The following is a 115343-nucleotide window of genomic DNA, read 5'->3' on the forward strand; positions in this document are numbered from 1 at the left end:
GCGGCTCGATCGACCTGGCGCCGGGAAGCCTGCTGGACCTGTCGGCCCATCGGAATGGCGGCGACGCCGGCAACCTGACGGTCGACGCCTCGGCCGGCGGGCGAGTGAACTTCGGCGGCACGTTGCAGGCGCGTTCGGGCGCGGCCGCGGGCAGCGGGAGCGGCGGCCGCTTCGCGCTGGCCATCGATCAGCTGGCCGATTTCGGCACCTTGGCGCAGATGCTCAACCAGACGGGCTTCAGCCAGTCGCGGCAATTCCGCATCCGCGAAGGGGACCTGGTCATCTCGGGCGCCACGCAGGTGGCGGACTTCGAAGTCATCACCGATCGCGGCTCGATTACCGTCGACGGCACGGCGCATGTCGACGCCAGCGCCACCTACGGCGGCAGCATCCGCCTGGTGGGCGGGGGCGGCCTGGCCATGCGGGGCGGCGCGATGCTGGCTGCCCGCGCCACCGACACCATCGACGGCGTGGGCGGAGGCCGCATCACCCTGGAGGCCATCAACGGCAGCCTGCAACTGGCTGGCGGCACGCTGGACCTCAGCGGCGGTGAGGGCGGCAGGCTGCGGCTGCGGGCGCAGCGCAATGCGGGCAACGACGGCGTGAACGTCACGGCGTTGGGGGCCTCCGTACAGGGCGCCCGTTTCGCCGTGCTGGAAGGTGTGCGCAGCTACGCCAGCACGGATGGCACCGTGGAATCCGTCAAGGCCCTGGCCATCGACCAGGCCAATGCCTTTGCGGGCAACCCCGGCATCCTGCCCGGCCTGGGGGGCAATGCGGGCGCCTACACCCTGGCGGCGGGTATCGACATCACCAGCGCCGGCGACCTGACCCTGGGCAGCGATTGGAACCTGAATGGCGACTTCGGCGCGGCGCACCGGGAAGGCACGCTGACGCTGCGCGCGGCGGGCAACCTCAACCTCGATGGCCACCTGAGCGATGGCTTCGATGCGGCGGGGCGCGAGGGCCGGCTGACCGGCGCCGCGTCGTGGAACCTGCGCCTGGTGGCGGGCGCGGACCTGGCCTCGGTCGATGCGCTGGCCGTGCAGTCGCCAGGCGCGCTGGCGGCCGATGCCGGCACGCTGCGCGTGGGCACGGCCGATGTCACGCCGGGTAGTGGCGGCGCGGGCAAGCTGGTGCGCACCGGCACGGGCGACCTGACCGTACGCGCCGGGCGCGACGTGATACTGGCGCACAAGGAATCCGTGCTGTACACGGCGGGGCGGGCCGAAGCGGACCCGACGCTGGGCGGGGGCTTCAGCACCGCAAGCAGCGGCGCCCAGTACGGCGCCGACGGCGGCCACGTCGACATCGCGGCGCAAGGCAGCGTGCGGGCGCCCATCGTCCAGGGGTCGCGATCGGATCAGATCCTGACCGAATGGCTGTTCCGCCAGGGGCGCTATGGCGGCGACGCTTCCAGCCCCACCGGTTACTACGATGCGTACCAGATCGGCAATCCGTGGGACATTCCACCGAGCATGTCCGCCCAGGGCCAGCAACCGAGCTGGTGGGTGAACTACGCGAGTTTCGAGCAGGGGCTGGGCGCGCTCGGCGGCGGCAACGTGCGGCTTGCCGCGGGCGGCGATCTGGTCAACCTGGTCGTGGCCTTGCCCAGCACCATGCGCGTGACGGGCGGGCGCGCCGCCAGCGATGCGGCGGCCGCCATCGTCAGCCGCAATGGGGGGCAACTGCGTGTCACGGCGGGGGGCACCCTGAAGGCGGGCCAATACTACGTGGGCCGCGGCGCGGGATATATCGAGGCCGGGGCAAGCGGCGCCGGCTATACGCTGACCGGCACGTCGACCACATGGCCCTTCTCCGCGTATCGCTACGACATCGCGCCCGTGCTGGCGCTGTCCGACGCCACGCTCACGTTCAAGACGCTGGGCGATCTGGTCGTGCAGACCGTGATCGATCCCATGGAAATACGCCGTGCCTATGTCGATCAGGCCGACCGGGACGTCTCGGGCTCGGCCAGCCACGGGCTCTTCATGAGCAGCTACACCGAACGCAGCGCGCTGAAACTGGTGTCCACCGGTGGCAATGTGCGGCTTGAGAACCAGTCGGAATTCGTGGCGGGCAACACCACGGGCAATACCACCCAGCTGGTCAGCGGCGTGACGGACACCAAGCTTCAGTCGGACAGGCTGGGCCTGTACCCGGCCAAGGTCAGCGTATCGGCCCTGGGCGGGAGCATCGAGGTGGGCGGGTTGCTGGCGATGGCGCCGGCGGCCACCAGCGACCTGTCCCTGCTGGCCGCCCAGGACCTGCGCTTCCTGCGCGGCAACGGTCCGCTGAGTACCGGCGCCATCGTCATGTCTCAGGCGACGCTGGACAGATGGCCGTCGGTACTCACGTCCTGGAACGGGCTCACGACGATGCTCAGCGGCGGGTCGGCGTTCGGGACCCCGCTGAAGGGCCCCTATCTGTCGAATACGTTCCTGACGAATGTGCTGAACGGAACGGTGTTCGACAATCCCGATACCTTGCCCATGCAGGTGCATGACTTCGCGCCCAGCCGCCTGTATGCGGCCAGCGGTTCCATCACCGACCTGAATCTGATCGCGTCGGAGTCGGTACGCGTGCAGGCCGGCACCGACATCCGCAACGTCGAATTGAGCGGTCGCAACCTGCGCGCCACCGACACCACTTTGCTGGCGGCGGGCAACGACATCCTGGCGATCGAGAACAGGCCCCTGTCGCACCCCTACACGCCGTATGGCGGCAGCGCGCAGACCTATTACTACGACCGGGGCAGCCGCGCCGCGCTGCAAGGGCCGGGGGAACTGCTGCTGCTGGCCGGGCGCGACATCCAGGGCAACAACCTGTCGCTGTATTCGAACGCCAACCGCTATTGGGACTACGTCGGGGCAATGCCGCGCGTCGAGGAGCCGAACGCCATCAAGGCGCTGCCCGAGACCGGCGCGAACATCACCTTGATGGCCGGCATGAATGCCGCGCCCAGTTACGCGACCTTCGAACAGGCCTATCTGGACCCCGCCAACGTGGCCGCCATGCCCGCCTACCTGAAGACCACGCTGGCCGATGGAACGGTGGCGCCGCTGTACCTGACCGATGGGGTGGAAGTCCGCGGCGATCTGAACAAGCTCGGCCGCCGTGGCCTGGTCTCCTTCATGGAAGGCATGCTGGGGGCCGAAAAGGTCGCCAGCCTGACCGGTTCCGAGGACGGCAAGCTCACCGAGCAGCAGGCATGGGAGCACTATCAACGATTGCCCGCGCTGGTTCGCCAGCAGTTCCTGCGCCAGGTGTTCCTCTACGAATTGCGGCAGGGCGGCCGCGACCAGAACGACGTGGATGCGCAGAACGCGCCCGGCAACGGCGGCTACCGCCGGGGGTACGCGGCCATCGACACGCTGTTCCGCGGCGCGGCGGCCGAGGGCCAGCCCGTGCGCTACGCGCAGGACCTGCCGGACGATTGGCGCGGCAGTTGGACGGGGTCCGGCAATGTCGCCCTGACGCGGCTGGTGGCGCGCACTCATCAAGGGGGCGACATAAACGTCTTCACCCCTGGGGGCGGCCTGCAGGCGGCGGCGCTGGGCGCGGCGGTGCCTGACGGCTACGGTCTGGTCACCTTGGCCTCGCCCGGGCAGATCAATGTGTACGCGGACCGGGACATCATCGTGAACCGGTCGCGCATCCTGTCCTTTGTGTCGCAGGCCGAGCCGCTGGGCAGCGATCAGGTGCTGTGGTCCACGCGGGGGGACATCGACGCGGGCCGGGGCGCCAAGACGGTGCGCGTCCCGCAGGCGCCGACCGTCTCCGCCGACCTGGACGGCAACATCACCGTGGAGGAAAAGCGCGACATGAGCGGCGCCGGCATCGGCACCGTGGGCGAGGGCGACGTGGACCTGGTCGCCCCGGGGGGCACCGTGAACGCCGGCGACGCGGGCATCCGCGTGGCGGGCAACTTCAACGTGGCCGCCTTGCGCGTGCTCAACGCGGCCAACATCCAGGTCGAGGGCGAGTCCAAGGGCGTGCCGGTCGCCGTGTCGGTCAATACCGGCGCGCTGACCAGCGCCAGCGCGGCGGCCAGCAGCGCGGCCACGGCGGCGCAGGACTCGGTGTCGCGCGCTCGCGACAGGACGCGGCAGGCGCTTCCGTCCATCGTGACCGTGCAGGTCCTGGGCTTCGGCATGGACGGCTCGGGCGCTGCCGCCGCCCAGCCGTCCGCCGGCCAGGCGCCGGCGCGGCGGGGCGACCCGTCTGGGCGGCCCGTCAGCTACCGCCCCGAGAGCGCCATCCAGGTGCTGGGCGATGGGGAATTGCCGGCCAGCCAGCGGGCCCGCCTGCCGGAGGCCCGCGACCGATAGGCGTGCCCGGAGGGGAAAAGGGGCCGTGTCGAAAAATCGACACGAAATCAGCGCGTTAGTGGTATCGCCTTGCCATCTGGCTTTTTCCCATGCTAGCATTCGAGACTTGCCATTTTTGGCATAGCCGCTCATGGTCCGTCCATACGGCCCTTTCCGTCAGGCCCGCACACCTCAGCGGGCACGACGGATCGGCTGGCGGGATCCGGTCTTCGGATCCGCCGGAATCATCACTTTGTAGGGCAAAAGCCTTTACCTTTGCCTGATTAGCCCCGACCAATCGCAGTCGGGAATGGAGAAAACGATGTCGAATCCGACACCCACGCCGGCCGCCCATCGGCTGGGCCTGGTGGGCCGCAAGGTCGGCATGACCCGCATTTTCACGGAAGATGGTGAATCCATCCCCGTGACCGTGCTGGACGTGTCCAACAACCGCGTGGCTCAGGTCAAGTCGCCTGAAGTCGACGGCTATGCAGCCGTTCAGCTGGCCTATGGCACTCGCCGCGCTTCGCGCGTCGCGAAGGCCCAGACCGGCCACTACGCAAAAGCCGGCATCGAAGCCGGCAGCATCCTCAAAGAGTTCCGCCTGGATCCCACCCGCGCCGCCGAGTTCACGGCCGGCGCCGTGGTTGCCGTGGAATCCGTGTTCGAAGCCGGCCAACAGGTCGACGTGACGGGCACCACCATCGGTAAGGGCTTCGCCGGTACCATCAAGCGCCACCACTTCGGTTCGCAGCGCGCGTCGCACGGTAACTCCCGTTCGCACCGCGTTCCCGGCTCGATCGGTCAAGCGCAGGATCCCGGTCGCATTTTCCCCGGCAAGCGCATGGCCGGCCACCTGGGTGACGTTACCCGCACCGTCCAGAACCTGGACGTGGTGCGCGTCGACGCCGAGCGCGGCCTGCTGCTGGTCAAGGGCGCCGTCCCCGGTTCCGCCGGCGGCGATGTCATTGTGCGTCCGGCCATCAAGGCGCCGGCCAAGAAGGGGGCGTAAGCACCATGGATCTCAAGCTCCTGAATGACCAAGGTCAGGCCGCGACGTTCAGCGCGCCCGACACCGTCTTCGGTCGCGATTACAACGAAGCGCTGGTTCACCAGATCGTCGTGGCCTACCAGGCCAACGCACGCAGCGGTAACCGTGCCCAGAAGGATCGTACCGAAGTCAAGCACTCCACCAAGAAGCCCTGGCGCCAGAAGGGTACCGGCCGCGCTCGCGCCGGTATGACCTCGTCGCCGCTGTGGCGTGGGGGTGGTCGCACCTTCCCGAATTCGCCTGAAGAAAACTTCAGCCAGAAGGTCAACAAGAAGATGTACCGCGCCGGGATCCGCTCGATCCTGTCGCAGTTGGCTCGTGAAGACCGCATCGCCGTCGTCGAGACGTTCTCGCTCGAATCGCCCAAGACCAAGCTCGCCGCTGACAAGCTGAAGTCGCTGGGTCTGGATTCGGTCCTGATCATCACCGACTCCGTCGATGAAAATATTTACCTCGCCACGCGCAACCTGCCGCACGTTGCCGTGATCGAGCCCCGTTATGCCGATCCGTTGTCGCTGATCCACTACAAGAAAGTGCTGATCACCAAGCCGGCCATCGCTCAACTCGAGGAGATGCTGGGATGAACGCCGAACGCTTGATGCAAGTCATTCTCGCGCCGGTCGTGACCGAAAAGGCCACGTTCGTCGCCGAGAAGTATCAGCAAGTCGCTTTCCGTGTCGTGGCTGACGCTACCAAGCCGGAAATCAAGGCTGCCGTCGAACTGCTGTTCAAGGTGCAGGTCGAGTCCGTGCAGGTCCTCAACCGTAAGGGCAAAGTCAAGCGCTTCGGCCGTTTCACCGGTCGTCGCCGCGGCGAGCGCAAGGCTTATGTCTCGCTCGTCGAAGGCCAGGAAATCGACTTTGCGGAGGTGAAGTAAATGGCCCTCGTTAAAGTAAAACCGACTTCGGCCGGCCGTCGTGGCATGGTCAAGGTGGTCAACGCTTCGCTGCACAAGGGTGCACCGTTCGCCGCGCTGACCGAAAAGCAGATCCGTGGTTCGGGCCGTAACAACAACGGTCACATCACGATCCGCCACAAGGGCGGCGGTCACAAGCAGCACTACCGTCTCGTCGATTTCCGTCGCAACAAGGACGGCATCCCGGCGAAGGTCGAGCGTCTCGAATACGACCCCAACCGTACCGCGCACATCGCACTGCTGTGCTATGCCGACGGCGAGCGTCGCTACATCATCGCTCCGCGTGGCCTGGAAGTGGGCGCAACGGTGCTGTCGGGCGTCGAAGCCCCGATCCGCGCCGGCAACACCCTGCCGATCCGCAACATTCCGGTCGGTACCACGATCCACTGCGTCGAGATGATCCCCGGCAAGGGCGCCCAGATGGTGCGTTCGGCGGGTGCATCCGCGGTGCTGCTGGCTCGCGAAGGCACGTACGCCCAGGTCCGCCTGCGCTCCGGTGAAGTGCGCCGCGTGCACATCGAGTGCCGCGCCACCATCGGCGAAGTGGGTAACGAAGAACACAGCCTGCGCCAGATCGGTAAGGCCGGTGCGATGCGTTGGCGCGGTGTGCGTCCGACGGTTCGCGGCGTTGCCATGAACCCGGTCGACCACCCGCACGGTGGTGGTGAGGGCCGTACCGGTGAAGCTCGCGAGCCGGTCAGCCCGTGGGGTACCCCGGCGAAGGGTTTCAAGACCCGTCGCAACAAGCGGACGAACAACATGATCGTCCAACGGCGCAAGCGCAAGTAAGAGGCGAACACTATGTCACGTTCGATCAAGAAGGGCCCGTTCGTCGATGCCCACCTCATCAAGAAGGTGGACACTGCCGTCGCGGTCAAAGACAAGAAGCCGATCAAGACCTGGTCGCGCCGTTCCACGATCCTGCCCGAGTTCATCGGTCTGACGATTGCCGTGCACAACGGCAAGCAACACGTTCCCGTGTACGTCAACGAGAACATGGTTGGCCACAAGCTCGGCGAATTCGCGCTGACCCGTACGTTCAAGGGTCACGCCGCCGACAAGAAGGCGAAGAGGTAAGCGATGGAAACTACTGCCATTATCCGTGGGGTTCACATCTCCGCTCAGAAGACGCGTCTGGTCGCGGATCTGATCCGCGGCAAGTCGGTCGCTCAGGCGCTGAACATCCTCACGTTTTCCCCGAAGAAGGCTGCCGGCATCCTGAAGAAGGCTGTCGAGTCCGCCATCGCCAACGCCGAGCACAACGACGGCGCCGACATCGACGAGCTGAAGGTCACGACGATTTTCGTGGACAAGGCTCAATCGATGAAGCGCTTCTCGGCTCGCGCCAAGGGCCGCGGCAACCGCATCGAGAAGCAGACCTGCCACATCACGGTCAAGGTCGGAGCCTAAGGAGTCAAGATGGGTCAGAAAATTCACCCCACTGGGTTCCGTCTCGCGGTCACCCGTAACTGGTCGTCGCGTTGGTACGCCGACGACAAGGCCTTCGGCGGCATGCTGGCCGAAGACATCCGCGTTCGCGAATACCTGAAGAAGAAGCTCAAGAGCGCTTCCGTCGGTCGCGTCGTCATCGAGCGTCCCGCCAAGAACGCCCGTATCACCGTCTACTCGGCTCGTCCGGGCGTGGTGATCGGCAAGCGCGGCGAAGACATCGAAAGCCTGAAGAGCGATCTGCAGCGTCTGATGGGCGTGCCCGTGCACGTCAACATCGAGGAAATCCGCAAGCCGGAAACCGACGCTCAGCTGATCGCCGACTCGATCTCGCAGCAGCTCGAAAAGCGCATCATGTTCCGCCGCGCCATGAAGCGCGCCATGCAGAACGCCATGCGTCTGGGCGCCCAGGGCATCAAGATCATGAGCTCGGGCCGTCTGAACGGTATCGAAATCGCGCGTACCGAGTGGTATCGCGAAGGCCGTGTGCCGCTGCACACGCTGAAGGCGAACATCGACTACGGCACCTCCGAAGCCCACACCACCTACGGTGTGATCGGCATCAAGGTCTGGGTCTACAAGGGCGACATGCTGGCCAACGGCGAGCTGCCCCCGGAAACCGCCGCTCCGCGTGAAGAAGAGCGCCGTCCGCGCCGTGCCCCCCGTGGCGATCGTCCCGATGGCGCCCGTGCGGGCCGTCCTGGTGGCGGTGGCCGTGGTCGTGGTGGTCCCCGCAAGGCGGACGCTGCTCCGGCGCCTGAAGGAGAATAACCATGCTGCAACCTACTCGCAGAAAATATCGCAAAGAGCAGAAAGGCCGCAATACGGGCCTGGCTACCCGCGGCGCTGCGGTTTCCTTCGGCGAATTCGGCCTGAAGGCAACCGGCCGTGGCCGTCTGACCGCGCGTCAGATCGAAGCCGCCCGTCGTGCCATCAACCGTCACATCAAGCGTGGCGGCCGTATCTGGATCCGTATCTTCCCCGACAAGCCGATCTCGCAAAAGCCGGCTGAAGTCCGGATGGGTAACGGTAAGGGTAACCCGGAGTACTGGGTCGCCGAGATCCAGCCCGGTAAGGTGCTGTACGAAATGGAAGGGGTCAGCGAAGAGCTGGCGCGCGAGGCGTTCCGCCTGGCTGCCGCCAAGCTGCCGATCTCCACGACGTTCGTTGCGCGTCATATCGGTTCTTAAGGAGTCCACATGAAAGCCAGCGAACTCCGTTCGAAGGATGCCGCCGAGCTCGGCAAAGAGCTCGAAAGCCTGCTGAAGGCCCAATTCGGCCTGCGTATGCAGAAGGCCACGCAGCAGCTTGCCAACCACCGCCAGCTGCGTAACGTCCGCCGCGACATCGCGCGCGTCCGTACGCTGCTGACCGAGAAGGCAGGGAAGTGATAATGAGCGAAACCCAAAACACCCAAGTTGCCAAGCGTCAACGTACGCTGGTCGGCAAGATCGTCAGCAACAAGATGGACAAGACCGTCGTCGTTCTGGTTGAACGCCGCGTCAAGCACCCCATCTACGGCAAGATCATCATGCGTTCGGCCAAGTACAAGGCGCACGACGAAACCAACCAGTACAACGAAGGCGATACGGTCGAAATCGCCGAAGGCCGCCCGCTCTCGCGCTCCAAGGCGTGGTCGGTGGTGCGCCTGGTGGAAGCCGCCCGCATCATCTGATGCAGGCGTGACGGCGGGGCGGTCACGCCCCGCGGTTTCCCCGCGTACGTCAAAAGCCAGAGGCGCCAAGCTTCTGGCTTTTTCATTTGCCGAATCCCTGTCCCGCCACGCGCGGGATGGGGATTCTTCTTTTCGGGGCCATGTTCCCCGCCAGCCGGACAGGGGGGTGGCCTGGTCGGCGGCCAACAGGCCCGGGAACCCGCCCAGGGTTTCGGTTACTCACAGGAAAGCGGCAACCCGTCCGCTGGAATGGAGAGCCCCGATGAATTCGATTTCCGCGATCGCGCAGGCCATCGCCGAAGGCGCGGCGGCCCTGGCCCCCGGCCAGGAAGTCCACATGCCCGTGGATGAACACCGCATGGTCCGGCTGTTGCGCCGCACCGTGCCGTCCACGCTCGGACTGTCCGTGGCCACGCTGGCCGTGGGCCGCACCGAGGAACAGCAGGCTGCCGCCCGCGAGGCGTTGCTGCGCGTGGGCGCCGATAGCCGCTTCACCCTGGCATTTGCCGGCGGACTGGACGACGAAGGCCGGGATTGCCTCCTGGCGGAACTGGCCGAGCCGGTCGACGCCGCCACGGTCGAGCTCCTGCTCGATCGGATGCTCGAACGCTGCGCGGCGCCCGCGCAGCGTTTCGACACGCCCGCGTCGGACGACGTCTCCCTGTCGCCGATCGACATGGCCGCTCGCTGGTTGCGAGTCTGAGCACCGCCTTCCAAAGGAAAGACAGATGCCGCAATTCGACGATCCCGATTTCCAGCGCCTGGCCGCCAGCCTGGGCGACGTGGCTCCCACGTCCGCACGCAGCTTCGACCTGGTGTTCGACGACAACCTCTGCGTGACCGTATCCAGGCACCCCAGGCGAGCGGATGTCTGCGTCGACGTCTGGTGCCATGACGTCTCGGCGTACGTCGGCGCGCCGCGCCGCGCCCTGGTCGATACGCTGTTGCTGCTCAACCGCACCGCGCAGGCCGGACAGCCTTTCCGCGTGGGTCTGGACAGCCGCGATTTCATCGTCGTGCACGCCAGCCAGGCCATGGACCGCCTCGAGGGCGGGGCCTTCGGCGCCTGGTTGACCTGGATGCTCGATCAGGGCCGGCGCATCCGCGAACTGGTTCGCACCATTGGCTTCGAGAACGGTCGCCTGACCTATGAACTGGCCGCCGCGCCGGCGGCCGCGCCCCAAGGAGACGAGTAATGGTCACCGCACCTTTAGGCAATGTAGGCCACCTGTCGGCGCAATGGAACGACGCGGTCCAGCGCAGCGGCGAGACCCCCAAGGGCTTCGCCAGACTGGCGGGCATCTTCAGCACGCCGACCAGCAGCGCCACGCAACTGGTCAACACGCGTGAAGCGTTCAAGGGCTTCTTCCAGGCCCAGGTATCGCAGCTGGGGGCAGGCGTGCCCGGACACAGCAAGGCGGGCTTCGAGGTCCGCGCCCAGGAACTGTGCGCCTCGATCCTGGAAAACTCGCTGGACACCGCCATGCAGGAAGCCATCGCACGCGGCGATGGCCGGGTGCCCGACAAGGTGCTGCGCGAGGCCGTGTCCAAGGCCAACGCCCGCGCCCAGGAAGCCTTGCAGGAATTGCAGATCCACGCCTCGCACGCGAGGCTCACGGTGGATCGCCAGGTGGACATCCGCCCGCAGGTGGTGCCGCGCTTCGGCCCGGGCCAGGAAGTGGTCGGTTTCAACGTGATCAGGCAGGCCCCGCAGATCGAGAACCTGGTGTTCCGCGGCGGCGGCGCCAAGGGCATCGGCAATCCGGAGGCCCTGGTCGAGATGCAGGGCGCCGGCATGCTCAGCGGCTTGAAGCACCTGGTAGGGACGTCCGCCGGCGCGCTGACCGCGGTGTGCCTGTCCTGCGGGCAGGACGCGCATGCCTTCCAGGAGTTCTCCGCCTCGGTCGACATGAACGAACTGAAGGGCAAGCCGGAAGACTTCGAGACGCGCTATCCCATGGTCAACGTGAGTTGGCGCACGGGGTTCCATGCGGGACGCGCGCTCGAATTGCTGGACCAGACGTCGGCCAGTGGCGTGTCCCAGCACCTGAACAAGCACTGGGACCCGGCCGCCATGCGAGACAAGCTCGCCAGCCTGGGCGGCGAGCAGGAGATCGACAGCGCCATCGAACGCCTGGACCAGTTGCGCACCCAGGACTTCGATGACGATCGCACGGGCCAGATGGTCACGTTCAAGGACCTGCACCTGATGCACCTGCTGGCGCCCGCGCAGTTCAAGGAACTGACGCTGACGGGTTGGGACAACACCAACAAGCGGGAGACCTATTTCAACGCGCAGAACACGCCGGACATGCCGGTGGCCGTCGCGGGGCGCATCTCCATGAGCATCCCGGTGTACTTCCGCTCCGTGGATTTCGATCCGGGCGACGGCAGCGGCACGCGCTCGTTCACGGATGGCGGCGTGGGCAGCAACATGCCCACCGAAGTCATCACGGACGGCCTGCAGGGGCGGGCACTGGAAGAGGCGCGGGCGCGAACCGCCTTGATGACGTTCGACGAGAACGGCAAGGCCTATACCGTGCTGCACCAGGAACCCGAAGGACCCGCGACGGGATTCGGCGCCTGGGCCAAGGCCAAGGCATCCGGCAACGCCCAACTCTCCGAGACGGGGCACCAGGACAGGACCAAGATCCACGAGGCGGGCTCGAATGCCTTCGTGATCTTCCACGGGGACATCGGCACGTTCGATCTGGACGCGTCGCCCGAGCGAGTGCGCAAGGCGCAGACGCTGTCGACCCTGAAGACCCTGGAACAGATCGAGCAGCGCCGGGATCAGGCCTACGCGACCGAGTTCGACAGCGCGCAGGATTGCTTCGCCGTGCTGACCGACCACGAGAAGCAGGCGTTGCGGGACGGCGGCGAACCTCATCCCGGCAACTATCCGCCCCACTACGAGACCGATCCGATCTACCGCTTCGAATTCGAGCTGTACGAACTGGCGCACAACGCAGCGGGCTGATACTGCGCCGATCGTTCCGCGAGGGCCGCCCGCCGGCGCAGGGGCGTGGTTTCCAGGCGGAACGGTCGGCGGTCTGTGCTCAGCCGGCCGGCGAGGCAGGGATCACCACCGCGTCCAAGGCCAGTGCGCCGTGAGGCAGGGCCAGCAGCGGATTGATCTCCAGGGACTTCAACCTGCCGCGCTGGGCATCCGCCAGTCGCGACAGCCGTACCAGGGCCTCGGCCAGGGCATCCAGATCGCATGGCGGCGCCCCGCGCGCGCCCCGCAGCACGGCATAGCCCTTGATCTCGCGGATCATCGCCAGCGCCTCGCCGTGCCCGAATGGCGCCAGGCGGAAGCTGACATCTTTCAGCACTTCGACGAAGACGCCGCCCAGGCCGAACATCACCACCGGGCCGAACACGGGGTCGTCGTGGATGCCGGCAATGCACTCGACACCGGCCGGCGCCATCGGCGCCACCAGCACGCCATCGACGCGCGCTTGCGGAGCATGCTGGCGTACCGAGGCCAGGATGCTGGCATGGGCCTGGCGCACGGCGGCCTCGCCGGACAACTTCAGCTTCACGCCCCCCACGTCGCTCTTGTGCACGATGTCGGCGGATACGATCTTCAGCACGACCGGCGCGTCGATGTCCGCCGCCGCCGCCGCCGCCGCGCCATCGGCATCGCCGACCAGCGTGCACGGCGTCGCGGGCAATCCTGCCTCGCGCAGCAACGCCATGGCCTGCACTTCGTTGTAGGAGGGCAGCAGGGTCTGGCCCTGCGATGCGGGCGCCTCCGATGCCGGACGGCCCGCGTCGTCCGTCCGTTCGTGGGCCAGCCCCGCAAGCGAGGCAATCGTGCGCACCGCCGCGCTCGGATCCGCGAACACCAGGCAGCCCAACTGCTCCAGCTCGCGGCGGCGCGCCGGGGGAAACAGCGCGCAGATCGCCAGCGGCACGTCGGGCCGGCTGGCCTGCAACTGCCGCGCGAAGTTCTCGAAGGTCGGCCACAGCTTCTCCGACGAGCCCGCCGCCGCCAGGAAAACCGCCAGCGCGTCGTAGCGACCGTCGGACAGCATGTCTTGCGCCGTGCTCAACAGCACGCCGGGTTCCGAGACGGCCTGTCCCGTCACGTCGACCGGGTTGCGGCCGCTGGCAAACGGCACCTGCGCAAGCAGGCGGGCCTGCGCGTCGGCGGCGGGTTCCGGCAATACCAGGCCGGCGTCCGCGGCCTCGTCGGCCATCAACGCCCCCACCCCGCCCGATATGGTGAAGATGCCCAGGCGATTGCCGCGAGGGGGCTGCTTCCAGGTGTCCAGCGCATAGCCCAGATTGAAGAATTCCTCGATGGTGCGGGCGCGCAGCACACCGTATTGCCGGAACAGCGCGTCGTAGACGGCATCGTCACCCGCCAGCGCGGCCGTGTGCGAGGCCGCCGCCTGCGCGCCGGCCTGGGTGCGGCCGATCTTCGTCACCACCACGGGCTTGCCGGCCGCGCGGGCGGACGCAAACGCGGCGCGCAGTTTGTCGCCGTCGCGGCAGCCTTCCATGTACGCCATGATGACGCGCGTGTCCGCGTCATCGGCCAGCCAGGCGATGCAGTCGGCCACGTCGATGTCGGCCTCGTTGCCCGTGCTGATCCAGTGCGACAGGCCCAGGCCGCGCTCGCGCGCCATGCTGTAGGCATAGGCGCCGAAGGCGCCGCTCTGCGACACCATGCCGATACCGCCGGGCGCCACGGCGCCGTTGGCGGGGGCGGGCGAGAAGGTGGCGTACACGTGCTTGCGCACGTTCATGAAGCCCAGGCAGTTCGGACCCAGCAGGCGGATGCCGCGTTCGCGGGCGGCCTGCGTCAGCGCGGCCTGCTGCGCGCGGCCCGCGTCGCCGGTCTCCGAGAATCCGGAGGTGAAGATCACCGCGCCCGCGATCTGGCCGGGCCGCGCTTGGGCCAGGGCCTGCGCGGCGTGGACGGCGGGCACGGCGAGGATGGCCAGGTCAATGGCATCGTCCACCGCCGACAGGCCGGCGAACGCAGGCAGTCCCTGGATCTCACCGGCACGCGGATTGATGGGCACGATACGGCCTGCGTAGCCATACTGCCGCAACAGCGTGACCGGCATCGCGCCGATCTTGCCGGGCGTGGCCGAGGCGCCCACGATGGCGATGCTGCGCGGGTCGAACAGACGGGAAAGCGAGGCGTCCAGGTGTGTGGTCATGGTTGCTGCGGAATCGAGGCTCAGGAGAAACGCACCACGGTGCGGCCGGTGCTGGCGCGGCCGAGCATCGCGGCCAGGGCTTGCGGCAGTTCAGGGGGATCGATGACGCGCGCGATGCGGTCCAGGCGCGCGGGCCGGTAATCGGCGGCCAGGCGCGGCCACACCTCGCGGCGCAGCGGCATGGGGCTGTTGGCGTTGATGCCCAGCAGCTTCACGCCGCGCAGGATGAAGGGAATGACGGAGCCGGGCAGGTCCGATCCGCCCGCGTTGCCGAACGACGCGGCCACGCCGTCGGGCTTCAGGCCGGCCAGGGCGTGCGCCAGCAGGGCGCCGCCCACGGAATCGATCACCCCGGACCAGCGCGCGCTGGCCAGCGGCTTCACGCCGGCGGACAGATCGGGAGGCGGGATGACCTGGGCCGCGCCCAGGGCGCGCAGATAGGGCTCGGCGTCGCCCTTGCCCGTCATGGCGCATACGCTGTAGCCGCGCTGGCCGAGGATGTCGATGGCGATGCCGGCCACGCCGCCCGTGGCGCCCGTCACCAGTACCTCGCCCTGGTCGGGCCGCAATCCGCAATGTTCCATCCAGTGCAGCGACAGGGCTGCCGTGTAGCCGGCCGCGCCCAGCACCGCCGCGTCGCGCAGGCTGATGCCGGCGGGCAGGGGCAACACCCATTCATGCCGTACGCGCGCATACTCGGCATAGCCGCCGTCGGCGTCCACGCCGATGCCGAAGCCATGCACCACCACCTCCTGTCCCGGCGCGAGCGAAGGGTCGGCGCAATGCACGATGGTGCCGCTCAGATCGATGCCGCCGATGCGCGGGTACTCGCGCACGATGCGGCCCTGTCCGGCCTGGGCCAGCGCATCCTTGTAGTTCAGGCCGGCATATGCCACCTTGATCAACGTGTCGCCCGGCGACAACTGGTCTTCGGACAGCGTGTCGAAGCGGCCCACGGGGGGCGCGCCCTCGGCGCCAGCATGCAATCGGTAGGCTTTGAAACGCGAGATCGCCATACGGTTCTCCAGATGCGGTATTCAGGACAGGAAGCGCCGCGCCAGCGTGGCGCGATGCAGTTCGTTGGCGCCGTCGTAGATGCGGAACGGACGAAGCTCCTGCCAGATCATCGATACGGGCGTGTCCTCGGACAGGCCTGAAGCCCCCATCATCTGTACGGCGCGGTCGGCCACGCGGTTCACGGTTTCCGAGACGAATACCTTGGCCATGGCGCTGTGCTGCTTCACGGGCAGGCCCGCGTCCAGGCGGTCGGCGCACTCCAGCGTCATCAGGCGGCTGGCGTGCAGTTCGATGTGCGAGTCGGCCACCATGGCCTGGATCTGCTGCAGGTCCGCCAGCCGGGCCCCGAACGATCTGCGTTCCCGCACGTAGGCCTGCGCGGTTTCCAGGGCGCGGCGCGCGCGCCCGATGTAGCGCATGCAGTGCAGCAGGCGCGCCGGCTCCAGGCGCAGCTGCGCGTGCTGCAGGCCGCGGCCCGCTTCGCCCAGCACGGCGTCGTCGGGCACTTCGCAGTCCTGCAGCAGAATCTCGGCGTGGCCGCCGATCTGATAGCCGGTGACCATGCCGATGTCGCGCACGACGCGATAACCCGGCGTGTCCCGGGGCACCAGGAACAGCGTGGCGCCGCCTTCGGTCCTGGCCAGCACCAGCGCGAAATCGGCTGCCACGCCGCCGCTGATGAATTGCTTGTGGCCGTTCAATACCCAGCCCGCGCCACGCCTGACCGCATGCGTGCGCAGCATGGATGGATCGGAACCCGCGCCCGGCGCCGGTTCCGTCATCGCGAAGCAGGCGCGCTGCTGGCCGCTGGCCAGCGGCGCCAGGAAGCGCCGCTTCTGCTCGGGCGTTCCCAGTTTCAGCAGGGTCAGCATGTTGGGCTGGTCGGGCGCCGCGCAATGCAGCGCCGCCGGACCCAGGAAGCCGCGGCCTGCTTCCTCCAGCACGCGCGCCAACGCCTTCCAGCCCAGGCCCATGCCGCCCCATTCGCCTGGCAACTGCGGGGCGAACAGGCCGGCCTGGCGGGCGCGCCCGTGCAACTGCGCCACGCTGCGGTCCAGCGCGGCCACGTCGCGGGCGATGGCCGGCGACTCGGCGGGAATGGCGACCTCGTCGACGAAGCGGCGCACGCGTGCGCACAGTTCGTCCACGCAGGCATCTTCCTGTCGGCAGGAGACATGCATGGCGGTCTCCTGCGCCGCTACTGGATGCGGGCGCCGGTCGACTTCACCAGCTTGCCCCACCACGCGGTTTCTTCCCTGATCTGCCGCGCGAACTCGGCGGGCGTGCTGCCCAGCGGTTCGGCGCCGAGTTCCTGCAGCCGCTTGCGCAGCTGCGGATCCTGCAACGCCTGCACGGCCGCGGCATGCACGCGCTCGACGATCCTGGGATCGGTGCCGGCAGGCGCCATCAGGCCTTTCCAGGCCATCACCACGAAGCCCTTCTGGCCCGCTTCCTCGAACGTCGGAATTTCGGGGGCGGCGGTGGCGCGCTTGTCGCTCGGCACGGCCAGGGCGCGCACCGTGCCGGCCTTCACTTGCGGCAACAGCGCGGGCATGTTGTCGATCATGAAGTCGATGTGGCCGGCCACCAGGTCGGTCATGGCCGGGCCGGTGCCCTTGTACGGCACATGCTCCATCTGCAGGCCGGCCCGCTGTTTCAACAATTCGCCGGCCAGGTGCGCGGGGGACCCGTTGCCGGGCGAGCCGAACGACAGTTTGCCCTGGTGCTGGCGCGCGTATTGCAGGAACTCGGGCAGCGTCTTGGCCGGCAACGATTTGGTCACGACCATCAGGTTGTGCTCGAGTTCCAGGCAGGTGATGGGCGCCAGGTCCTTGGCCGGATCGAACGGCATGCCCGTGTAGAGGCTGGGATTGATCACCGTGGGGCCGGCCGCCGCCAGCAGCAGCGTGTAGCCATCGGGCGTGGCGCGTGCCACGAAGTCGCCGCCGATGTTGCCGCCCGCGCCGGGCTTGTTCTCGACGATGATGGGCTGGCCCAGGATGGGGTGCAGCGCCTCGGCCATCAGGCGGCCCAGGATGTCCGCCGAGCCGCCCGGCGCGAAGGGCACGATCAGCCGGATGGGCTTGTCGGGATAGGCCGCCGTTGCCGCCAGCGGCAGCGCGGCGCATGCGGCGGCCGTCGCCGCGGCGGCCAGCCATTTGCACAGGGATCGGGATAGCATGGAGTTCTCCTTTGGGGATAGGGGCCCGCGGCTTCTATGGCCTGGGTCCCCGTTGAGGGCCGGGGCCCTAGCGGCCAGGCGCGTGGCCGGCTTGCGCCAGCGTGTGCCGTGCGATGGTCAGTTGATGGATCTGGCTGGTGCCTTCGTACAGGCGGAACAGGCGCACGTCGCGGTAGAACCGTTCGATGCCGTGGTCGGCGATATAGCCGTATCCGCCATGCATCTGCACGCAGCGGTCGGCCACGCGGCCGCACATCTCCGAGGCGAAGTACTTGCAGATCGACGCGTTCAGCGTCACGTCCTGGCCGGCATCGCGTTCGCGCGCGGTCTGCAGCACCAGCGCGCGCGCCGCCTGGATCTCGGTCTGGCAATCGGCCAGCATCGCCTGCACCAGTTGGAAATCCATCAGCGGCTTGCCGAACTGCTGGCGCTCGGCCACGAAACGCATCGTGTCGTCCAGCATGCGGATGGCCGGGCCGATGCACAGCGCGGCCAGGTGGATGCGCTGCTTGTTCAGCACCTTCATCGCCGTCTTGAATCCCTGGCCTTCCTGGCCGCCGATGATGTTGGCGGCCGGCACGCGGCAGTTCTCGAAATGCACCGCGGATACCGGCGATCCGGCCTGGCCCATCTTGTCGTAGGGCTGCGCCGTGGACAGTCCCGGCGTGCCGCGCTCGACGATGAAGGCCGTGATGCCCTTGGCGCCCGGCGCGTTCGGGTCGGTGCGCGCCATCACCGTGAACAGGCCGGCGATCGGCGCATTGGTGATGAAGCACTTCTCGCCGTTCAGCACGTAGCTGTCACCGTCGCGGACCGCGGTCGTGCGCAGCGCCGTCGCGTCCGAGCCCGCCTGCGGTTCGGTCAGCGCGAAGCAGCCTGTCAGTTCGCCGGACGCCAGCCTCGGCAGATAGCGCGCCTTCTGCGGCGCGGTGCCGTCCGCCACGAGCGCTTCGGAGCCGATGCCGGTATTGGTGCCGACCCGGGCACGAAACGCCACCGAGCATTGCGACAGCTCCAGCGCCGCCAGGATCAACTCCTCGGTGGTCATGCCCGCGCCGCCGTACTGCTCCGGGATCGAATAGCCGAACAGGCCCTGCGCCGCCATGGACGACACCAGGTCTTCAGGCACTTCGTCCCGCTGCGCGACCTCGGCCTCGCGCGGCACGAGCTGCCGCCGCACGAAGCGGCGCAGCGAATCGATGAACGTGGGAAAGCCTTCCGGATCGCGGATCAAGGTGTTGTCTCCATGCGGGGGCGGGCTGGGCGGGCGGGTAATCGCTCGCGGACCCGTCGTGTGAAATCAGGCTATCAAACAGGCCGGGGCGGCTGAGACAACTGTTTCGATATCTTGAACGTGCGTGTGCCGCCATCCTCGGGCGTGATCTATCATCGCCAGACACTCCGGACCGATCCATGACAGGCCATCGACATGCCGATCCCGCGTTCGCCACCACGCTGGCCCACGGGCTGCTGGTGTTGCAGACGTTCCGCCACGGCGAGCCCGCGCTGAGCAACCGCGAGCTGGCCGACCGCACGCAGCTGTCCAAGGCCACCATTTCGCGCCTGACCTACACGCTGATGCAGCGCGGCCTGCTGCGCTACGACAGCGGATCGCGCCGCTATCTGCTGGGGCCCGCGGTGCTGTCGCTGAGCTATCCGCTGCTGTCCAGCATCAAGGTCCGCCAACTGGCGCGGCCGCTGATGAAGCGCCTGGCCGATGCCGCCGGCGGGTCCGCGTCGCTGGGCATGCATCACGACCTGCACATGGTCTACGTGGAAACCTGCCGCGGCCATGACGCCGTGGCCTTTCGCCCCGACATCGGCGCCTTGCTGCCCCTGCTGCAATCTGCCATGGGCCGGGCCTGGCTGGCGCAGGCCGATCGCGCCGAGTCCGAGTCCTTGCTGGACGTCCTGCGGCGGCAGGACCCCGCTGCCTGGCGCCGCTACGCGCCGGCCTGGGAGCAGGCGCGGCGCGATTACGCCGAACACGGCTATTGCGTGGGGGAAGGGGACTGGCATGCCGACGTGCACGCCGTGGCGATGCCCATGCGGCGCCCCATCGATGGCCAGGTCTTCGTCTTCAACTGCGGCGTGCCGGTGCGCCGCCTGCGCGCGGGCGAACTGCGCCACCGCATCGCGCCGCGGCTGCGCGCGCTGGTGACGCGCGTCGAATCCCTGGTCGCGCGGCAGGGGGGCGGATGACGCGCGACGCCGATCCCGATTTCGCCACCACGCTGGCGCATGGCATCGATATCCTGGGCTGTTTCCGCGCGGAACAGCCGGAACTGGCCAACAAGGATTTCGCGCGGCTGACGGGGCTGTCCCGCAGCGCGGTCGCGCGGCTGACCCACACCCTGGTCGAACTGGGCTTCCTGCAGCGCGTCGGCGCACCCGTCCGCTACCGCCTGGGAGCGTCCGCGCTGGCGCTGAGCTACCCGCTGCTGGCCAGCATGCAGATCCGCCAGATGGCCCGTCCGCTGATGAAGCAACTGGCCGACCATGCGCGCGGCGCCGTGTCCCTGGTGGTGCGTGACCGCCTGCAGATGGTCTACGTGGAAACCGCCCGGTCGAACGAAGCCCTGCAGACCCGTCCGGACATCGGCGCGTCGCTGCCGATGCTGTCCAGCGCGGCCGGAAAGGCCTGGCTGGCCCGGGCCACGGACGATGCGCGCGGCGCCGTGTTGAACCAGTTGCGCGTGGCGGATCCGGCGCACTACGCCGCGCATTTCCCCAGCCTGGCCGCCGCGCGGCGCGATCTCGAGCGCAAGGGCTATTGCGGCAACAACATGGAATGGCGCCCCGACGCCTATGGATTCGCCGCGCCGCTGCGCCGCCCCTACCAGTCGCTGCTGTACGTCTTCAATTGCGGCGTGCCGTCCGGCGATGGGCCTTACCGCGAGCGAGCGGCCGATATCGGTCCCCGGCTGGTGGCGCTGGCGCGCGAGACCGAGGTGTCGCTGGGCATGTTCTGACGGGCTGCTTGCGTCCACGGCGCGCGTCCTTCGTGCGCGTCGGCGGCAGCCTGCCCTTTCCTTGCAAAGAAATGGGGATGGGTAAAAAAAGCCATCAACCGTTTCAGGTGACCGGCGCCGCCGGCGGCCCGGCAAAGCAAGCGGCTTTTCATGGCGCGCCATGGGCGGAGGGCGGGCTTTCGCCAAGGTACGGATACCGGGGAGGGAACAGCGGTTTCAGACAGTCACAAAAATGTCTTGTTAGCCCGCATTATGGAATGGGGACATACTTGCCAAACCTCCGAACCCGGTCGTAGGCTTGTTACATGCCTGCTATCACCACTCCCCCCGCCCCGAGCGCCCCGTCAAAATCCGGCGTGCTCTCCCGTGCTCTCTTTCGCCTGGTCGAATGGCTCCATCGCCGGATCGCCAACGCCTCGGAAGTGGGCGACCATCCGATCTTCGACAACGCGTCGTTCCCGTGGGTCGGCGATCTCGAATCCCGCGCGCCGGGCATCGGCGCCGAGTTGCGCAGCTTGCTCGAAGACCGCAAGCGGTTGCCGGCCTTCCACGAGCTGTCCCCCGATGTGGGGATGATCACCGCCGACGACCAGTGGAAGACCTTCGTCTTCATGGCCTATGGCATGCGGTCGCAGCGCAACCTGGACCGTTGCCCCGCAACCGCCGAGGCGTTGAAGACCATCCCGGGATTGCGCACGGCGTTTTTCTCCATCCTTGAGCCGGGCAAGCGGATTCCGCTGCACAAGGGACCCTACAACGGCGTGCTGCGCCTGCACCTGGCGCTGGTCGTGCCTGAACCCCGCGAGCGCTGCTGGATCGAGGTCGATGGCCAGCGCTACGTATGGCAGGAGGGCAAGGCCGTCGTGTTCGACGACCTGTATCCCCATCAGGTGCACAACGATACCGACGGTGTTCGCGCCGTGCTGTTCGTGGATTTCGAGCGCCCATGCCGGGCTCCCGTGCGCTGGCTGAACAAGGCCATCCTGGCGGTGGCCCCGTTCACCGACGAACTGCGCCGCGGCAAGGCCAACCACGAAGCCTGGGAAAAGAGCTACTACGACGGTTCCAAGAAACCGTGACGCATGAGGCGGGGCGGTGCAAGGCCGGACCCCGCCGCCGTTACCCGGCGTAACCCGCTGGAAACATGGGCAAACAGGGCAAAAACCACACTTTGCCCTTTGCCGCAAATTGTGCTTGCGCTCGTCTCTTTGCCGGGCTAGAATTACCAGCTTTCCCGAATTGTCTTTCGGGGCCATGGCAAACAAGCGATGGCTGCGGGGCAAGTTGAGAAAAAAGCAGGTAAGTAAAACAGCAAGACCAAGACAGCAAGACCAAGCAGGAACACCGGTGTCCTTCTTGTCAGGCCAGGCCCGCAATTTTCATTGCGTCGGCGTGGCCAGATGGCAGGGCCCGCAGGATTTCAACCCAGGGTCGCCGCGTCCGCGTGGCGGACCTGACGGGACCAAAACTGGCAGGAAATGCGCGCCCTCCGGCAAGGAAGGCGAAGTTTCCAGTTAAGTTGGAACAGGAAAAATCATGATCCAAATGCAGACCACGCTGGACGTGGCCGACAATACTGGTGCGCGTCACGTCATGTGCATCAAGGTGCTCGGCGGCTCCAAGCGCCGTTATGCCGGCATCGGCGACGTCATCAAAGTCAGCGTCAAGGATGCGGCCCCCCGCGGCCGTGTCAAAAAGGGCGAAATCTACAACGCCGTGGTGGTTCGCACCGCCAAGGGCGTGCGCCGCAAGGACGGCTCGCTGATTCGCTTCGGCGGCAATGCCGCTGTGTTGCTCAACGCCAAGCTGGAGCCCATCGGCACCCGCATCTTCGGACCCGTTACGCGTGAACTGCGTACCGAGAAGTTCATGAAGATCGTGTCGTTGGCCCCGGAAGTGCTGTAAGGAGCCCGCGATGGAAAAGATCCGTAAAGGCGACGAAGTCATCGTCCTGACCGGCCGCGACAAGACCCGTCGCGGCACTGTGCTGGCCCGCGTCGATGCCGACCACGTTCTGGTCGAAGGCATCAATGTGGTGAAGAAGCACGCCAAGCCGAACCCCATGGCCGGCAACCCCGGCGGCATCATCGAAAAGACGATGCCCATTCACATCTCGAACGTGGCGCTGTTCAATCCCGCCACGGGCAAGGCTGATCGCGTGGGCATCAAGGAAGAGGACGGCCGCAAGGTGCGCGTGTTCCGTTCCAATGGCGCCGTGGTCGGCGCCAAGGCCGCAGCTAAGGCTTAAGGGGGCGAAGACATGTCTCGTTTGCAAGCGTTTTACAAAGACAAGGTCGTCGGCGACCTGACCGAAAAGTTCGGCTACAAGAGCCCGATGCAAGTGCCGCGCATCACCAAGATCACCCTGAACATGGGTGTCTCGGAAGCTGTGTCGGACAAGAAGGTCATCGAGCACGCCGTGGGCGACCTGACCAAGATCGCCGGCCAGAAGCCGGTCGTGACCAAGACCCGCAAGGCTATCGCAGGTTTCAAGATCCGCGAAAACTACCCGATCGGTTGCATGGTCACGCTGCGCGGTCAGCGCATGTACGAATTCCTGGATCGCCTGGTGGCGGTCGCGCTGCCTCGCGTGCGTGACTTCCGTGGTATCTCGGGTCGTGCGTTCGACGGTCGTGGCAACTACAACATCGGGGTGAAAGAGCAGATCATTTTCCCCGAGATCGAATACGACAAGATCGACGCGCTGCGTGGGCTGAACATCAGCATCACGACTTCCGCCAAGACCGACGAAGAAGCCAAGGCGCTGTTGACCGCCTTCAGCTTCCCGTTCCGCAACTAAGGGGCTGATGACGTGGCTAAACTCTCCCTCATCAATCGCGACATCAAGCGCGCCAAGCTGGCTGACAAATTTGCAGCCAAGCGCGCCGAACTGAAGTCGATCATCGACGACCAGTCGAAGACCGACGAAGAACGTTACCAGGCTCGCCTGAAGCTGCAACAACTGCCGCGCAACGCCAACCCGACCCGCCAGCGCAACCGCTGCGTGGTCACGGGTCGTCCGCGTGGGGTGTTCCGCAAGTTTGGCCTGACCCGCCACAAACTGCGTGAAATGGCCATGAAGGGTGAAATCCCCGGCATGACCAAGGCCAGCTGGTAGGAGAAAAAATATGAGCATGAGCGATCCCATCGCCGATATGCTGACCCGCATTCGCAATGCGCAGCAAGTGGACAAGGCCACGGTGGCCATGCCTTCCTCGAAGCTGAAAGTGGCCATCGCCACCGTGCTGCAAGACGAGGGTTACATCGACGGCTTCCAGATCAAGGGCGACCAGGCCAAGCCTGAGCTCGAGATCACCCTGAAGTACTACGCCGGCCGCCCGGTCATCGAGCGCATCGAGCGCGTCTCGCGCCCCGGTCTGCGTATCTACAAGGGCCGCAGCAACATTCCTCAGGTCATGAACGGCCTGGGCGTGGCTATCGTGTCGACCTCGCGCGGCGTGATGACCGATCGCAAGGCCCGCGCCAACGGCGTCGGCGGCGAAGTGCTGTGCTACGTGGCCTAAGGAGAAATTCTCATGTCACGTATCGCTAAATACCCCGTCGAACTGCCCAAGGGCGTCGAAGCCACGATCGGTGCCGGTGAAATCGTCGTCAAGGGCCCGCTGGGTTCGCTGACGCAAGCGCTCACCGGTGAAGTCGGTATCCGCCAGGAAGACGGCAAGCTGAGCTTTGCCGCCCTGAACGATTCCCGCCAGGCCAAGGCCATGTCGGGTACCGTGCGGGCGCTGGTCGCGAACATGGTCACCGGCGTCAGCAAGGGCTTCGAGCGCAAGCTGAACCTGGTTGGCGTGGGTTACCGCGCCTCCGTGCAGGGCAATGCCGTGAAGCTGCAACTGGGCTTTTCGCACGACGTGCTGCACGATCTGCCCGCTGGCATCAAGGCTGAATGCCCGACCCAGACGGAAATCGTCATCAAGGGCTCCAACAAGCAAGTCGTCGGTCAGGTGGCCGCTGAGATCCGAGCATACCGCTCGCCCGAACCCTACAAGGGCAAGGGTGTGCGTTATTCGGACGAGCGCGTCGTCATCAAAGAAACCAAGAAGAAATAACGGCGCACGCAAGGACGAATCATGGACAAGAAACTTTCCCGTTTGCGTCGTGCGGTTCCGACCCGCCGGAAGATCACCGAGCTGCGCGTTCATCGCCTCTCGATTTTCCGCTCGAACCTGCACATCTACGCCAACATCATCTCGCCCGAGGGCGATCGCGTGCTGGTCAGCGCTTCCACGCTGGAAGCCGAAGTGCGTGCGCAACTGGGTGGCTCGGGTGCCGGTGGCAACACCGCCGCCGCCGCCCTGGTGGGCAAGCGCGTTGCCGAAAAGGCCAAGGCCGCCGGCATCGAGCTGGTTGCCTTCGATCGCTCGGGCTTTCGTTATCATGGCCGCGTCAAGGCGCTGGCCGATGCCGCGCGTGAAGCCGGCCTGAAGTTCTAAGCGAGGATCTGTCAAATGGCTAAAGTACAAGGCAAGAACGCCGCGGAAAAAGAGAACGACGACGGTCTTCGCGAAAAGATGATCGCGGTCAACCGCGTCAGCAAGGTCGTGAAGGGTGGTCGCACCATGAGCTTCGCCGCGCTGACCGTGGTGGGCGATGGCGATGGCCGCATCGGCATGGGCAAGGGCAAGGCGCGTGAAGTGCCGGTCTCGGTCCAGAAGGCGATGGAACAGGCCCGTCGCGGCATGTTCAAGGTTGCTCTGAAGAACGGCACGCTGCATCACACCGTGGTCGGCAAGCACGGCGCCTCGACGGTGCTGATCTCGCCCGCTCCGGACGGTACCGGCGTCATCGCCGGCGGCCCGATGCGCGCTATCTTCGACGTGATGGGCGTGCGTAACGTGGTTGCCAAGAGCCTGGGCTCCAGCAACCCCTACAACATGGTCCGCGCTACGCTGAACGGCCTGCGCGCCTCGCTGACCCCGGCTGAAGTCGCGGCCAAGCGCGGCAAGACCGTTGAAGAGATCCTGGGGTAAATCATGTCTCAGCAGAAACAGCTCAAAGTCACGCTCGTGCGCTCCGTGATCGGCACCAAGCAATCCCACCGCGACACCGTTCGCGGCCTGGGCTTGGGCAAGGTCAACAGCAGCCGCGTGCTGATCGACACCCCCGAGGTCCGCGGGATGATCCGCAAGGTGGATTATCTCGTCTCGGTCTCGGAAGTCTAAGGAATCGAGATGTCTGATATTCAACTCAATTCGCTGAAGCCCGCCGAGGGCAGCAAGCACGCCCGCCGCCGCGTCGGCCGTGGCATCGGCTCCGGTCTGGGCAAGACCGCCGGCCGTGGCCACAAGGGCCAGAAGTCGCGTTCGGGCGGCTTCCACAAGGTCGGTTTCGAAGGCGGTCAGATGCCGCTGCAGCGTCGCCTGCCCAAGCGTGGTTTCACGCCCCTGGGTCAGCACCTGTACGCCGAAGTCCGTCTGTCCGACCTGCAGGCCCTGGAAGTCGAGGAAGTCGACGTCCAGGCCCTGAAGGCCGCCGGCGTGGTTGGCCAGCAAGTGCGTTATGCCAAGGTCATCAAGTCGGGCGAACTGTCGCGCAAGGTTACCCTGCGCGGCATCACCGCGACGGTCGGCGCTCGCGCCGCCATCGAAGCCGCTGGCGGCTCGCTTGCTTGAACTTGAGGTGACGTGTGGCTAAAGCACAGGCACTGGGCAAGACGGGAGCGCGGTACGGCGATCTGAAACGCCGTCTCGTGTTCCTGGTGCTCGCCCTGGTTGTATATCGTCTGGGCACGCATATTCCCGTTCCGGGCATCAACCCGGATGCGCTGGCAGACCTGTTCCGCCAGAACCAGGGCGGTATCCTGGGCCTGTTCAACATGTTCTCGGGCGGGGCGCTGTCGCGCTTCTCGATCTTCGCCCTGGGGATCATGCCGTACATTTCCGCCTCGATCATCATGCAACTGATGTCCGTGGTGGTGCCGTCTCTCGAAGCCCTCAAGAAAGAGGGCGAGGCCGGCCGGCGCAAGATCACCCAGTACACCCGCTACGGCACTGTCGTGCTGGCGCTGGTGCAGGCGGTCGGGATCTCGATTGCGCTGGAATCGCAGCCTGGCCTGGTGACGGACCCGGGGCTCGTCTTCCGCTTCACGACCGTGATCACGCTGGTCACCGGCACCATGTTCGTCATGTGGCTGGGCGAGCAGATCACCGAGCGTGGACTGGGTAACGGGATCTCGATCCTGATCTTCGCCGGTATCGTCGCGGGCTTGCCCACGGCACTGGCCGGATTGCTGGATCTGGTGCGTACCAGCTCGATGTCGGTGCCGTCGGCGCTGTTCATCGTGGCCCTGATCGTTCTGGTGACTGCCTTCGTGGTGTTCGTCGAACGTGGCCAGCGCAAGATCACCGTGAACTACGCCAAGCGCCAGGTCGGCAACAAGGTGTATGGCGGGCAAAGCTCGCACCTGCCGCTGAAGCTGAACATGGCCGGGGTGATTCCGCCGATCTTCGCGTCGTCGATCATTCTGTTCCCGGCCACGATCAGCAGTTGGTTCTCCAACAGCAGCGGCATGACCTGGCTGCGCGACCTGGCTGTGGCGCTCGAACCGCGCCAGCCGCTGTACGTCACGCTTTACTCGGTCGCCATTATTTTCTTCTGCTTCTTCTACACGGCCCTGGTGTTCAACAGCCGTGAGACCGCAGATAACCTGAAGAAGAGCGGTGCGTTCGTCCCCGGTATTCGTCCCGGTGAACAGACGGCTCGCTACATCGACAAGATCCTGATGCGCCTGACACTGGCGGGCGCCCTCTACATCACGTTGGTGTGCCTGCTGCCCGAGTTCCTGGTGATGCGCTGGAATGTCCCGTTCTACTTCGGTGGTACGTCCCTGTTGATTATTGTTGTTGTAACGATGGACTTCATGGCTCAGGTTCAGGCCTACATGATGTCTCACCAATACGATTCGCTGCTCAAGAAGTCCAACTTCAAGGGCGCGGGAATGCCGATGCGGTAAGCACAATGTCCAAGGACGACGTCATTCAGATGCAAGGCGAGGTTCTCGAGAACCTCCCCAACGCGACTTTTCGCGTCAAGCTTGAAAATGGCCATGTAGTGTTGGGCCACATTTCCGGCAAGATGCGCATGCATTACATCCGGATTCTGCCGGGCGACAAGGTCACAGTGGAGCTCACGCCCTATGACCTGACTCGAGCCAGGATCGTATTCCGCTCGAAGTAAGAGCCCCCCCGGTTTTCGGAAAATTAGGAGTCATCCATGAAAGTAATGGCCTCGGTCAAGCGGATCTGCCGCAACTGCAAAGTCATCAAACGTCACGGCGTCGTGCGCGTCATCTGCACTGACCCGCGTCATAAGCAGCGTCAAGGCTGAGCCGGTCGACACCGGACAGTACCCACGCTAAGAACGGATATATCAAGGAACAGTCATGGCCCGTATTGCTGGCATTAACATTCCGCCGCAACAGCACGCCGAGATCGGCCTGACCGCCATTTTTGGCATCGGCCGCACCCGCGCTCGCAAGATTTGCGAAGCTGCTGGCGTCCCCGTTGACAAGAAGGTCAAGGATCTGAACGACGCCGAGCTGGAGCGCATCCGCGAACACGTTGGCGTGTTCACGGTGGAAGGCGACCTGCGTCGTGAAGTGCAGCTGTCGATCAAGCGTCTGATCGACCTGGGAACCTATCGCGGCATGCGCCACAAGCGCGGCCTGCCCGTGCGCGGCCAGCGCACCCGCACCAACGCCCGCACCCGCAAGGGCCCGCGTCGCGCAGCGGCTTCCCTGAAGAAATAATCGAGGAACTGGATAATGGCGAAAGCTTCCACCAGCGGCGCTTCGCGCGTGCGCAAAAAGGTCAAGAAGAACGTCTCGGACGGCATCGCGCACGTCCACGCGTCCTTCAACAACACCATCATCACCATCACCGATCGCCAGGGCAATGCCCTGTCGTGGGCGACGTCGGGCGGCGCTGGCTTCAAGGGCTCGCGCAAGTCGACCCCGTTCGCCGCGCAGGTTGCCGCCGAAACGGCTGGCCGCGTCGCGATGGAATACGGCATCAAGACCCTCGAAGTGCGTATCAAGGGTCCTGGTCCTGGCCGTGAATCGTCGGTGCGCGCGCTCAATGCGCTGGGCATCAAGATCTCCAGCATCGCTGACATCACGCCCGTTCCGCACAACGGCTGCCGTCCGCCGAAGCGTCGTCGTATCTAAAGGGAATCCACATGGCACGTTATATTGGACCCAAGTGCAAGCTCTCGCGCCGCGAGGGTACTGACCTGTTCCTCAAGAGCGCCCGCCGCTCGCTGGATTCCAAGTGCAAGCTGGACTCCAAGCCTGGCCAGCACGGTCGCACCTCCGGTGCCCGTACGTCGGACTACGGCCTGCAGCTGCGCGAGAAGCAGAAGCTCAAGCGCATGTACGGCGTTCTGGAAAAGCAGTTCCGCAAGTACTTCGCCGAAGCCGACCGCGTCCGTGGCAACACGGGCGAGAAGCTGATCCAGCTGCTGGAATCGCGTCTGGACAACGTCGTCTACCGCATGGGCTTCGGCTCGACCCGCGCCGAGGCGCGTCAGCTGGTCAGCCACCGCGCGATTCAGCTGAACGGCCACACCGCCGACATCGCCTCGATGCTGGTCAAGGCAGGCGACGTCATCAGCATCCGCGAGAAGTCGAAGACGCAAGCCCGCATCAAGGAATCGCTCGATCTGGCCACCAGCATCGGCATGCCCCAGTGGGTCGAAGTCGACACCGCCAAGATGTCCGGCGTGTTCAAGTCGGCTCCCGATCGCGCTGATGTCGCCCGCGACATCAACGAATCGATGGTCGTCGAACTGTACTCGCGTTAATTCCGCGACGGCCAGCCGGCGCATGGCGCTGGCGGCCGGTACGAAACGCACCGCCGTCATGGCCCGCTACCGCCTTTTTGGGTGGGGCGGGCCTTGCGGTTGTGTGAAGCACGGCGCGGCGCCAAGCCCGCAAACTTTTTCCCTACTTCCATCAGCCTTATCGGTGTAACGAGCCGAGGGTATTGAAAAGGAACTCAGTACATGTCCACTCAAGGTTTCCTGAAGCCGCGCTCCATCGAAGTCGAACCGGTCGGCACGCATCACGCCAAGATCGTGATGGAGCCGTTCGAGCGCGGTTACGGCCACACGCTGGGCAACGCCCTGCGCCGCATCCTGCTGTCGTCGATGACCGGCTACGCGCCCACCGAAGTGCAGATGACGGGCGTCGTGCATGAATACTCGACCATTCCCGGCGTGCGCGAAGACGTGGTCGACATCCTGCTGAACCTGAAGGGCGTGGTGTTCAAGCTGCACAATCGCGACGAAGTCACCCTGGTCCTGCGCAAGAACGGCGCTGGCGTGGTGGTGGCTGGCGATATCGAGCTGCCGCACGACGTCGAGATCATCAACCCCGACCACGCCATCTGCAATCTGACCGACGCTGGCAAGCTCGAGATGCAGATCAAGGTCGAGAAGGGCCGCGGCTACGTGCCGGGCAACGTGCGCGCGCTGTCGGAAGACCGCACCCACACCATCGGCCGCATCGTGCTGGACGCGTCGTTCAGCCCCGTGCGTCGCGTCAGCTACGCGGTGGAAAGCGCCCGTGTGGAACAGCGTACCGACCTGGACAAGCTGGTTCTGGACGTCGAAACCAACGGCGTGATCTCGCCCGAGGAAGCCGTGCGCCAGTCGGCCCGCATCCTGATGGACCAGATCTCCGTGTTCGCCGCCCTGGAAGGCGCGGGCGATTCGTACGAAGCCCCGGTCCGCGGCACGCCGCAGATCGATCCGGTGCTGCTGCGCCCGGTCGACGACCTGGAACTGACCGTGCGTTCGGCCAACTGCCTGAAGGCCGAGAACATCTACTACATCGGCGACCTGATCCAGCGTACCGAGAACGAACTGCTCAAGACCCCGAACCTGGGTCGCAAGTCGCTCAACGAGATCAAGGAAGTGCTGGCCGCACGCGGCCTGACGCTGGGCATGAAGCTCGAAAACTGGCCCCCGCTGGGTCTCGAGCGCCCCTGAGCGTTGTAAGCGTCCCACAGGCGACGGCGCACGATGTGTTATCGTGCGCCCCGCCTCGGGCAATCAAGTTTTTCGCAGTGCCTCTCTCCACCGGACCGCGACTTGGGTTTCAACGTGAACCCGGCCGATAGAAGAACCGGATAACCACGAAGACGGAAACGTCCTCACCTAGATTCAAAGGAAATCATCATGCGTCACGGTAATGGCCTTCGCAAACTCAATCGCACCAGCAGCCACCGTCTTGCCATGTTCCGCAACATGGCCGTTTCGCTGATCACTCACGAAGCGATCAAGACCACCCTGCCGAAGGCGAAAGAACTGCGCCGCGTCGTCGAACCCCTGATCACGCTGGGCAAAGAGCCCACCCTGGCCAACAAGCGCCTGGCGTTCGCCCGCCTGCGCGATCGCGATGCCGTGGTGAAGCTGTTTGCCGACATCGGCCCGCGCTACGCGGCCCGTAACGGCGGCTACACCCGCATCCTGAAGATGGGTTTCCGTCAAGGCGACAACGCTCCCATGGCTTTCATGGAACTGGTCGACCGTCCGGAATTCGATGCTTCGGAAACCGAAGGCGACGCCGAGTAAATCGGCTGCGCATCGGCAGCGTCGTATGCTGAAAGTGGAACGGGCCTTCGGGCCCGTTTTGCTTTTGCGGCGTCGGTTTCGGCAACGATGCCTTGCGCGCATTGCCAATGCGGCCGGATGGCGGTCCGGTTCAGCCAGCGTGGTCCGACGAGGCTTCGCGCAGCGCTTCTGCCGTCTCCGCCAGCACCCGCGCATCCGCCTGCGGCGGCATGATGAACGTCAGGTCGCGCTGTTGGATGTATTGGGTGGACGTCACGTCCTGAGGGTCGTGCATGGGAATCACGTGCGCGTGGGCGTGCGCGACGTGGATGCCGGTGTAGGCGAAGGCCACGCGCGGCACGCCGTACAACTGCTTCATGCGGCGCGCCAGGCGCTGGCCCAGGGCGAGCGCACGCGCCGCGGCTTCGGGTGGCAGATCCTCGAAATACGGGTGATGCGCCTTCGGGATGATCAGCACGTGGCCCGGGCGTACCGGGTGGATGTCCAGGAACGCCAGCAAGGTGTCGTCCTCGTGCACGACGTGGGCGGGGATATCGTGCCGCGCGATGCGGCAGAACAGGCAATCGTCCGACATGGGGGATATCTCCGGGCAAGGGTGGGCCGAATCGATAAAATACTCCCGGCGGTCCGTCGTGGACCGATTTTTCCGGAGCTCCGCATGATGCGCGACGACGATCCGGTGCTGGTCCTCAGCAATGCGCCCGACACGCTGCTGGCCAAGCGCATCGCCCACGTGCTGGTCGAGGACGGCCTGGCTGCCTGTGTGAACCTTGGCGTGCCCGCGCTGTCCGTATATCGCTGGCAGGGCGAGATCGAGGGCGCCGAGGAAATCCCGCTCACCATCAAGACCACCTGGGCCCGCCAGCAGGACGTGGTGCGGGCGCTGGCGCGGCTGCACCCCTACGAGGTGCCCGAAATCATCGTGGTGCCCGTCGTGGGCGGCTTGGCCTCGTATCTGGACTGGATACGCGAGCAGACCCGCCCCACGGGCGCGCAATAAGAGAACGCCATGCGGCAGCAAGCAGTGGTTTCCATCGGCCCATCCCGTGCAGCCTGGCTGCGCGCCTGGGTGTTCCCGTGCCTGCTGGCGCTGTGCGCGCTGCTGGCCGGCCGCCATGCCACCGCCGCCACCGAGGCCGACTTCCTCGACCCCGAGAAGGCTTTCGCCTTCAGCGCCACGATGACGGCGCCCGATACCCTGGAATTGCGCTACAAGGTCGCCCCGGGCTATTACATGTACCGCGAGCGCTTCGCGCTGGCCGCCGATCCGGCCCAGCCCGCGGTGCTGGGCGATCCCATCTATCCCCAGGGCGAGGTCAAGCACGATCCCACCTTCGACAAGGAGATGGAGGTCTATCACCGCGACCTGGCCATCCGGGTGCCGCTGGCGGCGGGCGCGCAGGGGCCGCTGACCATCACGGTCACCAGCCAGGGCTGCGCGGATGCCGGCTTGTGCTATCCGCCCATGGATCATGCCGTGAAGCTGGTCGCGGCGGGCGCTGGCTACGCCATCGAAGGCCAGCGGGCGCCGGCGTCCCCTCCGGGGCAGGGCAGTGGACTGAGCCTGGCCTCTTCCACGCAAGCCGGTGCGTCCTCGGCTCAGGGCCCCGGCGCCACGGCCCCGGCCGACACCCGCCTGGGGTCCCTGCTGCAGGCCGGCGACGTCGGCCTGGCGGGCGCGCTCGGCGGCCTGGGCTGGCTCAAGACGGCGGGCGTGTTCCTGTTGCTGGGCCTGCTGCTGGCGTTCACGCCGTGCGTGCTGCCCATGATTCCCATCCTGTCCTCGGTGGTGCTGGGGGGCGCGCAGCGGCCCTCGCGCTGGCGTGGGCTGGGCCTGGCGGCAGCCTATGTGCTGGGCATGTCGGTGGTGTACACGGCCCTGGGCGTGGCCGCGGGCCTCAGCGGGGCAGGTCTTGCCGCCTGGCTGCAGACACCGTGGGTGCTGGGCCTGTTCGCGTTGCTGCTGGCCGTGCTGGCCCTGGCGATGTTCGACGCCTTCACGTTCCAGATGCCGTCGGGCGTGCAGGCCAGGCTGGCCGAGCGATCGAACCGGATTCCTGGCGGCCGTGTCACGGGCGCGGTGCTGATGGGCGCCGTGTCGGCCCTGATCGTGGGCCCGTGCGTGGCCGCGCCGCTGGCCGGCGCGCTGCTGTACATCTCGCAGACGGGCGACGTGCTGCTGGGCGGCTCGGCGCTGTTCGCGCTGGCCTGGGGCATGGGCGTTCCGCTGCTGCTGGTCGGCGCGTCGGCGGGCACCCTGCTACCGCGCACGGGCCCTTGGATGGAAGGCGTCAAGCGACTGTTCGGCCTATTGCTGCTGGCCACGGCCTGGTGGATGGTGATCCCCATCGTGCCCACCTGGGCGCAGATGCTGGGCTGGGCTTTCCTGGCCATCGTGGGCGCGGTCATGCTGCGGGCGTTCGATGCCTTGCCGCAGGGCGCCGGCGCCGCGCGCATGTTCGGCAAGGGCCTGGGCCTGCTGCTGGCCCTGGCGGCCGCGGCGTGGCTGGTCGGCGCGGTCAGCGGCGGCCGCGACGTGCTGCAGCCGTTGGCCCACCTGGCCGCGCGCGAGTCCTCGGGCGCACTGGCCACGTCGGGCACCGCGCCCGAGGCCAGGTTCCAGCGCGTGCGCAGCAACGCCGAGCTGGATGCGCTGCTGGCCAGCAGCACCCGGCCGGTCATGCTGGATTTCTATGCCGACTGGTGCATCTCGTGTAAAGAAATGGAGCGCTTCACCTTCACCGATCCCCAGGTGGCCGCGCGCATGGCCGGCATGGTGCTGGTGCAGGCCGACGTCACGCAGAACAACGCCGACGATCGCGCGCTGCTCAAGCGCTTCAGGCTGTTCGGCCCGCCGGGCATCATGTTCTTCGCACCGGGCGGCCGCGAGCTGACCGACGTCCGCGTCATCGGCTTCCAGGATGCACGCCGCTTTGCCGCGACGCTGGAGAAAGTCAGCGCGCGTTGAGGCGTTGGCGGTGCATCGGCTGCCACGTGGCGGCTTCATCCCGTATCCGCCGCCATGCACCCGGCATCAATGAAAAACGGCCGGTGTGGAAGCGTTCTTCCACACCGGCCGTCTTGCATGTGCCCGTGTAGCGGTCAGGCCTTCAACAGCGTGGCCGCATCGATCGCGAAGTACGTCAGGATGCCGTCCGCGCCGGCGCGCTTGAACGCCAGCAGCGACTCCATCATCACTTTGTCGTGATCCAGCCAGCCGTTGTTGGCCGCGGCCTTGATCATCGCGTATTCGCCGCTGACCTGATAGGCGAAGGTGGGCACACGGAAAGCGTCTTTCACGCGGCGCAGCACGTCCAGGTAGGGCATGCCGGGCTTGACCATCACCATGTCGGCGCCTTCCTGCAGATCGGCGGCCACCTCGCGCAGGGCTTCGTCGATGTTGCCCGGATCCATCTGGTACGCCTGCTTGTTCGACTTGCCCAGATTGGAGGCCGAACCCACGGCGTCGCGGAACGGGCCGTAGAACGCGCTGGCGTACTTGGCCGAATAGGCCATGATGCGCGTATGGATGTGCTGCGCATCCTCCAGCGCCTGGCGGATGGCGCCGATGCGGCCGTCCATCATGTCGCTGGGCGCCACGATGTCCACGCCGGCGTGCGACTGCACCAACGCCTGGCGGATCAGGATCTCGACGGTGGGTTCGTTCAGCACGTAGCCGTCCTCGTCGATCAGGCCGTCCTGGCCGTGGCTGGTGTAGGGGTCCAGCGCCACGTCGGTCAGCACGCCCAGCTCGGGGAAGCGCTGCTTGATCTGCGCGACCACGCGCGGGATCAGGCCATCGGGATTGGTGGCCTCGATGCCGTCGGGCGTCTTCAGCGACGGATCGATCACCGGGAACAGGGCCAGCACCGGAATGCCCAGCTCGACGCAGCGCCCGGCCACGGCCAGCAGCGTGTCGGACGAATAGCGCATCACGCCGGGCAGCGAGGCCACGGGCTGCGCCAGGCCCTGGCCTTCGGCCACGAACACCGGATAGATCAGGTCATCGACGGTCAGGGCGTTCTCGCGCACCAGACGGCGGGTGAAGTCGTCGCGGCGCAGGCGGCGCGGGCGCGAAGCGGGAAAGGCAGGCGAGATGATGTGCGGATTCATGGTACGACCTTCGGTGAAATCCAGTTTTCGATCACTTCGGTCGCTTCCGGCAGGCCGATGCGTTCGGTGGAGGAGAATGGCACCGCGCTCAGGTGGCCGATGTCGGCCAGCTCCTTGCGCACGGCCTGCACGGCGCGGATGCGCTGGCCGTAAGGCAGCTTGTCGGCCTTGGTGAGCAACGCCATCACGGGACGGCCGGTGGGCGCCAGGAAATCGGCCAGGCGGCGATCCAGCGGCGTGACGCCGCGGCGGATGTCGATCAGCAGCACGACGCCGGCCAGCGACGGGCGGTCACGCAGATAGCCACCCAGGATGTCGGCCCATTGCTCTTTCTCGCGGTGTGCGACCGAGGCGTAGCCATAGCCGGGCAGGTCGACCAGGAAGCCGATGTGCTCGCCGGGCACGAGCGGGTCGGGCAGGCCGAACAGGTTTATCAGGCGGGTGCGGCCGGGCGTCTTGCTGGAGTAGGCCAGGCGGCGCTGGTTGCACAGCACATTGATGGCGGACGACTTGCCGGCGTTGGAGCGGCCCACGAAGCAGACTTCGGGCGCGCTCGGAGCGGGCAGCTGATCGAGACGGGCGGCCGAAATGGTGAACGAGGCGCGGTGCAGGATGGACACGGGTATACCGGGGGGGTTGATTTCGATCCCTATTGTATAATCCGGCGTTTGCAACATAGGTCCCCGCACGAGGGATCGGCAAATTCGTCCGCGATTCTTGGTCAGTAGTATCTGAGTCAAAACGGGACTGAGTAAAGAGGGGCGGGAGGCCGGAGACGACACGTAAGCCATCGATCATGGCCATCAGGCCATGCGCGTGGCGTACGCGGCGTGGAAGCAGTAGGCGTGCGGGCAGGCGTAGGCGCGGTGTTCATCGTGCCTTGATCGATACCGATCGTCGAGGTTTACACATGAAGCATGTGCTGTCCCGGATGTTGGTAGCAAGTGGGCTGATGCTGGTCGCATCGGCATACACCGTCAGTTCCGCAGCGGAAGCGGGCGCCGGACCATCGAAACCCGATGCCGCGAAGGGCGAACAGCTGTTCACCCAGGGGGATGCCGCGCGAGGCATCATCGCCTGTGTGACCTGTCACGGGCCGGGGGGCAACAGCTCGCTGCCGGCCAATCCCAATATCGCTGCCCAGCCGCACGAGTATCTGGTCAAGCAGCTCACCGACTTCAAGGCCAAGGAAGGCGCCAAGGCGCCCGCGCGCAATGGCGCGGGGGGCAATCCCTCGCCCATGACGGCCATCGTCCAGTCGATGACGCCCCAGGACATGCAGAACGTGGCCTTGTATCTGGCTGCGCAGCCTCTGAAGCAGCCTGCCACCGCGGGGCAGAAAGACCTGGTCGAACTGGGCCGCAAGATCTGGCGCGGCGGCCTGCCCGATCGCGGCGTGCCGGCCTGCGCGGCCTGCCACAGCGCCAACGGCGCCGGCATTCCCGGCCAGTATCCGCGCCTGTCGGGCCAGTTTCCCGCCTACCTGGAAGAACAGCTGAAGCTGTTCCGCAGCGGCGACCGCAAGAGCAGCGTTCCCATGCATGACATCGCGGATCGCATGACAGATGCCGATATCAAGGCTGTCGCCGACTACGCCGCCGGCCTGCGCTAACATAGCGCCTGCCGGCCGTACCCCGGCAGGGGTGCTGTGTTGCGGCCGCCATTGAAACACTCGCGCACGGAACTCAAATCCGTGTCGCACTGTCCATGAAGGGGAGCCGCGGCGCCGCGGCTCCCCTTTCTCACATGAATTCAACCTTGCCCCCCCGATCCCGCTCTTCGCTGCGCAGTCTGCCCGGCGACCTGGTCGAGCTGCTGAGCTCGATGCGTTTTGCCGTCAGCCTGCTGATGTTCATCTGTGTGGCGAGCATCGTCGGGACGGTGCTGGCGCAGAATCGTCCCTCCAATACCTACGTCGACCAGTTCGGTCCGTTCTGGTACGAGGTGTTCGACAAATTCTCCATCTGGCACGTCTACAACAGCTGGTGGTTCCTGGTGATCATGGCGTTCCTGGTGGTGTCCACCTCGATCTGCCTGATCCGCAACGCGCCCAGGATGCTGCGCGATGCCCGTTCGTTCCGCGAGCACGTGCGCGCCAGCAGCCTGCGCGCCTTCCCGCATCGCGTCGAGGCCGAGCAACCCGTGCCGGTGGACCAGGCCGCCGCCGACGTGCGCGCCAAGCTGGGCCAGCTGGGCTATGCCGTGCGCGAGCGCCGCGACGGCGACGGCGTGATGCTGGCCGCCAAGAAGGGCAGCGCCAACCGCCTGGGCTACATCTTCGCCCACGCGGCCATGGTCATCATCTGTATTGGCGGGCTGCTGGACAGCGAGCTGGCCGTGCGCCTGCAGGTCATGCTGGGCGGCAAGCATCCCATCACCGACAACATGCTGATCGCCGACGTTCCGCCCAGCGGACGCCTGTCGGTGGACAACCCCAGCTTCCGCGCCAGCGTGCTGGTGCCCGAGGGCAGCCAGGTCGGCACCGCCGTGGTCATGGTGGGCGATGGCGCGTTGGTGCAGCCGTTGCCGTTTGCGTTGAAGCTGAAGAAATTCATCGTGGATTACTACTCCACGGGCATGCCCAGCCGCTTCGCCAGCGAGGTCGAGGTGCTCGATCCCGACAACGGCAAGTCGTTCGACGCCACCATCGAGGTCAATGAGCCGTTGCGCTACAAGGGCGTCACCGTCTACCAGTCCAGCTTCGACGATGGCGGCAGTTCCGTGCAGCTCACCGGCTATCCGCTGGTGGGCGCCGATGCCGGCACGTTCCAGTTGGACGGCACGGTGGGCAAGCAGTCCGAGGTCACCGCCACGGGTACGCAGGGCAAGCCGTATTCCATGCAGGTGGACATCACCGCGCTGCGTCCCATCAACGTCGAGGACCTGACCTCGGGCCGGCCCGACGCCTCGCGCGCGGCCATGAGCCTGGGCGACCACGTGGCGTCGGTGTCGGGCAGCGCGGCCGGCAAGAAGAACGAGAACCTGCACAACGTCGGTCCCAGCATCGAATACCGCCTGATCGACGACGCCGGCCAGGCCCATGAGTTCCGCAACTACATGCTGCCGGTCACGCTGGATGGCGCGCAGGTGCTGCTGGCGGGGGTGCGCAACAGTCCTGCCGAGCCCTATCGCTACCTGCGCATCCCGACCGACGAGAACGGCTCCGTGGCCGAATTCATGCGCCTGCGCGCCGCGCTGAACGACCCGGTGGCGCGCCGCGAGGCCGCGCGCCGCTTCGCCCGGCGCAATGCGCCGCCGGGCTCCGATCCGGCGCCGCTGCAGACCGCCGCCGAACGCGCGCTGGAGACCTTCTCGCGCGGCGGCCTGCAGGCCATCGCCGATTTCCTGCAGACCAACACACCGCCCGCCGAGCTCGAACGCGCGGCCGACGTGGTGGTGCGCCTGCTGGGCGCCAGCGTGGCCGAGCTGCGTACGATCACGCGCCAGCGGGCCAACCTGCCGCCCGTCACCGAAGACGAAGCGCAGGCGCAGTGGTCGCGCCTGGCAGTGGCCGCGCTGTCCGACCTGTCCGTCTATCCCGCGCCGGCCTTCTTCGCGCTCAGCGACTTCAAGCACGTGCAGGCCAGCGTGTTCCAGGTCAGCCGCACGCCCGGCAAGACCACGGTCTATATCGGCTGCCTGCTGCTGATCCTGGGTGTCTTCTCCATGTTCTACATCCGCGACCGGCGCGTCTGGGCCTGGGTGCGTCCGTCCGCCAATGGCGGCAGCGACGTCCTGGCAGCCATGACGTCCCAACGGCGTACACTCGATTTCAACCAGGAATTCGAGCGCTTGCGCCAGGCTCTGACGCCGCAAACCAGGTCCTGAGGCTTTTCATGTCCACCACCACCACTTCTCCCTCGCAGGCGGCCTGGCCGCAAGGCGTTTCGGCCACGGGCGACAGCCGCGAGCGCCGCGGCCGTCCCGACTGGACCGACGCCGTCTTCTTCCTGTTGCTGGCCGTCGGCGCGGGCTTCGCGATCAGCCGCTTCGGCCATGCCATGGATTACTACGAGACGGTGATCCTGTGCGGCCTGGTGCCCGCGCTGACCTGGCTGGGGTGGCTGTGGCGGCCGCTGCGCGTCCTGATGCTCGCCTGTGCGCTGGCGGCCGGCCTGGCGCTGATGCTCTACCAGAACGACCTGGCGCGCGCCGAGCACGTATTCTTCCTGAAGTACCTGTTCTCGTCGCAATCCGCCGTGCTGTGGATGTGCGCGCTCTTCATGCTGGCCACCGTGTGCTACTGGGGCGGCATCGTCAGTCCCACCAGCGCCTGGCTGGGCACTGCACTGACCTGGGGCGCCGTCTTCGCCGGCCTGACCGGCCTGCTGGTGCGCTGGCGCGAAAGCCACCTGATGGGGCCCGACCTGGGCCACATCCCGGTCAGCAACCTGTACGAAGTGTTCGTGCTGTTCTCGCTGATCACGGCGCTGTTCTACCTGTACTACGAACGCAAGTACGCCACGCGCGCGCTGGGCGGCTTCGTGCTGCTGGTCATCTCGTCGGCCATCGTGTTCCTGCTTTGGTACTCGTTCACGCGTGACGCCGGCCAGATCCAGCCGCTGGTGCCGGCCCTGAAAAGCTGGTGGATGAAGCTGCACGTGCCGGCCAACTTCATCGGCTACGGCACCTTCTCGCTGGCCGCCATGGTGGGCTTCGCCTATCTGATCAAGCAGCATGGCGAAACCGCGTCCTGGGCCAAGCTGGCGCCGCTGTTCGTGCTGGGGGTGCTCTTGTGCGCCGAGCCCATGGTATTTCGCACCGATGGCCTGTCGGCCACCTGGATGATCTACGGCGGCGTGGGCGTGGTCATCACCGGCCTGATCCTGGCCGCAAGGCGTCCCATTGCCCGCGCGCTGCCGTCGCTCGAAGTGCTGGACGACATCATGTACCGCGCCATCGCGGTGGGTTTCGCCTTCTTCACCGTGGCCACCGTGCTGGGCGCCCTGTGGGCCGCCGATGCCTGGGGCGCCTACTGGCAATGGGATCCCAAGGAAACCTGGGCCCTGATCGTCTGGCTGAACTACGCCGCCTGGCTGCACATGCGCCTGATCAAGGGTCTGCGCGGCGGCATGGCCGCGTACTGGGCCCTGGTGGGGCTGCTGATCACCGGCTTCGCCTTCCTGGGGGTGAACATGTTCCTGTCGGGCCTGCACTCGTACGGCGAGCTGTAGGCGCGCGGGCGAGGCATTGGTCAGCGCGCGAAGGCGCGCCGCAGGCGCTCGGCCTCCGCCTTGTTCAGCCGCTGCGCTTCCTGTTCGGCGTAGCGGCTTTCGCCGGGTTCGTACGAGCCCTCGAAGATGCAAGTGCGCCGGTTCTTGCGGCAATTGGCCTCTTCCCGCGCGGCTTTCGCGCCGTCGGCCTTGCTGGCTTCGCTACTGGCCGGGGTATCGCCGTCGTTCTGCGACGACGCGTCCTTGCCGGTCGTCGAGCAACCGGCCATGGCCGCGGCCAGGACCAGCATCGCGCCGCCTCGGTTCAACCGTTGAATCGCAGACAAGTTCTTTTCCGCCCCGCAGACATGCCCAGGTCGTTCTTTATAGCAAACCTGGCCAGGGGCAGGCGATCGATCAGGGCAGCGTCGTTTCGCCGCGCATCAGGTCCTCGATGGTTTCACGCTGGCGAACCACGTAGTACTTGGCGCCGTCGACCATCACCTCGGCCGGGCGGCCGCGCGAGTTGTAGTTGCTGGCCATCACCATGCCGTAGGCGCCCGCGGATTCCAGCGCCAGCACATCGCCTTCCTCCACGTGCAGCTGGCGTTGGCGTGCCAGCCAGTCGCCGCTTTCGCACACCGGGCCGACCACGTCGTATTCCTGCGTGGCGCCCGGGCGCGGCGTCACGGCGCGCAGGCCGTGATACGCCTCGTACAGGGACGGGCGCAGCAGGTCGTTCATGGCGGCGTCGACGATGGCGAAGTTGCGCGCGTCGGAGTGCTTCAGGAACTGCACGGTGGTCAGCAGCAGGCCCGCATTGCCGACCAGCGAGCGGCCGGGTTCCAGCATCAGGTGCAGGTGGCCGTAGCCGCGCGCCTGCAGGCGGTCGAACACGCGGTCCAGCAATGCCTTGGGCGATGGCGGAACTTCATCCGTATAGCGGATGCCCAGGCCGCCGCCCAGGTCCAGGTGCTCGATGGTGATGCCGGCGCTGGCCAACTGGTCGATCAGGTCGAGCAGCTTTTCCAGCGCATCGAAGTAGGGGCTGATGTCGGTGAGCTGCGAGCCGATGTGGCAGTCGACGCCGACCACTTTCAGGCCCGGCAGGGAGGCCGCCAGGCGATAGGCGTCCAATGCGGCCTCGATGGCGATGCCGAACTTGTTTTCCTTCAGGCCGGTGGAGATGTAGGGGTGCGTCTGGGCATCCACGTCGGGATTGACGCGCAGCGACACCGGCGCCACCTTGCCCATTTCATGGGCGACCCGCGACAGGCGGCGCAATTCAGCCTGCGATTCGACGTTGAAGCACTTCACGCCGGCTTCGATGGCCATGCGCATTTCCCAGGCCTGCTTGCCCACGCCCGAGAACACCACGCGCGATGGATCGCCGCCCACGGCCAGCACGCGCTGCAATTCGCCGCCCGAGACGATGTCGAACCCGGCCCCCATGCGCGCGAATTCCTTCAGCACGGCCAGGTTGGAGTTGGCCTTCATGCCGAAGCACACCAGCACCGGACGGCCGCCGATGGCGTCGCGGTACGATTGCCAGGCGGCGGCCAGCGCGGCGCGGGAATAGACATACAACGGAGTGCCCAGTTCGGCCGCCAGCGTGTCCAGCGCCACGTCTTCTGCGTGCAGCACGCCGCCGCGGTAATGGAAATGCGGATGGCCAGCCAGTTCGGGCTGGTTTACGGGGGCGGACGAAGTCATTGGGAGGTGCTGTTGGAAGGAAGCTGGGGGATGCTGTTGCCGGGCCGATTCATGGGGGAAGCCTGCTGGTTGGCTCTGCCCGCGCCTTTCGAGCCATCTCCGGGCATGTACAGTGGGCCCTTGAAACCGCAAGCGGCCAGCATGCCGGCCGCTGCCAGGGTGGCTACAATGCGTAGAGCCTTGCGGCTGCATGCCAGTGGGGACACAGAAGACTCCGTAAATCGTGCAGATGGAATTATGACCGAAACCGAATTTCTTGCATTGATCGACCAGGTGCTGGACAGCATCGAGAGCCAGTCCGACGACTGGGCCGCCACGCTCGACATCGACGTCGAAGCCAGCCGCAGCGGCAATGTCCTGACCTTGGTATTCGAGGACGGCACGCATGTCGTCGTCAACTCGCAGGCCGCCATGCAGGAACTGTGGGTGGCCGCGCGCACCGGCGGCTTCCATTATCGATACGACGGCCAGCAATGGAACGACACCCGTGGCGGTCCTCCGCTGTCCGAGGCCTTGTCGCAGATCTGTTCCCTGGCCGCCGGCCAGCCCGTGACGGTGCGCGTGTAAACGCGCCCTGCAAGCCTGGCGCGCATCGCGCCGCGCGCCAGACAAACGGGCCGCCCATTGAACTGACCCCCGAAAGTTGGACGTAGATCCAACCTTCGGGGGTCAGTTCACATCAGGGCGGCCGTTTTGCTCAGAAGGGAATGTTCTGCGACCAGGTCTGGCCGCCGCGGGCCCCGGGGGCGGCGCGGATCTCGCTGTCGTCGCGCAGGCCGTTCAGGAAGTCGCCCAGCGAGTCGCCTTGCTGCGCGACGGGGGCCGAGACCAGGCCCAGCGACGCCACGGCCTGGCCCGGCGGATATTCTGAGAAATAGTATTCGCCACCGTCCACCAGCAGGCCTTCCGGACGCTGGCGCTGCTTCTCTTCGGGCACGCCCTTCAGCATCTCCTGCATGTACTCCAGCCAGATCGGCATGGCCACGCCGCCGCCGGTTTCGCGCGAGCCCAGCGAGCGCGGCTGGTCGTAGCCCAGCCACGCGGTGCCCACCAGCGCCGGCGTGTAGCCCGAGAACCAGGCGTCGACGGATTCGTTGGTGGTGCCGGTCTTGCCGGCCACGTCGCTGCGCTTGAGTGTGGCGCGCGCCCGCGCCGCCGTGCCGCTGGTGGCCACGCCCCGCAGCATGTCATCGGTGACGAAGGCCGTGCGCGGATCGATGGCGCGGATCGACGGGTCGCCCGCGGTGACCGGCTTGGACTGCATCAGCACCTTGCCCGAGCTGTCGGTGACACGGTCGATGAGGTAGGGCGTGACGCGATAGCCGCCGTTGGCGAACACGGCATAGGCGCCGGCCAGCTGCAGCGGCGTCACCGAGCCCGCGCCCAGCGCCAGCGGCAGCACGGCCGGCTGGCGGTTCTTGTCGAAGCCGAAGCGGGTCAGGTATTCCTGGGCGTACTGCGGGCCGATGGCCTGCAGGATACGGATGGACACCATGTTCTTGGACTTGTACAGGCCCTGCCGCATCGTCAGCATGGGTTCGTACTGGTTGCCGTAGTTCTTCGGATGCCAGGGCTTGGAGCCCGTCTGCGCGGCCGTCAGTTCGAACGGCTGGTCGGAAATCTGCGTCGCCGGCGTCAGGCCGCGTTCGAGCGAGGCGGCGTAGATGAAAGGCTTGATGTTCGAGCCCGGCTGGCGCCAGGCCTGCGTGACGCGGTTGAAGTTGCCGCGGAAGAAGTCGAAGCCGCCCACCAGGGCGCGGATCGCGCCGTCCCGCGGCACCATCGACACGAAGGCTGCCTGCACGCCCGGGAAGTTGATGACTTCCCAGGCGCCGTCGTACTTGTGGATGTAGACCACCGAACCGCGCTTGATGCGCACGTCCGGCTTGGCCTTGTCGCCCAGCGCGCGCGCCACCACGGACAAGGCCTTCTTGTCGTTGATGGTGATGATCTCGCGCGAACTGCGCGCGACCTTGATCTCGGTCGGGCTGGCGGACAGCACCACGGCGGTCAGCAGATCGCCGCTGTCGGCATACTTGTCGTAGACGCCGTCCAGGAATTCGTCCAGCGTGGCGGGATTGTTCTCGACGCCCGCAGGCATGTCGAGCTGGTCCTCGGGGCCGGGGTAGGGGGCGCGGCGCGTGTATTCCAGCACGCCGTCCCGCACCGCGTTGTAGGCCACTTCCTGGTCCTTGGACACCACCGTCGTGTAGATGTTGATGCCGCGCGAATACAGGTTGTCCTGGTACACGTTGTACAGCAGTTGGCGAGCCAGCTCCGCCACGTATTCGCCATGGATGCCGTACACGCCGCCGGCCGAGGCTTCCATCGACTTGAACACCAGTTGCTGCGCGGTGGCGGTCTTGTATTCGGGTTCGGTCAGGTAGCCCAGCGAGTACATGCGATTGAGCACGTAGCGCTGGCGCAGTTCGGCGCGCGGGCGGTTCGACAGCGGATTGAAGCGCGACGGCGCCTTGGGGATGCCGGCCAGCATGGCGGCTTCGGCCGGCGTGACCTCGGACAGCGGCTTGCCGAAATACGTGCGCGACGCGGCGGCGAAGCCATAGGCGCGATGACCCAGGTAGATCTGGTTCATGTACAGCTCGAGGATCTGGTCCTTGGTGAGCTGCGATTCGATCTTGAAGGTGAGCAGCAGTTCGTAGAACTTGCGCGAATAGGTCTTCTCGGACGACAGGTAGAAGTTGCGCGCCACCTGCATGGTGATGGTGCTGGCCCCCTGCGACTTCGAACCGCTCATGATGTTGGTCAGGCCCGCGCGCGCCACGCCGGCCCAGTCGACGCCGCCGTGCTGGTAGAAGCGGTCGTCTTCGGCGGCCAGCACCGCCGACTTCATCACGTCGGGGATTTCATTGAAGCGCAGCACGTTGCGGCGTTCCTCGCCGAACTCGCCGATCAGGACCTTGTCTGCCGTATAGACGCGCAGCGGGACGCGGGGCCGGTAATCGGTCATCGCGTGCAGGTCGGGCAGGTTGGGCCAGGCCAGCGCCAGGGCCATGCCGGCCAGCAATGCGCCGCACAGCCCCAGGCCGCCCAGCAGAATGCCGGTCTTGACGAAGAACCGCAAAATCGGCGAGCCGCTGGAGACGGGCTGGTCCTGCTTCGAAGAATTCTGGCGCTTGCTCATCGCGGCGATTTTACGGTGATCTTTGGGTATGGCTCAGACCCGCATTCCGGTTTCTGTAACAAAATAGTTCCAGTGTGGTAAGCGGGCAACTGGCGGCAATGGGATAATGCCGGCATGAATGTTTTTGCGAATCCTTGCGCGCCCCTGCAGGCCGCCGCCACGCCCGATGCCGAGTGCGTCGGCGCGCGCGCGCTGCCCTGCGGCGAGCCGCTCGCCAGTCTGCCGTACGATCTGCCCATCTTCCTGGTGGGCATGATGGGCGCCGGCAAGACCACCATCGGGCGTGGATTGGCACGCGCGCTGGGCCGTGAATTCGTCGACCTGGACCATGAACTGGAGGCACGTTGCGGCGTGCGTGTGCCGGTCATCTTCGAGATCGAGGGCGAGGCGGGTTTTCGCCGGCGCGAGGCGAGCGCGCTGCAAGAGTGTACCCAACGGCGGGCAATCGTACTTGCCACGGGCGGGGGCGCCATCCTGGCCGAGGAAAACCGCAGGCTGTTGCGCGAACGCGGCGTGGTGCTCTATCTGCGTGCAAGCGTGGATGAACTGTACCGCCGCACCTGCCGCGACCGCAATCGTCCGTTGCTGGCCACCGCCGATCCGCGCGGCACGCTGCGCCAGTTGTTGACCCTGCGCGAACCGCTGTATCACGAGGTGGCGCACCTGGTGGTCGAGACCGGCTGCGCGCCGGTGGCCTCGCTGGTGAAGTCGCTGATTCCCAAGCTGCAAGCCTACGAGGCACAAGAATGACCGTGGTCGTCGACGTCGACACCCCTGGCGGGCGCTATCCCATCCACATCGGCGCCGGCCGGCTCGACATGCTGGACGCCAGCGTTCCGGCCGATGCCACGTCCATCGTCGTCGTCACCAACCCCACGGTCGGCGCCCTGTATGCCGAGCGCGCCCTGGCCGCCCTGCAACGCACCGGCAAGCGCGTGCTGCGCATCGACCTGCCCGACGGCGAGGTCTACAAGGACTGGCAGACGCTCAACCTCATCTTCGACGGCCTGCTCGAGAACCGCTGCGATCGCCGCGCCCTGCTGGTGGCGCTGGGCGGGGGCGTGATCGGCGACATGGTCGGCTTCTCCGCCTCCGTGTACATGCGCGGCGTGCGTTTCCTGCAAGTGCCCACCACGCTGCTGGCGCAGGTCGATTCGTCGGTGGGCGGCAAGACGGCCGTCAACCACCCGCTGGGCAAGAACATGATCGGCGCGTTCCACCAGCCCGTCGCCGTCGAGATCGACACCGGCGTGTTGCGCACGCTGCCTGATCGCGAAATCTCCGCCGGCCTGGCCGAAGTCATCAAGTACGGCCTGATCCTCGATTCCGAATTCTGGAACTGGTGCGAGGCCAATGCCTGCGCATTGCGCGCCTTGCAGCCCGAGGCCGTGTCGCATGCCATCCGCCGGTCGTGCGAGTTGAAGGCTCAGGTGGTGGGCAAGGACGAGCGCGAGTCCGGCCTGCGCGCCATCCTCAACCTGGGCCATACCTTCGGGCACGCCATCGAGTCCGGCATGGGCTATGGCGAATGGCTGCATGGCGAGGCCGTGGGCTGCGGCATGGTGCAGGCCGCCGAGCTGTCGGCGCGCGTGACCGGCTTTCCGGCGGCCGACGTGCAGCGCGTGCGCGCGCTGGTGGCCGGTATCGGCTGTCCGGTGGTGGCGCCCGACCTGGGCGACGACCGCTGGCTGGCGCTGATGCAGGTCGACAAGAAAACCGAAGGCGGCGAAATCAAGTTCGTGCTGATGCCGCGCATCGGCGAGGCCTGCACCCGTACCGCGCCCGAAGCGGCCGTGCGCGATGTGTTGCGGCACACGGTGGCTTGATCTGCCGGCCGCCCCAGGGATGAATTCCTCCACGGGGTGGCGGCGCGCGCCGCAAGCAGGCACCATGCATGCTTCGAAGGCATCATGAATCGGGAGTCGGATCGTCGATGACAACACTGGCCGCCTACGCTTGCCACCCCCATCTTTCGCGTGGCCGGGCGCACGATGAGACGCCCGCCAGCAACCGTACCGAGTTCCAGCGCGACCGCGACCGCATCGTGCATTGCACGGCGTTCCGCCGGCTCGAATACAAGACGCAGGTCTTCGTCAATCACGAAGGCGACCTGTTCCGTACCCGCCTCACGCACAGTCTGGAAGTCGCGCAGATCGCGCGCACGCTGGCGCGCAGCCTGGGCCTGTCCGAAGACCTGATCGAAGCCATCGCCTTGTCGCATGACCTGGGCCACACACCCTTCGGTCACGCCGGGCAGGATGAATTGAACGCCTGCATGCGCGAACTGGCGCCCGCGGCCGGCGGCTTCGAGCACAATCTGCAAAGCCTGCGCGTGGTTGACGAGTTGGAAGAACGCTACGCCGACTTCAACGGCCTGAATCTGTGCTTCGAAACGCGCGAGGGCATCCTCAAGCATTGCTCCGTGGCGCATGCGCGTCAGCTGGGCGACGTCGGGCTGCGCTTCCTGGAGCGCACGCAGCCTTCGCTCGAAGCCCAGGTGGCCAACCTGGCCGACGAGGTGGCCTACAACAACCACGACATCGACGACGGCCTGCGTTCAGGCCTGATCACTGTCGAGCAATTGCAGCAGATCCGCATCTTCGCGAGGCATCACGCCGAGGTGATGCAGCGCTATCCGCAATTGGCGCCGCGCCGCGCCGTAGCGGAAACCATCCGGCGCATGATCAATACGTTGATCACCGACTTGACCGCAACTACCTTGTCCATGATCCGCGAGCACGCGCCCGACAGCGTCGACGCCGTCCGCCGCGCGCCGCCGTTGGCGGGATTTTCAGCGGCCGTGCGGGAAGAGGCCGACGAGCTCAAGCAATTTCTTTTCCGCAACCTGTATCGCCATTATCAGGTGGTGCGCATGACCACCAAGGCGCGGCGCATCGTCCGTGAGCTTTATGCCGCATTTTTGCAGGATCCTCGCCTGCTGCCGCCCGATTATCGGCGCGACGACGATACGGCGCAGGCACGGGCGATCGCCGATTACATCGCCGGCATGACCGATCGTTATGCCATTCGCGAACATCGCCGTTTGTTCGAAATGAGCTAATTGACGAGTCTTGACAGGGGTATCCCCCAAACGGGGGATGCGAGCGTAAGACTAAACGCATTAAGATTACCTTGCACATTCGCCGTGCTTGCCCGCCCGCCGGGATGCCAAATGGGGCACCATGACATCCTTGGCCGGGCGGGGCCTTTTCCTCCCCCAAATATTCCCGCCAGATAATCGCTAAGTGATTACTCGCTTATGCGCGAATATCGCTGTCCGGATGCAACGCAGTATATCACGCCTTTGTTTCAGGCGGGTCCTTGCAGCAGCGAGGCCAGGCGCAGCAACTCCGCCTGGCGATGCGTCCCCGTCTTGTGCAGCATCGACTTGGTCTGCGTGCGCGCCGTTTCCATGGCGACGCCGAGGGTGTCGGCCGCCTGCGTGAGCGTCTGTCCCACCATCAGGCAGTCCAGCAGGCGGCATTCGGCCTGGCTGAAATGGAACAGGTCTTTCAACACGTCGTGCGGCACGGGGGTTCGCAGGCGATCCGGATGAATCACCACCAGCGCGAGCGGGCCGTCGGGCAGGCCGTGCGCGTGCGCCGAGGGCGCCGGCAACGCCACCGCATAGCCTCCTTCGTCAGGCAGGCGATGGCCGGCCGCGCGCGCGGCGCCCAGCTTTCCGGTGGCCGTGGCCAGCAGGCGGCGCCATTCGGCGCTATCGCGCAATTTGCCCACATGCCGGGCATGCCAATGCTGGGCCGCGCGGTTGCCGGACAGCAGCCGGCCGCTTGCGTCCAGCAACAGGATGGGGGTGGAGAAGGCTTCCAGCGCCGCCAGGCTCCAGGCCATCTGGCGTTCCAGCGAGCGCAGCTTCAGGCGAAGCTCGATGGCGCGTTGCAGATGCGGCACCAGGCGCTTGAGCGTTTCTTCGTGCTGGACATCGAAAGGGCCGCGTTCGCGCTCGCGCTGGAACGACACAATGTGGTCCGTGCCCTGCTGGTGCAAGGGAAACGCCATCATCAGCGATCCCACGCCGTGCCGGTGCAGGAAGTCGTTGTAGAAGGGCGTATCGCGCATCGAGGTGGTGGCGTCGCGCTGGTCCAGGAACGATCCGCCAGCGGATATGCGGTGTGAAACCGCATTGAGGATGTCCTGCTCGTGATAGTGCGCCTCGTATTCGGCGACCATGGCCGGGTCATTACCCGCGACTTCGTCCACGATGATGCGGCCCGTATCCTGATGGCGCGCCAGAAAGGCGCCGCGGTCGGTATCCAGGGCACGGGCGGCCAGATGCAGGGCTTCCTGCCAGCGGGAGGCATTCGTCACGCCCTCGTACAAGGCGCCGGCGATGCGTAACTCGTGTTCGGGATCCATAGGGGATCGAGGGCTAGCGGGACGGGGCGCGCCTTGTGAGCGCGCTGGATTCCTGATGTTATACCACCGCTCAATTTCTGACTTATGGCGCAAATTCAGGACATTTGTCCCGCAAGAATGACGCGGTCGGGCTTTTATTCAACGTTGCGTGCGATAGGGCTCGTCTTCCGGCACGAAATTCGCTTCGGCGCGAGCCTCTTTCGTCCATTCCTGCATGGCGGGCAAGGCCAGCACGGCGTCCATGTATTCGCGAACCGAGCCCACGACCGGCACGCCGTAGGTGACGAAGCGCGAAACGACCGGGGCATAGAAGGCATCGACGATGCCGAAGCGTCCGAACAGGAACGGGCCGCCGGCGCCGAATTCGGCGCGGGTGTCCTGCCAGATGGCCTGGATGCGCGAGATGTCCTGCTGCGCCTCGCTGATGTCGATACCGGCCAAGTGCGCTTCCACGTTCATCGGCAGCACATTCCGCAGCTGCGTGAAGCCGCTGTGCATCTGCGCCGCCAGCGAACGGGCGCGGGCCCGGGCGCGCGGATCGGCGGGCCATAGCTGCGCCTGGGGATTGCGTTCGGCCGCGTATTCGCAGATGGCCAGCGAGTCCCATACCGCGAAATCGCCATCCAGCAGCACCGGCACCAGGCCGGCGGGCGACACTTTCTCGAGGGCGCGCGCAAACTCGTCGGTGAACAGGCCCACCTTCTGCTCCTTGAAGGCGATGCCGCCGGCACGCAGCGCCAGCCATGCGCGCAACGACCAGGACGAGTAGTTCTTGTTGGCGATGATCAGGGTGTACATGGGAAGGTCTCGAAGCCGAGGAACCTCTCCAGTGTACGCCCGGCAGCGCGGTTTCAGTTGCGCCGCAACACACGCGCGAGATAGCGGCCCGTATGGCTCGCCGGGCTATCCGCCACGTCTTCCGGCGTGCCCTGCGCCACTACCCGGCCGCCGCCGTCGCCGCCTTCCGGCCCCATGTCGACCAGCCAGTCGGCCGTCTTGATGACGTCCAGGTTGTGCTCGATGATCAGCACGGTGTTGCCGCTGTCCACCAGTTGGTTCAGCACCTGCAGCAGCATTTCGATGTCGCGGAAATGCAGGCCGGTGGTGGGCTCGTCCAGGATGTACAGCGTGCGGCCCGTGCTGCGCCGCGACAGTTCCAGCGACAGCTTCACGCGCTGTGCCTCGCCGCCCGACAGCGTGGTCGCGCTTTGTCCCAGGCGGAGGTACGACAGGCCCACGTCCACCAGCGTATGCAGCTTGCGCGCGATGGCGGGCACGGATTCGAAATATTCCAGCGCCTGTTCGACGGTCAGGTCGAGCACTTCGCTGATGTTGCGGCCGCGATAGCGGATCTCCAGCGTTTCGCGGTTGTAGCGCTTGCCGTGGCACACGTCGCAGGGCACGTACATGTCCGGCAGGAAGTGCATCTCGACCTTCACCACGCCGTCGCCCTGGCAGGCTTCGCACCGTCCGCCCTTCACGTTGAAGCTGAAGCGGCCGGGATCGTAGCCGCGCGTGCGCGCCTCGGGGACGCCGGCGAACAGTTCGCGGATCGGCGTGAACAGGCCCGTGTACGTGGCCGGGTTGCTGCGCGGCGTGCGCCCGATGGGGCTCTGGTCCACGCTGATGATCTTGTCGAAGTGCTCCAGGCCCGTCAGGCTGGCATAGGGGGCGGGTTCGCTCTGCGCGTGGTTGAGCGCGCGCGCGGCGGCCACCGACAGCGTGTCGTTCACGGCCGTCGACTTGCCCGAGCCCGACACCCCCGTCACGCACACCAGCCGGCCGGCGGGCACGCGCAGCGTCACGTCCTTCAGGTTGTTGCCCGAGGCGCCGGCCAGCGTCAGCCACGGCATGTCTTCCTGGACGGGGCGGCGCTTCGGCACCTCGATGGCGCGCGCGCCGCTGAGGTACTGGCCCGTCAGCGATTGCGCGTCCTTCTCGATGGCCTGCGGCGTGCCTTGCGCCACCACCTGGCCGCCGTGCTCGCCCGCGCCGGGCCCCATGTCCACCACCCAGTCGGCCATGCGGATCATGTCCTCGTCGTGCTCGACCACGATGACGCTGTTGCCCAGGTCCCTCAGGTGCTGCAGCGTGGCGATCAGGCGGTCGTTGTCGCGCTGGTGCAGGCCGATCGAGGGCTCGTCGAGCACGTACATCACGCCGGTCAGGCCCGAGCCGATCTGGCTGGCCAGGCGGATGCGCTGCGCCTCGCCGCCCGAGATCGTGTCCGCGCTGCGGTCCAGCGACAGGTAGTTCAGGCCCACGTTGTTCAGGAAGCTCAGGCGCGCCTCGATCTCGCGCACGATGCGCTGCGCGATCTCCTGCTTGGCGCCGGTCAGCGACAGCGCACGGAACCACTCCAGGCAGGTCGACAGCGGCATCGCCTCGACTTCGTAGATGGCCTGGCCGTGGCGTTCGCCGCCGCCCTGGCCGGCGCCCTGGCCGGCGCGCGGCTCGTCGCCGATCAGCACGTGGCGCGCCTCGGCGCGCAAACGCGAGCCGCCGCAATCGGGGCAGGTCTTGATGGCGCGGTACTTGCCCAGTTCCTCGCGCACGTTGGCCGAATCCGTCTCGCGCCAGCGGCGTTCGAGGTTCGGAATCACGCCTTCGAACGCATGGCGCTTGGTCGTGCTCTTGCCCTTCTCGTTCAGGTAGAAGAACTGGATCTCTTCCTCGCCCGAGCCGTAGAGCACCTTGTGCCGCGTGTCTTCCGACAGGTTCTCGAACGGCGTGTCGATGTCGAAGCCGTAGTGCGCCGCCAGGCTGGTCAGCAGGGTGTGGGCGAACGAATTGCGGCGATCCCAGCCGCGGATCGCGCCGGCGGCCAGGCTCAGTTCGGGAAACGCCACCACGCGCTTGGGATCGAAGAAGCCCACCTGCCCGATGCCATCGCACGACGGGCACGCGCCCATCGGGTTGTTGAAGCTGAACAGGCGCGGCTCCAGTTCCGGCAGGCTGTGGCTGCACACCGGGCACGCGTAGCGGCTGGAGTAGACCTGCTCGCGCTCGCTGTCCATGTCCAGCGCGATGGCGCGGCCGTCGGCCAGCTGCAGCGCGGTCTCGAAGCTCTCGGCCAGGCGTTGCTTGCTTTCCGGACGCACGCGCAGGCGGTCGATGACCACGTCGATGTCGTGCTTCTCGTTTTTCTTCAGCGGGGGCATCGAGTCGATCTCGACCATCTGCCCATCCACGCGCAGCCGCACGTAGCCCTGTGCCTGCAGGCTGGCGCATTCGTCCTCGAAACTGCCCTTGCGCGCGCGGGCGATGGGCGCCAGCACGGCCAGCTTCGTCTCGGCCGGCCAGGTCAGCACCGCGTCCACCATCTGGCTGACGTTCTGTGCCTGCAGGGGCAGGCCGTGGTCGGGGCAGTAGGGCGTGCCCACCCGCGCATACAGCAGGCGCAGGTAGTCATGGATTTCGGTGATCGTGCCCACCGTGGAGCGCGGGTTGTGGCTGGACGCCTTCTGCTCGATGGAGATCGCGGGCGACAGGCCTTCGATCAGGTCCACGTCGGGTTTGTCCATCAGTTGCAGGAACTGCCGCGCGTACGCCGACAGGCTTTCCACGTACCGGCGCTGGCCTTCCGCGTACAGCGTATCGAACGCCAGCGAGGACTTGCCCGAACCGGACAGGCCCGTCACCACCACCAACTGGTGGCGCGGCAGGTCCAGCGATACGTTCTTCAGGTTGTGGGTGCGGGCACCCCTTATGCGAATCGCGTCCATCGGCATTCAAGCAAGTTTAAGCAGTTTCAAAGGCCAACTTGGTACTATAGCGCGCCGGACCTGCCCGCGTTCGGGGGCCATCCCGACGGGTTCATTTGGCGGATCGTTTTCGTGGGCGGATGGCCGGCGGTTGCGCCGGGTCCCGCCGGCGCGCCTGCCAGGCCCGGTTTCCCGTGTGCTGCCTGCGGCTCGCCGGTCCTGCCGTCCGTTGTCCCGTTCGTTGTCTCAACAAGGCCTGGGCGCGCATGACGCGCGGCGCCGCAGGCCTCCCGCCCTAACCAGAATTCCCGCATGCCGGCCAACCCCAAGTTGAAATTGACACCCTCCGAGCGCCGCGCCAGCGTGGCGCTGGCGGGCCTGTTTGCCTGTCGGATGCTGGGGTTGTTCCTGCTGTTGCCCGTGTTCGCCGTGGCGGCGCGCGGATTGCCGGGGGGGGACGATCCCGCTCGCGTCGGCCTGGCGCTGGGCATGTACGGGCTGACCCAGGCGGTCATGCAGATTCCGTTCGGCCTCGCTTCCGACCGCTGGGGACGCCGGCCCGTGGTGCTGCTGGGCCTGTTGCTGTTCGTCATCGGCAGCGTGGTGTGCGCGCAGGCGGACGACGTGTTCTGGATCACCATCGGGCGCGCCATCCAGGGCGCGGGCGCCATCTCGGCGGCGGTGACCGCCTGGCTGGCGGACGCCACCCGTGACGAAGTGCGCACCCGGGCCATGGCCATGGTGGGCGGCTCCATCGGGATTTCGTTCGCGGTGTCGCTGATACTGGGCCCGCTGCTGGTGGGGTGGTGGGGCCTGCCGGGCCTGTTCTGGACCATCGCCTGCCTGGGCGTGGCCTGTCTGGCCGTGGCGCGCTGGGTGGTGCCGGTGGTGCCGCGCAGCGACGCCCGCAGCCTGCGGGCCGCCACGGCGGGCGAAGTGCTGAAGCACCGCGACCTGCTGCGCCTGAATTTCGGCGTGTTCTGCCTGCACTTCATCCAGGTATCGCTGTTCGTCGTGTCGCCGGCCCTGCTGACCCAGGCGGGCGGCCTGGCCACCCAGGACCTGTGGAAGGTCTATCTGCCCATCATCCTGGTGTCGTTTGTCTTGATGGTGCCCGTGGTGTTCCTGGCCGAGACGCGCAAGGCGCACCGCGGCGCCCTGCTGGCCTGCGTGGCCGGGCTGGTGGCGGTCTGTGCGCTGCTGCCGGCGGCCTCGCATGGTTTCTACACCCTGGCAGTTGGCCTGACGGCATTCTTCGTGGCGTTCAACGTGCTGGAGGCCCTGCAGCCCTCGCTGGTCTCGCGCGTGGCGCCGCCGTCGCACAAGGGCCTGGCGCTGGGCTACTACAACACGGCGCAGGCGGCCGGCTTGTTCAGCGGGGGCGCGCTGGGCGGCTGGATGGCGGCCCATGCGGGCGCGCCGGGCGTCTATGGCCTGGCGGCGGTGCTGGCCGCGCTTTGGCTGCTGGCCAGCTGGGGTATGAAGCCCCTGGTGGCCAAGGGCTCGACCGAAGGCGAGTAGCAAAGCGTGACCCTTTGGTCACCGTGGTCATTTGTGGCGGCCCGGCAGATCGCCGATAATGGCGCTCATTCATGGCTTCCTTGGTGCGCCGGTCCATGCGTCTACGCAGACCGGCGTGTTTCATGAAGCCGATCTTGGAACATCTTAGTTGTTGTTGTACGCCCCGCCGCATCCGCGGCCGGGCGGGCAATACACAGGGGTATCGGCATGGCATCGGTCAATAAAGTCATCATCGTCGGCAATCTGGGTCGCGACCCGGAAGTGCGCTACAGCCCGGACGGGGCAGCCATTTGTAACGTGTCCATCGCCACGACGTCGCAATGGAAGGACAAGGCGTCGGGCGAGCGCCGCGAAGAAACCGAATGGCACCGCGTCGTGATGTACAACCGCCTGGCCGAAATCGCGGGCGAATACCTGAAGAAAGGCCGTTCGGTCTACATCGAAGGCCGCCTGAAGACGCGCAAGTGGCAAGACAAGGACACCGGCGCCGACCGCTACAGCACCGAAATCGTCGCCGACCAGATGCAGATGCTGGGCGGCCGTGACGGTGGCGAAGGCGGCGGTGGCGGCTATGGCGGCGGCTTCGACGAGAGCAGCGGTGGTGGCGCACCGCGCCAGCAGCGCGCGGCCCCGGCCTCGCGTCCGGCCCCGCAGCGTCCGGCGGCGCCCGCCGCGGCTCCGGCCGGCGGCGCCAATCTGGCGGACATGGACGACGATATTCCGTTCTAACCGGAATTTTTCCCCAAAACGTAAAGAGGGGCCCTGAAATTCATTTCTAATCAATAGGTTAGATAAGAATTTACAGGGCCCTCTTTTTTGCTGTGTCGCTATTGCTAGCCGGAACTTCCCCGGCAGTAAAGAATGCTCCTCGTTACTCGATGGAGCACGGCGTGAACTCATTCTCAATTCGCGAGGTTCGCCTGGAAAGTGGCGAACGTCTTCCCCTCTTGGTCGACGGTGGGCCCCTTGGCCTACCTGTGCAGGATGTTCTCCAATACACGCTAACAAAATTGCGTGCTCGAGGCCTTAGGCGAAACAGCGTTAGGAAGCGCCTAGATGCACTAGGACTTGTTCTGCACTTCCTGTCTTCTCGTAGCATCGACGTGGTGGCTCGGACAGCGTCGCAGACATTCCTTTCCATCGAGGAGCTAGTGGCGCTGGCGGACGAATGCCGGGCCCCAAAGCAGCCGCAGGCGGATAGGTCCATTGTCAGTCCAGCTTGGGCTGCAGTGCGATACGCCACCGCAGTGGATTTCATCGTCTGGATATCTGAGCCGGTTATTGCGCGGATTTCGCCTCCAAAATCGCGTGAGTCCGCAAATATCGCTCTGCTGCGATTCTCCCGGCGGGCCCGTTCCGTCGCCCCGAAAGTGCGAGGTAACGCTTCGCATATTGATGGCGAGAGGCATGGCCTGCTAGAGGCGCAACGTCAACTTTTTCTGAAAGTGATTCGACCTGGTGCTCCGGAGAATCCATTCTCCGCTAACACGCAGGTCAGAAACAACGCTCTGCTGCTTGTGGCGTTCAAGCTTGGCGCGAGATCTGGCGAAATTCGTGGCCTAAAAAAAGTAGACCTTAATCTAGAAAGTCAGCCCGCCGAACTGTTTATCGTTCCCAGGCATAACGACATTGACGATCAACGTTTGGACCCTGCCGCAGCAAAGACGAGCGGACGCATGTTGTATGTTGATGCCGAACTTGCAGACGCGCTAGAGAAATGGTTGAAGGAGCGTAGCGTGAGACCGAGATGGCCTCGGGCGCATAGAAATCCATATGTCTTTGTTAATCGATTCGGAGACCCTATGGAGGGGCGGGGTCCCTTCTCCGTGGCACGGTCACCTTACTGACCCAAGGACAACTCGATGACTATTTGACGGATCGCACCGGTGGCGAACGATCGGTGCTTGGGACCCGTTCGATTTTTTGTCGTTTGGGGTATGTTGACGCCGATGGAGTTCCGTTGCGGGCGACGACCCATCAGTTCCGGCACTGGCTGAACACTCTCGCTCAGGAGGGGGGATTGTCTCAGGTGGAAATTAGCAGGTGGATGGGTAGGCGCACGATCGACGATAACGCAGCATATGATCACCAGACAGGTTTCCAACTGGCCAAGCGCGTGAGAGAGCGAATCACCAGTGGTGCGGTGCTTGGTAGCAGCGCCACCACTCTACGTCGCATTAAGGACCCAGTCCGCAGGGCGGAATTCGGGCAATCGTTGGTGGCATCCGCTCATGTGACTGACATAGGCATCTGTGTGCAAGATCTATCGGCCCTACCTTGCGAACGGCATCGGGAATGCGTGACATGCAATGATCACTTTATTCAGAAAGGTGACGCTCAACAGCGTCACAACGCACAGTTTATATTTGACGCCGCGCAATTGATGCTTCGCTTGGCACAGGCCGAGCAAGGTGCAGGTAGCTACGGCGCTGACAACTGGTTGGCGTATCAGCAACTCGTTCTTCGGCGTGCCTCGGATGTTCTTCGTATCCACGCGGACGACTCGATTACCGATGGAACGCTTGTGCAAGTTCCCAACTATGTTGAGCCCACTGAATGACAAAGAGAGCCCATAGTTTCAAGGCCACGCATCATGCACGCACACACATTCGATTGTCGGAGCGACAGGCCGCCTTCATAGCCCATCTCGTGGACGAGTTGCCCGAGGGGGCGGCAATCACTTGGACTACGATAGTGCAGCTAGCGGAACGTCATTTCAAAGTCTCGTGGACTCGACAAACCCTCGAAAAACGGCCTGCCATTAAAGAAGCGTATCGGCGACGCAATGATTCGCGAGTTGCCACGTCAGTCGTGCGCAATCGGCGTCGGAACATCGATCCCGAGGTAGAAAGACGGTTGGAAAATTTGCGTGCTGAGAACGACAAACTTCGTACCGTACTGCGTGAGTACGATTGTCGGCTTGTTCGATACGTCGCAAATGCTATAGCTCACGGGGTGACGGAGGCCCAGTTGGATGCTCCATTGAGGCCTGTCATTCAGTCCGGCCAGCATTCAAAGTTGAAAAAGTAGTTGCCGCGTCGCGGTCGCCCGGTTGCGAAAAAAGCGCGCATCCGAGGAGGGAAGTTTTGTTCATTAAAATCGCCGAGGGCAGGTGGGCAGGCTTTGCTAGCGCCGATAAGATCAGGAAGACTCAGGGCGACCTTCTGCAGCTTCTACCGATAGCGTGAGCGCATTAGGATCTAAGATATCTCTCGTCTAGAATTTCAATCCGACGTATTCGGAGTCCGAAAACCAGGGGAACATATGCCGGCAGTTTTTGTTCACGTTTCCGACATCCACTTTGGCCAAGAAAGGGATGACCGGGTTCACATTCATGCTGATGTGAAACAACAGTTGATCAACGATGCGAAGGAGGTTGTCTCCGATATAGCTGGCGGGGCCGCTCATGGCATCTTGGTCACCGGAGACATCGCCCAGTCGGGAAAGTGGACGGAATATGAGGACGCTGGCAGATGGCTGGATGAGCTTGCGGCGAGCATCGGCGTAGAAATTCACCGCGTACAGATGGTCCCGGGCAACCATGATCTCGACAGATCTAAGCTCTCGTTCGCTGGTAAACAGATCCTCGATCATATACGCGCCGGGGGCTCTAAGGAATATGAGAGCATTCTGAACAACCCTACCGATCGTGCCGCACTGTTTGCACGATTCGAAGACTATGGCCGCTTCAGCTTCGGCTACAACTGCCCCCTCAACAACGAGGATGCATTTGCGTCGGAGATGGAGGTAACGCTCGCGCCGGGAAGGGCGATCCGCTTTATCCGGCTTAACTCCGCTCTACTTTGCCATGGTGAAGAGCGGGACGAACATCCAGAGCTGATAATTGGAGCTCGCCAATTCACTATCCCACGCACTAATGGGGTGGAGAATATTGTTCTCGTCCACCACCCTTTGAATTGGTATAAGGATCAGGATCAGGTCAGGGATTACATCCGGAGTCGGGCTCGAGTTTTCATATCGGGCCATGAACACGACCCTAAGGTGTCGGTCGATCGGGTGGAAGAGCACAGCGACGTCATGATGCTTGCTGCGGGTGCCACCGTGCCCTATAAGTCCGATAGTGTGTTCACGTTCACTTACAACATCATAGAATTTGACTGGGATGGCGAGATTGACGGCCTGTCGGTAACGATGCATCCGAGGGTGTGGAACCCACAGCGTACGTGCTTCGAGGCCGATCACAAGCGCTTAGGCGGAAAACATCCCCAATTTAAGTTGGCATGCCCGTTTTTTCGGAATGGCGACAGAGTGGGTGCGCTTACAAAAGCTCAATCGACTGGCGTGGCTGCTGTTGAAAGTGCGAACTCCTCAGAACCAACTATCGAAATGGTTCCGGCAGAATCCGCAGAAGGAGGGCCGCAGCCCATGCCGCCAAAAATAGAAGGTTATGAGACAGCTCGGCTCCGGTTCTTCCGCGACTTGCTTGAAGGGGAACGCGTGCGCATCCTTGTTGAACTTGACGCACTGCCAGAAAAATCCGATGAACGAATGTCGCAGGGACTCGAGCGCAGGCTATTCGACTTGCTTGTTAAAGAGGGAAGGCTGAAGGATGTTGAGAGGATGATCAACAAGTTGATAGACGAGCGGATGGACGGGACAAAGTAATGGACAATATTGCAGTTCACATGCGAATTTCCGGAATCACGGTAAACGATGATGATGTCGATTCTCGGCGCGCGGCAGCGACCAGCCTTGCGGCCAGTTGGAGGAAGGAGAGAACTGTTTCGAAGATTCTGTCCAAAGTCGTGGATGTGGCCAAAGCTCTCGGCGGCGATGGCAATCCCTCGCCAGAGCTCGGAGCTGAAGTCCAAGGTGCTATTCAGAAGAGGGCGTCCTCATTTCTGTATGAGGAGCGGCCGCTAGAGATCGGCGTGTGCGCCGGTATGGCGATAGCCTCCATTTTGGCTGGAAGCCCGACAGACAATGGTTGGACAACTGCGGACGTCTATGCTGCAGCGCTGTGGTCCACCCTTGCCTATCAGCCTGTCTTGGAGGCCGATCGACGCGAGCGACTCCGTCGGGAAGTTCTTGATACGGCTAGAAACTGGAGTGTTGCTGCTGCCGAAAAGGCGAGGGATCGGATCGTCGTCCCGGACCCTTCTGAGGTCAAGATTGCGATCGACGATAGCGGGGGAGTGACCCACAACTTTAGAGAAGCGGTGGCCAATACGGTGGAGGCACTACGTCGCAACGCCGCTCTTGACCGAGAGGAACTGGATTTCTTGTGGTGGGCACAGCTCGGTCGTAGCCGAGTACTTAATAGATTGCTACCTGCGATACCTGAGCCGTCTCGTATAGTAGCTGCCGGCATTGAAGGGGCGAGGATGCTTCGCCGTCTTCCTTGCGACGTACATCGCGAGATCGTTCTTCGTACGCTCGACCAGGATCCTGAGCTGAACCTAGAGGAAATGCTTGCGACCGTCGGCGACGACCGTACTGCCTTCGGTGAAGCCTTCAATAAGGACAGCGTCGTAAGCCATCCAACCATTTTTCCTCTCCTTCACGCATTGGTCAGCGGTGAGGTGGACGGGGTAGGGGCGTCCGTGAAACGACGCGTTTCGGAGTGGGGCGAACGGGCACTGTTGGAAGCTGGCCTGGCTCGACTCATTTCTCAGGGCCCGGCTAAGCTATGAGCGGATCTTGCAGCTTTGATGGATGTACCGTTGACGATACGGGAATCTGTGCGCTCTCGCGTGACCCGAAATCTTGCGCAAACCGTGTTACGAGTGAAGGCGTCGGCGCGGAATCGTTCGATGATCGGAGTGATGCCGACATAGAATCCGAGTCAGGTGACCTGCTTGGCGCGCCAGTACTCGATCAACCCGTACGCGCTAGTGCATTTCCATCTAGTCGGACGCTCGGATTGCAGGAGCTGAATGCCGTCATGGGCAGCCGATATGTCGACGTGATTGGCATTCTTGGGGATCCTGAGTCCGGCAAGACTGCATGCTTGGCTAGCCTGTACTTGCTCGTCTCGCACGCGAAGTTAACGGGATGGTCATTTGCAGAGAGCAAAAGTTTGGCAGCCTTCGAGGAGATTGCGCGTGGGGCTCGTGATTGGAATGAAGGCAATGTGCCGGAGCAAATGACCGTTCATACTGAGTTAGCCGATGATCATCGCCCCGGCTTTCTACACCTCAGACTTGTTAGGCTTTCGGACGGCCGGCGCGTTGATCTCGCACTTCCCGATCTGCCAGGGGAATGGACCCAGGCTTTGGTCAACACAGCTCGATCGGATCGGCTGGACTTTCTGAAGTCGGCCGGCGCCATTTGGATTGTGCTGGACGGTCGTACGTTGGCCGATCTTGAAAAGCGGCAGGGACTTATCGCCCGGTTGGGATTGCTCGTGGGGCGTTTGAACAAAATTCTGGACGGCCGTGCCCCAAGATTAGTGATCGTTGTAACTCATCGAGATTTGCACGTCCTCGATGTCAACGTAGCTGATCGCTTGCAAGCGGAGCTCGCCCGACGTGGTGCTCAAGCCGAAATAGTGGGTGTGGCGCCCTTCTCTGATCATCCGGGTGTCGTGCCGGCAGGATTTGGAATTGCCGATTTGATTGACCGGTCTGTCGGGAAGCCAACTGCTCGACCTACCTTCTGGCCGTCGACTGAACTCGACGAGAGAAAGCGCGCCTATCTGACCTATAGGAGGAGCTAATGAGCCGATCGATCATCTTGCTTGGAGGGCCGGACTCCGGGAAAACTAACTATGTTGGTCGTCTCTGGAGGGCACTAGATGTTGGAGAAGGCGCGCTCCATGCTGCGGAGCAACCCGAGAACATCAACTTCGTACTGGAAGTGGCCGACCACTTATTCCAGGGGGGCTTCGCCCCGCGCTCCGAATACAGCGATGCTCGTCGTGACTTTGAGGTTGTTGTTGCCGCGACGAAGGGAGGTCCGAAGGCCAGAGTGGTGGTGCCGGATATTTCTGGGGAGCTTTGGCGCAACGCGGTTATCGACAGCGAAATTGCTCCTGATTGGATGAACGAACTCCGGCAGGCGGACGCTGCGCTACTCTTTGTGCGGGTCGATTCTGACCAGAATGTTCGACCACTCGATTGGGTAACGTCGCGCAGAATGTTGGAAAAGCTTGGCGGCGAGGAGGATCAGGGACTTCCCACACAGGTGATGCTATGCGAACTAATCCGCTTTCTTGAGATCTCGCTTGCGGATCGCGAGGATGGCGGTCTGCCGCGTCTCTCTATCGTTGTTACCGCGTGGGACCTGGTAGATCCAGGCACGTTTGATCAGGGGCCTGCGGCCTACCTAGAACGTGAATACCCCCTTGTCGCCGGTAGGCTCGCAGATTTGGCAGATCTTGATGTTCGGATATTTGGACTAAGCGTTGTGGGTGGTGACCTGAAGCACGATTCTGACTATCGACAGGCGTTCCTAGAAGCTGGGCTAGACAGTAAGGGGTGGGTTGCTGTGTTTGAGGAAAATGGATGGCGGAAGAGCCCCGACGTCACGCTCCCGATAGCCTGGGCTGTCGGCCTGTGAAGCCATGATCACCGCAGAAGTCCAAGTTCATGGCTATCGTAAGGGGCATCAGCTCCTGGCATCGTCTGTGATTCTGTCCAAGGACGATCAGGCGGTTGTGGACCGTCTCTCTGATGTGGCCGGACCTTTGCGTCCTAAGGAACATTTTTCACCCTACCTGTCGGCTTATCCGCTGCCGAGCGGTAGCCGTTACGTCATTGCTCGGACGTGGCAGGACCTGACTGTTGCCCGGGCGGGCTGTGTGCGGACTAAGAGCGTGCTAATCGAGACGGAAGCATGGTCTCGTAAGACTCCGATACTTTCCATCCTTCGCCTACTCAGTTCAGCTGAGCTGCCGACCGAAGAGGATGCAGTACGCACTAACCTGGAGGAGCATTCTGAGGTCCGACTTCCACCCGCTCCCGAGTTCGGAGCAAGCGAGCTGCTTGAGGCGCTTTTTCTTGAAGATGTGAAACCGGTGGTGGTATTCGATGCTCCGGATCCCGAGCTAATTGCGTTACGAGTGCTCACCGCGCTGTGGCCTGACATGCGGCGTCAGTTTGCACTTTCGACGTTTGCCCTATCGCCTCGGAAAATAAGTGGTCGTGATCTAGACCTTGTGTTCGCGCCTTCGAGTGCAAAAGCTAAGTTCTCCGATTGGCTAGGGCGTCGAGTGGACGGCCGCGCCTCTCAGGCAGATCGACATAGATGGACCGGAACGATCGTGCGACGAGTTTTCGACGAGCCGGTGCCAAGGCTACTGTCCGCTCGCGAGATCACTTTGCTGGGAGATCGAAACGCGGATGGTGCGACTGTCCTGCGAATAGCATTATTGTGGGACGAGTTGCTAGGCAAGCTCGACCGGTCGCCCACTGCTGCCTTGGGATTGTTGGATATAGCCAACTCGGGATTGGTTAGCAATGCAGCGGCATTGAGATCGCTGGAGCCTAGGTTGGCTGAGGCTATTGGTCGGGCCGCGGACAGCTTGCCGCTAAAAGACGCTTGGGACTTCGTGGGTGCGATCGCGCGGAAGATGCAGGGGTACGACATGGCAGCTAGTCGGACGGCGATTGAACAACTTGCAGCAGGTCTCGCCGAGCGCTCTCCTGACGGTGCGATCAGCTTGTTAGAGCAACCCGATCCCGACGGCGCGATTGTCGGGTTGACGCCTAGCGTTGCAATTGGTCTAGGCAAGGGAGCTGCTTCGCGCGTCGAGGATGTACTTGCTGAGGCGCCGGCGGACATTACTGCGCGGCTCGTTTCACAAGGCGGACTGCTGACCCGTCGAATCGCCCAAGACGATAGGCTAATCGGGAGGATGAGCCGAGTTCTCAATGACGTCGACCGGGAACTCGCGGGCAAGGCGGGCTTGATGTTGCTCCCCTTCCTGGTTGAAGATCGACAGCTTCCAGCAGCGATCCCCATCTTTCAGGGGCTCAGTTCAGACGCAATCGCTGCGGAATTGGCTCGGCTGGGAGATTCCGGCGCCTTTCAGGCGAAGTCGCTTTGTTTGGCGCTCATCGATCGGGCGCGCGAGGTCGGTGGATTAACAGCTGTACGCGAGGTCTTGATCTCCTCACGTGCCTCGCAGCAAAGAAATGAGCTGCTTGAACTGACGTTTGACCCAACCGATGCGGATATACGTTGGATCTTGGACGAACAGCGTCTTTCCGAGAAGCTCGCCGCTGAGGTTCTCACAGGCGTGTTGCGGCGTGCTGACCGAAAAGCGCTTACGGAGCTGTTCACGGATCAGGAAATCGCGGAACGCGTGACTGCGCGGCTTTCCGGCGATGCTGCCGATATACTCGCTCGAGTGGCATTGCTGGATGATGTTCCAATAAACACCTATGTACGCATCGTCCGGCTTGTGCTTTCAACGGTCGATAATGCTCAGAAATTCCAGATTGCCCTGCAAGCAACGGGCCGCTGTTTGGTTAACCAGTTTGAGGGTGACGAAGTCGCAATTCTATCCATGCTACTTGGCATTCTTGACACGAGATTGGACGGCGCATGGGTTGTAAGGGTGGGCTTGGAGCGCGGTAACGACGCCGATGTTGCAAACCGAAACTTAGTTGCCTTTGAGCGCGCACCGTCAGCCGCGCGGGCACGTATTGTTGAGGCGGTCGATGAAATCGGCCGCGTTTTGCAAGGACGACGCACCATTGATCTGACTGTGGAGGCCAATGATGCCTGTGCAAGACTCATGATCGATGCGGAGAAGACTTCCTACGAAGCACTGATCAATGCCGCGGGCTGGCTGTTGCCGTCATTACTCCGTTCTCGGAGCCAATCCGTTTCCCTTTTGATCGCGGCCTTGTTCCCTGCGGTCTATCGGGAATTGGCGAAGGCCGATGAAGTCCCCAGTCTGTTGAAGTTGGTACCCTTTTATGATTGGGACCGATGCAAAGCAGCGCGTAACGAGCTGGTTGATGCCTTCATGTCATCCTCATGGAACCCTGGTGATTTGGCTCTGACCGCATATAGATGCGAAGACGTCGCCAGAATCCTCATGCGGGTTGCCAAGTCATTTGGGGGTGAGGAGTATCTTGGGCGGATAGAGAGCGATCTCGGGCATCTTAATAATGATGGCAAGCGTGCGGTAAAACATGCGATTGCCGAAATCCGCTCAGACGAATCCCACAGATTTTACTGAGAACTGCTAGGATTCTGCCGCTCAAGTATGGAGGAACGACATTGTCCATCATCTTCAACTTTAAGGGATTGCACCCTGCTTTCCTCGAGGCTATCGGTCGTCACGAGCCAACGCTTGCATTCACGCTTTCCGAAGGTAGGGGTAAGTTTTCTTTTTTGTTGTTTCTGACAACAGATTCGTCCGGAAGAATCACATGGGGTGAACTGGAACTGTTCATCATTCTCGCGACGACTCAGGGCGTTATCCGATGCAAACTGCTAGGAAACCATAAAATTGCTGGCGATTTCAAAATTCGATTGACCGAAGAGAACGAAAAGGCTATCCGGGCAGAACTTAGTATCGGCATCGCGGCTACAGCGCCTGCGTTTGATCTGCACAGTTTTCTCAGCAAGCTCGATGGGATGATTCCGGCCTCGATCTCGTTAGAATCGAAAATGGAAGTGATAAAGGCCGAGAGGGTAGTCATCCAGCAGCATTGCAGTGCATACATCGATGCTGCTAGTAAGATATATGTAAGCGCCTGCCGAACACACCCTTGACGGTTCAGCCTACGCAGCAGGCTGCCAGCGATGCGGCAGCAGTTCGGCGATCTGGTGGTTTTTCTGCGTGGGCAGCCGGGTCAGAACGTCCTTCAGATACGCATACGGATCATGCCCGTTCAGTCGCGCCGACTGGATCAGGCTCATAATGGCGGCCGCACGCTGCCCGCCGCGCAGTGACCCCGCGAACAGCCAGTTCGAGCGCCCGATCGCCCAGGGCCGGATCTGGTTCTCCACCCAGTTGTTGTCGATCGGCGCGTCGCCGTCATGGAGATAGCGCGTCAGCGCCTCCCAGCGCTTGAGGCTGTAGTCGATGGCGCGTGCGGTACCCGAGCCATCGGGCACGCGCTGGCGTTGCGCGATCAGCCATCGATGCAAAGTCTCGGTGATCGGCTTGGCGCGGTCCTGACGTATCCGCCTGCGCTCGTCGGCAGGCAGGTCTGCCACGTCTCTTTCCACGCCGTACAAGGCGCCGAACAGTTCCAGCGCCTGCGTGGCGATCTGGCTCTGGTGGTTCGCATGCAGGTCATGGAACTTGCGCCTGGCATGCGCCATGCAGCCCAGCTCCGTGATGCCGGCCGCGAACCCCGCCTTGTAGCCGGCATAGTCATCGGTCACCAGCTTGCCGCGCCAGTCCTCCAGGAACGTGCGGCAGTGCTCGCCCGCCCGGCTGGGCGCGAAGTCATACAGCACCGCGCGTAGGCTGTCGAAGGAGGTTGGTGTGTACGCCCACAAGTAGGCGCGGTGCGTTTTACCTGCGCCCGGCTTGAGCATCTGCACCGGTGTCTCATCGGCATGCAGCACGGGTTTGCCCAGAACCTCGACCTTGAGTGCATCGACCAGCGGCTGCAACCGCAGCCCGCACACGCCGACCCACTCGCCCAGCGTCGAACGCGGCAGCGCCAGGCCGGCGCGCGCAAAGATGCCTTCCTGACGGTACAGCGGCAGGTGGTCGGCGAACTTGGCCACCAGCACCTGCGCCAACAGCCCCGCCGTCGGAATGCCCTTGTCGATGACCTGCGCGGGCACCGGCGCCTGCGTGAGCGTCTCGCACTGCTCGCACACCCACTTGCCGCGGATGTGACGCTCGACCGAGAACACGCCCGGCAGGTAGTCCAGCTTCTCGCTGACGTCCTCGCCGATGCGCTTCAAGCCGCAACCGCAGTGGCACGTCGTGGACGAAGGCTCGTGATGGATATCGGTGCGCGGCAGTTCGGGCGGCAGCCGCATGCGGCGCGGCGCCTGCGCCTCAGTAGGCTTGGGCGAGATCGCCTGACTAAGCGCCTCGACTTCCTCTTCGATGGCGGCCATGTCGGCATCCATCGTCTCTTCCAGGAGGCTCGCCTGCGCCGGGTTCAGTTGCTCGCTGCGCTTGCCGTACCGCCAGCGCTTGTACAGCGCCAGCTCCTGCTTGAGCTGCTCGATGTGGGTGTCTTTGAAGTGCAGAACCTGGTCGTGCTTGGCAATCTGCGCATCGTACTTCGCGAGCTGTTCATCGCTTGCTGCAATTTTTGCATCACGTACAGCGAGTTGCTCGTCGCGCGAAGCCACCTCGCCCATCAGGCGTTCGGCCAATGCCCGCAGTTGCTGCGCGTCGAGGTGATCCAGGGATGCGGTACTCATGGCCGCCAGTATGCCGCAGGCCCGACCGCCTTGATATTGGCGTCTTGCCGGATTGCTTCGGACTACAGCACCGAGATCGCACCCGCTGCACCGACGTGCTGCCACGGCAGCCCCAGCACCAGCGCCTGCCATTGCTCGCCGTCGACCGCGACGTGGGCGCCGCGCAAGGCATCCGCCCATACGAACTTGCCACGGTTGAGCCTGCGCGCGGCCAGCCACACGCCGATCCCGTCGTGCACCAGCACCTTCATGCGATTGGCCCGGCGGTTGGCGAAGCAATAGGCGTGGTGCGGGCGCGCGATGCCGAACACCGCCACCACCCGAGCCAGCGCCGTCTCGGTGCCGGCGCGCATGTCCAGCGGCTCGGTGGCCAACCAGATCGCATCGACACGGATCATCGCAACCACTCACGTAGCCACGCCACGCAGGCACCCGCCTCGCTCACGGGCCACTGCACCGTCGCTTGCACTGGTCCGCGCGACAAGCGGATCTCGATATGGCGACCCGTAGACGGCGCCGCCGGCAACGCGACCGGCACGAATGCCGGCGCTACGGAGTTCTGCCGCTTGGCCTGACGGACCCACTTATGCAACAGGTTGGCGTTCACGCCGTGCGATAGTGCCACGGCGGCAATGGATGCTCCTGGCTGACCGCACTCGGCCACGATCTGCGCCTTCAGCGCCTTCGGATAGGAGCGGCGCTTAGGCACCGGCGCTAATTCTGTCTTTGAATCGCCCCGGTTTTCGCGGAGGCTGTTTGGTTAAAGTAAAACAGCCTCACCGGCGGATGTGCCGAGTTGGTTGTAGTAGTTTGCCTCAGCCTCGGCCGGCGGGATATAGCCGATGGATGAGTGCAGGCGCTTATGGTTGAACCAGGCGACCCATTCCAGCGTTGCCAGCTCGACAGATTCCCTGGTTTTCCAGGGTGCGCGGCGGTGAATCAGTTCAGCCTTGTACAAGCCGTTGATGGTCTCGGCCAAGGCGTTGTCGTAACTGTCACCACGGCTACCCACGGACGGCTCGATGCCCGCTTCGGCCAGGCGTTCGCTATAGCGGATGCTGACGTACTGCGATCCCCTATCGGAGTGATGGGTCAGAGAACCATCGTTGCCAGGCTGGCGGGCGTATAGGGCCTGCTCCAGCGCATCAAGCACGAAGTCCGTCGTCATGGATTTGCTCACGCGCCAGCCGACAATGCGCCGGGCGTAGACGTCGATGACGAAGGCCACGTACAGCCAGCCCTGCCAGGTCGAGACGTAGGTGAAGTCCGAGACCCACAACTGGTTCGGCCGCTCGGCCCGGAACTGCCGGTTGACCCGATCCATTGGACGGCTGGCCGCATCATCAGCGATGGTCGTTCGCAGCCGCTTGCCGCGCCGCACGCCTTGCAGGCCGTGAGCGCGCATCAGTCGTTCGACCGTACAACGGGCCACCATCACGCCTTCGCGGTTCAACTGCCGCCAGACCTTGTCGGCGCCGTAGACGCGATGGTTCTCTTGCCAGACTCGCTGGACGTGCGGCATGAGCTGTTCGTCACGCCGCGCACGGTCGCTGCGCCGCGCCGGATCGCGCAGCCGCGCGGCATGACGCCGATAGGCCGACGAGGCAACCTGCAACACCTTGCAGATCGGCTCGACCCCGTAAACCTCCCGGTGCCGGTCGATGTAGGCGTTTACGACTTCAGCTTGCGGTCGAGCTCCGCCTGCGCGAAAAAAGCGCTGGCCGTGCGCAGGATGTCGTTGGCGCGGCGCAGCTCTCGGTTCTCCCGCTCCAACTCCTTGATGCGTTCTCGCTCGCTGGTGGTGACGCCTTCGCGCTGTCCGCTGTCGACTTCGTGGCGCTTGACCCAGGTCAGCAGCGTCTGCGCCGAGCAGCCGATCTTGGGCGCGATGGACTCGACCGCCACCCACAGCGACGGGTACTCGCTGCGCGACTCCTGCACCAAGCGCACCGCGCGCTCGCGCACTTCAGGGGAAAACTTGTTCGCGTTGTTCTTACTCATGGCTCACATTCTCTCAAGAGTTGGAGCCTCCGCGATACCCGGGGCGATTCACTTCGACATGGTGTCCACCTAAAAGTGGTGGACACTATCCGGCGACAACTGCTGCACTCAAAGATGGGTTCACCGGGCGCTTACAGATATATTTGCTCAGAGCTGCTCCTCTACCAGAAGGAAAGTACCCTCGTGAGGAGACCCTTCGAAAACTCTACATGCTCGACGCTGCGAACGCAGATATTGCGGCGCTGATTCGCCATCTAAAAAAATCCGCTGGACAACTTATTGGACAGCAAGCGAGCCTAAGTCGAGTCAGTTTGCAGAAATTTTTGCGAAGGTTGCAGGAGCCGCGATGCAGCGATAGCAGTATGCGGAAGTTGGACTTGAAGAGTCGAGGGTGAGCACGCATTGAAGTGCTGAAATGGAGGCAGTAACTTACGTGATTACTTTCGACGCCTTGTTGGGTAAATGTGAATTTGGATGTTGACCCAGAGCCCCTGTAGCGCTACGCTAGTTGAGCCGCCCTAGAGCAATCACTGCCGGATAGAATGCCGCTGATATTACTAGGTCTGAACGCCCCGTCGCCGGGGCGTTTTCGTATCCCATTAATTTGGGTATCACGGCAGAACGAGCCAGCGGTCGTAGAAAAGTTATGGCCTACGGCGGGAATGTGTAGTTGCGCCCTCTGCATGTTCAGCGAGAAGTGACTGAGGGGTAACTTCCGTTCTTGCTGACAAGCGAAAGCCCCAACGACTGGGGCTTCGTAGTCTGGATTGAATTACCCGCTCCGGGCGGAACCACTTACGTGGGCGACACGCTATTGCCTCTTCGAGGCTCACCAGCTATTGCGCAGCCTAAGTTTCGCCTACTTCTCTCCAGAATGCAATGCCTTGAGAATCTCGGGCGCCGTTGCGACGATTTATCAAGAATTTCTGACCCCTTCCATGAGCGCGGGTGCTCATCGGGAAATGCGGTGCGTAAAGGTACGCCGCAGGCTGCTCTCGTGAAATATGTAACAACTCGGCAGCAAAAACTTATGAAGTGATTTGGTAAGCAGCTTACGCGCCAAGCTACATCCCTCATATTTGAGATCTTTCAACCGCGGTTCTCCCACTGGCCCGCTTCTCAATATCGCTTGTGGGGGGGGTTACTGCCCCCCAAAGGTCGAAAGTGCGCATACGCGCTTCTAGAATTGAATCCTTTTTTTGAAGACCGATTTCTACCAGAAGCAGACGGTTACGTGGAGCCTTCTGTGGCCCTTAGCAGCTACAAAACGAGTGGTATGCGCTTCATCTCCGCTTCGTCTTTGGCCAGTAGGTAAAGACCTCACCTTTTGCCCATCCCTCGCTGTAGCACGGTCGGTCATTTCTCAGTTTTAATTACGCCGGGAAACTCAGTAATACCCGTCAAATTGAAGAAAGACATGCGGTTCTGCAAGTTTACAAGGTCGTAACGAGCTATATGATGTTCACTAGCCGTTACGGTTGGCGACCACAGAGTAAAACCGAGGTCGGAGGTATCTAGCTCGACAATTAGCCCCGACACGTCTAGAGCTTTACAGGACTGCAGCGTCTTATGCTTCGTAGATGGAAATTTGATTTTAAATATCTCGTTGTAGCGAGGTTGAAAATAGCGAATCAAGCCGGCCTCAACCATTGCTATCTTCTGCTTTTTATCTGGCGGATTTCTGATCGCCTCTATCAACCGCTTTTCGTTCGAGTCGTCAGCTATAGCGCCGATAGCTCGACCATCCATCGACGAGAACACCTGCTCATGGTCAAACTGGAACATGAACACAACAACTTCATTATCAGGGGTATCGTGCGCTGAGAGCGCGAGAATCTTCTGAAAAGTGGAGTGGCTCGTCAGACGCTGCTGCGCCGAACGGTTGCCTTGTCCTATAGCCTGCCCCACATACAGCGTCTCAAAGCGATTCAACACCCCGTCAGAATTATGAGCACCCAATATTGACGCCAGGTGCGTTGCCGGCACGTAACGTATCTTGTCTCCGGTGGAACTGTAGGTCCACAGCTCACGAAACGGGTAATCGCACCGAATTTCGGTTGCTCCATCCGAAAGTTCGAATGGGTAGTCTGCAAAATTAACACGATGTTCCACGCCAGCGATGGTGTAGGCAATCTGACCGGACAACAGCGCTCCATCATGCCTCAAGCTATCAGCAATGAAATATGAGTTGGGTCGAGAAGCAATTATATATATATGGCATTTATCAAGTTCGTCTTGCCCCTCAATGACATTCCAGCCTGACATGAGCTGGTAGGCTGTCATCATGGCGGTATAGCTATTCATGTAACCAAGAGCATATTCTATAATATTTTTTCTTTTCATCTGCTTCAAAATCCATTTGAAACTTGCTTCCTGGCGCGGTTTGTCTGGTTCAGAGCCGAGTTTAGTAATAGCGCATTCTACTAGAAGAGTTGAGGTGCAGATTATTTATTGGACTGACTGCTCGCTATCTGCCTCTAGCAGTCCGTCACCTAGGCCTCCTGTCGGCCAGAGTCAAACAGTGATTACGACAGAACGTGGCCATTCGTCGTGACCTCAGTAGCTGAATCCGGCGTGGGTGGCGAGTTCCTTCAATGTAACGGTTAGAGGATTTTTACCACCCGCTGGTCAGTTCACCAACGAGTGCAGCATGACAGCCATGAAGTGTTTCGGCGACCTTCCGAAGGAGAGACACATTAGCTTTAGCGACCGTATCATCGTGAGAGAAAGCGTTGGCCACTTCATAGTTCTGATCCAGCACGAGTAACGCCTTTAATGGCGTTGTGCGCTCGTTGATGTTGTCGAGCAGGTGTGTATGGTCGGCTTGTCGCATTATCGACTTATCTTTGTCCCTTTCGCTGTGCTTTGTTACTGGGTAGCGGAAGAACGTACTAGATGAGTCTATTGCCTCGATTTCTGCGATCCAGCTACCAAATTCCTTTGGAAAATCCCAGTTTGTGTTTGTGTTCTCGGTCAAGAAGGAAGAGTGATCCCTAAAGAGCTCCTGGAAGTATGTGTACAGCGCCTGTAGCTGATGCACGTTATACATAGGCTTCCACTTTTTTCCTACTAGCAGTTGAGGCTCTCCATCAGAAGGCATTTCGCCGAACGGGAGGTTCAGCCTACGGTGGAAGATTATGATGGCCGACTTGAAATACAGCTCAATCGCGTGCCGATATAGGAAACTCACCGGAATGTGGGTATTTAACGTAAATACTGACACCGCATCGCCGCTCAGTGAGTCGGCTGAATCTTTAAATGCATCTGCAACCGCGCCGAAGCCACGATCGAAATGCTGGTTCAGCGGAAGTAGCATGTAGTGCATAACAGGGTCTAACACTCAAGATGAGCGGCGCCTGAATTCAGCAGGGAAGATTGGCATCAATAGGATTGCGCTGAATACGCCGAAGGTATGGCCCTTTTGCTGTTCATTCTAATGCCCAGTTAGGAGCCAGAGACCATCTGGTAATATGAAAAAAATATGTTGCCTGTTTGGGCGGCATGACGTTTTTTTCTTAGTAGCAAACTTACGAAGTCTATGCGCTCTTCAAACACGGCCATTAAATCGCCTCCATCCATCAGAAGAATAGAGGCACCGCCTGCTTGATGGGCGGCAACACCGTCTTGAGAGAACCCATTGATTGAAAGAAAAATACCGAGGGTATTCTCAAGCTTTGAGCGTACTTTGTCCGTAAACGCTGCCAATGATGCCTTATTAACAAGCTCCTTATGCCATTTTGCTTCAAATAGATACTCTGTGCCGTCTAGCGTGAACGCGCCGTCTAGTTGTTCGCCAAGGTTCTTGAAAGACGCTTTAGGATCCAAGTCGAAAAGCTCAAAAAGCTCGTACATGATGCGTTCCAGTTCAAATCCGCGCCCCTGCGGATCACTAGAGCTGATTAGCGTCATATACCTCATTTTTATTAAATCAAGCTTCTGGCGAACCGCAGCGTTTTCACGCAATTTTTGTGCGGCAGTCTCTTGTCGCTTTTTTATCTCGTCCTGTTCGCGCTTGAGTTCTTGGTGGGGCTCCACGAGTTTCTTCAGTTGATGGACAGCGTTACGCGCCTTCTGAACCTTGGCTGGACCATCATCAAGGGGCCTCAGGTGGGGAAAGTCCGTCAGCTTACATAGCTCGTAACAAATCTTGGTCAGATTGCCAAGATGATTGGCGGGATTGGAAACTAGGAAATCAACGACGTCAGACGCAATCTGACGTTTGTAATTTTCCCAGTTGAAAGAGTTCAGAATTGCGGGGTTTGATAGGCAAAGACTTAGTCGGCCCTGAACAATCCTGCGGAGCCTTATTTCATAGGGCTTTCCAAGCAGGATAGGTGGTGAGGAATTGCAGGATTGGAGATAATAGAAGCCCGTTTTCCTGCAAATTTATCCGAGGTTTAGATGGGCCCGAAGACGCCAGCAGCCCGGAGCGGCGATCTGTTCCGCCATCCATTGCGCGAACAGATCAACCTGAAGCATCCGATCGTGCAATTGGCCGATCTGATGGACTGGCAGCGCATAGAGGCCGTGTGCGCATCGGGTTTCACCTCGGGCCGAGGCCGCCCCGCCACGTCGCCGAGGTTGATCGCCGGGCTGCTGTACCTGCAACACGCGTTCGATCTGTCGGACGAGGCCGTGGTGTGGGGCTGGGTGGAGAACCCGTACTGGCAGGTATTCACCGGCGAGACCTATTTGCAGACCGAGCCGCCGATCGACGCGTCGAGTTTGACGCGCTGGCGCACTCGTCTGGGCGAGGCGGGAGTGGAGGAGTTGCTGGCTGCGACCGTGGCGGCAGCCAAAGGCGGCGGACTGCTGCGCGCGGCCAGCTTCAAGACGGTGATCGTGGATACGACGGTGGCTCCCAAGGCGATCTCGCATCCGACCGATTCGCGATTGCTCGAGCGCAGTCGCGCGCACCTGGTCAAGGCGGCGACCGAACACGGATTGAAGCTGCGGCAGAACTACAACCGCGAGGCGCCGAGGCTGGCCGTGCAGATAGGTCGGTATGCGCACGCCCGGCAGTTCAAGCGGATGAACAAGTCGCTGCGTACATTGCGCTCGCGCGTGGGGCGGGTCTGGCGTGACATCGACCGGCAGATGGATCGGGTGCAGGTGACGGCGCGCGCCTCGCTGCAAGACTTGATGGTACGGACCAAACGTATCCTGGATCAGCGCCCGAAGGACAAGAACAAGTTGTACGCGCTGCATGCGCCCGAGGTCGAATGCATCAGCAAGGGCAAGGCCAGGACGCCCTACGAGTTTGGGGTGAAGGTGTCGATCTCCACGACGCTCAAGGAAGGGTTCGTGGTGGGCGCGCGCTCGATGCCGGGCAATCCGTACGACGGGCACACGCTGGCCGAGGCGCTGGAGCAGGCGGGGATCATTGCCGAAAGCCCGATCACCACGGCGGTCGTGGATCGCGGTTACCGCGGGGTCGAAGTGCCGGGTGTGCAGATCCTACGCTCAGGCCAGCGGCGCGGCCTGACTCGCGGCCTGAAAGCGATGATCAAGCGCCGCAGCGCCATCGAGCCGACCATCGGACACATGAAGGCTGACGGCAAGCTGGGGCGGAACTGGCTCAAGGGCGCGCTGGGCGATGCGATGCATGCCGTGCTGTGTGGCGCGGGCCACAACATCCGCCTGCTGCTGCGCCGGCTGCGGCTTTTTTACGCCCTGCTCCTGGCACTATGGATGGACTGCTTTACCGCGATGACAGTGACTGTGCCGAGATAACCAGGGCGTCACATTGCTTGGTCGACCCAGAACCTGATTGTTCAGGGCCGACGACTTAGAAAACCCCGCAGGTCAGACTTGTACCAGTAGACCGAACACAATGCCTCTTTTAGAGCCATTACACCGGCAGGTGAAAGCTGCTTTGCCATTGATGCTCCCGTCTTTTTCGTGTCGGGGAATAATGTATTAACTTGTCACGCTCTCGTGACCATTAGTGTACTTGCTTCGATGCGTGTTTAAACACTGTCCTGAAAGAATGCTATGGCCGAAAGCGGGCCGTCGCTATCGACGGCTTAGGTCGACACGACCGTCGTTCGCCAGCCGTAACGGACCAGACGGGCGCCGTGTGCCTGTGAGGTCCCTCGGGTCACCTGCCACAGGCAAAGGCCCAATTCCGAGGAGAAAGGCGGGCCGCTTTGAACTCGACACACGAAATCGGACCTCCAGAGGCGAAATCTCGCTGGACTGCGTGCCAGTGCTTGTATATCGGAAATTCTCGATTCCTGAATTGGATGACATAAGTCTCGACTTCGATGGATCTCGACAGAGCACTGGGATTAGCATCTGGTGCGCGATGACGCTCGCACTTCCTGTCCTAGCCTAGCGGGAAGCTATTGTCTCGATGCTTTACACAAATATAAGAAAACAGAGCGAATATTGCATTAAATCAATGGGTTGTCTGTAATTGAACCGCAGTAAGTTCCTCTAACCGTTCTGAAACCTACCAAGCCGACGTTTTGTCGGTTGAAGCCCGCGGGCTCGATGAGATGGCCAGCCCGATCCCCACGAAGCGATAGCCTCAGTGGGGATTGCGCTTCATGGCCGACCTCTCATGAGCATCGTCACGCTGATTGGCATCGATCCGGGCAAACATACCTTTCATCTGCACGGGCAAGCCGCGGCGAGTGCATGGCCTCGGGCGACAGTCCCCTCAGGCTCCCCCTGCCTGGCGGCAGTGGCGAAACATCCAGTCCGAGATCCATGCCGAAATCTCCTGGCTGTTGCTGTCCATCATCGGAAAGTGCGAGTTCCCGGGGGCGCCCAGGCTGGGCAACGCCAGATGCTCGACCGTCTTGCCTTCTTCCGCCAGGCGCCGCGCATGGTCGGCGCCCGCGGCCGTCAGCCGCTTCCACAACGGCGTCGCATCCAGATAGTCGCCGTATACGAGCAGCACGGACTGCTCTTCCTCGTCGCGCTCAGCGCCCGACGCGAACCCCGAAGGTTCGATCGCCACGACAGCCCGCACCAGCGCCGGCCTTTCCCGCGCCGCCCTGAACGCCACTTCCCCGCCGTGGCTGTGCGCCATCGCCACACAAGGCCCCACGCGATCCAGCACCGCGCAGAATCCACGCAGCGCGGCATCGTTGTTCCCCACCCATCTGGGCACGGCATACCGGATGAACGCGTCGAAGTACCCCACCGGAAACTTCTGGTCGGCGAAAGGCTTGCGTGCGGTGTAATCCTGCGCCGCCCCGATGCGGAACAACGACCAGGCCTCCTCCGCACTGCGGATGATCGGTGGGTCCGGCCACACTTCCTCGAACGGCGTCCATCCCGCCCGGCCGCGCTCCACGTTGTCCACGACATAGACCGCGTGCCCCATCCGCAGGAAGTCTTGCAGCCACCCTGGCCGCCCATCCGGCGTCCGCTCCCACATCGTCCCCGTCATGCCGCCGCCGTGCAGCATCACGACCGGCAGCGGATGTCTTTGCTCTGCCGGGATGAAGTACTGCACGTACGCCTGTTCGACGTGATAGGTGCCGTTCGGGTCGTAGGTGATCGAGGCCGTCTCGGTGAAGGCGATCTCGTGCGTCGGCCTGCCTTCGATGCGCACCTGGCGGCCACCCACATAAAAGCTGCCGAAGTCGGCCAGGGCGATGGGCGATTTCATTGCGCACGTCTCTTCACTGCTTGACCAGCGGGCACTTGCTTTCGGACAGCGGCCACGCCAGGTCATCGCCCGGAATGGTGCGCACGATGTTGTAGGAGTCCCAGGGCGCCTTGGATTGGGCCGGTGTCTTCACCTGCGCCAGCAGCATGTCGCGCACCACCAGGCCATCGGCGCGTATGTGGCCGTTCAGGGTGAAGGGGTCATCGATGGGCAGCGCCTTCATCTTGGCGGCCACGGCCTCGGCATCAATGGTGCCGGCCGCCTCGACCGCCTTCAGGTAGTGGCGCACCGAGCTGTACACGCCGGCCTGCAGGAACGTGGGCGGGTGGCCCACGCGCGCCTGGAATTTCTTCGAGAACTCGCGCGAGGCCTCGTTGCGGTCCCAGTACGAAGGCACGGTCAGGAAAGTGGATTGGGCCGCTTCCAGGCCCAGGCTGTGCACGTCGGTCAGCAGCAGCAGCATGGCCGCCAGTTTCTGGTCGCCGCGGCCGATGCCGAACTCCGCCGCCGTCTTGATGGCCGAGATGGTGTCGCCGCCCGCATTGGCGACGGCGATGATCTGGGACCGGGAGGCCTGCGCCTGCAACAGGAAGGACGAGAAATCCGAGGCATTCAGGGGATGGTAGACGGTGCCGACCACGTCGCCGCCATTGGCCTTGACCACCGCGGTGGTGTCCGCCGCCAGCTGCTTGCCGAAGGCATAGTCGGACGCCAGGATGAACCAGCGTTTGTTGCCCTCGCGCACGACCGCGTTGGCGGTGCCGCGCGACAGGGCGTAGGTCGTGTAGGTCCATTGCACGCCATAGGGCGAGCATTGCTCCTGGCTCAGCGCGGTGGTGCCGGGGCTGGAGAACAGCACGAGCTTCTTCTTTTCGCGGGCGACGCCCTGCACGGCCAGGGCGACGGCCGAGTTGGGCACGTCGACGATGACGCTGACGCCGTCCACGTCGAACCAGCGGCGCGCCATGCTGCTGCCGATGTCGGGGCGGTGCTGGTGGTCGCCGCTGACGAGCTCGATGGGTTGGCCCAATGCCTTGCCGCCGGCTTCCTCGATGGCCAGGCGCGCGGCCTCGACGGAACCCTTGCCGGTGGCATCGGCGGTGACGCCGGCCATGTCGGTCAGCACGCCGATCTTGACGGCCTCGGCCGCGGTGCCGGGTGTGGAAAAGAGTGAAGCCAGAATGGCCGCGCTGGAGGCCAGCGCGGCGGCGGTACGACGGCTGCGGAACATGGAACGTCTCCTCGATTCGATGCCATGAGCGGCATCCTGATTCTTGTGCGCAAGATTCTAAGACGTTCCAGGCCCGCCGCGGGGTGTTCTGGTACGGCGTTCGCGTGCCGGCCGGCCCTCAGATCAGGATGATGTCGTATTGCTCCTGGGCATACGTCGCCTCGACTTCCAAGGTGATGGGCTTGCCCACGAAGTCACCCAGCATGGCCAGATGCTGGCTTTCCTCTTCCAGGAACAGATCCACCACCTGTTGCGAGGCCAGCACGCGGAACTCGCGCGGGTTGAACTGCCGGCTTTCCCGCAGGATCTCGCGCAGGATCTCATAGCAGACGGTGCGCGGCGTGCGCACCGTGCCGCGCGCCTGGCACATGGGGCAGGGCTCGCACAACTGGTGCGCCAGCGAATCGCGGGTGCGCTTGCGGGTCATTTCCACCAGGCCCAACTGGGTGAAGCCGTTCACCGTCATGCGGGTACGGTCGCGCGACAAGGCTTTCTTCAGCTCCGCCAGCACCGTCTCGCGGTGCTCGGGATCCTCCATGTCGATGAAGTCCAGGATGACGATGCCGCCCAGGTTGCGCAGCCGCAATTGCCGGGCGATGGCCTGCGCGGCTTCCAGGTTGGTCTTGAAGATGGTGTCGTCGAAGTTGCGGCCGCCCACGAAGCCGCCGGTATTCACGTCCACCGTGGTCAGCGCCTCGGTCTGGTCCACGATCAGGTAGCCGCCCGACTTCAGGTCCACGCGGCGCGACAGCGCACGGGCGATTTCCTCGTCGACGCCGGCGGTGTCAAAAAGGGGGCGCTCGCCGCTGTAGTGCCGCACGCGCTCCACCACCGACGGCGTGTACAGCCGGGCCCACTCCTGCAGGGAGGCCGTCGTGCTGCGCGAATCGACCTGGATGCTGCCGGTGTGCGGGCCCACCATGTCCCGCAAGACGCGTTGCGCCAGGGTCAGGTCGTGGTGCAGCAGGGTGGGGGCGGGCTGGCTGCGGGCCGCCGCCTGCACGCTGGCCCACAGCTTGCGCAGATACTCCAGGTCGGCGGCGATCTCGTCGTCGGTGGCGCCCTCGGCCTGGGTGCGCACGATGAAGCCGCCTTTCTCTTCAGCGGGGATCAGCGCCTGCAGGCGTTCGCGCAGCTGCGTCCGCTCGGTCTCGGAGTCGATCTTCTGCGAAATGCCGATGTGCGGGTCGTGCGGCAGGTGCACCAGCATGCGGCCGGCGATGCTGATCTGGGTGGACAGCCGGGCGCCCTTGGTGCCCAACGGGTCCTTGATCACCTGCACCATCAGCGTCTGTCCCTCGAACAGCAGCTTCTCTATGGGGGTAGGGGTCTGCCCCTGGCTGCGCTCGGCGCGGTTCTCGCGCAGATCCGCTATGTGTATGAAGGCGGCGCGCTCCAGGCCCACGTCGATGAACGCGCTCTGCATGCCGGGCAGCACGCGGACCACCCGTCCCAGATAGATGTTGCCCACCTGGCCCCGCTGGATGCTGCGCTCTACGTGCAGCTCCTGGACGGCGCCCTGCTCCACCAGCGCGACGCGCGTCTCGAAGGGAGTGACATTGATCAGGATGTCTTCGCTCATGTTCTCGTTCTATATATAGGGTGGATGCTCTACGGCGTAGGGTACCGTAAGCCATGAGCGGCGGCGGGGGCGAAGGGGGGCTTGCAGAGGGAGTTGCAGGGAACCGTCACCCAAACTCCATGGTTTCTTCATGGTGGCGTAACGATTCTTCGGTCCCTATTTGCGTTCGGTAGAAACCCTGTGCTATAGTTATTGGCTCGGCAGTTGAAACGTTCTACGCAATGGGCGACGACGCGGTAGGTGCCGAGGGGTAGGAAAAAGCAGGGCAGTGAAGAAAGGTCTGGTCAGTGCGTTGTTTTGCCTGGGGTTTGGGCGAGGCGGCTGCCGAGGTGGTTCCGGAGCTTGGCGCGTAAGCGCGGCGGAGGAATCTAGGTCAACGAGAGGTTGGTTGATCGAAAGCGGTAGCGAAGCGGATTGATTTGACACGCTGAAAAAACTTCTTCATAATCTCGTCCCTCTGTTGCTGAAACGGCGGCGGGACGAAGTGAAGAAAGTTAGGTCAAGTGGTTGTTTTCTGAGGGTTTTTTACAGAAAACGCGCTTATCCGGGGTGGTTCTGAGGTGTGGCGCCAAGCGCGGCTGAGGAATCCCGATCGACGAATAAGTTGATCGAAAAACGGAGAGGCGAAACGAACTGACTTGACAGCGTCAAAAAACTTCTTCATAATCTCGTTTCTCTGCTGCTGACACAGCGGCGGACGACGCAAGGCAAGCAGTAGGCAGGACAAGATTAGCAAGGCGGCGTGACACGGAAGTTGCACGGCGCTGATAGTAAAAGCAGTTCGCAGTACCGCTCTTTAACAACTGAACAACCGATAAGTGTGGGCGCTTGATGCGTGTGCATGGTGCGGTTTGCGTTTACGCAGATTCGCGCCGAAGCAAAAGTATCATCAAGCGCTTACACAATTGAAGTAAGGTTTTTTAAACCTCACTTCCTTTGAATAAGCTAGCGAACGCATCTTGGGTTGAGTCTTAGGATGAGATTCAAGGTGCACAAACAGAGATTGAACTGAAGAGTTTGATCCTGGCTCAGATTGAACGCTGGCGGGATGCCTTACACATGCAAGTCGAACGGCAGCACGGACTTCGGTCTGGTGGCGAGTGGCGAACGGGTGAGTAATGTATCGGAACGTACCCAGTAGCGGGGGATAACTACGCGAAAGCGTAGCTAATACCGCATACGTCCTACGGGAGAAAGCGGGGGACCTTCGGGCCTCGCACTATTGGAGCGGCCGATATCGGATTAGCTAGTTGGTGGGGTAAAGGCCTACCAAGGCGACGATCCGTAGCTGGTTTGAGAGGACGACCAGCCACACTGGGACTGAGACACGGCCCAGACTCCTACGGGAGGCAGCAGTGGGGAATTTTGGACAATGGGGGCAACCCTGATCCAGCCATCCCGCGTGTGCGATGAAGGCCTTCGGGTTGTAAAGCACTTTTGGCAGGAAAGAAACGGTTCCGGATAATACCTGGAGCAACTGACGGTACCTGCAGAATAAGCACCGGCTAACTACGTGCCAGCAGCCGCGGTAATACGTAGGGTGCAAGCGTTAATCGGAATTACTGGGCGTAAAGCGTGCGCAGGCGGTTCGGAAAGAAAGATGTGAAATCCCAGAGCTTAACTTTGGAACTGCATTTTTAACTACCGGGCTAGAGTGTGTCAGAGGGAGGTGGAATTCCGCGTGTAGCAGTGAAATGCGTAGATATGCGGAGGAACACCGATGGCGAAGGCAGCCTCCTGGGACAACACTGACGCTCATGCACGAAAGCGTGGGGAGCAAACAGGATTAGATACCCTGGTAGTCCACGCCCTAAACGATGTCAACTAGCTGTTGGGGACTTCGGTCCTTGGTAGCGCAGCTAACGCGTGAAGTTGACCGCCTGGGGAGTACGGTCGCAAGATTAAAACTCAAAGGAATTGACGGGGACCCGCACAAGCGGTGGATGATGTGGATTAATTCGATGCAACGCGAAAAACCTTACCTACCCTTGACATGTCTAGAAGGCCGAAGAGATTTGGCTGTGCTCGCAAGAGAACTGGAACACAGGTGCTGCATGGCTGTCGTCAGCTCGTGTCGTGAGATGTTGGGTTAAGTCCCGCAACGAGCGCAACCCTTGTCATTAGTTGCTACGAAAGGGCACTCTAATGAGACTGCCGGTGACAAACCGGAGGAAGGTGGGGATGACGTCAAGTCCTCATGGCCCTTATGGGTAGGGCTTCACACGTCATACAATGGTCGGGACAGAGGGCTGCCAACCCGCGAGGGGGAGCCAATCCCAGAAACCCGATCGTAGTCCGGATCGCAGTCTGCAACTCGACTGCGTGAAGTCGGAATCGCTAGTAATCGCGGATCAGCATGTCGCGGTGAATACGTTCCCGGGTCTTGTACACACCGCCCGTCACACCATGGGAGTGGGTTTTACCAGAAGTAGTTAGCCTAACCGCAAGGGGGGCGATTACCACGGTAGGATTCATGACTGGGGTGAAGTCGTAACAAGGTAGCCGTATCGGAAGGTGCGGCTGGATCACCTCCTTTAAGAGCTGAAGCTCACGTCATTAAGCGTCCACGCTTATCGGTTGTTTGTTGTGAAATGACTTGCCTAGTTTTGAGGGGGTCTGTAGCTCAGTCGGTTAGAGCACCGTCTTGATAAGGCGGGGGTCGTTGGTTCGAATCCAACCAGACCCACCAGTCGATTCAAGGGGGGGGATTAGCTCAGCTGGGAGAGCGCCTGCTTTGCAAGCAGGATGTCGTCGGTTCGATCCCGTCATCCTCCACCAAAGCGCAACGATGAATGCTGTGAATCAGTATTGATCGTTGGGTTTTACCCAATGTCATTTTGCTCTTTAACAATGAGGAAGAAGCACAACGTAAAGTGTTTCTGAGTAATTGGGTTTCCACCAGGGAGCCTGATGAAAAGGGATACGGGTTGTGATTGCATTAAATTGTTCTCAAAAGTCAAGGTTGGCGAGTAGCAGGTAGTACTGGAGAGTCCGCGAGGGCGATCTGGGTGAGGCGAAAGTCGATGAGCTTTGAATGAACGGCACAAGCGCGAAACTCAGCACCTATAAGACTCTAGTGTTATAGGATCAAGCGACTAAGTGCACATGGTGGATGCCTTGGCGATTACAGGCGATGAAGGACGTCGTAGCCTGCGAAAAGCTGCGGGGAGCTGGCAAACAAGCTTTGATCCGCAGATATCCGAATGGGGAAACCCACTGCGCAAGCAGTATCCCTAGCTGAATACATAGGCTAGTGGAAGCGAACCGGGTGAACTGAAACATCTCAGTAGCTCGAGGAAAAGAAATCAACCGAGATTCCGAAAGTAGTGGCGAGCGAAATCGGAACAGCCTTTACGATTTAGCGTTTCATATAGTCGAACAGTCTGGAAAGTCTGGCCATAGCAGGTGATAGCCCTGTAGACGAAATGTGGAGCGTGGAACTAAGCGTAAGAGAAGTAGGGCGGGACACGTGAAATCCTGTCTGAAGATGGGGGGACCATCCTCCAAGGCTAAATACTCGTAATCGACCGATAGTGAACCAGTACCGTGAGGGAAAGGCGAAAAGAACCCCGGAAGGGGAGTGAAATAGATCCTGAAACCGTGTGCATACAAACAGTCGGAGCCTCTTTATGGGGTGACGGCGTACCTTTTGTATAATGGGTCAGCGACTTACATTCAGTGGCGAGCTTAACCGAATAGGGAAGGCGTAGCGAAAGCGAGTCCGAACAGGGCGTTCAGTCGCTGGGTGTAGACCCGAAACCAGATGATCTACCCATGGCCAGGTTGAAGGCACGGTAACACGTGCTGGAGGACCGAACCCACTAATGTTGAAAAATTAGGGGATGAGCTGTGGATAGGGGTGAAAGGCTAAACAAATCTGGAAATAGCTGGTTCTCTCCGAAAACTATTTAGGTAGTGCCTCAAGTATTACTGCGGGGGGTAGAGCACTGTTATGGCTAGGGGGTCATGGCGACTTACCAAACCATTGCAAACTCCGAATACCCGCAAGTACAGCTTGGGAGACAGAGCACCGGGTGCTAACGTCCGGACTCAAGAGGGAAACAACCCAGACCGCCAGCTAAGGTCCCAAATTATCGCTAAGTGGGAAACGAAGTGGGAAGGCATAGACAGTCAGGAGGTTGGCTTAGAAGCAGCCACCCTTTAAAGAAAGCGTAATAGCTCACTGATCGAGTCGTCCTGCGCGGAAGATGTAACGGGGCTAAGCGATAAACCGAAGCTGCGGGTGTGTACCTTTGGTACACGCGGTAGGAGAGCGTTCTGTAAGCCTGCGAAGGTGGCTTGTAAAGGCTGCTGGAGGTATCAGAAGTGCGAATGCTGACATGAGTAGCGATAAAGGGGGTGAAAAGCCTCCTCGCCGTAAGTCCAAGGTTTCCTGCGCAACGTTCATCGGCGCAGGGTGAGTCGGCCCCTAAGGCGAGGCAGAGATGCGTAGCTGATGGGAAGCTGGTTAATATTCCAGCACCGTCGTACAGTGCGATGGGGGGACGGATCGCGGAAGATCATCAGGGTGTTGGATGTCCCTGTTGCTGCATTGAAGAGGGTACTTAGGCAAATCCGGGTACATGACTCAAGGGTGTGGCGCGAGCGAATTTATTCGCGAAGTGATTGGAAGTGGTTCCAGGAAAAGCCTCTAAGCTTCAGCTGTACGAGACCGTACCGCAAACCGACACAGGTGGACGGGATGAATATTCCAAGGCGCTTGAGAGAACTCGGGAGAAGGAACTCGGCAAATTGATACCGTAACTTCGGGAGAAGGTATGCCCTGTTAGGGTGAGTTGCCTGCGCAACGAGCCTGAGAGGGTCGCAGAGAATCGGTGGCTGCGACTGTTTATTAAAAACACAGCACTCTGCTAAGACGAAAGTCGACGTATAGGGTGTGACGCCTGCCCGGTGCCGGAAGGTTAAGTGATGGGGTGCAAGCTCTTGATCGAAGCCCCGGTAAACGGCGGCCGTAACTATAACGGTCCTAAGGTAGCGAAATTCCTTGTCGGGTAAGTTCCGACCTGCACGAATGGCGTAACGATGGCCACACTGTCTCCTCCCGAGACTCAGCGAAGTTGAAGTGTTTGTGATGATGCAATCTACCCGCGGCTAGACGGAAAGACCCCATGAACCTTTACTGTAGCTTTGCATTGGATTGTGAACCGGCCTGTGTAGGATAGGTGGGAGGCGCAGAAACTCAGTCGCCAGATTGAGTGGAGCCAACCTTGAAATACCACCCTGGTTTGTTTGCGGTTCTAACCTTGGTCCGTTATCCGGATCGGGGACAGTGCATGGTGGGCAGTTTGACTGGGGCGGTCTCCTCCCAAAGCGTAACGGAGGAGTTCGAAGGTACGCTAGGTACGGTCGGAAATCGTGCTGATAGTGCAATGGCATAAGCGTGCTTGACTGTGAGACTGACAAGTCGAACAGGTGCGAAAGCAGGACATAGTGATCCGGTGGTTCTGAATGGAAGGGCCATCGCTCAACGGATAAAAGGTACTCTGGGGATAACAGGCTGATACCGCCCAAGAGTTCATATCGACGGCGGTGTTTGGCACCTCGATGTCGGCTCATCTCATCCTGGGGCTGTAGCCGGTCCCAAGGGTATGGCTGTTCGCCATTTAAAGAGGTACGTGAGCTGGGTTTAAAACGTCGTGAGACAGTTTGGTCCCTATCTGCCGTGGGCGTTGGATACTTGACGGAGCCTGTTCCTAGTACGAGAGGACCGGAATGGACGTACCGCTGGTGTACCGGTTGTCATGCCAATGGCATTGCCGGGTAGCTAAGTACGGAAGAGATAACCGCTGAAGGCATCTAAGCGGGAAACTCGTCTGAAGATTAGGTATCCCTGAGAGCTTGACTCTCCTGTAGGGTCGTTCAAGACCAGGACGTTGATAGGTCAGGTGTGCAAGTGCAGTAATGCATTGAGCTAACTGATACTAATTGCCCGTGAGGCTTGATCCTATAACTCTACAGTCTTCATAAGCGGCGCCATCGAGCGCGCCGCCAAGGTGCTAACGCGCACCGTGCCGGCGAGAACGCCGTGCAAACACAACCCAACATACCTATCCAACACGCTTTACGTCGCAGGGCCCTAACCCCTGCACCGCGTGCTTCTTCTTCAGAGCGTTTGACACACACGTCAACCGCTCAACCCCTTACGCCTGACGACCATAGCAAGGTGGTCCCACCCCTTCCCTTCCCGAACAGGACCGTGAAACACCTTTGCGCCGATGATAGTGGATGTACATCTGTGAAAGTAGGTCATCGTCAGGCTCTTATCCCCAAAACCCCGTAGACCAACCGTCTGCGGGGTTTTGCTTTTGCGGACTCGCAATACAACTGGCCTCACGACCGGACGGACCGCATCGCAGCGATCGCCGGAGATTGCTGCCCTGTTATGCCGCGGCGCCGGACACGGCATTCGGCCCTTCCGGATGAACCCGCTCATGGCGCGCATGTGTCCACACCTCTGCGGCACCTCTGCTGTTCATTGGCCAGACCTTATCCGTTTCAGGAAGAGAGACACCCGTGCATATCTGGGTCGACGCAGACGCTTGTCCCGCCGTCATCAAGGACATCCTGTTCCGGGCGGCACAACGGTGGCAAATATCCTTGACCCTGGTGGCCAATCAGATGCTGCGCACGCCGCCCTCTCCGTTCATTCGCGCGGTGCAGGTCCCCCGTGGGTTCGATGTCGCCGATGCGCACATCGCCCAGCATGCCGAGGCGGGAGACCTGGTGATCACCGGCGATATCCCCCTGGCCGCCGATGTACTGGCGAAGGGAGCGCTGGCGCTCAATCCGAGAGGCGAGCGCTATTCGGACCAGACCATCCGCGAGCGCCTGGCCGTGCGAGACATGATGGAAGAACTGCGCGCCAGCGGCGTCGATACGGGAGGGCCGCCTTCGTTCAGCCAGTCCGACCGCAAGGCGTTCGCCAATCAGCTGGATACGCTGCTGGCCAGGCAGGCACGGATGAACAAGCCCTCCGCCTGATCTGCAAAGGCGTACATGGCGGCGCAAGGCCATCGAGGCCGTGCCGGAACCTCAGGGGGGCTTGCGACGGTCTGGTCGCCGGTGGCGGCATGGATGGCAGTGGGAGTCCTCGCGCGCAAGCCTTGATCCCCCGCAGGGCCATCCGCAAGACGAAGGCCGAAAGGGATATGATTGACCGCGCACGTCCCACCGCCCTGCAACCCGCGTTTCATGCGTTATCGACTTCCTCCCCTGAACGCTTTGCGGATCTTCGAAGCCGTGATGCGGCATGGCTCCATACGCCAGGCCGCGGGCGAGCTATGCCTGACGCCTCAGGCGGTCAGCCAGCAACTGAAGCATCTCGAATCCCATCTGGATCAGCAACTGTTCCACCGCGACGTCAGCAGCCTGAAGCCCACCGTGGCGGCGCAGACGTTCTATCTGCACGTGCGCGACGGATTGGACCGTTTTGCCGATGGTGTGCAGGCCGTGCAGGTCTCGCCCGAGACGCCGCATCTGTACCTGTACGTCAGTCCGTACTTTGCCACCGAATTCCTGGTGCCGCGTCTGGGGCTGTTCACCGCGTCGATGCCGGACCTGGACCTGCGCATGGCCGTGGGAGTCGAGCTGGTGGAGCTGGATTCGCAAGGGCTGGACGCCGCCATCCATTGGAATTACACCGCGCCGCCGGGATACGAAGAGACGCCGCTGCTGGATGACGTGAAGGTGCTGGTGGCCACGCCGGCGTTGCTGGAGCGGCTGCCGGTCGACGAACCGAAGGATCTGCTGCGGCACAACGTCATCTCGTCGCTGGTGGCCAATACTCTGTGGGAAGACACGTTGGACCTGCTGGGCGTGTCCGAGCGTCCCACGCAATCCGTCATGCGGCTGCACACGCACGCGGCCATGATGGAAGCGGTGCTGGCGGGCCTGGGAGTGGGGTTCCTTTCATATGCCGACGCCGTGCGTCTCGTGGCGGCGGGGCGGCTGGTGGCGCCGTTCGGCATGGACGTGCTGAAGAAGCTGCCTCGTGACCGCGTGCCACGATTCAGCCTGCTGGTGAAATCGAATCACCGCTATTCACCGGTGCTGCGGCAATTCACGCGATGGCTGTTGCACGATGTGTGCACCGAGCAGGTGAGCGGCTATCCTTCCACCTGCCGCATGGCGCCGGAAGGCGAGCATGAACCGGCGACCCTGCGCGCCAGCTAGCGGCGCATCCTCTCGTCTTGCCGCGGGACGAGCTGCCTTCGGCCCTGTCTGCGGGGTCTTCCGGCGGGTATTCAGGCTGCCGACAGAAGCATTGCAAATGCCAGGGTTGCCGCATGAATTCGACATGATCGGTCACCGATCAGGTGTTTCGAAGCCATTACAGGCGAAGAACTTGCGCGCGGGATGACGGCCTAATCCCTTACCTGCCGCGTCGCTCCGATGCGCAGGACAGACAAGGAGTCCGTCATGATCAGGACTATGATTCTGGTGATCGCCGTGGCCTGCACCATGAGCGGGTGTATCGTCGTTCCAGCCCGTCACTATGAGCCGGCGCCGGTGTACTACCACCCGCATTACTACCATTACTACTACGGCTATTGAGGCCGCCTCGCGCCTTCGGCGGCTGCCGGAGAAGCCTGCACGTGGACAGTCAGGAATCCATCATGCGTGAATTCAGCAGAACCAGAATATCGCTGTGTCTGGCTGTCATGCCGGTGATGTGCGCGGCGCTCGGGGTGAGCGGCGCGGCGCATGCGCAGAGCACGACGGTCACCACCGTGACCACGACGACGACGGGTCCGACGATCGGGCCGGATCCCGCCAACGCGAACCTGGCGCCGATCGAAACCAGCCCCGCGCCGCCGCCGTTGCTGCCGGTGTACGAGCAACCGCCCGTGCCCGGCCCGGGCTATATCTGGACCCCGGGTTACTGGGCCCTCAATGCCCGGGGCTTCTATTGGGTGCCCGGGGCCTGGCTGCTGGCGCCGTATACCGGCGCCTTGTGGACGCCCGGCTACTGGGGCTACGTGGATGGCTTCTATCGTTGGCATGCCGGCTATTGGGGACCGCACATCGGCTTCTATGGGGGGGTGAACTACGGCTTCGGCTATATCGGCACGGGATATGTCGGCGGATATTGGGATCGCGACGTGTTCCTGTACAACCGCGCCGTGACACATGTGGACGTGACGCGCGTCACCAACGTGTATGTGCGCAATGTGGATGTGTCCGTGGACAATCGCCGCATCAGCTACAACGGCGGACGCGGCGGCATGGATGCCCGGCCCAATCCGCATGAGCTGGCGGCCGCGCGCGAGCAGCACATGCCGCCCACGCGGATGCAGATCGAACACATGCGGGATTTCGGGCACGACAGGGCGCAGTTTGCCGGCCACGGCCGAGGCCCCGCGATGATGGCGATGCCGCGGCCGCTGCTGGCCGGCAGCGATCCTCGTGGCGGACCGGGCGGGCTGAACATGCGCCGTGACGGTCCCGCGCAGGGCGAGCGCAGAAGTCCGGCGATACATGCGCCGGGCGGCGTGCCCGTGGGCCCGCCCGCCGTGAATCCAGGCCCGCAGGGCTTTCCCGCGCAACGGGATGCCGGCCAGCAGCATCCAAACCGCGACGCGCGCGAGCAGCAGATGCGCCAGATGCCGGAGGCCCGGCCGCAATCCCAGCCGCGTCCGCAGCCACGGCAACAGCAGTATCCCCAGAACATGGCGGAGCATCCGCGTGCCGCGCCGGCTCGTGGGCCTGAGCGCGGCCCCGAGCGGGCAGCGCCTGAACAGCGAGGGGGTGATGACCGCAGGAACGGGGATCGCTGAGCTGCCCTGCGTGAAATGACTGCTATGGGCCGGCGTGCCGCTGTCACGCCATGATTGAAAGCGGGCGGCTCATGCGGCCCATGTCCGCCGGGCTGCCGGGGCCGCGCGTCATTCCGTCCGCGCCGCGTCTCCCGGCATCGGCAGGCCCGTGCGGTCCCGGCTGGACAGCAGCGCGGCGATCCCGGCGACGGCGCCGAACATCAGGTAGTACGCCGGCATGGTCGTATTGCCCGTGCGTTGGATGAGCCACGCGTTGAGCATTGGCGCCGTGCCCGCGAACAGGGCCACCGAGACGTTGTAGCTGACCGCCATGCCGGTGAAGCGCACCCGCGTATGGAACAGCGCCGGCACCGCGGCGAAGATGCAGCCCAGCAGCGCCGACAGGCACAGGTTCAGCAGCAGCAGCGACACGACCTTGACCGCATAGCTGCCTTCGGCCAGCAGGTGGAAGCACGGGATGGCCAGCACCAGCACGCCGATGCTGCCCGCCAGCATCGTCATCTTGCGCGAGATGCGGTCGGCCAGGATGCCCATGACGGGAATCATGGCGATCAAGAACAGCTGCGGGCCCAGCGACAGCAGAAAGCCGGCGGATTCCTTCATGGCCAGCGCGCTGGACAGGTAGGTGGGAATGTAGGTGGTCACCGTGTACAGCGTGATGTTGGTGACGATGATGAAGCCGCACGATTGAAGCAGTTCGGCGCGGTGGGTGGAGAACAGCTCGCTCCACGTGGCCGTGGGATGCGATTTCTTGCTTTCGCGCACCGCTTCGAAGGCCGGCGTCTCCTCCAGCTTGTCGCGGATGTACAGGCCGATGGCGCCCAGCGGCAGCGCCAGCAGGAAAGGAACGCGCCAGGCCCACTCGGTGATCTGTTCGGTGGTGAAGATGGCCGTGAGCACGGTGGTGATGGTCGCGCCAAATGCAAAGCCGCTGATGCAGCCGACCTCGATCCAGCTGGTGATGGCGGTGCGGCGCTTGTCCGAGCAGTACTCGGCCACGAAGATGGCCGCGCCGCTGCCTTCGCCGCCGGCCGAGATGCCTTGCAGCAGGCGCAGCAGCACCAGCAGGATGGGGGCGGCGACGCCAATGGTGGCGTATGACGGAATCAGGCCGATCGCGAAGGTGGCCACCGCCATCATCAGGATGGTGACGGTCAGCACGCGTTTGCGTCCGAAGCGGTCGCCGATGGGGCCGAAGATGGCGCCGCCGAAGGGGCGCGCGAAAAAGGCCACCGCGAAGGCCGCCAGCGAGGCGATCAACTGCATGCCGGGTTCGGTGGATGGAAAGAACACGCGGCCCAGCACGCTGGCCAGGTAGCCGTACACCGAGAACTCGAACCACTCGACGAAGCTGCCGACCACAGAGGCCAGCACCACCTTGTTCAATTCCTGCCTGCCGACCGTGCGCGGCGCGGCGGCCGTGGCACTGGCGTGCGCGCCAACCCCCGCGCGGTCGCGGTCCATGGCTGCCGTCGGTCGCATTGCATTGGTGCTCATCGTTCTTTACCCCCTGGATTATGTTCGTGCGGCGCCGGGTACTGCCCGGTACGGCTCAACGTTCAATCGAATGCATGCGGATAATCGCGCCGCGCCTGCTCCTCGGAGATGTAGCCGTAGCTGACGTCGCGCTTCACCAGTTCGGCGGGACGGTCGACGGCGCGGCCGTAGCCGCCGCCGCCAGGCAGGTCCAGCACCAGGCGCTTGCCTTCCGGAATGCGCTGCGTGCCCTTGGCCTGCATGACGGATCCATCGTCCATGCCGACCTTGCCGGCCGCGCCGTTGCCGCCGCCCAGGTGGCCGCGCGCCGGGAAGGCCACGCGGTCGAACATGGCGTTCAGCGAGAAGTGATAGCCCTCGTGCGCGCCGATCTCGATGCGCTGGCCCAGGCCGCCGCGCCAGCGTCCCGCGCCGCCGGAGTCGGGCCGCAGCTCCTTGCGCCAGATGACGATGGGCCCGATGCTTTCCGTGACCTCGGCGGACATGCTGTGCACGCCGCTGGGGAAGGCGGTGGCGCTCAGGCCATCGCTGGCCGGACGCGCGCCGGTGCCACCGGTGTTGAAGATCAGCATCTCATGGCGCGACTGGCCGTTGTCGGCGCGCGTGCCCTGGAACTTCATCTGCAGGTTCCACAGCGCGCTGGCGCCTTCGGCGGGGATCAGGTCGGGCTTGTAGCCTTGCAGCGCGCCCAGCACCACGTCGGGAAGCAGGTGGCCCAGTACGTGGCGCACGGCCACGGGCGAGGGGCGCGGCGCGTTCAGGATGCAGCCCTCGGGCGCGCTGATCTCGAACGGGCGCAGCGAGGCCCAGTTATTGGGGATGGAGGGCGCGATGGCGCACTTCAATGCATAGCAAGCGTAGGCCTTGGTGTAGGTCAGCGGCACGTTGATGCCGTAGCGGCTGGGGCCCGAGGTGCCGTCGAAGTCGGCATACAGCGTGCCGTCCTGCGACTTGATCTTCACGCGCAGGTCGATGGGCGACTCGTAGCCGTCCACGCGCATTTCGTAGGCGTTCTCGCCGGCGGGCAGGGCGGCGATGCGCTCGCGCGTGGCGCGTTCGCTGTGGTCGAAGATGAACCCGGCCAGCTCCTGCAGGTCGGCCAGGCCGAACTCGTCCATCATGGCTTCGAGGCGGCGGCGGCCCGTGTCGTTGCAGGCCACCAGCGAATGGAAGTCACCGATCACCTGATCCTGCTCGCGCACGTTGGTGCGCAGGATCTCGATCAGGTCCTCGTTCAGCTCGCCGGCCTTGTAGAACTTCATCAGCGGGATGCAGAGGCCTTCTTCATAGACCTCGGTGGCGTCGGGGCCGAATCCGCGGCCACCGATGTCGACGACGTGGGCGGTCGAGGCGAAGTAGGCGATCAGCCGCGGCGCCTGGTCCGTGGCCTGCGCGCGGAACACCGGCGTGACCATCGTGATGTCGTGCAGATGGCCGGTGCCCATCCAGGGGTCGTTGGTGACCAGCACGTCGCCGGGGGCGAGCTTGCCGCCGAACTTCCGCACGAAGTGGCCGACGGATTCGGCCATGGAGTTGACGTGGCCGGGCGTGCCGGTGACGGCCTGGGCGATCATGCGGCCGTGCGCGTCGAACACGCCGGCCGACAGGTCGCCGGCCTCGCGCACGCTGGTGCAGAAGGCGGTGCGCACCAGGGTGACGGCCTGTTCCTCGACGACCGCGATCAGGCGGTTCCACATGATCTGTTCGCGCACGCGGATGGTCGCGGCAGCATCGCCGGGCTGCCCCGAGGAGCTGCCGGCTCCCCCTTTGGGGGCAGCGGACGTAGAGCGCGCGGGGGGCGTTGTCATGTCAGGCTCCTTGGTTCTGTTTGCGTTGAATCAGCAGGCAGCCGTCCTGTTGCTGGATCAGGCTGTAGTCGGGGCTGACGTACGAGGAGGTCTCTTTCTCGGTGACGATCAGGGGGCCGTCCAGGCGCAGGTCGCGCGGCAGGCTGGCGCGGTCGTAGATGGCGCATTCCAGGAACCGGCCGCGCTTGGCGTCGAAGACGTCGCGGATGCCGATGGGCGGGCATTGCTGGCGCGTGGCCACGCCGCGGCCATTGTCGGCCTGGAGGCGTTCAGGAGCGGCGACGTCGCTGCGCAGCGACAGCGCCCAACTGACGACCTCGATGTCCAGGCCCTCGACGTCGTGGCCGAACAGTTGCGTATAGGCTTGCGTGAAGTTGGCGCGCAGGGTCCGCAGCGCGGCATCGTCGATCTCGCCGTCCGGCGCGTCGACGGGGATTTCCCAGCCCTGGCCGGCATAGCGCATGTAGGCGCGCAGTTCGCGCACGGTCTTGCCCCGATGGCCGGTCTGTTGCACGAAGCCCGCGACCTCTTCGTTCATCCCGGCGATCATGGTGTTGACCAGGGCGGCATCGAAGCGCGACAGGCGCATCACCGCGCTGCGCAGCGACTCGTAGCCGAAGGGGGCCTGCAGGAAGCCGATGGCCGAGCCCACGCCGGCCCCGGGCGGCACGATCAGGCGGTCGATGCCGAGCTTTTCGCACAGGCGGGCGGCGTGCAGGGGCGCGGCGCCGCCATAGGCGATCATGGTGAACTCGGTGAGGTCGCGGCCGTTCTCCACCGCGTGCATGCGCGCGGCGTTGGACATGTTCTCGTCCACCATCTCGGCCACGGCATAGGCGCCCTGCACGGACGTGCCCGCCAGCGGGTCGGCCACGTGGCGGCGCATGGCCGCCTGCGAGGCTTCGGTGTCCAGCGTGATGGAGCCGCCCGCGAAGCGGTGGGGGTCGAGCTTGGCCAGGATCAGGTCGGCATCGGTGACGGTGGGGTGCTGGCCGCCTCGGCCATAGCAGGCCGGCCCGGGTTCGGAGCCCGCGCTCTCGGGGCCGACGCGCACCTGCTTCAGGTCATCGACGTGGGCGATGGAACCGCCGCCCGCGCCGATCTCGACCATCTCGATCACGGGAATCGAAATGGGCATGCCGCTGCCCTTCTTGAAGCGGTAGGTGCGCGCCACCTCGAATGTGCGCGCGGTCTTGGGATGCAGGTCTTCGATCAGGCAGATCTTGGCGGTGGTGCCGCCCATGTCGAAGGACAGCGCGCGGTCGATGCCGTAGCGCGCGGCGACGTGGCTGGCATAGATGGCGCCGCCGGCCGGACCGGATTCGAGCAGGCGCACGGGGAATTCCGCGGCGCTGGCCAGCGACATCAGGCCGCCGCCGGAGTGGATCATGTACAGCGGGCAGCGCATGCCTTCCGCGGCCAAGGCATCGGCCAGCCGGTTCAGGTACGAGGACATCAGCGGCTTCACGTAGGCATTGGCGCATACGGTGTTGAAGCGCTCGAACTCGCGGATCTGCGGCGAGACCTCGCAGGAGATCGACACGGATACGCCGGGCAGGGCGCTGCGCAGGCGGTCGCGCACGGCGCGTTCGTGGGCGCCATTGCGGTAGCTGTGCAGCAGGCCCACGGCCACGCTGGTGAAGCCGCCTTCGCGGATGGCGTGGATGATGCGGTCCAGGCCGGCGGTGTCCAGCGGCACCAGCTCGTTGCCGCCGGCGTCCAGGCGGCCTTCGAGCGGAAAACGGTCGCTGCGCGGGATCAGCGGAGGCGGCAACTGGATGGCCAGGTCGTATTGCTCGAAGCGGCCTTCGTGGCGCATCTCGATCACATCGCGAAAGCCTTCGCTGGTGATGAAGGCGGTCTTGGCGCCGCGCCGTTCGATCAGGGCGTTGGTGGCCAGCGTGGTGCCGTGCACCACCGAGCCGATGACGGACGGCGCGATGCCGGCTTCCTCGGCGGCCAGTTTCAGGCCCTGCACGATGGCGCGTTCGGGTTTCTGGTAATCGGTCAGGACCTTGGCGGTGTACAAGCGCCCTTCATATTCCAGCGCGATATCGGTGAACGTGCCGCCGATATCCGCGCCGGCCCTGCATGCGGACTGCGAAGCTGTCATGGTGTGCCGTGCCTGATGGAGTCTGGGTGGCTGGCGCGGTGCCCGGCATGGGGCGCCACGCGTCCACGGGCAAGGCAATCATGGGCCGCCGCGCAGGGGCTGACAAACAAGTATTGCGTGGCCCGGGGCAAGGCTGGCTGGTCCGGCAATTACCCTGACAGGGTTAACCGCGGGGCATGGAGTGCGGAGCGCGCCGGCAGGAGGCGCTCATGCGTGGAACGTGCCGGCGCCTGGGCAGGCTTCCCGGAGGCGGGGAGCCGTAACGGCGTGAACAAGCTGGCCTTGCTCGAGCGGGTGAGGCGCCTGGAAGCAAGCGGCCCGCGTCACGATGCGCGGGCTCGCAGGGATTGCAAGAGGGAGCGGCCGCCGCGGCGTGCCGCAGGCCTCGTCAGGTCAGGGCTTGGGCGCTTGCCCGTTGCCAGAGGGGGCGGCAGGGGGGCTCGCCGGCTTTTCCTGCTGCTCCTTGCGCTGCACGTCCTGCTGGGTAGCCTCGTTGTTGTTCGACTGCTGCGGCTTGCCCTCGACCTTGGACGCGGGCGCCATGCGGTCGCCGGGGTCCTTGCTGGTGTTTTGCATATTCTGCCCACTGGGGCCGCCATTCTGGACGGGTTCGGGCATATGGCGCTCGGGCGGAGTGGACTGATGCGGGGTTTCCTGCGCGGTGGCGAAGGTGGCGGCGGCCAGCGCCAGGGCGGTCACCACGGGAATGGCATTGCGCACGGAACGGTACAGGGTCGTGGGGCGGGAACTCATGTGGAAGCTCCATTCTGGTTATGGGCGTTCAGCCATCAGCAAGCCGCGTGCCTGGGGTTCGGGCGCGACGAACCAAGATGGCTGCCCGCTGGCGTCATCGGCGGCGCGTTCAGCGCACGCCGAACCATCGCCGCGCGCTGAACGCGGCCACGATGCTGCCTGCCGCGCATACCACCAGGTAGAAGCCGGTCGGATAGAGCAGTTCGCTTCGATTCAGGTTTTCCACGAGGTACGGAGCCAGGCTGCCGAAGATCAGCGCGGTCAGTGAATAGGCCAGCGAGATGCCCAGCCCGCGCACGGGCGTGGGAAACAGGTCGGCCAGGAAGCCGGGCAGGGCGCCCAGGTAGCACGCCAGCACGAAGCTGAAGACGAACTCCGCCAGCAGCAGGGAGCCGGCCGTGCCTGCGCTCATCAGGAACAGGTGCATCGGGTAGATCAGCAAGGCCATCGCCGCGATGGAGGCCGCCATGACGGGCACCCGGCCAATCCGATCGGCCAGTGCACCCATGCAGGGACCGGTGACCAGCATGGCAGCGCCGGTGACGAGCGCGGAGAGGAACGAATGGCTCATGGGCAGGGCCATGTCCATTCTGGCCGCAATGGGCATCATCATGGCGACGTGGGCGCCCGCCGTGGCAGCCAGTACCGCGCCGCAGCCCAGCAGCATGCGCATGCCATGGCGCATGAACAGGTCGAGGAAGGGCCGGGTGGGCGGCTCCTGGTTGAGGAACGCCGGCGTTTCCTCGCACTGGTCATGCAGGTACCAGGCGACCAGCGCCAGCATGAGGCCGAAGCCGACGGTGATGCGCCAGCCCGATTCCTGCATGGCTTCCTCGGGCATCGCGAACGACAGGAACCCGCCCAGCACGCCCGCAAGCAGCGTGGCGACACCCTGGCCGGCGATCTGCCAACTGGTGAACAGCCCGCGATACGTCCTGGTGAGTTCGGCGGTATAGGCGATGCCGCAGCCGACCTGGCCGCCTTGCGCGAAACTGTGCAGCAGCAGGCCCGCGGCGATGCCGATGGGCGCCGTCATGCCGATCTGGTCATAGGTGGGCATGACGACGATCAGCGCGGTGCCCAGCGCCATCAGGCCGAAGCACAGGGCCAGTGCGGGCCGGCGGCCGGCGCGGTCGGCGATCAGGCCCAGCATCAAGGCGCCGAACGGACGCACCAGCATCGTGGCCGACAGCAGGGCGATCATGTAGTTCGCCGCCTCGTCGGATGAGGCGAAGGGGACGAACAACTGCGAGAGCACCGGCGCGAACAGGCCGTAGATGAGGACGTTGTACCAACCCAGCGTGCTGCCCAGCGAGGCGGTGACCATGGCCAGCCATTGCTGGGGCGTGGTGTCGTCGCGGGGACGGACGGAGGCGGGGCTGCGGCGCGCCGGGTTCGATGCGGTCATGAAAACGGAGGTCCGGAAGGGCGCGCGGCGCGGTTACGGGGGGCTGTTCATGCTGCGAAGCGAAGGCATCTTAGAGGCTTTTGCCGGGAGGGCCTGTGCCGTCATGCTCGTTCTGGTAACGAAGCTTGACGCCAGCCAGGTCAGACGCCCAGATGCTGCGCCAGCGTGGCCGGGTCCGTATTGGTGCCGCACAGCAGCACGCCCACGCGCTTGCCGGCCAGTTCGGCTTTCAAGGGCCCCACCAGCCCGGCCGTCGCGGTGGCGCAGGCCGGTTCCACGGCCAGCTTCAACTGATCGAACAGCAGCCGCATCGAGGCGCGGATCTCGTCGTCGCTGACCTTCACCAGGCGGTCGACGTTGCGGCGGCACAGGTTGTAGCCGTACTGCTCGGTGTGCGGCGCCATCAGGCTGTCGGCGATGCTCTGCATGGCGCCCATCTTGATCGGGCCGCCGGCCAGGAAGCTGCGGTGCATGGCGTCCGCGCCCTCGGGCTCCACGCCGTACACCTGGCAGGCCGGCGCGATCAGCTTCACCGCGGTGGCGATGCCGGAGATCAATCCGCCGCCGCCGATGGGCACGATGACCGCATCCAGGGCGCCGGCCTGTTCCAGCCATTCCTGGCCCAGCGTGGCGGTGCCCAGCACGGTGCGGTAGCCGTTGAAGGGATGCACGAAGTAGCGGCCTTCCTCGGCCTCGATCCGGCGTACCGTGTCGAACGCGGCCTGGCCGTTCTCGGCCAGCACCACCTCGGCGCCGTACTGATGGCACAGCGCCACGCGCGCCGGGCTGGCGGTCTTGATCATGACGACCTTGGCCGATACGCCCAATCGCATCGCCGCATAGGCCACCGCCACGGCATGGTTGCCCGCGGACACGCAGGTCACGCCTGCCGCGCGGCCGGTATCGTCCAGCGCCAGGATGTTCGAGAAAGCGCCGCGCGCCTTGAAGGTGCCGCTGGCCTGCAGCAGCTCGAACTTGAAGTTCAGCCGCGTGCCGGGCATGGGCTCGAAGTCGTCCCGCTCCAGCACGGGCGTGGTCCGCACCCAGGGTTGCAGTCGCGCGCGCGTTGCCGTGATGGCCGCGAGGTCGGGTTGGGTGGTGGTGTCGTAAGGCGAGGTCATGGGTACAACAACTCCGATTGGGGTCAACGCAGGCCCAGCTTGCCGCGCACGCCGATCAGGGCGGCGATGCTGATCACGGCGGCGAAGATCAGGTAGAAGCTGGGCGCGTAGGGATTGCCGGTGGTGGAGATCAGCCAGGTAATGATGAAGGGTGCGAAGCCGCCGAAGACCGTGACGGCAATACTGTAGGCCAGCGACATGCCCGTGGTGCGGGTGCGCGTGGGAAACAGGTCGCTCAGCAGCGCGGGCAGCGCGCCGAAATAGCCCGACAGCAAGATGCCGATGACGATCTGCACCGCGATCATGGTGCCGAACGTGGGCGACTGCGCCAGCATGTGCAACAGCGGATAGATCACCACGCCGAACAGCACCGCCGACACCAGCATGATGCCGGTGCGCCCATGCTTGTCCGACCAGTGGCCCACCAGCGGCGCGCAGATGAACTGCACGATGCCGGTGACCAGCGTGGCGGCGAAGGCCGCCGATTGCGGGATCTTCAGCGTCTTCACCGCATAGGTCGGCATGTACAGCACCAGGTACGTGGCCACCGTGCCCAGCACCACGGTACCGATGGCCAGCAGCAGGCGCAGGCGGTTCTGCGAGAACGTGTCGGCCAGCGGCGTCTCGTTGGGGCCTGCCGCCAGGAAGTCGGGGGTCTCGTCGATGCGGGTGCGGATGTAATAGGCCACCGGCCCGATCAGGAGGCCGAAGAAGAACGGGACGCGCCACCCCCAGCTTTGCAGTTGCTCGGGCGTCAGGTACTGCGTGAGGCCGGCGCCGAAGCCCGCGGCCAGCAGCGTGGTCAGGCCCTGGCTGGCCACCTGCCAACTGGCGAAGAAGCCGCGGCGGTTGGGCGTGTGCTCGGCGAGGAACGCCGTGGCGCTGCCGAACTCGCCGCCCGCCGAGAAGCCCTGGATCATGCGCGCGATGACGATGCCGGCGGGCGCCCACAGGCCGATGGCGTCGTAGGTGGGCATGACGGCGATCAGCAGCGTGCCCAGCATCATCAGCACGATGGACAAGGTCAGCGTGGCGCGCCGGCCGACGCGGTCGGCATACACGCCCAGCACCAGCGCGCCCAGCGGCCGCATGAAGAACGAGACGCCGAAGGTGCCCAGCGTCAGCAGCAGCGAGATAGTGTCGTCGCCCGTCGGAAAGAACAGCCTGGAGATGGTGACGGCGAAAAAGCCGTAGACCACCAGGTCGAACCATTCCAGCGCATTGCCGACCGAGGCGGACGCGATGATGCGTGTTGAGGAGGGCGGCTTGCGGCCGCAGGCCGTGAGGGTGGCGGTGTTCATGTGATTATTGTTTCCCCGAGGGAGCGCGTGCGGCTAGGGCTGCGCCAGGTTGTCGATGACTTTGTCCAGGAACGCCGCGCACTGCGCGATCTGGTCCAGCGCGACGAATTCGTTGGGCCGGTGCGCCTGTTGGATGTCGCCCGGGCCGCAGATCACCGATGGAATGCCGGCGCGCTGGAACTGGCCGGCTTCGGTGCCGTAGGCCACCTTGCGCGTGTCGCGGTCGGACGTCAGCGCGCGCACCAGTTGCGTGATGGCGGCCTGCTCGGCGGCGTCCAGCGAGGGGGCGCCGGCCAGTGCTTCCAGTTCGATGGCGGCGGTGCCGTGTTCGGCGCGCATGCGCGGCAGCAGTTCGTTGTTGGCGTAGTCCTGGATGCGGCTGAAGAAGCGTTGCGGATCGGCGCCCGGCAGGTTGCGGTGCTCGAACTCGAACTGGCACAGCGCGGGAATGGTATTGACGGCGATGCCGCCCTGGATGGTGCCGACCTGCGCGGTGCTGAAGGGCACGTCGAAAGCCTGGTCGAAGGGGCCGTCGCGCCGCATCTGGTCGGCCAGGTCGCGGATGAAGCAGATCAGCCGCGCGGCGTATTCGATGGCGTTCAGGCCGCGCGGCGTCAGCGACGAATGCGCCGCCTGGCCGCGCACGCAGCAGCGCCATACGTTGATGCCCTTGTGCGCCACGATCACGCGCATCGACGTCGGTTCGCCCACGATGCAGCCCTCGGGTTGCAGGCCGCGCGCCTTGAGGTCGGCCAGCATCACGGGGGCGCCCAGGCAGCCCAGTTCTTCGTCGTACGACAGCGCGAAATGCACGGGCTTGGACAAGCGCGTGGCGGTGAGACGTGGCACCAACGACAACGCGGTGCCGATGAAGCCCTTCATGTCGCAGGTGCCGCGGCCGTAGAGCTTGCCGTCCTGGACCCGAGGGGTGAACGGATCGTGGTCCCATTGCTGGCCGTCCACCGGCACGGTGTCGGTGTGGCCGGACAGCACGATGCCGCCCTGCACGTTGCCGTCGGCCGCGGGCACGGTGGCGTACAGGTTGGCCTTGGCGCCGCTGTCGTCGTGGCTCAGATGGCAGGCGATGCCGGCGCGGCGCAGGTCGTCGCGCACCATCTCGATCAGGCCCAGGTTGGAGTTCCGGCTGGTGGTGTCGATGGACACCAGGCGCCGGATCCAGGCGACGGCGGCGTCGGCGGGGGGGCTTGCCGGGGCGGCGTTCATGCCGCGCTCCTGATCTGCGCGACGGCCTCGATCTCGACCAGCGCGCCGGGCAGCATCAGGTCGGCGCGCACGGTCGACCGCGTGGGCAGCGTGGCGTTGCCGAAGAACTCGCCATACGCCTGGTCGAAGGCGCGGAAGTCTTCCACGCGGGTCAACCACGCGGTGGTCTTGACGATGTCGGCGCGCGACAGGCCCACGCCGGCCAGGTGCCGTTCCAGGTGTTCCAGGCAGGTGCGGGTCTGCGCGGCCACGCCGTCGCCGACGATGCGAAAGCCTTCGCCGAAGGCCATCTGGCCCGAGACGAACACCAGGGAGCCCGCGCGGCGGGTCAGCGAAAACTTCGGAAGCGGGATGTCGGTCATGGCGGGCTGCGGCGCTGAAGGGAATGGTCGATCCAGCATAGTCACGCGCCGGCACGCGCGCTTCTGAGCGGACGGCGGATTCGTTTGCGTGACGGGCAGGCGATGCTGCATGGCCGCATGATTGCGGGTTTACCCGCGAGTGATGGCGCGGCAGCCGCCGTGTGCTTGACGCTGGCGAAAGCCTGCCGCTAACGTCTTCGGCATGATCCCAGACGCCTCCAGTGCCGCACAGCATCCCGTGATGGGCAGCGGGCTGCACGCCTGCGTGCCGCATTCGTTCGAAGTGACGGATATCGCCGTCACGGGCTCGGCCCGCTTCATTGCCTCGCGGCCGGTGGGGGCGGGCATGCAGGGCTACCGGGACACGCTGGTGTTCGGCACGGGCCTGTCGGCCAGTTGGGCGGAGGTGGCGCGGCCCAGGGATATCGAGGAGCATTACGACTGCAGCGGCGCGCTGAAGATCCATCTGCGCCTGGCGGGCGAGTCCGCCATCACCGATGGGCGCGAGCCGGTGCACGCCATCGGCGCGGGGTCGTGCAGCGCGTTGTTGCAGCCTTGCGGGGCGCGCAAGATCGAGGTGTTCCGCGCCAGCGACCGCGAGCGGTCCGTCACCATCTCGTGCACGCGCGACTATCTTTTGCACGAATTGGGCCTGGATGCGGGACGGTATGGCGGCGCGCTGGCGCGCTATCTGGCGGGCGGGCCCGATCCCTTCGCGTTGTTCCACGCCAGCCTGTCGCTGGGCCTGCGGCAGGCGGCGCAGAGCTTCTTCGAGACGATGGATGACCGCGTGCAGCGGCGGCTGCGATTGCAGTCCAGCACGCAGGATGTGCTGCGGCATTTCTTCGCGCTGATGCGCGATGCCGACGAGCCGGTGTGTCCGCCGCGACCGCGTGACCGCGCCATCGCCGAACGCGTGGCGCGGCGCCTGGCCGACGATCTGCGCGAGCCGCCCAGCCTGCGGGAACTGGCGGATCAGTCGGGCGTCAGCGTGTCCAAGCTGGCGCGCGCCTTCAAGGCCGTGCAAGGCGTGACCCTGTCGGAATATCTGCTGGCCGCGCGCATGCGCCATGCGATGGCGCTGATACGCCAGGCCCGCCTGCCGGTGACGCAGGTGGCGCTGGAGGTGGGCTACGACCATGCCGGCAATTTCTCCACCGCGTTCCGCCGGCACTACGGCATGTCGCCGCGGGATGCGGCGCGCGGCTGAGCGCTCTCTTCATCGAACGAAAAAAAAGCGCCTCGCGCCTGTGATCGGCGCGCGGCGCTTTCAACGATGCGGGATCAGTGCTGCGCGGCCTTGAACGCCAGGCGGTACTGATGCAGCAGCGGCTCGGTGTAGCCGTTGGGCTGCGCCAGGCCTTCGAACACCAGCGCGCTGGCGGCGCGATAGGCGATGGAGGCGTCGAAGTCCGGCGCCATCGCGCGGTAGTGCGGGTCGTTGGCGTTCTGCCGGTCGACCACGGCGGCCATGCGCTGGAAGGTCTTCTCGACCTGCTCGCGGGTGGCGATGCCGTGGCGCAGCCAGTTGGCGATGTGCTGGCTGGAGATGCGCAGCGTGGCGCGGTCTTCCATCAGGCCCACGTTGTTGATGTCGGGCACCTTCGAGCAGCCCACGCCCTGGTCGATCCAGCGCACCACATAGCCCAGGATGCCCTGCGCGTTGTTGTCCAGCTCGCGCTGGATGTCGTCGGCGGACCAGTCGGACGGATTGCCCACCGGCACCGCCAGCAGGCCGGACAGCAGCTCGTCGCGCACGTCATCCAGTCGGGTCTTCTCCAGTTCCTGCTGGACGGCCTGCACGTCGACCTGGTGGTAGTGCAGCGCGTGCAGCGTGGCGGCGGTGGGCGAGGGCACCCAGGCGGTGTTGGCGCCGGACTTGGGATGGCCGATCTTCTGTTCCAGCATCGCGGCCATCAGGTCGGGCATGGCCCACATGCCCTTGCCGATCTGGGCGCGGCCGCGCAGGCCGCAATCCAGGCCGACCAGCACGTTGTTGCGTTCGTAGGCGGTGATCCAGGCGCTGGACTTCATGTCGCCCTTGCGCATCATCGGGCCGGCCTCCATGGACGAGTGCATCTCGTCGCCGGTGCGGTCCAGGAAGCCGGTGTTGATGAAGGCCACACGCTCGGCGGCGGCGGCGATGCAGGCCTTCAGGTTGACGCTGGTGCGGCGTTCCTCATCCATGATGCCCATCTTCAGCGTGTTGCGCGGCAGCTTCAGCAGGTCTTCGACGCGCGAGAACAGTTCGCTGGCGAAGGCCACTTCGGCCGGGCCGTGCATCTTGGGCTTGACGATGTACACCGAGCCGCTGCGCGAGTTGCGGCGCGCCTGCAGGTCGTGCAGCGCGGCCAGCGAGGTGACCACGGCGTCCAGGATGCCTTCGGGCAGTTCGCGGCCATCGCGGTCCAGCACGGCCGGGTTGGTCATCAGGTGGCCGACGTTGCGCACGAACATCAGCGAGCGGCCGTGCAGCGTCAGCGTGCCGCCGGCGGGCGCCTGGTATTCGCGGTCGGCGTTCAGGCGGCGCGTGAAGGTCTTGCCGCCCTTGCTGACCTCCTCGGCCAGGTCGCCCTTCATCAGGCCCAGCCAGTTGCGGTAGACCAGCACCTTGTCGTCGGCGTCGACGGCGGCGACCGAGTCTTCGCAGTCCATGATGGTGGTCAGCGCGGCTTCCAGCAGCACGTCCTTGACGCCGGCGGCGTCCGTGGCGCCGATGGAATGCTGGCGGTCGATCTGGATCTCGAAGTGCAGGCCGTTGTTCTTCAGCAGCAGGGCGTCGGGCGATTGCGCATCGCCCTGGTAACCCGCGAACTGCGACGGGTTTTTCAGGCCCGTGGACTGGCCGTTCTTCAGGGCCACGGACAGCTTGCCGTCCTGCACGGCGTACGAGGCGGCGTCGGTGTGCGAACCCTGTGCCAGCGGGGCGGCGCCATCGAGGAAGGCGCGGGCGCGCGCGATGACGGCCTGGCCGCGCTGGGCGTTGTAGCCATGGCCGGCGGCCAGATCGCCTTCCTGCGGGATGACGTCGGTGCCGTACAGGGCGTCGTACAGGCTGCCCCAGCGGGCGTTGGCGGCGTTCAGCGCGTAGCGCGCGTTGGACACGGGCACCACCAGCTGCGGACCGGCCTGCTGGGCGATTTCGGTATCGACGTTCTGCGTGCCGGCCTGCACCGAGGCGGGCTGCGGCTGCACGTAGCCGATGGTTTCCAGGAACTTGCGGTAGGCGCCGGCATCGGCGATGCGGCCCGGACGGGCGCGGTGCCATTCGTCCAGCTTCTGCTGCAGCAGGTCGCGCTGGGCCAGCAGGTCACGGTTGCGCGGCGCCAGGTCGTGCGCCAGCTGGGCGAATCCCTGCCAGAAGGCGGCGCTGTCCAGCCCGGTGCCGGGCAGGGCTTCGTCTTCGATGAAGCGGTACAGGACGGTCGCCACTTGCAGGCCGTGTTGCGGGGTGCGGTCGGTCATGGATGTCTCGAAGGCTGGGGGGCGGGAGTGAGCCGGCCCCGTGAACGGGAATGTGCGTCGCAGTGGAGCCGGGCGCCGCGCGGGGATCGCGCGGTGCGCTCTCGTTATGGCAGCCATGATGGCCTTGGCCGGGCCTCGATGTCCATAGTTCCGGCAACTGGTCATACCAGTTTATGAGGGCCGCCCGTCGCGCGGAGTCGGATTTCGTGCTTTGATTTCAATAAGTTGGCATGTCTGGCCTGGTTTGTCGGTCCGATGGACGAACCGCGGTCATACCAGTGTGGTCTGCCCGCGGGCCAGACCGGCACGGGCAAGGAGAAGAACATGGATATGGAAGTGGCCGGCCGGCCCCGCCCCGTGGCGGACGAGGTGGCCGAACGCATCGAACGGCTGATCTTGGACGGTGTGCTCAAGGCCGGGCAGGCGCTGCCGTCGGAGCGCCGCCTGACCGAGAAGCTGGCCGTGTCGCGCAGCGCACTGCGCGAAGGGCTGCGGCTGCTGCGCGCGCGCGGCATCATCCATACCGCGCAGGGCAAGGGCTCGTACGTGGCGCAGATCTCGCAGGTGGACGCGGGGCCGCTGGTGCACCTGTTCAATTCGCAGCCGCGCACGCTGTACGACCTGCTGGAGGTGCGTTCGCTGCTGGAAGGCGAATCGGCGCGCCTGGCTGCGCTGCGTGGCACGGACGCCGACTTCATCTTGATCCGGCGGCGCTACGAGGAAATGGTGGCCGCGCATGGGCAGGACACGGACATCGCCACGCATGCCCACCTGGACCATGCCTTCCACCTGGCGATCTGCGAGGCCTCGCACAATGCGGTGCTGGTGCACACGCTGCAATCGCTGACCGATCTGCTGCTGGGGTCGGTGTTCGCCTGTGTGAACAACCTGTACCACCGCGCGCCGCACAAGCGCCAGATCGACAGCCAGCACGCGCGCCTGTACAAGGCCGTGGTGGGCCGCCTGCCCGACCAGGCGCACAAGGCCGCCACCGAGCACGTGGACGGCGTGCGGCAAAGTCTTGCCGAGATCGAGCAGGAAGAGCAGCGCCTGGTGCGCGCGACGCTGCGGCTGGAGGGGTGGGCCTGAAGCCTGGTCCGACAGGCCTGGGGCAGCCCCTTGGCCGGGAAACCGGGCCACCGCTTAGATCAACGTCCCCGCCAGCGCCGCCGCCACCAGGATCACGCCCACCCACAGGTTGGCGCGGAACAGCATGAAATTGCGGTCCGGGCGCTGCAGGTTGAAGATGGCCAGTTGCCATCCCAGGTGCGCCGCCAGCGCCAGCATGCCCACGTAATAGCCCCAGCCCAGGTCCATGGCGTAGCCGCCCCAGGTCCACAGCGCCAGCGTGGCCACGTAGAAACCGCCGATCCACAGCTTGCCCTGGTCCGCGAAGCGCATGGCGGTGGAGCGCAGCCCCAGGCTGCGGTCGTCGCGCACGTCGACATACGCATAGATGCTGTCGTAGCCGATCTGCCACAGCACGGCGCCCAGCCACATGGCGATGGCGGCCAGCGGCACGATGTGCTGCGTGTCGGACCAGGCCATCAGCATGCCCCAGTTGAAGCAGATGCCCAGCACGGCCTGCGGCCAGTAGGTGATGCGCTTGCAGAAGGGATAGATGAAGACGAAGGGCAGCACCGCCACGGCCAGCCAGCGGCTCATGCCGTTGATGAAGAACAGCAGCGACGCGCACACCAGCAATTGCGCCACCAGGAAGACGATGGCCTGCTTCATGGAGATCTGGCCGCTGGTCAGCGGGCGGAAGCGCGTGCGTTCGACGTGCTTGTCGATGTCGCGGTCCCACATGTCGTTGACGGTGCAGCCGATGCCGCGCATCAGCAGCGCGCCCAGCGAAAACACGATGAGCCGGCCCAGGTCGGGCAGGCCGCCCGCCGCCTGGATCAGCGCGGCGATGCAGGGCAGGAGCGTCAGCCAGGTGCCGATGGGCCGGTCCATGCGGCACAGGCGCATGTAGGGGCGCCACGCGCGCGGCAGCCAGCGCTCTACCCAGTCGTTGAGGACGATGTCGTTGAGGTCGGGGGTGGTGGACTGCTGCACGCTCGATCGAATTCGCAAAAGGATGCGCGGCCGCGCGCGCCGGGGGGCGCGGGCGGCCGCCAGGGACGCCGCGGCGTCAGGCCTGCTGCTTGATCAACTGGCCCAATACGGCGATGCCGGCCCGGATCTTGTCCTCGGGCACCGTGGCGAAGCTCAGGCGCAGTGTATTGCGGCTGGGCGTTCCGGCATAGAAGGGGGCGCCGGGCACGAAGGCGACGTTCTGGGCGATGGCCTGCCCCAGCAGCTGCTGGCTGTCGATGTGGGCGGGCAGCGTCACCCACAGGAACATGCCGCCCTCGGGGCGCGTCCAGTTGGCCTGCGCCGGGAACTCGCGCTGGACGGCGTCCAGCATGGCGTTGCCCTGCGCGCGGTAGATTTCGCGCACGGCGGGCAGGTGCCGGGCCAGGAAGCCTTCCTTGATGATGTCGTGGACGGCCATCTGCGTGAGCGTGGGCGTGTGCAGGTCGGTGGCCTGCTTGGCCTGCACCAGCTTGTCGATGATGGCGCGCGGGGCGGCGATGTAGCCCAGCCGCAGGCCCGGCGCCAGTACCTTGGAGAAGCTGCCCAGGCGGATGACGGTGGCGCCGCATTGGCCGCCCAGGGCCAGCAGGCCGGGTTGGGGCTCGCCGGCATAGCGCAGTTCGCCGTAGGGATCGTCCTCGACCAGGGGCAGGCCCAGGCGCGCGGCCTGCTGCACCAGCGCCTGGCGGCGCGCCAGGTTCAGCGTGCGGCCGGTCGGGTTCTGGAAGTTGGGCAGGGCGTACAGGAAGCGGCCGCCCTCGGCCAGCTCGGGGGTCAGGGCCTCGGGGAGCAGGCCGCCATCGTCGGTGGCGACGGGGACGAAGCGCGGCTGGTACAGGCTGAACGACTGCAGCGCGCCCAGATAGGTGGGGTCCTCGACCAGCACCTTGCTGCCGCGGTCGATCAGCACCTTGCCCAGCAGGTCCAGCGCCTGCTGCGAGCCCGAGACGATCAGGACCTGGTCGGGCGTGACGCCGCCGGCGCCCTGGCGGTTCAGGTCCTGCGCCACCCATTCGCGCAGCGGGGCGTAGCCTTCGGTGGGGCCGTACTGCAGGGCGGCGCGGCCGTTGGTGGACAGTACCCGGTCGAATGCCGCGCGGACCACCTCTACCGGAAAGCCTGCCGGCGAGGGCAGGCCCCCGGCGAACGAAATGACCTCGGGGCGCTCGGTGACCTTGAGGATTTCGCGGATGGCGGAACTGGTGAGCTGGTTGGCGCGTTCGGAGAACACGCACGCGGGTTCGAAAGGCTTGTCCATGGTTGTGCCTGGGGAGGGAAAAAGATCGCGTTGTGCAGAAATTGCGCAACCATTCTCCCACAAGGCCCGGCGCCATCCCGGGGCCGGGGCCGGTGCACCGCGTGCGGTTTCGGCCGGTACAGTTGCGCGGCGGCCACGCCGGGCCGGTGCAATTCCGCTAGAATCGCCCGATGTTCGCCGCCACCGCCATTTCCGCCGACGCCAAGCCGCAGCTCTATGCAGAGCTGGCGTCGCAGATGCGCGGGCTGCTGGACGGCGAGCACGACCTGATCGCCAACGCGGCCAATTTCAGCGCGCTGGTGTGGCAGGCGGTGCCCGACATCAACTGGTCGGGCTTCTACCTGTTCGACGGCGCCGAACTGGTGCTGGGCCCCTTCCAGGGCAAGCCCGCCTGCGTGCGCATCGCGCTGTCGCGTGGCGTGTGCGGTGCCGCCGCCCGCACGCGCCAGACGCAGGTGGTGCCGGACGTGCACGAATTCCCCGGCCACATCGCCTGCGACGCCGCCTCGCGCTCCGAGATCGTCGTGCCGCTGGTGCTCGGCGGCGAACTGATAGGCGTCTGGGACGTCGACAGCCCCGTTCCGGGCCGTTTCGACGACGCCGACCGCCAGGGCATGGAAGCCCTGTGCGCGATTTTCATCGATAGCCTGGGCACGGCAGCCGCCGGCCTGAAAGCCAAAAAACAGCAGCTCATCTGACCGGAGCTCGCTGTTCCGTCGGATGGGCGACGGAACAGCGGCGAAGGCGCCGGGGGCTGGTTGGGCGCGCGACTCCACTTCATTCACGAGCATATCCGCACGGTACGACGACGGTCTGTATCGCAAGGAGTGTTCATGTCTACGCAAACGCAGGTGTCTTTCCAGGGTGTCTGGATTCCGCTGGTCACGCCTTTCCGTGATGGCATGCCCGACGCTGCCGCCCTGCGCCGCCTGGTGCGGCATTACGTGGGGCAAGGGGTGTCGGGTTTCGTGGTGTGCGGCAGCACGGGCGAGGCCGCGGCGCTGGAGGAGGACGAGCAACTGTTCGTGCTCGACGCCACGCTGGAGGCCGCCGCCGGCCTGCCGGTGGTGATGGGCTTGAGCGGCGCCAGCCAGCCGCGCCTGCTGCGCCGGCTGGCGGCGCTGCGCGAGCGGCCCATCGCCGGGGTGCTGTCGGCCGCACCCGCCTATGTGCGGCCCGGCCAGGCCGGCGCCATGGCGCATTTCCTGGCGCTGGCCGATACGGCGCACGTGCCGCTGGTGCTGTACGACATTCCGTACCGCACGGGCACCACGCTGGACACCGGCACGCTGCTGGCGCTGGCCGAGCACCCGAACATCGCGGCGATCAAGGACTGCGGCGGCTCGCTGGACAAGACGCTGGCGCTGATCTCGCATGGCGGCCTGCAGGTGCTGGCCGGGGAGGACATGCAGGCCTTCGGCACGGTGGCGCTGGGCGGCGCGGGCCTGATCGCCGCGGCGGCGCACGTACGCGCCGATCTCCACGTGGCCATGTTCCAGGCCCTGCGGGCGCAACGGCTGGAGGTGGCGCGGCGGATCTGCCTGGCGCTCGCGCCGATGATCCGCCTGCTGTATGCCGAACCCAATCCCGCGCCGCTGAAGTCCCTGCTGTGCCGCCAGGGTTTCATGCGCGACGAGCTGCGGGCGCCCATGATGCGGGCGGCCCCGGCGCTGGGATCGCAACTGGAGGCGGCGGCGGCCGAGCTGGACCGGCTGTATCCGCCCACGGCATGAGGAGGACATGCCGGGAAACCGGTGTGCCGGGACAGGGCCATGCCCGCCACGGGGCGGCCGCCGGCTTGCCCGGCTGGATGGCGTGGCCGTTCATGACACGGAATCATTTGGTAATCATTGTCATGCCCTGGCGGGCCTGCAATTGCTTATCATCCGCCGTTTCCGATGGCAGCGGCATTACAGAACATGGCGCAAGCATTCGAAGCCCTGTCGGCATGGCAGGTCATGCTCTACGGGCTGGTCTTCTTCGGCGGCATCTACGTGGTCTTCGGGCTGGCGACGGTGCTGCTGACGCACCGCGTGCTGCCCGCGCTGGGCATGGGCGCGCCGCTCGATACGCGGCCGCTGGCGCCTGGCCAACTGCGCCGCGAACTGACCCAGTCTGGCGTGTCCATCCTGGTGTTCGGCCTGGGGATGGTGTTTCCTTGGGGTTTCCTGCAGTTGGGGTGGGCGCGCCTCGAACCCCACGCCGGCGCCGGGCGCATCGCGCTGGAGATCCTGGCGCTGGTGGCCTGGAACGACGTGCACTTCTGGATCAACCACCGCCTGCTGCACACGCGCTGGCTGCGGCGCTTCCATACGCCGCATCACCGCTCCATCGTGACCACGCCGTTCTCGACCTACAGCTTCCATCCCGTCGAGGCGATCATGCTGGGCAACGTGATCCTGCTGCCCATGGTGGTGCACGACTTCAGCTTCTGGTCGCTGTTGTCGGTGCCGTTGTTCAGCCTGTTCTTCAACTGCGTGGGCCATGCCAACTACGACTTCTTTCCACGGGTGTCGTACGCGCATTGGTTCGCGGCCAGCCGCAGGCACCACCTGCATCACGCCTGCTATCACGGCAACTACGGATTCCAGTTCACGTTCATGGACCGCCTGTTCGGCACGCGGCTGAAGGAAGATGCCGCGCAGGCCCGCATGGCGCAGGGAGCGCGCGTTGCGCCGCCCGCCTAGCCTGCGCAACCGGCGCGATTGGCAGGGCGTGGCCTATCTGGCCGCCCAGCCGGCGCTGGCGGCCTGGCAATGGCTGCACGGGCTGAGCTGGCCGCTGTACGGCCTGATGCTGTTCCTGACGCTGGGCGTGGGCGTGATCCACCACAACCACGCGCACCGGCGCATGTGGCGCGGACGCTGGGCCAACCGTGCCACCGACTTCTGGCTGACCCTGCTGCAGGGCCATCCCACGTTCGTGTTCCACGCGGCGCACAACGCCAACCATCATCGCTACGTGCACGGCCCGCGCGACGCGGCGCGCACATACCGGTTCGGCGGCGACACCAATCATCTGCTGGGTTATCTGCTGCATCCGGTGCAGGCGGCGTGGGTGCTGTATCCGCTGTTCTTCGCCAGCCTGCGCCGCCTGCGCGGGCGCAGTCCCGGCGCGTGGCGCTATTGCATGGCGCAGTACGGGGCGTGGCTGGGCCTGTGGGGCGGCCTGCTGGCGGCCAATCCGTCCAAGGCCCTGGTGCTGGTGATCGTGCCGCAGTTGCATGGGCTGCACTGGCTGCTGGCCACCAATTACCTGCAGCATGCGCACGCCGATGGCGGTCCGCAGCGGCGCTGCCGCATGAGCTACGCGCGCAATTTCGAGGGCCTGGTGAACCCCTTGCTGTTCAACATCGGCCTGCACACCGCGCACCATGAGCACGGCCGCATGCATTGGTCGGAGCTGCCGCGCGTGCACCGAGAGCAGTATCGTCACCGCATACCGGCCGAATTGATCGAACCAGGACTGGTGCGGTACATGCTGCGTGTCTATCTTGTCGGACTGGTGGTGCCGCGCTGCCGCACGCGCGCGCAGATGCACCCCGGGTCCTTGCCCATTTCCATCGACTTGCAGGAGCGACCTTCCGGCCATGCCCATCGCCTTTGAACGCGTCTATCTGGAAAGCGCCGGCTATTTCATGCCAGGCGAACCCGTGTCCAACGAAGAAATGGACGACTACATCGCGCCGCTGAACCGCGCGTCTGGGCGCATCAAGGCGCGCATCCTGGCCGAGAACGGCATCCAGAAGCGCTATTACGCCATCGATGCCGAGGGCGCCACGCGCCATTCCAATGCGCAGATGGCGGCGGGGGCGATCCGTGACTGCCTGGCGCGCACGGGCCGCGGACTGGACGAGGTGTCGCTGCTGACCACGGGTTCGTCGGGCGGCGACCTGCTGATGCCCGGCCTGGCCGGCATGGTGCAGGGCGAGCTGGCGGCCCCGCCGATGGAGACCCTGTCGGCGCATGGCATCTGCGCGGCCGGCGTGGCGGCGATCCAGAGCGCGGCGCAGGGCCTGGAGCTGGGCGGCCATGCGCGCGCGCTGGCCGTGGCCAGCGAGATGCCGTCGCGCCTGTTCAAGCGGTCGCGCTTCGCCGCGCAGGACTACAACGCGGATTTCGACGCGCATTTCCTGCGCTGGATGCTGTCGGACGGCGCGGGCGCGCTGCTGCTGGGCACGGGCGGCGGCGCCGTGCCGGGCGCCTCGCAGGGCGTGCGCCTGCGCCTGAAGTGGGTGCACCAGCGCTCGTTCTCGGGCGACTATCCGGTGTGCATGCAGCTGGGGCAATCGCTGGACAAGCGCTCGCACCTGGACTATTCGTCGTGGAGCGAGGCCGAGGCGCAGGGTGCGTTGCTGCTGCGGCAGGACATCCGCCTGCTGCCGCACCTGTTCGACATCGGCATCCACGAGTATGCCAAGCTGGTGCACGAAGGCTGGGTCGAGCCCACGCGCATCGACCATTTCCTGTGCCACTACTCGTCGGCCAAGTTCATCCCCGTGGTGGAAGACCTGCTGGACAAGGCCGGCCTGTCGATCCCGTCCGAGCGCTGGTTCAGCAATCTGACGTGGCGCGGCAACACCGGGGCGGCGTCCATCCTGATCATGCTGGCCGAGTTCCTGGAGACCCGCGCGCTGCGGCCTGGCGAGCAGGTGCTGTGCTACATCCCCGAGTCGGGCCGTTTCACGGCGGCGTACATGCTGTTCGAGGCGGAGGATGCGTCCGTATCCTTGCCGAAGGTACGGCCGGCCGATCTGGCGGCGGCATCGGCCGAGGCCTCGGCCTTGATCGACTCGGCGGCCGCCGCGGCGGCGGACACGGCCGCAGTGGACGCCGTGGTGGCCGCGCCGGCGGTAGCGCCCGCGCCGGGCACCTCGCCCGCGACCGACCCGGCTACCTTGCCTCAAATCGATCCCGCCATCGAGCCGACCCGCGACGCCGGCGTCGCTGTCCAGTCATCGGCCGCCGCAGCGACCGCTGCCGCCGGCCCCGAAGCCGATGCGATCGCCCCGCCGCACGATCCCGAGACCGCGCCCGACGCGCTGGCGCCGCTGCTGGCCGAGCTGGCCTCGATCTGGCACGACTACCGCTCGCGCGTGTGGCGCACGCCGATGGTGCGCAGCCTGCGCGAGGGCCGCTTCGGCACCGAAGACTATCTGAACTGGATGTCGCAGTGGGTGCCGCAGGTGCGCGAGGGCAGCAAGTGGATGCGCGAAGGCGCGGCCTCGCTGTCCGAACGCCATGCCGCGCTGGCCGCGCTGATCGGCATGCATGCCGGCGAAGAGCAGAACGATTTCAAGATCCTGTTCCAGGACTACCGCAACGCGGGCGGCAGGATCGAGGACATCGACCAGTTGCGCCGCAACCCGGGCGGCGAGGCGTTGAACGCCTATCTGCACGGCCTGGCGGCACGCAAGGATCCCATCGGGCTGCTGGGCGCGATCTATATCATCGAAGGCACCGGCCAGCGCATCGTGCCGGCGCTGCTGCCGCTGCTGAAGGCGGCGCTGCCCCTGCCGGCCAACGCCTTCAAGTTCCTGGAGTACCACGGCCACAATGACGAGCACCACCTGGCGCGCTGGCTGGCCGCCGTCGAGATGGTGCTGCGGGTCGAGGAGCAGGGCGCGGCCCGCCGCATCGTGGACACCGCGCGCCGCACGGCCGCGCTGTACCTGATGCAGTTCGAGCACATCACGGAGCAGTGAGGATGAGCCCCAAGCCCGAATTCCTGGACCGGCCGCACGACCCGAACGATCCCGACCCCTGGCTGGCCCTGTACCTGGATCGCAGCACGCCGTTGCCCGACGACGTGAAGCAGGCCTGGCTGGAGGACTCCAGCAGCGCGTCGCGCCAATATCTGCTGCCGTTCCTGCGGCCGCTGGCGCGCGCCTGCATCATCCTGCTGCAGGTGGTGAAGACCTTCATGCCGCGGCGCTGGTCGAAGTCGAAGCTGCTGCATCGCATCCTGGCATGGGGGCTGGAGCACTTCGTGTCGCCGCAGGCCAACTGGCTGATCCTGCGGCACTTCCACCTGGGCGCGCAGGTGCTGGCCTTCATCGCGCGCAATTCGCCGGTGCCCATCACCACCACGCCGCTGGAACCGCGCGTCATCGCGGACCTGCGCGATGAGATGTTCGTCAAGCATGACTTGAACCTGTTCAACTTCGTGATCCGGCTGAACCAGGCGCTGCGTGACGCGGGCACCGACCTGCATGCGCCCGAGCGGGTCGACTTCTCGATGCTGCGCGATCCGGGCCTGAAGCTGTCGGACATGCCGAACCGGCGCCGCAACTTCCTGGACCTGCAAAGCGCCATCGAACTGTTCACCCCGATGTATCAGCTGCTGCTGACGGACAACGACTTCTGGCGGGCCGCCAATTCGCTGCAGCTGGACGAGACCATCGGCGTGTATGCCGCGCGGCTGATGGGAGCGCCTGAGCACCTGGTCCTGGTCAACAACAAGCATCCGCTGGTGCCGATGTCGACGCTGCGCGCCGGGCACCGCCTGGTGTTGCATGGCCTGTCGACCGAAATGCTGTACTGCCTGTTGCAGCGCGCACAGGCGGAACAGGCCGAGCGCGACGCTCGGGGCGATACCCGTACGCCCGACGAGGCGCCGCTGGGCGCGCCGATGACGGGCGGTGCGGCCTGATCGGGGTCGGCGCGGTCCGGTAATCGCGCATACCCGTGATCCGGCGGCGCGGGATGCCATGGGGCGCGCCCGGAAGGCGCGCCGTCGAACACCGTGCTCAGGCCGGCGCGTGGCCGCGCCTCAGGAAGTAGAGGGCCGGCACGCCCAGGGCCAGCACGGCCAGGCCCAGCAGTGAGCCCACGCCCGCGTATACCGAACTGGACCACACCAGCCCCGCGCAGGTCAGCGCCAGCAGGATGGGTGTGAGCGGATACAGCGGCACCTTGAAGGGGCGCGGCTGGCTGGGTTCGCGCTGGCGCAGCTTGATCAGCGCCAGCGCCACCAGCATCATGAACAGCCAGAACACCGGCGCGGTGTAGGCCACCAGCGCCTGTACCGAGTTTTCGGCGAAGTGGCCGACGGCCACCAGCGCCAGCGTCAGCACGCCCTGGACCAGCAGGCCGTTGGTGGGCGACTGGCCGCGCTCGCTCCAGCCCGACAGCTTGCGCAGGCCGGGCAGGTCGCGGCCCAGCGCGTGGTAGACGCGCCCGCCGGTCAGGATGGTGCCGTTGATGGTGGTCAATGCGCCCCAACTGACCGTCATCGCCAGCAGCACGGCCGCGTACGGGCCAGCCACCAGTTGCATGACCTCGCTGCCGACCGCCTGCGTGCGCTGCAGGCCGCCCAGGCCGAATATCTGCAG

General features: G+C 64.4%; 104 protein-coding genes, 2 tRNA genes, 3 rRNA genes and 1 other annotated feature (2 of these 110 cut by a window edge). Of the genes, 70 read left to right on the forward strand and 39 right to left on the reverse strand.

Annotated features, from left to right (window positions below; all coding sequences use genetic code 11):
• The 14 genes from A6745_RS05935 to A6745_RS06000 all read left to right on the forward strand — a co-directional run.
• Window positions 1-4331, forward strand: partial view of a filamentous haemagglutinin family protein gene (locus A6745_RS05935; RefSeq protein ID WP_082852911.1) — the 3' end only. 7363 nt of this gene lie to the left of the window's left edge; the window shows 4331 of its 11694 coding nt (coding positions 7364-11694); its start codon lies beyond the left edge, outside the window; the stop codon is at window positions 4329-4331.
• Window positions 4332-4632: 301 nt separating this feature from the next.
• Window positions 4633-5322: a 50S ribosomal protein L3 gene (rplC, locus tag A6745_RS05940; RefSeq protein ID WP_066124699.1), complete on the forward strand. Its 690-nt coding sequence runs from the start codon at window positions 4633-4635 to the stop codon at window positions 5320-5322.
• A 5-nt stretch (window positions 5323-5327) separates the two neighbouring features.
• The gene (gene rplD / locus A6745_RS05945; protein WP_066124703.1) at window positions 5328-5945 is read left to right on the forward strand and encodes a 50S ribosomal protein L4; all 618 of its coding nucleotides are present in this window, start codon (window positions 5328-5330) and stop codon (window positions 5943-5945) included.
• Complete coding sequence (gene rplW, locus A6745_RS05950; protein WP_066124704.1) at window positions 5942-6238, forward strand: 50S ribosomal protein L23; 297 nt, start codon at window positions 5942-5944, stop codon at window positions 6236-6238. The genes rplD and rplW overlap by 4 nt, the downstream gene beginning before the upstream one ends.
• A complete protein-coding gene (gene rplB / locus A6745_RS05955) occupies window positions 6239-7066 on the forward strand; it encodes a 50S ribosomal protein L2 (RefSeq protein ID WP_066124708.1) in 828 nt (275 codons plus the stop codon).
• A gap of 12 nt (window positions 7067-7078) precedes the next feature.
• Window positions 7079-7354, forward strand: a complete 276-nt coding sequence (rpsS, locus tag A6745_RS05960) for a 30S ribosomal protein S19 (protein ID WP_066124710.1) — start codon at window positions 7079-7081, stop codon at window positions 7352-7354.
• Between the two features lie 3 nt (window positions 7355-7357).
• Complete coding sequence (gene rplV, locus A6745_RS05965; protein WP_066124713.1) at window positions 7358-7687, forward strand: 50S ribosomal protein L22; 330 nt, start codon at window positions 7358-7360, stop codon at window positions 7685-7687.
• Between the two features lie 9 nt (window positions 7688-7696).
• Window positions 7697-8497, forward strand: coding sequence for a 30S ribosomal protein S3 (gene rpsC / locus A6745_RS05970; RefSeq protein ID WP_066124714.1), 801 nt, complete (start codon window positions 7697-7699; stop codon window positions 8495-8497).
• A gap of 2 nt (window positions 8498-8499) precedes the next feature.
• A complete protein-coding gene (gene rplP, locus A6745_RS05975; protein ID WP_066124716.1) occupies window positions 8500-8916 on the forward strand; it encodes a 50S ribosomal protein L16 in 417 nt (138 codons plus the stop codon).
• 9 nt (window positions 8917-8925) lie between these two features.
• A complete protein-coding gene (gene rpmC, locus A6745_RS05980) occupies window positions 8926-9117 on the forward strand; it encodes a 50S ribosomal protein L29 (RefSeq protein ID WP_066124717.1) in 192 nt (63 codons plus the stop codon).
• A 2-nt stretch (window positions 9118-9119) separates the two neighbouring features.
• Window positions 9120-9401, forward strand: coding sequence for a 30S ribosomal protein S17 (rpsQ, locus tag A6745_RS05985; protein WP_066124719.1), 282 nt, complete (start codon window positions 9120-9122; stop codon window positions 9399-9401).
• 262 nt (window positions 9402-9663) lie between these two features.
• Window positions 9664-10104, forward strand: coding sequence for a hypothetical protein (locus A6745_RS05990; RefSeq protein WP_066124723.1), 441 nt, complete (start codon window positions 9664-9666; stop codon window positions 10102-10104).
• 25 nt (window positions 10105-10129) lie between these two features.
• Window positions 10130-10597 (forward strand): type III secretion system chaperone, encoded by a 468-nt coding sequence (locus A6745_RS05995; RefSeq protein ID WP_066124724.1) that lies wholly within the window; start codon window positions 10130-10132, stop codon window positions 10595-10597.
• Window positions 10597-12381, forward strand: coding sequence for a patatin-like phospholipase family protein (locus tag A6745_RS06000; RefSeq protein ID WP_066124725.1), 1785 nt, complete (start codon window positions 10597-10599; stop codon window positions 12379-12381). Before A6745_RS05995 ends, A6745_RS06000 begins: the two co-directional genes overlap by 1 nt.
• A gap of 79 nt (window positions 12382-12460) precedes the next feature.
• Here the strand turns inward: A6745_RS06000 and A6745_RS06005 are convergent, their stop codons facing one another.
• The 5 genes from A6745_RS06005 to A6745_RS06025 all read right to left on the reverse strand — a co-directional run bounded on the left by A6745_RS06005 (window position 12461) and on the right by A6745_RS06025 (window position 19011).
• A complete protein-coding gene (locus tag A6745_RS06005) occupies window positions 12461-14578 on the reverse strand; it encodes an acetate--CoA ligase family protein (protein WP_066124727.1) in 2118 nt (705 codons plus the stop codon).
• Window positions 14579-14598: 20 nt separating this feature from the next.
• On the reverse strand, window positions 14599-15594 hold the full coding sequence (locus A6745_RS06010) for an acrylyl-CoA reductase family protein (RefSeq protein ID WP_066124729.1): 996 nt from the start codon (window positions 15592-15594) through the stop codon (window positions 14599-14601).
• Window positions 15595-15615: 21 nt separating this feature from the next.
• Window positions 15616-16776: an acyl-CoA dehydrogenase family protein gene (locus tag A6745_RS06015; protein ID WP_066124731.1), complete on the reverse strand. Its 1161-nt coding sequence runs from the start codon at window positions 16774-16776 to the stop codon at window positions 15616-15618.
• 17 nt (window positions 16777-16793) lie between these two features.
• On the reverse strand, window positions 16794-17777 hold the full coding sequence (locus tag A6745_RS06020; protein WP_066124732.1) for a Bug family tripartite tricarboxylate transporter substrate binding protein: 984 nt from the start codon (window positions 17775-17777) through the stop codon (window positions 16794-16796).
• Window positions 17778-17844: 67 nt separating this feature from the next.
• Complete coding sequence (locus A6745_RS06025) at window positions 17845-19011, reverse strand: acyl-CoA dehydrogenase family protein (protein ID WP_066124734.1); 1167 nt, start codon at window positions 19009-19011, stop codon at window positions 17845-17847.
• 179 nt (window positions 19012-19190) lie between these two features.
• Here A6745_RS06025 and A6745_RS06030 point away from each other — a divergent pair, with 179 nt between their 5' ends.
• The 21 genes from A6745_RS06030 (at window position 19191) to rplQ (ending at window position 31342) form a co-directional block, all read left to right on the forward strand.
• Window positions 19191-19979 carry an IclR family transcriptional regulator gene (locus tag A6745_RS06030; RefSeq protein ID WP_066124735.1) on the forward strand — a complete coding sequence of 263 codons (789 nt, stop codon included), beginning with the start codon at window positions 19191-19193 and terminating at the stop codon, window positions 19977-19979.
• Entirely contained in the window at window positions 19976-20749 is a 774-nt protein-coding gene (locus A6745_RS06035) for an IclR family transcriptional regulator (RefSeq protein WP_066124737.1), read from the forward strand. The genes A6745_RS06030 and A6745_RS06035 overlap by 4 nt, the downstream gene beginning before the upstream one ends.
• A gap of 305 nt (window positions 20750-21054) precedes the next feature.
• Window positions 21055-21828 carry an aspartyl/asparaginyl beta-hydroxylase domain-containing protein gene (locus A6745_RS06040; protein WP_066124739.1) on the forward strand — a complete coding sequence of 258 codons (774 nt, stop codon included), beginning with the start codon at window positions 21055-21057 and terminating at the stop codon, window positions 21826-21828.
• 457 nt (window positions 21829-22285) lie between these two features.
• Window positions 22286-22654, forward strand: coding sequence for a 50S ribosomal protein L14 (gene rplN, locus A6745_RS06045; protein WP_066124741.1), 369 nt, complete (start codon window positions 22286-22288; stop codon window positions 22652-22654).
• Window positions 22655-22664: 10 nt separating this feature from the next.
• Window positions 22665-22997, forward strand: a complete 333-nt coding sequence (gene rplX / locus A6745_RS06050) for a 50S ribosomal protein L24 (protein WP_066124742.1) — start codon at window positions 22665-22667, stop codon at window positions 22995-22997.
• A gap of 12 nt (window positions 22998-23009) precedes the next feature.
• Window positions 23010-23549: a 50S ribosomal protein L5 gene (rplE, locus tag A6745_RS06055; protein WP_066124745.1), complete on the forward strand. Its 540-nt coding sequence runs from the start codon at window positions 23010-23012 to the stop codon at window positions 23547-23549.
• A gap of 12 nt (window positions 23550-23561) precedes the next feature.
• A complete protein-coding gene (gene rpsN / locus A6745_RS06060) occupies window positions 23562-23867 on the forward strand; it encodes a 30S ribosomal protein S14 (protein WP_066124748.1) in 306 nt (101 codons plus the stop codon).
• Window positions 23868-23877: 10 nt separating this feature from the next.
• A complete protein-coding gene (gene rpsH / locus A6745_RS06065) occupies window positions 23878-24273 on the forward strand; it encodes a 30S ribosomal protein S8 (protein ID WP_066124750.1) in 396 nt (131 codons plus the stop codon).
• A gap of 12 nt (window positions 24274-24285) precedes the next feature.
• Entirely contained in the window at window positions 24286-24819 is a 534-nt protein-coding gene (gene rplF, locus A6745_RS06070; protein WP_066124752.1) for a 50S ribosomal protein L6, read from the forward strand.
• A 21-nt stretch (window positions 24820-24840) separates the two neighbouring features.
• On the forward strand, window positions 24841-25203 hold the full coding sequence (gene rplR / locus A6745_RS06075) for a 50S ribosomal protein L18 (protein ID WP_066124754.1): 363 nt from the start codon (window positions 24841-24843) through the stop codon (window positions 25201-25203).
• A gap of 15 nt (window positions 25204-25218) precedes the next feature.
• On the forward strand, window positions 25219-25740 hold the full coding sequence (gene rpsE, locus A6745_RS06080) for a 30S ribosomal protein S5 (protein WP_066124756.1): 522 nt from the start codon (window positions 25219-25221) through the stop codon (window positions 25738-25740).
• 3 nt (window positions 25741-25743) lie between these two features.
• Complete coding sequence (gene rpmD, locus A6745_RS06085; protein WP_066124757.1) at window positions 25744-25932, forward strand: 50S ribosomal protein L30; 189 nt, start codon at window positions 25744-25746, stop codon at window positions 25930-25932.
• Between the two features lie 9 nt (window positions 25933-25941).
• The gene (gene rplO / locus A6745_RS06090) at window positions 25942-26382 is read left to right on the forward strand and encodes a 50S ribosomal protein L15 (RefSeq protein WP_066124759.1); all 441 of its coding nucleotides are present in this window, start codon (window positions 25942-25944) and stop codon (window positions 26380-26382) included.
• A 14-nt stretch (window positions 26383-26396) separates the two neighbouring features.
• A complete protein-coding gene (gene secY / locus A6745_RS06095) occupies window positions 26397-27722 on the forward strand; it encodes a preprotein translocase subunit SecY (RefSeq protein ID WP_066124761.1) in 1326 nt (441 codons plus the stop codon).
• 5 nt (window positions 27723-27727) lie between these two features.
• The gene (infA, locus tag A6745_RS06100; protein WP_003806927.1) at window positions 27728-27946 is read left to right on the forward strand and encodes a translation initiation factor IF-1; all 219 of its coding nucleotides are present in this window, start codon (window positions 27728-27730) and stop codon (window positions 27944-27946) included.
• Between the two features lie 36 nt (window positions 27947-27982).
• On the forward strand, window positions 27983-28096 hold the full coding sequence (gene rpmJ, locus A6745_RS27655) for a 50S ribosomal protein L36 (protein ID WP_003806928.1): 114 nt from the start codon (window positions 27983-27985) through the stop codon (window positions 28094-28096).
• A gap of 55 nt (window positions 28097-28151) precedes the next feature.
• Complete coding sequence (gene rpsM, locus A6745_RS06105; protein ID WP_066124763.1) at window positions 28152-28517, forward strand: 30S ribosomal protein S13; 366 nt, start codon at window positions 28152-28154, stop codon at window positions 28515-28517.
• A gap of 15 nt (window positions 28518-28532) precedes the next feature.
• Complete coding sequence (rpsK, locus tag A6745_RS06110; protein WP_003806930.1) at window positions 28533-28934, forward strand: 30S ribosomal protein S11; 402 nt, start codon at window positions 28533-28535, stop codon at window positions 28932-28934.
• A gap of 11 nt (window positions 28935-28945) precedes the next feature.
• Window positions 28946-29569, forward strand: coding sequence for a 30S ribosomal protein S4 (gene rpsD, locus A6745_RS06115; RefSeq protein ID WP_066124765.1), 624 nt, complete (start codon window positions 28946-28948; stop codon window positions 29567-29569).
• Window positions 29570-29770: 201 nt separating this feature from the next.
• A complete protein-coding gene (locus tag A6745_RS06120) occupies window positions 29771-30757 on the forward strand; it encodes a DNA-directed RNA polymerase subunit alpha (protein WP_066124767.1) in 987 nt (328 codons plus the stop codon).
• Window positions 30758-30946: 189 nt separating this feature from the next.
• Complete coding sequence (gene rplQ, locus A6745_RS06125; RefSeq protein ID WP_066124769.1) at window positions 30947-31342, forward strand: 50S ribosomal protein L17; 396 nt, start codon at window positions 30947-30949, stop codon at window positions 31340-31342.
• Window positions 31343-31472: 130 nt separating this feature from the next.
• Here rplQ and A6745_RS06130 read toward each other — a convergent pair whose 3' ends face one another.
• Entirely contained in the window at window positions 31473-31916 is a 444-nt protein-coding gene (locus A6745_RS06130) for an HIT family protein (protein WP_066124771.1), read from the reverse strand.
• Between the two features lie 84 nt (window positions 31917-32000).
• Here A6745_RS06130 and cutA point away from each other — a divergent pair, with 84 nt between their 5' ends.
• Window positions 32001-32342 carry a divalent-cation tolerance protein CutA gene (gene cutA / locus A6745_RS06135; protein ID WP_066124773.1) on the forward strand — a complete coding sequence of 114 codons (342 nt, stop codon included), beginning with the start codon at window positions 32001-32003 and terminating at the stop codon, window positions 32340-32342.
• A 9-nt stretch (window positions 32343-32351) separates the two neighbouring features.
• Entirely contained in the window at window positions 32352-34310 is a 1959-nt protein-coding gene (gene dsbD, locus A6745_RS06140; RefSeq protein WP_082852912.1) for a protein-disulfide reductase DsbD, read from the forward strand.
• Window positions 34311-34444: 134 nt separating this feature from the next.
• On the opposite strand, the gene hemB is transcribed toward dsbD, so the two are convergent.
• Both hemB and yihA read right to left on the reverse strand, forming a co-directional pair.
• Window positions 34445-35455, reverse strand: coding sequence for a porphobilinogen synthase (hemB, locus tag A6745_RS06145; RefSeq protein ID WP_066124775.1), 1011 nt, complete (start codon window positions 35453-35455; stop codon window positions 34445-34447).
• Window positions 35452-36075, reverse strand: coding sequence for a ribosome biogenesis GTP-binding protein YihA/YsxC (yihA, locus tag A6745_RS06150; RefSeq protein WP_066124776.1), 624 nt, complete (start codon window positions 36073-36075; stop codon window positions 35452-35454). The genes hemB and yihA overlap by 4 nt, the downstream gene beginning before the upstream one ends.
• A gap of 290 nt (window positions 36076-36365) precedes the next feature.
• Between yihA and A6745_RS06155 the strand changes: the two genes are divergently transcribed.
• The 3 genes from A6745_RS06155 to ccsB all read left to right on the forward strand — a co-directional run bounded on the left by A6745_RS06155 (window position 36366) and on the right by ccsB (window position 40629).
• On the forward strand, window positions 36366-37067 hold the full coding sequence (locus tag A6745_RS06155) for a c-type cytochrome (protein ID WP_156513293.1): 702 nt from the start codon (window positions 36366-36368) through the stop codon (window positions 37065-37067).
• A 134-nt stretch (window positions 37068-37201) separates the two neighbouring features.
• A complete protein-coding gene (locus tag A6745_RS06160) occupies window positions 37202-39283 on the forward strand; it encodes a cytochrome c biogenesis protein ResB (protein WP_066124778.1) in 2082 nt (693 codons plus the stop codon).
• Between the two features lie 8 nt (window positions 39284-39291).
• The gene (gene ccsB, locus A6745_RS06165) at window positions 39292-40629 is read left to right on the forward strand and encodes a c-type cytochrome biogenesis protein CcsB (RefSeq protein ID WP_066124780.1); all 1338 of its coding nucleotides are present in this window, start codon (window positions 39292-39294) and stop codon (window positions 40627-40629) included.
• Window positions 40630-40649: 20 nt separating this feature from the next.
• Here ccsB and A6745_RS06170 read toward each other — a convergent pair whose 3' ends face one another.
• From A6745_RS06170 to lptM, 3 genes are all read right to left on the reverse strand, one after another.
• A complete protein-coding gene (locus tag A6745_RS06170) occupies window positions 40650-40919 on the reverse strand; it encodes a hypothetical protein (protein ID WP_066124782.1) in 270 nt (89 codons plus the stop codon).
• A 106-nt stretch (window positions 40920-41025) separates the two neighbouring features.
• Window positions 41026-42321, reverse strand: coding sequence for a diaminopimelate decarboxylase (lysA, locus tag A6745_RS06175; protein ID WP_066124784.1), 1296 nt, complete (start codon window positions 42319-42321; stop codon window positions 41026-41028).
• Complete coding sequence (lptM, locus tag A6745_RS29665; RefSeq protein WP_407922719.1) at window positions 42318-42647, reverse strand: LPS translocon maturation chaperone LptM; 330 nt, start codon at window positions 42645-42647, stop codon at window positions 42318-42320. The genes lysA and lptM overlap by 4 nt, the downstream gene beginning before the upstream one ends.
• Here lptM and cyaY point away from each other — a divergent pair.
• A complete protein-coding gene (gene cyaY, locus A6745_RS06180) occupies window positions 42559-42888 on the forward strand; it encodes an iron donor protein CyaY (protein ID WP_066124786.1) in 330 nt (109 codons plus the stop codon). The genes lptM and cyaY overlap by 89 nt on opposite strands.
• Window positions 42889-43018: 130 nt before the next feature.
• Here cyaY and A6745_RS06185 read toward each other — a convergent pair whose 3' ends face one another.
• Entirely contained in the window at window positions 43019-45466 is a 2448-nt protein-coding gene (locus A6745_RS06185) for a penicillin-binding protein 1A (RefSeq protein WP_066124788.1), read from the reverse strand.
• A gap of 114 nt (window positions 45467-45580) precedes the next feature.
• Here A6745_RS06185 and A6745_RS06190 point away from each other — a divergent pair, with 114 nt between their 5' ends.
• The 3 genes from A6745_RS06190 (at window position 45581) to A6745_RS06200 (ending at window position 48527) form a co-directional block, all read left to right on the forward strand.
• Window positions 45581-46216, forward strand: coding sequence for a shikimate kinase (locus A6745_RS06190; protein ID WP_066124790.1), 636 nt, complete (start codon window positions 45581-45583; stop codon window positions 46214-46216).
• Window positions 46213-47292 (forward strand): 3-dehydroquinate synthase, encoded by a 1080-nt coding sequence (gene aroB, locus A6745_RS06195; protein ID WP_066124791.1) that lies wholly within the window; start codon window positions 46213-46215, stop codon window positions 47290-47292. Before A6745_RS06190 ends, aroB begins: the two co-directional genes overlap by 4 nt.
• Before the next feature lie 68 nt (window positions 47293-47360).
• A complete protein-coding gene (locus tag A6745_RS06200; protein WP_407922720.1) occupies window positions 47361-48527 on the forward strand; it encodes a deoxyguanosinetriphosphate triphosphohydrolase in 1167 nt (388 codons plus the stop codon).
• Window positions 48528-48775: 248 nt separating this feature from the next.
• Here A6745_RS06200 and A6745_RS06205 read toward each other — a convergent pair whose 3' ends face one another.
• From A6745_RS06205 to uvrA, 3 genes are all read right to left on the reverse strand, one after another.
• Complete coding sequence (locus tag A6745_RS06205) at window positions 48776-49843, reverse strand: helix-turn-helix transcriptional regulator (protein ID WP_066124796.1); 1068 nt, start codon at window positions 49841-49843, stop codon at window positions 48776-48778.
• 138 nt (window positions 49844-49981) lie between these two features.
• Window positions 49982-50641 (reverse strand): glutathione S-transferase family protein, encoded by a 660-nt coding sequence (locus A6745_RS06210; RefSeq protein WP_066124798.1) that lies wholly within the window; start codon window positions 50639-50641, stop codon window positions 49982-49984.
• A 53-nt stretch (window positions 50642-50694) separates the two neighbouring features.
• Complete coding sequence (gene uvrA, locus A6745_RS06215) at window positions 50695-53568, reverse strand: excinuclease ABC subunit UvrA (RefSeq protein WP_066124800.1); 2874 nt, start codon at window positions 53566-53568, stop codon at window positions 50695-50697.
• 291 nt (window positions 53569-53859) lie between these two features.
• Here uvrA and A6745_RS06220 point away from each other — a divergent pair, with 291 nt between their 5' ends.
• Together A6745_RS06220 and ssb are read left to right on the forward strand one after the other, a co-directional pair.
• Window positions 53860-55068, forward strand: coding sequence for an MFS transporter (locus A6745_RS06220; protein WP_066124802.1), 1209 nt, complete (start codon window positions 53860-53862; stop codon window positions 55066-55068).
• A gap of 207 nt (window positions 55069-55275) precedes the next feature.
• On the forward strand, window positions 55276-55797 hold the full coding sequence (gene ssb / locus A6745_RS06225) for a single-stranded DNA-binding protein (protein WP_066124803.1): 522 nt from the start codon (window positions 55276-55278) through the stop codon (window positions 55795-55797).
• Between the two features lie 1543 nt (window positions 55798-57340).
• On the opposite strand, the gene A6745_RS28530 is transcribed toward ssb, so the two are convergent.
• Window positions 57341-57562: a hypothetical protein gene (locus tag A6745_RS28530; protein WP_156513295.1), complete on the reverse strand. Its 222-nt coding sequence runs from the start codon at window positions 57560-57562 to the stop codon at window positions 57341-57343.
• A 770-nt stretch (window positions 57563-58332) separates the two neighbouring features.
• Here A6745_RS28530 and A6745_RS06235 point away from each other — a divergent pair.
• From A6745_RS06235 to A6745_RS28535, 6 genes are all read left to right on the forward strand, one after another.
• Window positions 58333-59694 carry a metallophosphoesterase gene (locus A6745_RS06235; protein WP_066124807.1) on the forward strand — a complete coding sequence of 454 codons (1362 nt, stop codon included), beginning with the start codon at window positions 58333-58335 and terminating at the stop codon, window positions 59692-59694.
• Entirely contained in the window at window positions 59694-60722 is a 1029-nt protein-coding gene (locus tag A6745_RS27665) for a GTPase-associated system all-helical protein GASH (RefSeq protein ID WP_082852914.1), read from the forward strand. The genes A6745_RS06235 and A6745_RS27665 overlap by 1 nt, the downstream gene beginning before the upstream one ends.
• Window positions 60723-60952: 230 nt before the next feature.
• Window positions 60953-61747: a TRAFAC clade GTPase domain-containing protein gene (locus A6745_RS27670; RefSeq protein WP_197488103.1), complete on the forward strand. Its 795-nt coding sequence runs from the start codon at window positions 60953-60955 to the stop codon at window positions 61745-61747.
• Window positions 61747-62589 carry a TRAFAC clade GTPase domain-containing protein gene (locus tag A6745_RS06240; RefSeq protein ID WP_066124809.1) on the forward strand — a complete coding sequence of 281 codons (843 nt, stop codon included), beginning with the start codon at window positions 61747-61749 and terminating at the stop codon, window positions 62587-62589. Before A6745_RS27670 ends, A6745_RS06240 begins: the two co-directional genes overlap by 1 nt.
• A 4-nt stretch (window positions 62590-62593) precedes the next feature.
• Window positions 62594-65221 carry a GAP1-N1 domain-containing protein gene (locus tag A6745_RS06245; RefSeq protein WP_066124811.1) on the forward strand — a complete coding sequence of 876 codons (2628 nt, stop codon included), beginning with the start codon at window positions 62594-62596 and terminating at the stop codon, window positions 65219-65221.
• 41 nt (window positions 65222-65262) lie between these two features.
• Entirely contained in the window at window positions 65263-65760 is a 498-nt protein-coding gene (locus A6745_RS28535; protein WP_156513296.1) for a hypothetical protein, read from the forward strand.
• Window positions 65761-65769: 9 nt separating this feature from the next.
• Here the strand turns inward: A6745_RS28535 and tnpC are convergent, their stop codons facing one another.
• From tnpC to A6745_RS06280, 7 genes are all read right to left on the reverse strand, one after another.
• Entirely contained in the window at window positions 65770-67383 is a 1614-nt protein-coding gene (tnpC, locus tag A6745_RS06250; RefSeq protein ID WP_066124812.1) for an IS66 family transposase, read from the reverse strand.
• A gap of 62 nt (window positions 67384-67445) precedes the next feature.
• The gene (gene tnpB, locus A6745_RS06255) at window positions 67446-67781 is read right to left on the reverse strand and encodes an IS66 family insertion sequence element accessory protein TnpB (RefSeq protein WP_066124815.1); all 336 of its coding nucleotides are present in this window, start codon (window positions 67779-67781) and stop codon (window positions 67446-67448) included.
• Window positions 67778-68092: an IS66-like element accessory protein TnpA gene (gene tnpA / locus A6745_RS27675; RefSeq protein ID WP_082852916.1), complete on the reverse strand. Its 315-nt coding sequence runs from the start codon at window positions 68090-68092 to the stop codon at window positions 67778-67780. The genes tnpB and tnpA overlap by 4 nt, the downstream gene beginning before the upstream one ends.
• Before the next feature lie 51 nt (window positions 68093-68143).
• Window positions 68144-69384, reverse strand: a protein-coding gene (locus A6745_RS06260; RefSeq protein WP_156513297.1) for an IS3 family transposase whose coding sequence is annotated in 2 segments (ribosomal slippage) — window positions 68144-69099 and window positions 69099-69384 — 1242 coding nt in all. Because the reading frame shifts where the segments join, the coding sequence is not laid out codon by codon here.
• Window positions 68984-69100, reverse strand: a sequence feature (AL1L pseudoknot). Its footprint overlaps the gene before it by 117 nt.
• 1356 nt (window positions 69385-70740) lie before the next feature.
• On the reverse strand, window positions 70741-71727 hold the full coding sequence (locus A6745_RS06270; RefSeq protein ID WP_066124819.1) for a hypothetical protein: 987 nt from the start codon (window positions 71725-71727) through the stop codon (window positions 70741-70743).
• Window positions 71728-71998: 271 nt separating this feature from the next.
• Window positions 71999-72709, reverse strand: coding sequence for a hypothetical protein (locus tag A6745_RS06275; protein WP_066124821.1), 711 nt, complete (start codon window positions 72707-72709; stop codon window positions 71999-72001).
• 119 nt (window positions 72710-72828) lie between these two features.
• Entirely contained in the window at window positions 72829-73419 is a 591-nt protein-coding gene (locus A6745_RS06280) for a restriction endonuclease (RefSeq protein WP_197488104.1), read from the reverse strand.
• A gap of 366 nt (window positions 73420-73785) precedes the next feature.
• Between A6745_RS06280 and A6745_RS06285 the strand changes: the two genes are divergently transcribed.
• A complete protein-coding gene (locus tag A6745_RS06285) occupies window positions 73786-75117 on the forward strand; it encodes an IS5 family transposase (protein WP_066124824.1) in 1332 nt (443 codons plus the stop codon).
• Between the two features lie 931 nt (window positions 75118-76048).
• On the opposite strand, the gene A6745_RS06290 is transcribed toward A6745_RS06285, so the two are convergent.
• The 3 genes from A6745_RS06290 to rng form a co-directional block, all read right to left on the reverse strand.
• Window positions 76049-77008: an alpha/beta hydrolase family protein gene (locus tag A6745_RS06290; protein ID WP_066124826.1), complete on the reverse strand. Its 960-nt coding sequence runs from the start codon at window positions 77006-77008 to the stop codon at window positions 76049-76051.
• Between the two features lie 13 nt (window positions 77009-77021).
• Window positions 77022-78239 carry an ABC transporter substrate-binding protein gene (locus A6745_RS06295; RefSeq protein ID WP_082852918.1) on the reverse strand — a complete coding sequence of 406 codons (1218 nt, stop codon included), beginning with the start codon at window positions 78237-78239 and terminating at the stop codon, window positions 77022-77024.
• 118 nt (window positions 78240-78357) lie between these two features.
• Entirely contained in the window at window positions 78358-79821 is a 1464-nt protein-coding gene (rng, locus tag A6745_RS06300) for a ribonuclease G (RefSeq protein ID WP_066124828.1), read from the reverse strand.
• A gap of 1005 nt (window positions 79822-80826) precedes the next feature.
• Here rng and A6745_RS06305 point away from each other — a divergent pair.
• The 9 genes from A6745_RS06305 to A6745_RS06340 all read left to right on the forward strand — a co-directional run bounded on the left by A6745_RS06305 (window position 80827) and on the right by A6745_RS06340 (window position 89618).
• A 16S ribosomal RNA gene (locus tag A6745_RS06305) occupies window positions 80827-82357 on the forward strand.
• 76 nt (window positions 82358-82433) lie between these two features.
• Window positions 82434-82510 (forward strand) — tRNA-Ile (locus A6745_RS06310).
• A gap of 13 nt (window positions 82511-82523) precedes the next feature.
• A tRNA-Ala gene (locus A6745_RS06315) sits at window positions 82524-82599 on the forward strand.
• A 307-nt stretch (window positions 82600-82906) separates the two neighbouring features.
• Window positions 82907-85788: ribosomal RNA gene (locus A6745_RS06320) — 23S ribosomal RNA — on the forward strand.
• Between the two features lie 199 nt (window positions 85789-85987).
• A 5S ribosomal RNA gene (gene rrf, locus A6745_RS06325) occupies window positions 85988-86100 on the forward strand.
• The 16S, 23S and 5S rRNA genes sit together here with 2 tRNA genes alongside, the layout of an rRNA operon.
• 255 nt (window positions 86101-86355) lie before the next feature.
• Window positions 86356-86823, forward strand: a complete 468-nt coding sequence (locus tag A6745_RS06330) for a YaiI/YqxD family protein (protein WP_066124831.1) — start codon at window positions 86356-86358, stop codon at window positions 86821-86823.
• Window positions 86824-87033: 210 nt separating this feature from the next.
• Entirely contained in the window at window positions 87034-88014 is a 981-nt protein-coding gene (locus A6745_RS06335) for a LysR substrate-binding domain-containing protein (RefSeq protein ID WP_082852919.1), read from the forward strand.
• A 246-nt stretch (window positions 88015-88260) separates the two neighbouring features.
• Complete coding sequence (locus A6745_RS29520; protein WP_269148886.1) at window positions 88261-88395, forward strand: hypothetical protein; 135 nt, start codon at window positions 88261-88263, stop codon at window positions 88393-88395.
• 62 nt (window positions 88396-88457) lie between these two features.
• Window positions 88458-89618: a YXWGXW repeat-containing protein gene (locus A6745_RS06340; protein WP_231885921.1), complete on the forward strand. Its 1161-nt coding sequence runs from the start codon at window positions 88458-88460 to the stop codon at window positions 89616-89618.
• 108 nt (window positions 89619-89726) lie between these two features.
• On the opposite strand, the gene A6745_RS06345 is transcribed toward A6745_RS06340, so the two are convergent.
• From A6745_RS06345 to A6745_RS06385, 9 genes are all read right to left on the reverse strand, one after another.
• On the reverse strand, window positions 89727-91115 hold the full coding sequence (locus A6745_RS06345; protein WP_082852920.1) for an MFS transporter: 1389 nt from the start codon (window positions 91113-91115) through the stop codon (window positions 89727-89729).
• A 62-nt stretch (window positions 91116-91177) separates the two neighbouring features.
• Window positions 91178-92923: a hydantoinase B/oxoprolinase family protein gene (locus tag A6745_RS06350; protein ID WP_082852921.1), complete on the reverse strand. Its 1746-nt coding sequence runs from the start codon at window positions 92921-92923 to the stop codon at window positions 91178-91180.
• Window position 92924: 1 nt separating this feature from the next.
• Window positions 92925-95036 (reverse strand): hydantoinase/oxoprolinase family protein, encoded by a 2112-nt coding sequence (locus A6745_RS06355; RefSeq protein ID WP_066124838.1) that lies wholly within the window; start codon window positions 95034-95036, stop codon window positions 92925-92927.
• 393 nt (window positions 95037-95429) lie between these two features.
• Window positions 95430-95789 (reverse strand): hypothetical protein, encoded by a 360-nt coding sequence (locus A6745_RS06360; protein WP_066124840.1) that lies wholly within the window; start codon window positions 95787-95789, stop codon window positions 95430-95432.
• A gap of 109 nt (window positions 95790-95898) precedes the next feature.
• Window positions 95899-97197 carry an MFS transporter gene (locus A6745_RS06365; protein ID WP_066124842.1) on the reverse strand — a complete coding sequence of 433 codons (1299 nt, stop codon included), beginning with the start codon at window positions 97195-97197 and terminating at the stop codon, window positions 95899-95901.
• Window positions 97198-97337: 140 nt separating this feature from the next.
• Window positions 97338-98318 carry a threonine/serine dehydratase gene (locus tag A6745_RS06370; RefSeq protein WP_066124846.1) on the reverse strand — a complete coding sequence of 327 codons (981 nt, stop codon included), beginning with the start codon at window positions 98316-98318 and terminating at the stop codon, window positions 97338-97340.
• Window positions 98319-98341: 23 nt separating this feature from the next.
• Window positions 98342-99619, reverse strand: a complete 1278-nt coding sequence (locus A6745_RS06375; RefSeq protein WP_066124848.1) for an MFS transporter — start codon at window positions 99617-99619, stop codon at window positions 98342-98344.
• Between the two features lie 33 nt (window positions 99620-99652).
• Window positions 99653-100843, reverse strand: coding sequence for an acetylornithine deacetylase (argE, locus tag A6745_RS06380; protein ID WP_066124850.1), 1191 nt, complete (start codon window positions 100841-100843; stop codon window positions 99653-99655).
• Window positions 100840-101205, reverse strand: a complete 366-nt coding sequence (locus tag A6745_RS06385) for a RidA family protein (RefSeq protein WP_066124852.1) — start codon at window positions 101203-101205, stop codon at window positions 100840-100842. Before A6745_RS06385 ends, argE begins: the two co-directional genes overlap by 4 nt.
• Window positions 101206-101407: 202 nt before the next feature.
• On the opposite strand from A6745_RS06385, the gene A6745_RS06390 reads away from it, so the two are divergent.
• Window positions 101408-102415, forward strand: coding sequence for a helix-turn-helix transcriptional regulator (locus A6745_RS06390; RefSeq protein ID WP_082852922.1), 1008 nt, complete (start codon window positions 101408-101410; stop codon window positions 102413-102415).
• A gap of 74 nt (window positions 102416-102489) precedes the next feature.
• On the opposite strand, the gene A6745_RS06395 is transcribed toward A6745_RS06390, so the two are convergent.
• Complete coding sequence (locus A6745_RS06395) at window positions 102490-104670, reverse strand: malate synthase G (RefSeq protein WP_066124856.1); 2181 nt, start codon at window positions 104668-104670, stop codon at window positions 102490-102492.
• A gap of 324 nt (window positions 104671-104994) precedes the next feature.
• On the opposite strand from A6745_RS06395, the gene glcC reads away from it, so the two are divergent.
• Entirely contained in the window at window positions 104995-105759 is a 765-nt protein-coding gene (gene glcC, locus A6745_RS06400; protein WP_066125810.1) for a transcriptional regulator GlcC, read from the forward strand.
• 54 nt (window positions 105760-105813) lie between these two features.
• Here glcC and ubiA read toward each other — a convergent pair whose 3' ends face one another.
• Entirely contained in the window at window positions 105814-106731 is a 918-nt protein-coding gene (gene ubiA / locus A6745_RS06405; RefSeq protein ID WP_066124857.1) for a 4-hydroxybenzoate octaprenyltransferase, read from the reverse strand.
• A 76-nt stretch (window positions 106732-106807) separates the two neighbouring features.
• Complete coding sequence (locus tag A6745_RS06410) at window positions 106808-108010, reverse strand: aminotransferase-like domain-containing protein (RefSeq protein ID WP_066124860.1); 1203 nt, start codon at window positions 108008-108010, stop codon at window positions 106808-106810.
• A 170-nt stretch (window positions 108011-108180) separates the two neighbouring features.
• Between A6745_RS06410 and A6745_RS06415 the strand changes: the two genes are divergently transcribed.
• From A6745_RS06415 to A6745_RS06445, 6 genes are all read left to right on the forward strand, one after another.
• Window positions 108181-108708 (forward strand): GAF domain-containing protein, encoded by a 528-nt coding sequence (locus tag A6745_RS06415; protein ID WP_066124862.1) that lies wholly within the window; start codon window positions 108181-108183, stop codon window positions 108706-108708.
• Between the two features lie 135 nt (window positions 108709-108843).
• Window positions 108844-109743: a 4-hydroxy-tetrahydrodipicolinate synthase gene (gene dapA, locus A6745_RS06420; RefSeq protein ID WP_066124863.1), complete on the forward strand. Its 900-nt coding sequence runs from the start codon at window positions 108844-108846 to the stop codon at window positions 109741-109743.
• A gap of 186 nt (window positions 109744-109929) precedes the next feature.
• A complete protein-coding gene (locus tag A6745_RS06425; protein WP_066124864.1) occupies window positions 109930-110697 on the forward strand; it encodes a sterol desaturase family protein in 768 nt (255 codons plus the stop codon).
• Entirely contained in the window at window positions 110645-111616 is a 972-nt protein-coding gene (locus A6745_RS06430) for a fatty acid desaturase family protein (RefSeq protein ID WP_066124865.1), read from the forward strand. The genes A6745_RS06425 and A6745_RS06430 overlap by 53 nt, the downstream gene beginning before the upstream one ends.
• Window positions 111600-113714: a beta-ketoacyl-ACP synthase III gene (locus A6745_RS29230; RefSeq protein ID WP_231885923.1), complete on the forward strand. Its 2115-nt coding sequence runs from the start codon at window positions 111600-111602 to the stop codon at window positions 113712-113714. The genes A6745_RS06430 and A6745_RS29230 overlap by 17 nt, the downstream gene beginning before the upstream one ends.
• Before the next feature lie 2 nt (window positions 113715-113716).
• Window positions 113717-114661 carry a DUF6999 family protein gene (locus A6745_RS06445; protein ID WP_066124867.1) on the forward strand — a complete coding sequence of 315 codons (945 nt, stop codon included), beginning with the start codon at window positions 113717-113719 and terminating at the stop codon, window positions 114659-114661.
• A 97-nt stretch (window positions 114662-114758) separates the two neighbouring features.
• Here the strand turns inward: A6745_RS06445 and A6745_RS06450 are convergent, their stop codons facing one another.
• Window positions 114759-115343, reverse strand: the final stretch of a protein-coding gene (locus A6745_RS06450; RefSeq protein ID WP_066124869.1) for an APC family permease. The gene runs 771 nt beyond the window's last position; 585 of the gene's 1356 nt are visible here — the last part of the coding sequence; the start codon falls outside the window, past its right edge — the gene reads right to left on this strand; its stop codon occupies window positions 114759-114761.

The organism is Bordetella ansorpii (assembly GCF_900078705.1).
Lineage (GTDB): Bacteria > Pseudomonadota > Gammaproteobacteria > Burkholderiales > Burkholderiaceae_B > Bordetella > Bordetella ansorpii_A.

Coding starts and splice junctions, on each gene's coding strand:
- rplC (WP_066124699.1), top strand. CDS start 4,633: ATGTCGAATCCGACACCCACGCCGGCCGCCCATCGGCTGGGCCTGGTG.
- rplD (WP_066124703.1), top strand. CDS start 5,328: ATGGATCTCAAGCTCCTGAATGACCAAGGTCAGGCCGCGACGTTCAGC.
- rplW (WP_066124704.1), top strand. CDS start 5,942: ATGAACGCCGAACGCTTGATGCAAGTCATTCTCGCGCCGGTCGTGACC.
- rplB (WP_066124708.1), top strand. CDS start 6,239: ATGGCCCTCGTTAAAGTAAAACCGACTTCGGCCGGCCGTCGTGGCATG.
- rpsS (WP_066124710.1), top strand. CDS start 7,079: ATGTCACGTTCGATCAAGAAGGGCCCGTTCGTCGATGCCCACCTCATC.
- rplV (WP_066124713.1), top strand. CDS start 7,358: ATGGAAACTACTGCCATTATCCGTGGGGTTCACATCTCCGCTCAGAAG.
- rpsC (WP_066124714.1), top strand. CDS start 7,697: ATGGGTCAGAAAATTCACCCCACTGGGTTCCGTCTCGCGGTCACCCGT.
- rplP (WP_066124716.1), top strand. CDS start 8,500: ATGCTGCAACCTACTCGCAGAAAATATCGCAAAGAGCAGAAAGGCCGC.
- rpmC (WP_066124717.1), top strand. CDS start 8,926: ATGAAAGCCAGCGAACTCCGTTCGAAGGATGCCGCCGAGCTCGGCAAA.
- rpsQ (WP_066124719.1), top strand. CDS start 9,120: ATGAGCGAAACCCAAAACACCCAAGTTGCCAAGCGTCAACGTACGCTG.
- A6745_RS05990 (WP_066124723.1), top strand. CDS start 9,664: ATGAATTCGATTTCCGCGATCGCGCAGGCCATCGCCGAAGGCGCGGCG.
- A6745_RS05995 (WP_066124724.1), top strand. CDS start 10,130: ATGCCGCAATTCGACGATCCCGATTTCCAGCGCCTGGCCGCCAGCCTG.
- A6745_RS06000 (WP_066124725.1), top strand. CDS start 10,597: ATGGTCACCGCACCTTTAGGCAATGTAGGCCACCTGTCGGCGCAATGG.
- A6745_RS06005 (WP_066124727.1), bottom strand. CDS start 14,578: ATGACCACACACCTGGACGCCTCGCTTTCCCGTCTGTTCGACCCGCGC.
- A6745_RS06010 (WP_066124729.1), bottom strand. CDS start 15,594: ATGGCGATCTCGCGTTTCAAAGCCTACCGATTGCATGCTGGCGCCGAG.
- A6745_RS06015 (WP_066124731.1), bottom strand. CDS start 16,776: ATGCATGTCTCCTGCCGACAGGAAGATGCCTGCGTGGACGAACTGTGC.
- A6745_RS06020 (WP_066124732.1), bottom strand. CDS start 17,777: ATGCTATCCCGATCCCTGTGCAAATGGCTGGCCGCCGCGGCGACGGCC.
- A6745_RS06030 (WP_066124735.1), top strand. CDS start 19,191: ATGACAGGCCATCGACATGCCGATCCCGCGTTCGCCACCACGCTGGCC.
- A6745_RS06035 (WP_066124737.1), top strand. CDS start 19,976: ATGACGCGCGACGCCGATCCCGATTTCGCCACCACGCTGGCGCATGGC.
- A6745_RS06040 (WP_066124739.1), top strand. CDS start 21,055: ATGCCTGCTATCACCACTCCCCCCGCCCCGAGCGCCCCGTCAAAATCC.
- rplN (WP_066124741.1), top strand. CDS start 22,286: ATGATCCAAATGCAGACCACGCTGGACGTGGCCGACAATACTGGTGCG.
- rplX (WP_066124742.1), top strand. CDS start 22,665: ATGGAAAAGATCCGTAAAGGCGACGAAGTCATCGTCCTGACCGGCCGC.
- rplE (WP_066124745.1), top strand. CDS start 23,010: ATGTCTCGTTTGCAAGCGTTTTACAAAGACAAGGTCGTCGGCGACCTG.
- rpsH (WP_066124750.1), top strand. CDS start 23,878: ATGAGCATGAGCGATCCCATCGCCGATATGCTGACCCGCATTCGCAAT.
- rplF (WP_066124752.1), top strand. CDS start 24,286: ATGTCACGTATCGCTAAATACCCCGTCGAACTGCCCAAGGGCGTCGAA.
- rplR (WP_066124754.1), top strand. CDS start 24,841: ATGGACAAGAAACTTTCCCGTTTGCGTCGTGCGGTTCCGACCCGCCGG.
- rpsE (WP_066124756.1), top strand. CDS start 25,219: ATGGCTAAAGTACAAGGCAAGAACGCCGCGGAAAAAGAGAACGACGAC.
- rpmD (WP_066124757.1), top strand. CDS start 25,744: ATGTCTCAGCAGAAACAGCTCAAAGTCACGCTCGTGCGCTCCGTGATC.
- rplO (WP_066124759.1), top strand. CDS start 25,942: ATGTCTGATATTCAACTCAATTCGCTGAAGCCCGCCGAGGGCAGCAAG.
- infA (WP_003806927.1), top strand. CDS start 27,728: ATGTCCAAGGACGACGTCATTCAGATGCAAGGCGAGGTTCTCGAGAAC.
- rpmJ (WP_003806928.1), top strand. CDS start 27,983: ATGAAAGTAATGGCCTCGGTCAAGCGGATCTGCCGCAACTGCAAAGTC.
- rpsM (WP_066124763.1), top strand. CDS start 28,152: ATGGCCCGTATTGCTGGCATTAACATTCCGCCGCAACAGCACGCCGAG.
- rpsK (WP_003806930.1), top strand. CDS start 28,533: ATGGCGAAAGCTTCCACCAGCGGCGCTTCGCGCGTGCGCAAAAAGGTC.
- rpsD (WP_066124765.1), top strand. CDS start 28,946: ATGGCACGTTATATTGGACCCAAGTGCAAGCTCTCGCGCCGCGAGGGT.
- A6745_RS06120 (WP_066124767.1), top strand. CDS start 29,771: ATGTCCACTCAAGGTTTCCTGAAGCCGCGCTCCATCGAAGTCGAACCG.
- rplQ (WP_066124769.1), top strand. CDS start 30,947: ATGCGTCACGGTAATGGCCTTCGCAAACTCAATCGCACCAGCAGCCAC.
- A6745_RS06130 (WP_066124771.1), bottom strand. CDS start 31,916: ATGTCGGACGATTGCCTGTTCTGCCGCATCGCGCGGCACGATATCCCC.
- cutA (WP_066124773.1), top strand. CDS start 32,001: ATGATGCGCGACGACGATCCGGTGCTGGTCCTCAGCAATGCGCCCGAC.
- dsbD (WP_082852912.1), top strand. CDS start 32,352: ATGCGGCAGCAAGCAGTGGTTTCCATCGGCCCATCCCGTGCAGCCTGG.
- hemB (WP_066124775.1), bottom strand. CDS start 35,455: ATGAATCCGCACATCATCTCGCCTGCCTTTCCCGCTTCGCGCCCGCGC.
- A6745_RS06155 (WP_156513293.1), top strand. CDS start 36,366: ATGAAGCATGTGCTGTCCCGGATGTTGGTAGCAAGTGGGCTGATGCTG.
- A6745_RS06160 (WP_066124778.1), top strand. CDS start 37,202: ATGAATTCAACCTTGCCCCCCCGATCCCGCTCTTCGCTGCGCAGTCTG.
- ccsB (WP_066124780.1), top strand. CDS start 39,292: ATGTCCACCACCACCACTTCTCCCTCGCAGGCGGCCTGGCCGCAAGGC.
- A6745_RS06170 (WP_066124782.1), bottom strand. CDS start 40,919: ATGCTGGTCCTGGCCGCGGCCATGGCCGGTTGCTCGACGACCGGCAAG.
- lysA (WP_066124784.1), bottom strand. CDS start 42,321: ATGACTTCGTCCGCCCCCGTAAACCAGCCCGAACTGGCTGGCCATCCG.
- cyaY (WP_066124786.1), top strand. CDS start 42,559: ATGACCGAAACCGAATTTCTTGCATTGATCGACCAGGTGCTGGACAGC.
- lptM (WP_407922719.1), bottom strand. CDS start 42,647: ATGTCGAGCGTGGCGGCCCAGTCGTCGGACTGGCTCTCGATGCTGTCC.
- A6745_RS06185 (WP_066124788.1), bottom strand. CDS start 45,466: ATGAGCAAGCGCCAGAATTCTTCGAAGCAGGACCAGCCCGTCTCCAGC.
- A6745_RS06190 (WP_066124790.1), top strand. CDS start 45,581: ATGAATGTTTTTGCGAATCCTTGCGCGCCCCTGCAGGCCGCCGCCACG.
- aroB (WP_066124791.1), top strand. CDS start 46,213: ATGACCGTGGTCGTCGACGTCGACACCCCTGGCGGGCGCTATCCCATC.
- A6745_RS06200 (WP_407922720.1), top strand. CDS start 47,361: ATGCTTCGAAGGCATCATGAATCGGGAGTCGGATCGTCGATGACAACA.
- A6745_RS06205 (WP_066124796.1), bottom strand. CDS start 49,843: ATGGATCCCGAACACGAGTTACGCATCGCCGGCGCCTTGTACGAGGGC.
- A6745_RS06210 (WP_066124798.1), bottom strand. CDS start 50,641: ATGTACACCCTGATCATCGCCAACAAGAACTACTCGTCCTGGTCGTTG.
- uvrA (WP_066124800.1), bottom strand. CDS start 53,568: ATGGACGCGATTCGCATAAGGGGTGCCCGCACCCACAACCTGAAGAAC.
- A6745_RS06220 (WP_066124802.1), top strand. CDS start 53,860: ATGCCGGCCAACCCCAAGTTGAAATTGACACCCTCCGAGCGCCGCGCC.
- ssb (WP_066124803.1), top strand. CDS start 55,276: ATGGCATCGGTCAATAAAGTCATCATCGTCGGCAATCTGGGTCGCGAC.
- A6745_RS06235 (WP_066124807.1), top strand. CDS start 58,333: ATGCCGGCAGTTTTTGTTCACGTTTCCGACATCCACTTTGGCCAAGAA.
- A6745_RS27665 (WP_082852914.1), top strand. CDS start 59,694: ATGGACAATATTGCAGTTCACATGCGAATTTCCGGAATCACGGTAAAC.
- A6745_RS06240 (WP_066124809.1), top strand. CDS start 61,747: ATGAGCCGATCGATCATCTTGCTTGGAGGGCCGGACTCCGGGAAAACT.
- A6745_RS06245 (WP_066124811.1), top strand. CDS start 62,594: ATGATCACCGCAGAAGTCCAAGTTCATGGCTATCGTAAGGGGCATCAG.
- tnpC (WP_066124812.1), bottom strand. CDS start 67,383: ATGAGTACCGCATCCCTGGATCACCTCGACGCGCAGCAACTGCGGGCA.
- tnpB (WP_066124815.1), bottom strand. CDS start 67,781: ATGATCCGTGTCGATGCGATCTGGTTGGCCACCGAGCCGCTGGACATG.
- A6745_RS06270 (WP_066124819.1), bottom strand. CDS start 71,727: ATGAAAAGAAAAAATATTATAGAATATGCTCTTGGTTACATGAATAGC.
- A6745_RS06275 (WP_066124821.1), bottom strand. CDS start 72,709: ATGCACTACATGCTACTTCCGCTGAACCAGCATTTCGATCGTGGCTTC.
- A6745_RS06285 (WP_066124824.1), top strand. CDS start 73,786: ATGGGCCCGAAGACGCCAGCAGCCCGGAGCGGCGATCTGTTCCGCCAT.
- A6745_RS06290 (WP_066124826.1), bottom strand. CDS start 77,008: ATGAAATCGCCCATCGCCCTGGCCGACTTCGGCAGCTTTTATGTGGGT.
- A6745_RS06295 (WP_082852918.1), bottom strand. CDS start 78,239: ATGTTCCGCAGCCGTCGTACCGCCGCCGCGCTGGCCTCCAGCGCGGCC.
- rng (WP_066124828.1), bottom strand. CDS start 79,821: ATGAGCGAAGACATCCTGATCAATGTCACTCCCTTCGAGACGCGCGTC.
- A6745_RS06335 (WP_082852919.1), top strand. CDS start 87,034: ATGCGTTATCGACTTCCTCCCCTGAACGCTTTGCGGATCTTCGAAGCC.
- A6745_RS29520 (WP_269148886.1), top strand. CDS start 88,261: ATGATCAGGACTATGATTCTGGTGATCGCCGTGGCCTGCACCATGAGC.
- A6745_RS06340 (WP_231885921.1), top strand. CDS start 88,458: ATGCGTGAATTCAGCAGAACCAGAATATCGCTGTGTCTGGCTGTCATG.
- A6745_RS06345 (WP_082852920.1), bottom strand. CDS start 91,115: ATGAGCACCAATGCAATGCGACCGACGGCAGCCATGGACCGCGACCGC.
- A6745_RS06350 (WP_082852921.1), bottom strand. CDS start 92,923: ATGACAACGCCCCCCGCGCGCTCTACGTCCGCTGCCCCCAAAGGGGGA.
- A6745_RS06355 (WP_066124838.1), bottom strand. CDS start 95,036: ATGACAGCTTCGCAGTCCGCATGCAGGGCCGGCGCGGATATCGGCGGC.
- A6745_RS06360 (WP_066124840.1), bottom strand. CDS start 95,789: ATGAGTTCCCGCCCCACGACCCTGTACCGTTCCGTGCGCAATGCCATT.
- A6745_RS06365 (WP_066124842.1), bottom strand. CDS start 97,197: ATGACCGCATCGAACCCGGCGCGCCGCAGCCCCGCCTCCGTCCGTCCC.
- A6745_RS06370 (WP_066124846.1), bottom strand. CDS start 98,318: ATGACCTCGCCTTACGACACCACCACCCAACCCGACCTCGCGGCCATC.
- A6745_RS06375 (WP_066124848.1), bottom strand. CDS start 99,619: ATGAACACCGCCACCCTCACGGCCTGCGGCCGCAAGCCGCCCTCCTCA.
- argE (WP_066124850.1), bottom strand. CDS start 100,843: ATGAACGCCGCCCCGGCAAGCCCCCCCGCCGACGCCGCCGTCGCCTGG.
- A6745_RS06385 (WP_066124852.1), bottom strand. CDS start 101,205: ATGACCGACATCCCGCTTCCGAAGTTTTCGCTGACCCGCCGCGCGGGC.
- A6745_RS06390 (WP_082852922.1), top strand. CDS start 101,408: ATGATCCCAGACGCCTCCAGTGCCGCACAGCATCCCGTGATGGGCAGC.
- A6745_RS06395 (WP_066124856.1), bottom strand. CDS start 104,670: ATGACCGACCGCACCCCGCAACACGGCCTGCAAGTGGCGACCGTCCTG.
- glcC (WP_066125810.1), top strand. CDS start 104,995: ATGGATATGGAAGTGGCCGGCCGGCCCCGCCCCGTGGCGGACGAGGTG.
- A6745_RS06410 (WP_066124860.1), bottom strand. CDS start 108,010: ATGGACAAGCCTTTCGAACCCGCGTGCGTGTTCTCCGAACGCGCCAAC.
- A6745_RS06415 (WP_066124862.1), top strand. CDS start 108,181: ATGTTCGCCGCCACCGCCATTTCCGCCGACGCCAAGCCGCAGCTCTAT.
- dapA (WP_066124863.1), top strand. CDS start 108,844: ATGTCTACGCAAACGCAGGTGTCTTTCCAGGGTGTCTGGATTCCGCTG.
- A6745_RS06425 (WP_066124864.1), top strand. CDS start 109,930: ATGGCGCAAGCATTCGAAGCCCTGTCGGCATGGCAGGTCATGCTCTAC.
- A6745_RS06430 (WP_066124865.1), top strand. CDS start 110,645: ATGCCGCGCAGGCCCGCATGGCGCAGGGAGCGCGCGTTGCGCCGCCCG.
- A6745_RS29230 (WP_231885923.1), top strand. CDS start 111,600: ATGCCCATCGCCTTTGAACGCGTCTATCTGGAAAGCGCCGGCTATTTC.
- A6745_RS06445 (WP_066124867.1), top strand. CDS start 113,717: ATGAGCCCCAAGCCCGAATTCCTGGACCGGCCGCACGACCCGAACGAT.